89 protein-coding genes, 1 tRNA gene and 2 pseudogenes (2 of these 92 cut by a window edge) are annotated in these 115,343 nt (G+C 71.2%); 42 read left to right on the forward strand and 50 right to left on the reverse strand.

Annotated features, from left to right (window positions below; genetic code table 11):
• Positions 1 to 729, reverse strand: the start of a protein-coding gene (locus D581_RS0119865) for a sensor histidine kinase (protein ID WP_018958959.1). The gene continues 732 nt to the left of window position 1, outside the view; the window shows 729 of its 1,461 coding nt (coding positions 1-729); the start codon lies at positions 727 to 729; its stop codon lies off the left edge, out of view.
• Positions 726 to 1,388: a response regulator transcription factor gene (locus D581_RS0119870; protein ID WP_018958960.1), complete on the reverse strand. Its 663-nt coding sequence runs from the start codon at positions 1,386 to 1,388 to the stop codon at positions 726 to 728. The genes D581_RS0119865 and D581_RS0119870 overlap by 4 nt, the downstream gene beginning before the upstream one ends.
• Before the next feature lie 117 nt (positions 1,389 to 1,505).
• On the opposite strand from D581_RS0119870, the gene D581_RS0119875 reads away from it, so the two are divergent.
• Positions 1,506 to 2,261, forward strand: coding sequence for a PepSY domain-containing protein (locus D581_RS0119875; protein ID WP_018958961.1), 756 nt, complete (start codon positions 1,506 to 1,508; stop codon positions 2,259 to 2,261).
• Positions 2,262 to 2,343: 82 nt separating this feature from the next.
• Here the strand turns inward: D581_RS0119875 and meaB are convergent, their stop codons facing one another.
• The gene (meaB, locus tag D581_RS0119880; RefSeq protein ID WP_199787819.1) at positions 2,344 to 3,312 is read right to left on the reverse strand and encodes a methylmalonyl Co-A mutase-associated GTPase MeaB; all 969 of its coding nucleotides are present in this window, start codon (positions 3,310 to 3,312) and stop codon (positions 2,344 to 2,346) included.
• A 40-nt stretch (positions 3,313 to 3,352) separates the two neighbouring features.
• Complete coding sequence (locus tag D581_RS0119885) at positions 3,353 to 4,528, reverse strand: acetyl-CoA C-acetyltransferase (RefSeq protein WP_018958963.1); 1,176 nt, start codon at positions 4,526 to 4,528, stop codon at positions 3,353 to 3,355.
• A gap of 164 nt (positions 4,529 to 4,692) precedes the next feature.
• Here D581_RS0119885 and mce point away from each other — a divergent pair, with 164 nt between their 5' ends.
• The 7 genes from mce (at position 4,693) to D581_RS0119920 (ending at position 14,327) form a co-directional block, all read left to right on the forward strand.
• Positions 4,693 to 5,121, forward strand: a complete 429-nt coding sequence (gene mce / locus D581_RS0119890; RefSeq protein ID WP_018958964.1) for a methylmalonyl-CoA epimerase — start codon at positions 4,693 to 4,695, stop codon at positions 5,119 to 5,121.
• Positions 5,122 to 5,319: 198 nt separating this feature from the next.
• A complete protein-coding gene (gene scy, locus D581_RS0119895) occupies positions 5,320 to 9,213 on the forward strand; it encodes a polarized growth protein Scy (protein ID WP_018958965.1) in 3,894 nt (1,297 codons plus the stop codon).
• Between the two features lie 186 nt (positions 9,214 to 9,399).
• Positions 9,400 to 10,338 (forward strand): coiled-coil domain-containing protein, encoded by a 939-nt coding sequence (locus D581_RS0119900; protein WP_018958966.1) that lies wholly within the window; start codon positions 9,400 to 9,402, stop codon positions 10,336 to 10,338.
• An 84-nt stretch (positions 10,339 to 10,422) separates the two neighbouring features.
• Entirely contained in the window at positions 10,423 to 11,427 is a 1,005-nt protein-coding gene (locus tag D581_RS0119905) for an ABC transporter ATP-binding protein (protein WP_018958967.1), read from the forward strand.
• A gap of 5 nt (positions 11,428 to 11,432) precedes the next feature.
• Positions 11,433 to 12,212, forward strand: coding sequence for an ABC transporter permease (locus D581_RS0119910; protein ID WP_026290715.1), 780 nt, complete (start codon positions 11,433 to 11,435; stop codon positions 12,210 to 12,212).
• Between the two features lie 130 nt (positions 12,213 to 12,342).
• Positions 12,343 to 13,479, forward strand: coding sequence for an ABC transporter ATP-binding protein (locus D581_RS0119915; protein WP_018958969.1), 1,137 nt, complete (start codon positions 12,343 to 12,345; stop codon positions 13,477 to 13,479).
• Complete coding sequence (locus D581_RS0119920) at positions 13,476 to 14,327, forward strand: ABC transporter permease subunit (protein ID WP_018958970.1); 852 nt, start codon at positions 13,476 to 13,478, stop codon at positions 14,325 to 14,327. The genes D581_RS0119915 and D581_RS0119920 overlap by 4 nt, the downstream gene beginning before the upstream one ends.
• A gap of 121 nt (positions 14,328 to 14,448) precedes the next feature.
• Here the strand turns inward: D581_RS0119920 and D581_RS0119925 are convergent, their stop codons facing one another.
• Positions 14,449 to 14,778, reverse strand: a complete 330-nt coding sequence (locus D581_RS0119925; protein ID WP_026290716.1) for a hypothetical protein — start codon at positions 14,776 to 14,778, stop codon at positions 14,449 to 14,451.
• Positions 14,779 to 14,990: 212 nt separating this feature from the next.
• On the opposite strand from D581_RS0119925, the gene D581_RS0119930 reads away from it, so the two are divergent.
• On the forward strand, positions 14,991 to 16,040 hold the full coding sequence (locus D581_RS0119930) for an LLM class flavin-dependent oxidoreductase (protein WP_018958972.1): 1,050 nt from the start codon (positions 14,991 to 14,993) through the stop codon (positions 16,038 to 16,040).
• Positions 16,041 to 16,171: 131 nt separating this feature from the next.
• Here D581_RS0119930 and D581_RS0119935 read toward each other — a convergent pair whose 3' ends face one another.
• Positions 16,172 to 16,564: an SCO5389 family protein gene (locus D581_RS0119935; RefSeq protein ID WP_018958973.1), complete on the reverse strand. Its 393-nt coding sequence runs from the start codon at positions 16,562 to 16,564 to the stop codon at positions 16,172 to 16,174.
• Between the two features lie 275 nt (positions 16,565 to 16,839).
• Between D581_RS0119935 and nucS the strand changes: the two genes are divergently transcribed.
• Positions 16,840 to 17,511, forward strand: coding sequence for an endonuclease NucS (gene nucS / locus D581_RS0119940; RefSeq protein WP_026290717.1), 672 nt, complete (start codon positions 16,840 to 16,842; stop codon positions 17,509 to 17,511).
• Positions 17,512 to 17,596: 85 nt separating this feature from the next.
• On the opposite strand, the gene D581_RS0119945 is transcribed toward nucS, so the two are convergent.
• From D581_RS0119945 to D581_RS0119955, 3 genes are all read right to left on the reverse strand, one after another.
• Positions 17,597 to 20,092: an ATP-binding protein gene (locus D581_RS0119945; RefSeq protein WP_018958975.1), complete on the reverse strand. Its 2,496-nt coding sequence runs from the start codon at positions 20,090 to 20,092 to the stop codon at positions 17,597 to 17,599.
• Positions 20,093 to 20,382: 290 nt separating this feature from the next.
• A complete protein-coding gene (locus D581_RS0119950) occupies positions 20,383 to 20,706 on the reverse strand; it encodes an STAS domain-containing protein (RefSeq protein WP_003966237.1) in 324 nt (107 codons plus the stop codon).
• 291 nt (positions 20,707 to 20,997) lie between these two features.
• Positions 20,998 to 21,846, reverse strand: coding sequence for a 3-hydroxyacyl-CoA dehydrogenase family protein (locus D581_RS0119955; protein ID WP_018958976.1), 849 nt, complete (start codon positions 21,844 to 21,846; stop codon positions 20,998 to 21,000).
• 182 nt (positions 21,847 to 22,028) lie between these two features.
• Here D581_RS0119955 and D581_RS1000000139865 point away from each other — a divergent pair.
• Positions 22,029 to 22,178 (forward strand): annotated as a pseudogene (locus D581_RS1000000139865) (ABC transporter permease); the annotation flags it as partial.
• A gap of 13 nt (positions 22,179 to 22,191) precedes the next feature.
• Positions 22,192 to 22,764: a cob(I)yrinic acid a,c-diamide adenosyltransferase gene (locus tag D581_RS0119965; RefSeq protein WP_018958978.1), complete on the forward strand. Its 573-nt coding sequence runs from the start codon at positions 22,192 to 22,194 to the stop codon at positions 22,762 to 22,764.
• 2 nt (positions 22,765 to 22,766) lie between these two features.
• On the opposite strand, the gene D581_RS0119970 is transcribed toward D581_RS0119965, so the two are convergent.
• Positions 22,767 to 23,351, reverse strand: a complete 585-nt coding sequence (locus D581_RS0119970) for a hypothetical protein (RefSeq protein WP_018958979.1) — start codon at positions 23,349 to 23,351, stop codon at positions 22,767 to 22,769.
• A 150-nt stretch (positions 23,352 to 23,501) separates the two neighbouring features.
• On the opposite strand from D581_RS0119970, the gene D581_RS0119975 reads away from it, so the two are divergent.
• The 3 genes from D581_RS0119975 (at position 23,502) to D581_RS0119985 (ending at position 27,394) form a co-directional block, all read left to right on the forward strand.
• Positions 23,502 to 24,710: a sensor histidine kinase gene (locus D581_RS0119975; protein WP_018958980.1), complete on the forward strand. Its 1,209-nt coding sequence runs from the start codon at positions 23,502 to 23,504 to the stop codon at positions 24,708 to 24,710.
• A complete protein-coding gene (locus tag D581_RS0119980) occupies positions 24,707 to 25,369 on the forward strand; it encodes a response regulator transcription factor (RefSeq protein WP_018958981.1) in 663 nt (220 codons plus the stop codon). The genes D581_RS0119975 and D581_RS0119980 overlap by 4 nt, the downstream gene beginning before the upstream one ends.
• A gap of 153 nt (positions 25,370 to 25,522) precedes the next feature.
• The gene (locus tag D581_RS0119985; protein ID WP_026290718.1) at positions 25,523 to 27,394 is read left to right on the forward strand and encodes a glycosyl hydrolase family 18 protein; all 1,872 of its coding nucleotides are present in this window, start codon (positions 25,523 to 25,525) and stop codon (positions 27,392 to 27,394) included.
• A 203-nt stretch (positions 27,395 to 27,597) separates the two neighbouring features.
• Here D581_RS0119985 and D581_RS0119990 read toward each other — a convergent pair whose 3' ends face one another.
• From D581_RS0119990 to D581_RS0120115, 26 genes are all read right to left on the reverse strand, one after another.
• Positions 27,598 to 28,044: a DUF2550 domain-containing protein gene (locus D581_RS0119990; protein ID WP_026290719.1), complete on the reverse strand. Its 447-nt coding sequence runs from the start codon at positions 28,042 to 28,044 to the stop codon at positions 27,598 to 27,600.
• Between the two features lie 133 nt (positions 28,045 to 28,177).
• Positions 28,178 to 28,552 (reverse strand): F0F1 ATP synthase subunit epsilon, encoded by a 375-nt coding sequence (locus D581_RS0119995; RefSeq protein WP_003966248.1) that lies wholly within the window; start codon positions 28,550 to 28,552, stop codon positions 28,178 to 28,180.
• Between the two features lie 109 nt (positions 28,553 to 28,661).
• Positions 28,662 to 30,104 (reverse strand): F0F1 ATP synthase subunit beta, encoded by a 1,443-nt coding sequence (gene atpD / locus D581_RS0120000; RefSeq protein ID WP_018958984.1) that lies wholly within the window; start codon positions 30,102 to 30,104, stop codon positions 28,662 to 28,664.
• A complete protein-coding gene (locus D581_RS0120005) occupies positions 30,104 to 31,021 on the reverse strand; it encodes a F0F1 ATP synthase subunit gamma (protein ID WP_018958985.1) in 918 nt (305 codons plus the stop codon). Before D581_RS0120005 ends, atpD begins: the two co-directional genes overlap by 1 nt.
• A gap of 3 nt (positions 31,022 to 31,024) precedes the next feature.
• Positions 31,025 to 32,596, reverse strand: coding sequence for a F0F1 ATP synthase subunit alpha (atpA, locus tag D581_RS0120010; RefSeq protein ID WP_018958986.1), 1,572 nt, complete (start codon positions 32,594 to 32,596; stop codon positions 31,025 to 31,027).
• A gap of 135 nt (positions 32,597 to 32,731) precedes the next feature.
• The gene (locus D581_RS0120015) at positions 32,732 to 33,547 is read right to left on the reverse strand and encodes a F0F1 ATP synthase subunit delta (protein ID WP_018958987.1); all 816 of its coding nucleotides are present in this window, start codon (positions 33,545 to 33,547) and stop codon (positions 32,732 to 32,734) included.
• Positions 33,544 to 34,080: a F0F1 ATP synthase subunit B gene (locus tag D581_RS0120020; RefSeq protein ID WP_018958988.1), complete on the reverse strand. Its 537-nt coding sequence runs from the start codon at positions 34,078 to 34,080 to the stop codon at positions 33,544 to 33,546. Before D581_RS0120020 ends, D581_RS0120015 begins: the two co-directional genes overlap by 4 nt.
• 41 nt (positions 34,081 to 34,121) lie before the next feature.
• On the reverse strand, positions 34,122 to 34,352 hold the full coding sequence (gene atpE / locus D581_RS0120025; protein ID WP_026290720.1) for an ATP synthase F0 subunit C: 231 nt from the start codon (positions 34,350 to 34,352) through the stop codon (positions 34,122 to 34,124).
• A gap of 87 nt (positions 34,353 to 34,439) precedes the next feature.
• The gene (gene atpB / locus D581_RS0120030; protein ID WP_018958990.1) at positions 34,440 to 35,273 is read right to left on the reverse strand and encodes a F0F1 ATP synthase subunit A; all 834 of its coding nucleotides are present in this window, start codon (positions 35,271 to 35,273) and stop codon (positions 34,440 to 34,442) included.
• A 200-nt stretch (positions 35,274 to 35,473) separates the two neighbouring features.
• Positions 35,474 to 35,914 (reverse strand): Cg1360 family ATP-synthase-associated protein, encoded by a 441-nt coding sequence (locus D581_RS0120035; RefSeq protein WP_018958991.1) that lies wholly within the window; start codon positions 35,912 to 35,914, stop codon positions 35,474 to 35,476.
• A gap of 267 nt (positions 35,915 to 36,181) precedes the next feature.
• A complete protein-coding gene (locus D581_RS0120040; protein ID WP_026290721.1) occupies positions 36,182 to 37,570 on the reverse strand; it encodes an MraY family glycosyltransferase in 1,389 nt (462 codons plus the stop codon).
• 131 nt (positions 37,571 to 37,701) lie between these two features.
• The gene (locus D581_RS0120045) at positions 37,702 to 38,982 is read right to left on the reverse strand and encodes a serine hydroxymethyltransferase (protein WP_018958993.1); all 1,281 of its coding nucleotides are present in this window, start codon (positions 38,980 to 38,982) and stop codon (positions 37,702 to 37,704) included.
• A 150-nt stretch (positions 38,983 to 39,132) separates the two neighbouring features.
• Positions 39,133 to 39,774 carry an arsenate reductase/protein-tyrosine-phosphatase family protein gene (locus D581_RS0120050; RefSeq protein WP_018958994.1) on the reverse strand — a complete coding sequence of 214 codons (642 nt, stop codon included), beginning with the start codon at positions 39,772 to 39,774 and terminating at the stop codon, positions 39,133 to 39,135.
• Entirely contained in the window at positions 39,771 to 40,418 is a 648-nt protein-coding gene (locus D581_RS0120055) for an L-threonylcarbamoyladenylate synthase (RefSeq protein ID WP_007447713.1), read from the reverse strand. Before D581_RS0120055 ends, D581_RS0120050 begins: the two co-directional genes overlap by 4 nt.
• Positions 40,419 to 40,470: 52 nt before the next feature.
• Positions 40,471 to 41,316 (reverse strand): peptide chain release factor N(5)-glutamine methyltransferase, encoded by an 846-nt coding sequence (prmC, locus tag D581_RS0120060; protein ID WP_018958995.1) that lies wholly within the window; start codon positions 41,314 to 41,316, stop codon positions 40,471 to 40,473.
• A 46-nt stretch (positions 41,317 to 41,362) separates the two neighbouring features.
• Positions 41,363 to 42,439 (reverse strand): peptide chain release factor 1, encoded by a 1,077-nt coding sequence (gene prfA / locus D581_RS0120065; protein ID WP_018958996.1) that lies wholly within the window; start codon positions 42,437 to 42,439, stop codon positions 41,363 to 41,365.
• A gap of 155 nt (positions 42,440 to 42,594) precedes the next feature.
• Positions 42,595 to 42,819 carry a 50S ribosomal protein L31 gene (gene rpmE, locus D581_RS0120070; RefSeq protein ID WP_018958997.1) on the reverse strand — a complete coding sequence of 75 codons (225 nt, stop codon included), beginning with the start codon at positions 42,817 to 42,819 and terminating at the stop codon, positions 42,595 to 42,597.
• A gap of 165 nt (positions 42,820 to 42,984) precedes the next feature.
• Positions 42,985 to 44,088, reverse strand: coding sequence for an LCP family protein (locus D581_RS0120075; protein ID WP_018958998.1), 1,104 nt, complete (start codon positions 44,086 to 44,088; stop codon positions 42,985 to 42,987).
• A gap of 271 nt (positions 44,089 to 44,359) precedes the next feature.
• Positions 44,360 to 46,090: a trypsin-like serine protease gene (locus tag D581_RS0120080; protein ID WP_018958999.1), complete on the reverse strand. Its 1,731-nt coding sequence runs from the start codon at positions 46,088 to 46,090 to the stop codon at positions 44,360 to 44,362.
• 254 nt (positions 46,091 to 46,344) lie between these two features.
• Entirely contained in the window at positions 46,345 to 48,393 is a 2,049-nt protein-coding gene (gene rho / locus D581_RS0120085) for a transcription termination factor Rho (protein WP_018959000.1), read from the reverse strand.
• A 391-nt stretch (positions 48,394 to 48,784) separates the two neighbouring features.
• On the reverse strand, positions 48,785 to 49,702 hold the full coding sequence (gene thrB / locus D581_RS0120090) for a homoserine kinase (protein WP_018959001.1): 918 nt from the start codon (positions 49,700 to 49,702) through the stop codon (positions 48,785 to 48,787).
• Between the two features lie 422 nt (positions 49,703 to 50,124).
• Positions 50,125 to 51,195: a threonine synthase gene (gene thrC, locus D581_RS0120095; protein WP_018959002.1), complete on the reverse strand. Its 1,071-nt coding sequence runs from the start codon at positions 51,193 to 51,195 to the stop codon at positions 50,125 to 50,127.
• Between the two features lie 7 nt (positions 51,196 to 51,202).
• On the reverse strand, positions 51,203 to 52,501 hold the full coding sequence (locus tag D581_RS0120100) for a homoserine dehydrogenase (RefSeq protein WP_026290723.1): 1,299 nt from the start codon (positions 52,499 to 52,501) through the stop codon (positions 51,203 to 51,205).
• Positions 52,502 to 52,652: 151 nt separating this feature from the next.
• Positions 52,653 to 54,044: a diaminopimelate decarboxylase gene (gene lysA, locus D581_RS0120105; RefSeq protein WP_018959004.1), complete on the reverse strand. Its 1,392-nt coding sequence runs from the start codon at positions 54,042 to 54,044 to the stop codon at positions 52,653 to 52,655.
• 34 nt (positions 54,045 to 54,078) lie between these two features.
• The gene (nrtL, locus tag D581_RS0120110; protein ID WP_018959005.1) at positions 54,079 to 55,413 is read right to left on the reverse strand and encodes an ArgS-related anticodon-binding protein NrtL; all 1,335 of its coding nucleotides are present in this window, start codon (positions 55,411 to 55,413) and stop codon (positions 54,079 to 54,081) included.
• A gap of 137 nt (positions 55,414 to 55,550) precedes the next feature.
• Positions 55,551 to 55,964 carry a response regulator gene (locus tag D581_RS0120115; protein WP_018959006.1) on the reverse strand — a complete coding sequence of 138 codons (414 nt, stop codon included), beginning with the start codon at positions 55,962 to 55,964 and terminating at the stop codon, positions 55,551 to 55,553.
• A gap of 233 nt (positions 55,965 to 56,197) precedes the next feature.
• Between D581_RS0120115 and D581_RS0120120 the strand changes: the two genes are divergently transcribed.
• Both D581_RS0120120 and D581_RS0120125 read left to right on the forward strand, forming a co-directional pair.
• Positions 56,198 to 56,272: transfer RNA gene (locus D581_RS0120120), tRNA-Arg, on the forward strand.
• Between the two features lie 431 nt (positions 56,273 to 56,703).
• Complete coding sequence (locus D581_RS0120125; RefSeq protein ID WP_026290724.1) at positions 56,704 to 58,368, forward strand: ATP-binding SpoIIE family protein phosphatase; 1,665 nt, start codon at positions 56,704 to 56,706, stop codon at positions 58,366 to 58,368.
• Positions 58,369 to 58,433: 65 nt separating this feature from the next.
• On the opposite strand, the gene D581_RS0120130 is transcribed toward D581_RS0120125, so the two are convergent.
• The 5 genes from D581_RS0120130 to D581_RS0120155 form a co-directional block, all read right to left on the reverse strand.
• The gene (locus D581_RS0120130) at positions 58,434 to 59,099 is read right to left on the reverse strand and encodes a hypothetical protein (protein WP_018959008.1); all 666 of its coding nucleotides are present in this window, start codon (positions 59,097 to 59,099) and stop codon (positions 58,434 to 58,436) included.
• Between the two features lie 259 nt (positions 59,100 to 59,358).
• Positions 59,359 to 59,682, reverse strand: coding sequence for a hypothetical protein (locus D581_RS0120135; RefSeq protein WP_018959009.1), 324 nt, complete (start codon positions 59,680 to 59,682; stop codon positions 59,359 to 59,361).
• A 477-nt stretch (positions 59,683 to 60,159) separates the two neighbouring features.
• The gene (locus tag D581_RS0120145; protein ID WP_018959011.1) at positions 60,160 to 61,374 is read right to left on the reverse strand and encodes a hypothetical protein; all 1,215 of its coding nucleotides are present in this window, start codon (positions 61,372 to 61,374) and stop codon (positions 60,160 to 60,162) included.
• Complete coding sequence (locus tag D581_RS0120150; protein ID WP_018959012.1) at positions 61,371 to 62,789, reverse strand: N-6 DNA methylase; 1,419 nt, start codon at positions 62,787 to 62,789, stop codon at positions 61,371 to 61,373. The genes D581_RS0120145 and D581_RS0120150 overlap by 4 nt, the downstream gene beginning before the upstream one ends.
• Before the next feature lie 70 nt (positions 62,790 to 62,859).
• Positions 62,860 to 63,045 carry a hypothetical protein gene (locus D581_RS0120155; RefSeq protein ID WP_018959013.1) on the reverse strand — a complete coding sequence of 62 codons (186 nt, stop codon included), beginning with the start codon at positions 63,043 to 63,045 and terminating at the stop codon, positions 62,860 to 62,862.
• A gap of 373 nt (positions 63,046 to 63,418) precedes the next feature.
• Here D581_RS0120155 and pglW point away from each other — a divergent pair, with 373 nt between their 5' ends.
• Both pglW and pglX read left to right on the forward strand, forming a co-directional pair.
• Complete coding sequence (gene pglW, locus D581_RS0120160; RefSeq protein WP_018959014.1) at positions 63,419 to 68,143, forward strand: BREX system serine/threonine kinase PglW; 4,725 nt, start codon at positions 63,419 to 63,421, stop codon at positions 68,141 to 68,143.
• Positions 68,140 to 71,949 carry a BREX-2 system adenine-specific DNA-methyltransferase PglX gene (gene pglX / locus D581_RS0120165; protein WP_018959015.1) on the forward strand — a complete coding sequence of 1,270 codons (3,810 nt, stop codon included), beginning with the start codon at positions 68,140 to 68,142 and terminating at the stop codon, positions 71,947 to 71,949. Before pglW ends, pglX begins: the two co-directional genes overlap by 4 nt.
• Positions 71,950 to 71,983: 34 nt before the next feature.
• Here the strand turns inward: pglX and D581_RS0120170 are convergent, their stop codons facing one another.
• Complete coding sequence (locus tag D581_RS0120170; RefSeq protein WP_026290725.1) at positions 71,984 to 72,358, reverse strand: type II toxin-antitoxin system VapC family toxin; 375 nt, start codon at positions 72,356 to 72,358, stop codon at positions 71,984 to 71,986.
• Between the two features lie 256 nt (positions 72,359 to 72,614).
• The gene (locus D581_RS1000000139870; protein ID WP_486585860.1) at positions 72,615 to 73,436 is read right to left on the reverse strand and encodes an ATP-binding protein; all 822 of its coding nucleotides are present in this window, start codon (positions 73,434 to 73,436) and stop codon (positions 72,615 to 72,617) included.
• Positions 73,437 to 73,497: 61 nt separating this feature from the next.
• Between D581_RS1000000139870 and D581_RS0120180 the strand changes: the two genes are divergently transcribed.
• The 7 genes from D581_RS0120180 (at position 73,498) to pglZ (ending at position 84,389) form a co-directional block, all read left to right on the forward strand.
• Positions 73,498 to 74,382, forward strand: coding sequence for a Scr1 family TA system antitoxin-like transcriptional regulator (locus D581_RS0120180; protein WP_026290726.1), 885 nt, complete (start codon positions 73,498 to 73,500; stop codon positions 74,380 to 74,382).
• Positions 74,379 to 74,582: a DUF397 domain-containing protein gene (locus D581_RS0120185; RefSeq protein ID WP_018959019.1), complete on the forward strand. Its 204-nt coding sequence runs from the start codon at positions 74,379 to 74,381 to the stop codon at positions 74,580 to 74,582. The genes D581_RS0120180 and D581_RS0120185 overlap by 4 nt, the downstream gene beginning before the upstream one ends.
• A gap of 95 nt (positions 74,583 to 74,677) precedes the next feature.
• Positions 74,678 to 75,163, forward strand: a complete 486-nt coding sequence (locus tag D581_RS0120190; protein ID WP_026290727.1) for a hypothetical protein — start codon at positions 74,678 to 74,680, stop codon at positions 75,161 to 75,163.
• 19 nt (positions 75,164 to 75,182) lie between these two features.
• Complete coding sequence (locus D581_RS0120195) at positions 75,183 to 76,682, forward strand: hypothetical protein (protein WP_018959021.1); 1,500 nt, start codon at positions 75,183 to 75,185, stop codon at positions 76,680 to 76,682.
• A gap of 61 nt (positions 76,683 to 76,743) precedes the next feature.
• On the forward strand, positions 76,744 to 77,319 hold the full coding sequence (locus tag D581_RS0120200; RefSeq protein WP_018959022.1) for a hypothetical protein: 576 nt from the start codon (positions 76,744 to 76,746) through the stop codon (positions 77,317 to 77,319).
• 195 nt (positions 77,320 to 77,514) lie between these two features.
• Entirely contained in the window at positions 77,515 to 81,438 is a 3,924-nt protein-coding gene (pglY, locus tag D581_RS0120205) for a BREX-2 system ATPase PglY (protein WP_018959023.1), read from the forward strand.
• A complete protein-coding gene (gene pglZ / locus D581_RS0120210) occupies positions 81,435 to 84,389 on the forward strand; it encodes a BREX-2 system phosphatase PglZ (protein WP_018959024.1) in 2,955 nt (984 codons plus the stop codon). The genes pglY and pglZ overlap by 4 nt, the downstream gene beginning before the upstream one ends.
• 45 nt (positions 84,390 to 84,434) lie before the next feature.
• On the opposite strand, the gene D581_RS0120215 is transcribed toward pglZ, so the two are convergent.
• Both D581_RS0120215 and D581_RS0120220 read right to left on the reverse strand, forming a co-directional pair.
• On the reverse strand, positions 84,435 to 85,457 hold the full coding sequence (locus tag D581_RS0120215; RefSeq protein ID WP_026290729.1) for a CBS domain-containing protein: 1,023 nt from the start codon (positions 85,455 to 85,457) through the stop codon (positions 84,435 to 84,437).
• Positions 85,458 to 85,465: 8 nt separating this feature from the next.
• A complete protein-coding gene (locus D581_RS0120220) occupies positions 85,466 to 87,274 on the reverse strand; it encodes a DUF262 domain-containing protein (RefSeq protein ID WP_018959026.1) in 1,809 nt (602 codons plus the stop codon).
• A 153-nt stretch (positions 87,275 to 87,427) separates the two neighbouring features.
• On the opposite strand from D581_RS0120220, the gene brxD reads away from it, so the two are divergent.
• The 3 genes from brxD to D581_RS0120235 all read left to right on the forward strand — a co-directional run bounded on the left by brxD (position 87,428) and on the right by D581_RS0120235 (position 92,986).
• The gene (gene brxD / locus D581_RS0120225; protein ID WP_018959027.1) at positions 87,428 to 88,762 is read left to right on the forward strand and encodes a BREX system ATP-binding protein BrxD; all 1,335 of its coding nucleotides are present in this window, start codon (positions 87,428 to 87,430) and stop codon (positions 88,760 to 88,762) included.
• Positions 88,759 to 90,939: a DEAD/DEAH box helicase gene (locus D581_RS0120230; RefSeq protein WP_018959028.1), complete on the forward strand. Its 2,181-nt coding sequence runs from the start codon at positions 88,759 to 88,761 to the stop codon at positions 90,937 to 90,939. The genes brxD and D581_RS0120230 overlap by 4 nt, the downstream gene beginning before the upstream one ends.
• A gap of 361 nt (positions 90,940 to 91,300) precedes the next feature.
• Positions 91,301 to 92,986: a hypothetical protein gene (locus D581_RS0120235; protein ID WP_018959029.1), complete on the forward strand. Its 1,686-nt coding sequence runs from the start codon at positions 91,301 to 91,303 to the stop codon at positions 92,984 to 92,986.
• Here the strand turns inward: D581_RS0120235 and D581_RS0120240 are convergent.
• Positions 92,955 to 94,841 carry a serine/threonine-protein kinase gene (locus D581_RS0120240; RefSeq protein WP_199787822.1) on the reverse strand — a complete coding sequence of 629 codons (1,887 nt, stop codon included), beginning with the start codon at positions 94,839 to 94,841 and terminating at the stop codon, positions 92,955 to 92,957. The two genes, D581_RS0120235 and D581_RS0120240, sit on opposite strands and share 32 nt — an antisense overlap.
• A 164-nt stretch (positions 94,842 to 95,005) precedes the next feature.
• Positions 95,006 to 96,190: a non-homologous end joining protein Ku gene (gene ku / locus D581_RS0120245; RefSeq protein ID WP_018959031.1), complete on the reverse strand. Its 1,185-nt coding sequence runs from the start codon at positions 96,188 to 96,190 to the stop codon at positions 95,006 to 95,008.
• Between the two features lie 78 nt (positions 96,191 to 96,268).
• Here ku and ligD point away from each other — a divergent pair, with 78 nt between their 5' ends.
• The 9 genes from ligD to D581_RS0120290 all read left to right on the forward strand — a co-directional run bounded on the left by ligD (position 96,269) and on the right by D581_RS0120290 (position 107,020).
• On the forward strand, positions 96,269 to 97,159 hold the full coding sequence (gene ligD, locus D581_RS0120250) for a non-homologous end-joining DNA ligase (protein WP_018959032.1): 891 nt from the start codon (positions 96,269 to 96,271) through the stop codon (positions 97,157 to 97,159).
• 243 nt (positions 97,160 to 97,402) lie between these two features.
• Entirely contained in the window at positions 97,403 to 99,595 is a 2,193-nt protein-coding gene (locus D581_RS0120255) for a HEAT repeat domain-containing protein (RefSeq protein WP_018959033.1), read from the forward strand.
• Positions 99,592 to 99,909, forward strand: coding sequence for a zinc ribbon domain-containing protein (locus tag D581_RS0120260; protein ID WP_018959034.1), 318 nt, complete (start codon positions 99,592 to 99,594; stop codon positions 99,907 to 99,909). The genes D581_RS0120255 and D581_RS0120260 overlap by 4 nt, the downstream gene beginning before the upstream one ends.
• Before the next feature lie 272 nt (positions 99,910 to 100,181).
• Positions 100,182 to 100,907: a hypothetical protein gene (locus D581_RS0120265; RefSeq protein WP_018959035.1), complete on the forward strand. Its 726-nt coding sequence runs from the start codon at positions 100,182 to 100,184 to the stop codon at positions 100,905 to 100,907.
• Positions 100,904 to 102,283 (forward strand): sensor histidine kinase, encoded by a 1,380-nt coding sequence (locus tag D581_RS0120270; RefSeq protein WP_018959036.1) that lies wholly within the window; start codon positions 100,904 to 100,906, stop codon positions 102,281 to 102,283. Before D581_RS0120265 ends, D581_RS0120270 begins: the two co-directional genes overlap by 4 nt.
• Before the next feature lie 92 nt (positions 102,284 to 102,375).
• Positions 102,376 to 102,876, forward strand: a complete 501-nt coding sequence (locus D581_RS0120275; RefSeq protein ID WP_018959037.1) for an SH3 domain-containing protein — start codon at positions 102,376 to 102,378, stop codon at positions 102,874 to 102,876.
• A 168-nt stretch (positions 102,877 to 103,044) separates the two neighbouring features.
• Positions 103,045 to 104,424, forward strand: coding sequence for an FtsW/RodA/SpoVE family cell cycle protein (locus tag D581_RS0120280; RefSeq protein WP_018959038.1), 1,380 nt, complete (start codon positions 103,045 to 103,047; stop codon positions 104,422 to 104,424).
• Positions 104,421 to 105,878, forward strand: coding sequence for a penicillin-binding transpeptidase domain-containing protein (locus D581_RS0120285; RefSeq protein ID WP_018959039.1), 1,458 nt, complete (start codon positions 104,421 to 104,423; stop codon positions 105,876 to 105,878). The genes D581_RS0120280 and D581_RS0120285 overlap by 4 nt, the downstream gene beginning before the upstream one ends.
• 38 nt (positions 105,879 to 105,916) lie before the next feature.
• Positions 105,917 to 107,020, forward strand: coding sequence for an amidase (locus tag D581_RS0120290; protein ID WP_026290731.1), 1,104 nt, complete (start codon positions 105,917 to 105,919; stop codon positions 107,018 to 107,020).
• Between the two features lie 67 nt (positions 107,021 to 107,087).
• On the opposite strand, the gene D581_RS0120295 is transcribed toward D581_RS0120290, so the two are convergent.
• The 3 genes and pseudogenes from D581_RS0120295 to D581_RS0120305 all read right to left on the reverse strand — a co-directional run bounded on the left by D581_RS0120295 (position 107,088) and on the right by D581_RS0120305 (position 110,188).
• Positions 107,088 to 107,978, reverse strand: coding sequence for a hypothetical protein (locus D581_RS0120295; RefSeq protein ID WP_018959041.1), 891 nt, complete (start codon positions 107,976 to 107,978; stop codon positions 107,088 to 107,090).
• A gap of 115 nt (positions 107,979 to 108,093) precedes the next feature.
• Positions 108,094 to 108,984 (reverse strand): annotated as a pseudogene (locus D581_RS1000000138660) (ADP-ribosylglycohydrolase family protein).
• Between the two features lie 91 nt (positions 108,985 to 109,075).
• Positions 109,076 to 110,188 carry a ferritin-like domain-containing protein gene (locus D581_RS0120305; RefSeq protein WP_018959043.1) on the reverse strand — a complete coding sequence of 371 codons (1,113 nt, stop codon included), beginning with the start codon at positions 110,186 to 110,188 and terminating at the stop codon, positions 109,076 to 109,078.
• Positions 110,189 to 110,441: 253 nt separating this feature from the next.
• Here D581_RS0120305 and D581_RS0120310 point away from each other — a divergent pair, with 253 nt between their 5' ends.
• The 4 genes from D581_RS0120310 to D581_RS0120325 all read left to right on the forward strand — a co-directional run.
• Positions 110,442 to 111,377: an AurF N-oxygenase family protein gene (locus tag D581_RS0120310; RefSeq protein WP_018959044.1), complete on the forward strand. Its 936-nt coding sequence runs from the start codon at positions 110,442 to 110,444 to the stop codon at positions 111,375 to 111,377.
• Between the two features lie 112 nt (positions 111,378 to 111,489).
• Entirely contained in the window at positions 111,490 to 112,266 is a 777-nt protein-coding gene (locus D581_RS0120315; protein WP_018959045.1) for a TetR/AcrR family transcriptional regulator, read from the forward strand.
• A 4-nt stretch (positions 112,267 to 112,270) separates the two neighbouring features.
• Positions 112,271 to 112,558 (forward strand): hypothetical protein, encoded by a 288-nt coding sequence (locus tag D581_RS0120320; protein WP_018959046.1) that lies wholly within the window; start codon positions 112,271 to 112,273, stop codon positions 112,556 to 112,558.
• Positions 112,559 to 112,661: 103 nt separating this feature from the next.
• Positions 112,662 to 115,343, forward strand: partial view of an outer membrane protein assembly factor BamB family protein gene (locus tag D581_RS0120325; RefSeq protein ID WP_018959047.1) — the 5' portion only. Its footprint extends 102 nt past the window's final position; the window shows 2,682 of its 2,784 coding nt (coding positions 1-2,682); its start codon is at positions 112,662 to 112,664; its stop codon lies beyond the right edge, outside the window.

The following is a 115,343-nucleotide window of genomic DNA, read 5'->3' on the forward strand; positions in this document are numbered from 1 at the left end:
CCGGCGGGCCAGGTCCTCGGAGGCGGTGATCGCCGCCATCTCGCGGCGGATGCCCTCGACCGGCCGCAGGGCCCGGCGGGTCACCAGCCAGGTCACCCCGGCGACGACCACCAGGAGCAGCGGCAGTCCGGTGAGCATCGCCCCGCGCACCGTGTTCACCGCCTCCTGCTCGGCGGCGAGCGGTGCGCCGGCGTGCACGGTCAGGGTGACGCCGCGGGGGGTCGTCGCCTCGACGGCGGCGAAGCGGTAGTCGGCGGTGGTGCGGTCGACGGTGGCGGTGCCGTCGGAGAAGTCCGGGTCGTCGGAGGAGACCTGGCCGCGGCCGGGGCGGCTGCCGTCATCGTCGTCGTCGGCGCTGTCGTCGTCCCCGTCCCCGTCGTCTTCGCCGGGCGACGGGGAGGCCCCCGCCGAGGCCGAGGGCACCGGGGTGACACCGCTCGTGCCGGTGCCGGTGACGGCCCGCAGGTCCTTGGAGACGATGACGACCCGGCCCTCCTCGTCGGTCACCTGGACCGGGTGGTCCTCCTCGTCGTCCAGTTCCAGTTCGGCGTACGGGGTGCCCGTGGCCAGCTGTCCGGCCACCTCGCGGGCCGCCACCTCGGCCTGGAGGTCCGCCTGGTCGATCAGGTTGGCCCGCAGGACCAGGAGCACGGCGAGGCCGGCCGCCACCAGGGCGACGGCGACGACCAGGGTGGCCCCGATGGCGGCCCTGGCCCGTACGGACCTCACTGCGCCTCCAGCCGGTAGCCCGCGCCGCGCACGGTACGGATGGCACGCGCGCCGAGCTTGCGCCGCAGGGTGGAGATGTAGACCTCGACGATGTTCGGGTCGCCGTCGTAGGCGAAGTCCCAGACGTGCTCCAGGATCTCCGCCTTGCTGACGACCTGGCCCGCGCGCAGGGCGAGCTGCTCCAGCACCGCGAACTCCTTGGCGGTGAGCGTGATCTCGTCCTCGCCGCGGATCACCCGGCGGGCGGCGGTCTCGACGCGCAGGGACCCGACGGTCAGGACGGGCGCGGCGGTGCCGCCTCCCCGGCGGCGCAGCAGGGCGCGGACCCGGGCGACGAGGACGACGTAGCTGAAGGGCTTGGTCAGATAGTCGTCGGCGCCGGTGTCCAGGCCCTCGGCCTCGTCGTACTCGCCGTCCTTGGCGGTCAGCATGAGGATCGGCACCTCGTGGCCTGCGGCGCGCAGGTTCGAGCAGACGCGGTAGCCGTTCATGCCGGGCAGCATGATGTCGAGGATCACCAGGTCGTAGGAGCCCTCGCTCGCCCGGTGCAGCCCTTCGAGCCCGTCGTGCACGACATCCACGGCGAAGCCCTCGGCGGTCAGTCCCCTGGCCAGGGACACCGCGAGTCGCTTCTCGTCCTCCACGATCAACAGGCGCATGCGCACAGCCTCGCAAACTCAACCTGAAGGCGCCTTCAGGTGGCTTCAGGTTGCGTTCAGCTACCTCCCGGCAGTGTGGGTCACGTCGAACAGCAGCAGCTCTCGGGAGGAACCCTCATGAAGCGCAACGTCACCATCGCGGCGATCACCGCGGCCGTGCTCATCGGCGGCACCACCGCCGCCACCGTCGCCTTCGCGGACGACGGCGGCCGTACGCCCGCCGGGAGCGTGAGCGCCGTGAGCCTCGCCGACGACTCCGACGACCGCACGGACGACGCTTCCGACGACCGGGCCCCGGCCGCCGCGAAGAGCACCCGGGTCACCCTCGACCAGGCCGTCGCCGCCGCCCTGAAGAGCGTCCCGGGCACGGTCACCGAGGCCGAGCTGGACGATGACGACGACGACAACGACCGCGCGGTCTGGGAGCTGGACGTCCGCGGTTCCGACAAGAAGTGGCACGACGTGACGGTGGACGCCGGCAACGGCAAGGTCCTGAAGACCCGCGACGACGACAACGACGACCGCGACCACCACGCGCCCCGCTCCTCCGCCGTCACCCTGAACGAGGCGGTGGACGCGGCTCTGAAGACCGCGCCGGGCAGCGTCACGTCGATCGACCTGGACGACGATGACGATGACGACGACAACCGGGGCAACGTCCTGCGCTGGGACATCGACATCACGGGCAAGGACGGCAAGCAGCACGAGCTGAGCGTCGACGCGAAGACCGGCAAGGTCACCGTGGACCACGACGACGACGGCGACGACGACGACCGGGACGACCGCGCGGACGACAAGGACGACGACCGCGCGGACGACAAGGACGACGACCGCGGCGACGACCGGGATGACCGGGACGGCGACGACAGCTGACGGGAGCCCGGGCGGGCACACGTAAACCAGAAGGAGGCCCTCGGAGCGGCACACGCCGCTCCGAGGGCCTTCGTCGTGTCGCTCAGGAGCTTCCCGTCAGCCCCGCCACCAGCTCATCGGCCGCCGCGTAGGGGTCCAGGGTCCCCGCCACGATGCGCTCGGCCAGGGCGTGCAGCCGGCGGTCGCCGCGCAGGTCGGCGATCCTCTCGCGGAGCGCGGTGACGGCGATCGTCTCGACCTCGTGCGCGGCACGGGCGGTGCGGCGTTCGGCCAGGACGCCGTGCTCCTCCATCCACGCCCGGTGCTTCTCCAGCGCCTCGACGACCTCGTCCGTGCCCTGGCCCCGGGCGGCGACCGTCTTCACGATCGGGGGGCGCCAGTCGCCGGGGCCCCGGGCCTCCCCCAGGCCCAGCATGTGGTTCAGCTCGCGGGCGGTGGCGTCCGCGCCGTCCCGGTCCGCCTTGTTGACCACGTAGACGTCACCGATCTCCAGGATCCCGGCCTTGGCCGCCTGGATGCCGTCGCCCATGCCCGGGGCGAGCAGCACGACCGAGGTGTCGGCCTGGGAGGCGATCTCCACCTCGGACTGGCCGACGCCGACCGTCTCGACGAGGATCACGTCGCAGCCCGCCGCGTCCAGCACCCGGATGGCCTGCGGCGCGGACCAGGCGAGGCCGCCCAGGTGGCCCCGGGTCGCCATCGAGCGGATGTAGACGCCCGGGTCGGAGACGTGGTCCGCCATCCGGATCCGGTCGCCCAGCAGCGCCCCACCGGAGAACGGCGAGGACGGGTCGACGGCGAGGACGCCGACCCGCTTGCCCGCCCGGCGGTAGGCGGAGACCAGCGCCGAGGTGGAGGTGGACTTGCCGACGCCCGGCGAGCCCGTGAGCCCGACGACGTAGGCGTGGCCCGCCAGCGGCGCCAGCGCGGCCATCACCTCCCGCAGCTGCGGGGACGCCCCCTCCACCAGCGAGATCAGCCGGGCCACCGCACGCGGCCTGCCTGCTCGCGCCTGCTCGACCAGCGTGGGGACATCCACGTCCACGTTCACCGCTCCGTTCGCCTTGCCCTGCCCGGAATCCGTACGGGTACTACTTGCCCGGAACGCGGATGATCAGCGCGTCGCCCTGACCGCCGCCGCCGCACAGCGCGGCCGCGCCGGTGCCGCCGCCGCGCCGCTTCAGCTCCAGGGCCAGGTGCAGGACGATCCGGGCGCCTGACATGCCGATGGGGTGGCCGAGCGCGATGGCGCCGCCGTTGACGTTGACCTTGTCCGAGGTGACGCCCAGGTCCTTCATGGACTGGACGGCGACGGCCGCGAACGCCTCGTTGATCTCGATCAGGTCGAGGTCCTCGACGCCGAGGCCGTCCTTCTTCAGGGCGTGCCGGATGGCGTTCGAGGGCTGCGACTGGAGGGAGTTGTCGGGGCCCGCGACGTTTCCGTGGGCGCCGATCTCGGCGATCCAGTCGAGGCCCAGCTCCTCCGCCTTCGCCTTGCTCATCACGACGACCGCGGCGGCGCCGTCGGAGATCTGCGAGGAGGTGCCGGCGGTGATCGTCCCGTCCTTGGCGAAGGCCGGGCGCAGCTTCCCGAGGGTCTCCGCGGTCGTCTCGGCGCGGATGCCCTCGTCCCTGGCGAAGAGGACCGGGTCGCCCTTGCGCTGCGGGATCTCGACCGGGGTGATCTCCGCCTCGAAGAGGCCGTTCTTCTGGGCGGCGGCGGCCCGCTGGTGGGACTGCGCGCCGATCGCGTCCTGGGCGGCGCGGTCGAGCCCGAGGCGGCCGTTGTGCTTCTCGGTGGACTCTCCCATCGGGATGTTCTCGTACGCGTCGGTGAGCCCGTCGTGCGCCATCGAGTCCAGCATCCCGATCGCGCCGTACTTGTGGCCCTCACGGGACTTGGGGAGCAGGTGCGGGGCGTTGGTCATGGACTCCTGACCGCCCGCGACCACCACGTCGAACTCCCCGGCGCGGATGAGCTGGTCGGCCAGCGCGATGGCGTCGAGCCCGGACAGACACACCTTGTTGACGGTGAGCGCGGGGACGTTCATCGGGATGCCGGCCTTGACCGCGGCCTGCCGGGCGGGCATCTGGCCCGCACCGGCCGTGAGCACCTGACCCATGATCACGTACTGCACCTGGTCACCGCCGATGCCGGCCCGGTCCAGGGCGGCCTTGATGGCGAAGCCGCCGAGGTCGGCGCCGGAGAAGCTCTTGAGGGAGCCGAGGAGGCGGCCCATGGGCGTCCGGGCGCCCGCGACGATCACTGAGGTGGTGGTACCGGTCGTTGCTGGCATGGGCACGGCCCCTTGGGATCGGATGTGAACGAGGGTTTACCTGAATGTACTGAGCGGTGTCGCGCCCGTCATCCGGCAACCGGTGTGACGGCGCGCACGTTGCGTAACCATGGCGGTGGCGCTGCACTGGATCCATGCTGACGCGAATCGACCACATCGGGATCGCCTGTTTCGACCTGGACAGGACGGTCGAGTTCTACCGGGCCACGTACGGCTTCGAGGTGTACCACTCCGAGATCAACGAGGAGCAGGGCGTCCGGGAGGCGATGCTCAGGATCAACGGGACCTCGGACGGCGGGGCCTCCTACCTCCAGCTGCTGGAGCCCACCCGGGAGGACTCGGCCGTCGGCAAGTGGCTGGCGAAGAACGGGGAGGGCGTGCACCACATCGCCTTCGGTACGGAGGATGTGGACGGGGACGCCGCGGACATCCGCGAGAAGGGCGTCCGGGTGCTGTACGACGAGCCCAGGACGGGGTCGATGGGGTCCCGGATCACGTTCCTGCACCCCAAGGACTGCCACGGTGTCCTGACCGAACTGGTCACGAGCCGGGCGGAGCACTGACCACCGCATACCCGGCCCGGTAGAGTGGGCGGTTCCGGGCCGGGGCCGGGTCGGGGCCGTACCGCGTCCTCGTCGTTCGTCTGTCACCATTCCCCGGGGGACTCACGCCGACGAGCAGCTCGTGCGGAGAGTCGCGACCAGGGTAGGGGTCTCCCCCGCTCGAACTAAGTTGAGCTCGGGGAAGGATGGGACCGCGCAGTGCGGGGCTACGAACGCCAGGAGAGCCACCTCGCTGAAGACGACCATCTCTCGCGGTTCGAAGCCGAGATGGACCGGCTGAAGACCGACCGGGAGAAGGCCGTCCAGCACGCCGAGGACCTCGGCTACCAGGTCGAGGTCTTGCGTGCCAAGCTGCACGAGGCCCGGCGCAATCTCGCGACCCGTCCCGCCTACGACAGCGCGGACATCGGCTACCAGACCGAGCAGATGCTGCGGAACGCGCAGGCCCAGGCCGAGCAGATGCGCGGCGACGCCGAGCGCGAGCTGCGCGAGGCCCGGGCCCAGACACAGCGGATCCTCCAGGAGCACGCCGAGCACCAGGCGCGCCTGCAGGCCGAGTTGCACGCCGAGGCCGTCCAGCGCAGGCAGCGGCTCGACCAGGAGCTGGCGGAGCGCCGCCAGACCGTCGAGTCGCACGTCAACGAGAACGTCGCCTGGGCCGAACAGCTGCGCGCCCGCACCGAGTCACAGGCCCGCCGGCTGCTGGAGGAGTCCCGCGCCGAGGCCGAACAGGCGCTGGCCGCCGCCCGCGACGAGGCCGCCCGGCTGGCCGAGGAGACCCGTCGGCGGGCCGGCTCGGAGACCGAGACCGCCAGGGCCGAGGCCGAAGCGATCCTGCTGCGCGCCCGCAAGGACGCCGAGCGGCTCCTCGGGGCCGCCTCCGCCCAAGCGCAGGAGGCCACCAGCCACGCGGAGCAGCTGCGCTCCAGCACCACCGCGGAGACCTCCCAGACCCGCCGGCAGACCGCCGAGCTGAACCGGTCCGCCGAGCAGCGCCTCTCGGAGGCCGAGACCCGGCTGCGCGAGTCCCGTCTGGAGGCGGAGAAGCTCCTCGCCGAGGCGAAGGACGCCGCCGCCAAGCAGTTGGCCGCCGCCGAGTCGCAGAACGAACAGCGCACCCGTACGGCCAGGTCGGAAATCGCCCGGCTGGTCGGCGAGGCCACCAAGAGCACCGAGGCGCTGAAGGAAGAGGCCGAGCAGGCGCTCGTCGACGCCCGCGCCGAAGCGGAGCGGCTGGTCGCCGAGGCGGGCGAGAAGGCCCGTACGGTCGCCGCCGAGGACGCCGCCGCCCAGCTGGCGAAGGCGGCCCGCAGCGCCGAGGAGGTGCTCACCAAGGCCTCCGATGACGCGAAGTCGACGACGAGGGCGGCGAGCGAGGAGGCCGAGCGGATCCGCCGCGAGGCGGAGGCCGAGGCGGACCGACTGCGCGGCGAGGCCGCCGAGCAGGCCGACGAGCTCAAGGGCGCGGCGAAGGACGACACCAAGGAGTACCGGGCCAAGACGGTCGAGCTCCAGGAGGAGGCCCGCCGGCTACGCGGCGAGGCCGAGACGCTGCGCTCCGAGGCGGTCGCCGAGGGCGAGCGGATCCGGGGCGAGGCCCGCCGCGAGGCGGTCCAGCAGCTGGAGGAGGGCGCCCGCACCGCCGAGGAGCTGCTGACCGAGGCACGCTCCGACGCGGACGAGCTGCGCACCAAGGCGAACGGCGAGAGCGAGCGCATCCGCGCCGAGGCCGCCGAGCGGGCCGCGACCCTGCGCAAGCAGGCCGAGGAGACGCTGGAGCGCACCCGGGCCGAGGCCGACCGGCTGCGGGCCGAGGCCGAGGAGCAGGCGGCGGCCGTCACGGAGGAGGCCGAGCGGGCCGCGACCGAGCTGCGCGAGGAGACCGAGCGCGGTGTCGCCGCCCGGCAGGCCGAGGCCGCCGACGAGCTGACCCGGCTGCACACCGAGGCCGATTCCCGGCTCGCCGCGGCCGAGGAGGCGCTCGGCGAGGCCCGGACCCAGGCCGAGCGGATCCGCCGCGAGACGAGCGAGGAGTCCGAGCGGCAGCGCGCGGAGGCCGCCGAGCGGGCACGGGCGCTGACCGAGCAGGCCGGGGCGGAGGCCGAGCGGCTGCGCGACGAGGCGGCGGCCGACGCCGCCAAGGCCCGTGCCGAGGGCGAGAACCTCGCTGTACGGCTGCGCGGTGAGGCCACCGCCGAGGCGGAGCGGCTCAAGTCCGAGGCGCAGGAGAGCGCCGACCGGGTGCGCGCGGAGGCCGCGGCCGCCGCCGAGCGGGTCGCCGCCGAGGCCGCCGAGGCGCTGAACGCCGCCCAGGAGGAGGCCACGCGCCGCCGCCGGGAGGCCGAGGAGATCCTCGGCGCGGCCCGGACCGAGGCGGAGCAGGAGCGCGAGCGGGCCCGCGAGCAGAGCGAGGAGCTGCTCGCCTCCGCCCGCAAGCGGGTCGCGGAGGCCCAGGCCGAGGCGCATCGGCTGGTCGAGGAGGCGGACGCCCGGGCGACCGAGCTGGTCACGGCGGCCGAGCAGACGGCCCAGCAGGTACGGGACTCCGTCGCGGGCCTTCAGGAGCAGGCCGAGGAGGAGATCGCCGGGCTGCGCTCGACGGCGGAGCACGTCGCGGAACGCACCCGGAGCGAGGCGCAGGAGGAGGCGGACCGGGTCCGCTCCGACGCGCACGCGGAGCGGGAGCGGGCCGCCGAGGACGCGGTCCGGCTGCGCCGCGAGGCGAACGAGGAGGCGGCCCGTCTCCGGCGGGAGGCCGAGGAGGAGACCGACGCCGCGAAGGCGCTGGCCGAGCGGACGGTCTCCGACGCGATCGGTGAGTCGGAGCGGCTGCGCGCCGACACCTCCGAGTACAGCCAGCGGATGCGCACCGAGGCGTCCGACGCGCTGGCGTCGGCGGAGCAGGACGCGTCGAAGGCCCGTGCCGAGGCCCGGCAGGACGCCAACCGGATCCGTTCGGAGGCGGCGGCCCAGTCGGACCGGCTGATGGCCGAGGCGTCCAACGAGAGCGAACGCGTCCGCAACGAGGCGGCCCAGGCCTCCGAGCAGCTCGTCGTCGAGGCCACCACGGAGGCCAACCGCCGCCGGGCCGAGTCCACGGAGCAGGCGGACCGGATGCTGGCCGAGGCGACCGGCGAGTCCGAGCGGCTGCGCGCGGAGGCGGCGGAGCGGCTCGGCTCCGCGCAGGAGCACGCGGCCCGCACCCGCGAGGAGGCGGCACGGCTGCACGCGGAGGCGGAGTCGGCGGCCGAGGAGATGCGTTCGGAGGCCCGCCAGGAGGCGGACCGGTTGCTGGACGAGGCCCGCGAGGCGGCGGCCAAGCGCCGGGCGGACGCGGCCGAGCAGGCGGACCAGCTCATCAACAAGGCGCGGGAAGAGGCGCTGCGTACGGCCACCGAGGCCGAGGGGCAGGCCGACACGATGGTCGGCGCGGCCCGCAAGGAGGCCGTACGCATCACCTCGGAGGCGACCGTCGAGGGCAACACCCTGGTCGAGCGCGCCCGTACCGACGCCGACGAACTGCTGGTCGGCGCACGGCGCGACGCGACGGCGATCCGGGAGCGGGCCGAGGAGCTGCGGGCCCGGCTGGAGAGCGAGATCGAGGAGCTGCACGAGCGGGCCCGCCGGGAGACGTCCGAGCAGATGAAGACCGCCGGCGAGCGTGTCGACAACCTGATGAAGGCGGCGACCGAGCAGCGCGACGAGGCCGAGGCGAAGGCCAAGGAGCTGATGGCGCAGGCCAATTCGGAGGCGAGCAAGGTCCGTATCGCCGCGGTGAAACGGGCCGAGTCGCTGCTGAAGGAGGCCGAGACCAAGAAGGCCCTGCTGATCCGCGAGGCGGAGAAGCTGCGCGCCGACGCCGAGGCCGAGGCCAAGCAGACGGTCGACGAGGGCAAGCGCGAGCTGGACGTCCTGGTGCGCAGGCGCGAGGACATCAACGCGGAGATCTCCCGTGTCCAGGACGTGCTGGAGGCGTTGGAGTCTTTCGAGGCTCCGACCGGGGGCGGGAAAGCGGGCGGCGGTTCCGCGGGGGGCGCCAAGGCTCCGGCGGCGGCGGGCACTCGGTCGGGGGGCAAGTCGTCCGAGCGGTAGTCGATCCGCGCTGCGTGCCGTGCTTCGTCATGGACATTCAACCCTCCGAGTGGCAAGCACTCCTGGGGTCAGCCACTCAAAAGGGGTGTCATTCTCCAGATCAAACCGGCATCTTCACGCTGACACGCCGCCATGGCCCCTAGGATTCCCCCTATCACCTCACCGGTCTCATTCGACAGGAACCTCATGAGTGACCCTTCCTCCCCCTTCGGCTTCGAGCTCGTGCGACGAGGCTACGACCGCGGTCAGGTGGACGACCGCATCACCAAGCTCGTCGCCGACCGTGACAGTGCACTGGCCCGAATCACCTCTCTGGAAAAGCGCATCGAGGAGCTGCACCTCGAAACGCAGAACGCCCAGGCCCAGGTAAACGACGCCGAGCCGTCGTACGCCGGTCTCGGCGCCCGTGTCGAGAAGATTCTCCGCCTCGCCGAGGAGGAGGCCAAGGACCTGCGCGAGGAGGCCCGCCGCGCGGCCGAGCAGCACCGGGAGCTCGCCGAGTCGGCGGCCCAGCAGGTGCGCAACGACGCCGAGTCGTTCGCCGCCGAGCGCAAGGCGAAGGCCGAGGACGAGGGCGTCCGCATCGTCGAGAAGGCCCAGGGCGAGGCGAACACGCTCCGCACCGACGCCCAGAAGGACGCCCAGCAGAAGCGCGAGGAGGCCGACGCCCTCTTCGAGGAGACCCGCGCCAAGGCCGCCCAGGCCGCGGCCGACTTCGAGACCAACCTCGCCAAGCGCCGCGAGCAGTCGGAGCGCGACCTCGCGTCCCGCCAGGCCAAGGCCGAGAAGCGTCTCGCCGAGATCGAGCACCGCGCCGAGCAGCTCCGCCTGGAGGCCGAGAAGCTCCGCACGGACGCCGAGCGCCGGGCCCGCCAGACGGTGGAGACCGCCCAGCGCCAGGCCGAGGACATCGTCGCCGACGCCAACGCCAAGGCCGACCGGATCCGCAGCGAGTCGGAGCGCGAGCTGGCGGCGCTCACCAACCGCCGCGACTCGATCAACGCGCAGCTGACCAACGTCCGCGAGATGCTGGCGACGCTGACCGGCGCCGCCGTGGCCGCCGCCGGCTCCCCGGTGGAGGACGAGCCCGCCACCCGCGGTGTCCCGGCCCAGCAGACCCGCTGACCCCCGGCGCGTGTAGTCCCCCCGTGTGCGCCCGGTTCCGCCCTTGTGGTGGCGCCGGGCGCTCGGGCGTTCTAGCGTGAACGCATGATCGAGCTCGAGGGACTCACCAAACGTTTCGGCAGCAAGATCGCCGTCGATCATTTGTCGTGTCAGGTAAGACCGGGCATCGTGACCGGCTTCCTCGGCCCGAACGGGGCGGGCAAGTCCACCACGATGCGGATGATGCTCGATCTCGACAACCCGACCAGCGGTACGGTCCGCATCGACGGCAAGCACTACCGCGAACTCCAGGAGCCACTGAAGTACATCGGGGCGCTCCTCGACGCCAAGGCGATGCACGGCGGCCGCAGCGCGTACAACAACCTGCTGTGCCTGGCGCAGAGCAACCGCATCCCGAGCAGCCGGGTGGACGAGGTGCTCGACATGGTCGGGCTGAGCGCGGTGGCGAAGAAGAAGTCCAAGGGGTTCTCCCTCGGCATGGGCCAGCGGCTCGGCATCGCGTCCGCACTGCTCGGCGACCCCGAGATCCTGATGTTCGACGAGCCGGTCAACGGACTGGACCCCGAGGGCATCCACTGGATCCGCAATCTGATGAAGGCGCTCGCGTCGGAGGGCCGGACGATCTTCGTCTCGTCCCACCTGATGAGCGAAATGGCGCTGACCGCCGACCATTTGATCGTGATCGGCCAGGGCAAGCTGCTCGCCGACACCTCGATGGCGGACTTCATCCACGAGAACTCCCGCAGTTACGCGCGGCTGCGCTCCCCGCAGCAGGAGCGGCTGCGCGACGTGCTGCACCAGGAGGGCTTCACCGCCGTCGAGACGGCGGGCGGCGTCCTGGAGATCGACGGCGCCACCACCGAGGAGCTGGGTGAGCTGGCCGCCCGGCACCAGCTGGTGCTGCACGAGCTGAGTTCCCAGCGGGCCTCCCTGGAGGAGGCGTTCATGCAGATGACCGCCGGTTCGGTGGAGTACCACGCCCATTCGGAACGGGACCCGGCGGTCGAACCACCCGCGGTGGGAGCCGGCTGGGGCGAGAACTGGAACAAGCCCGGGGGCACCGGCGACACCGACGGCAAGGGGGCGTGACGACCATGGCATCGGTACCCGCGGTTCTCACCTCGGAATGGACCAAGATCCGGTCGGTCTCCTCGACGACCTGGACCCTCATCGCCGCGTTCGCCGTCACGGTCGTGATGGGCGCGGCGCTGAGCGCCCTGCTGAACGCTACGTTCGACGACCTCTCGGAGGCTGAGCAGGCCACGTTCGACCCGACCTTCGTCAGCTTCTCCGGGACCGTTCTCGGCCAGCTCGCGATGGTGGTGTTCGGGGTGCTCGTGGTCGGCACCGAGTACAGCTCCGGCATGATCCGCACCTCGCTGGCGGCGGTGCCCCAGCGCGGGACCTTCCTCCTCAGCAAGATCACGGTGGCCGGTGTGCTGGCCCTCGCCGTGGGGCTGCTCACCAGCTTCGTCTCCTTCTTCCTGAGCCAGGCCATGCTCGGCGACCGGGGCACCGACATCGGCGCGGAGAACGTGCTGCGCGCGGTCGTCGGCGGCGGGCTCTACATGGGGCTGATCGCGATCTTCTCCATGGGGGTCGCGGCGATGCTGCGCAGTTCCATGCTGTCGCTCGGCATCCTGATGCCGTTCTTCTTCCTGGTCTCGCAGATCCTCGCGGCGGTGCCGGGCGCCAAGAGCGTCGCCCGGTACTTCCCCGACCAGGCCGGGTCGAAGATCATGCAGGTCGTCCCGGACGCGTTGAACAGCGACCCGGCCCCGTACGGCCCCTGGGCGGGGCTCGGGATCATGGCGCTCTGGGTACTGGCGGCGGTGCTCGGCGGCTTCCTCGTCCTGAAGAAGCGGGACGCGTAACGGCCCGGTAGCACGCTGTGCGCAACTTGGCCGGAACCGTCACCGCCTGGTTATCCTCCTAACTCTTACGGGGGTGCGCGGCCGGGCGGCCCGAGCCCCGAACGACAGAGTGAGTCGATGGGGCTGGAGAATGATCGAGGCAGTCGGCCTGACCAAGCGCTACGGCGCGAAGACGGCCGTGGACGACCTTTCCTTCCAGGTGCGGCCGGGGGCCGTCACCGGGTTCCTCGGTCCGAACGGGTCGGGCAAGTCCACGACCATGCGCATGATCCTCGGCCTGGACCGCCCCACCGCAGGTCACGTCACGATCGGCGGCCACCCCTACCGCGACCTGCCGAACGCCCCGCGCCAGGTGGGCGCCCTGCTGGACGCCAAGGGCGTGCACGGCGGACGCACCGCCCGCAACCACCTGCTGGCCCTGGCCCAGCTGGCCGGCATCCCGGCGGCCCGGGTCGACGAGGTGCTGGGCGTCGTCGGCCTCCAGGACGTCGCCAAGCAGCGTTCCAGGGGCTTCTCGCTCGGGATGGGGCAGCGGCTCGGGATCGCGGCGGCGCTGCTCGGCGATCCGCAGGTGCTGCTGTTCGACGAGCCGGTCAACGGTCTCGACCCGGAGGGCATCCACTGGGTCCGCAACCTGATGAAGGCGCTCGCCGCCGAAGGACGCACGGTCTTCGTCTCGTCCCACCTGATGAGCGAGATGGCCCTCACCGCCGACCACCTGATCGTGATCGGGCGCGGCCGGCTGCTCTCCGACATGAGCGTCACGGACTTCATCTCCGCGAACTCCGCCGACTTCGCCCGGGTCCGGGTGCCGGACGACGGCCCCGAGGAGCGGCAGAAGCTGACGGCCTCGCTCATCGAGGCGGGCGGCCGGGTCATGACGGAGCCGGGCGGCGCGCTGCGGGTCACCGGGCTGCCGCTGCCGCGGATCAGTGACCTGGCCCACGGCTGCGACGTACGGCTCTGGGAGCTGTCGCCGCACCAGGCCTCCCTGGAGGAGGCGTACATGCGCCTCACGCAGGGCCTGGTGGACTACCGCTCGACGGACGACGCCAAGAAGGGGCTCGTGGAGCCGCTCCCCCAGGACGCGTACGGGAGCGCCGACAGCTTCGTGTACCCCGAGCCGGTGGCGGTGCCGCAGGAGGGCTGGTACGCCCCGCCGCCGCCCGTTCCGGGCCGGGGCCCCGCACCCGCGGCGCCCGCCCCCGAAGCCGAGCCCTCTTCCGCCGCCGCGGCCGGAGAGCAGACGAGCGAGGACCTCCGATGACGACGCCGGCCACCCCGCGGGCCCACCAGCAGGCGCCGGACGCCGGCCCGCCGGGCTCCTACGAGTCGCCGATCCCGATCCGGCCCGCCACCCTCGGCGACGCGGTCGCATCGGAGTGGACCAAGATCCGTTCCGTGCGCGCCACGATCTGGACGCTCGGCGTGATGATCACGCTGATGCTGACGATCGGGCCGGGCACCGCGCTGCTGCTGGCAGCGGACAGCGGCGGCGGTATGCCGGACGAGCCGGTCCTGGCCCTCGGCTTCTTCGGGGTGCTGCTGGGCTCGATCTGTGTGATCACGCTCGGTGTGCTGACCATCGGGTCCGAGTACAGCACCGGCATGATCCGTACGACGCTGACAGCCTGCCCGAGCCGGGGCCGGGTGCTCGCGGCGAAGGCGATCGTCTTCGCCACGCTGTCCTTCGCCGTCACGACGGTGACCTCCGCGGTCGTGGCGGCGCTCCAGACCCTGATCCTGGACGGCCCCGCGGCGTCGGGCGGCGACTGGGCGCTCGCCACGGCCGGTGTCGGGCTCTATCTCGCGGCCCTCGGCCTGCTGTCGCTCGGGGTCGGCGCGATCGTGCGGCACTCGGCGGGTGCGATCACCATCATGATCGGCGTGGTGCTGGCGCCCCTGGTCCTCGCGCTGTTCATGTTCGACGACAGCCTGCGGGGCCTTCGGCACTTCCTGATCGACTACTCGATCCCCAACCAGATCGGCGGGATATACGGCACGACGATGACCAGTACCGGTCCGACCGGCTGGGAGCCGCCGCTGCTGATGCTGGGCCTGGCCGCCGCGGTTCTGTGCGGGGCCGTCGCGATACTGAACCGGCGCGACGTCTGAGGGACCGAGCGGGACCCAAGGGGGCCGCGCGAGGCCCAAGGGGATCGCGCCGAGGCCCAAGGGGATCGCGCGAGGCCTGAAGGGGCCGCGCGAGGCCTGAGGTCGACGGGGCCGGTCGCCCTCAATAGCGCGGAGCGTTCCGGGACCGCTGCACCCGGGTGGTGCGGCGGTCCTTCGCGTTCCAGCACGCCTTGTGCCAGTGCCTGCGGTCGTCGATGCCGCCGAACTCGGGCCAGCTCACGAGGTGCGGGACCCCGGAGGGGATCTCCTGGTCGCAGCCGGGGCAGCGGTACCGCTTGCCCTGGGCGCTCGCGCCGCTGACCGGGCGCACCGACCACTCCTCGCCCTGCCAGCTCTCGGTGGCCCCTCCCCCGCCGTACCTGCCGAGCGCCGAGCCGGGGTGTTCGTCGGGAGTCTCGCCACCACGGGGGCGGTTACGGCGCGGGGACACAGGACACCTCACGGGGCGGATCGGACACGGTTCCGCCCAAGCCTAGAGCCTGGCGTCGGGGGCGGCGTTCGGGCTGTCCGGCGGCTCTGTTCGGCAGTGGGATGAGTTAGCGGAAAATCGCAACAACTTCCGCCGGGACCGTGCCTTTGGCACGTGTCAGACGTTGTTGCCGGTGGGGGAGAAACGCGTCGGCCGCAAGGAGGCAATAGGCGATGCGCATCGGAACGTTCGTTCTGGCAGCCCAGTTCCCGGGACAGGGGCCCGGTGAGGCCCTGCACCGGGCCGTCCGGTCCACCGAGGCGGCGGAGGAGAGCGGTCTCGACTCGGTCTGGCTGGCCGAGCACCACTTCGTGCCGTACGGGGTCTGCCCGTCCGCGACCACGCTGGCGGCGCTGCTGCTGGGCCGCACCCGCAGAATCCGGGTCGGCACAGCGGTCAGCGTGCTGCCCAACCACCACCCGGTCGCGCTCGCCGAGCAGGCCGCGCTGCTGCATCTGACCAGCGGCGGGCGCTTCTCGCTCGGGGTGGGGCGGGGTGGTCCATGGGTGGACCTGGAAGTGTTCGGAGGCGGTCTCGACGCGTACGAGAACGGCTTCCCCGAGGCGCTCGACCTGGTGCTCGACTGGCTGCGGGAGCCGCGCGTCGCGGGGCCCGGGCCGCGGTTCGGCTTCCGCGAGGTGGCGGTGGTGCCGCGCGCGGACGAGCTGCTGGAGGGCCCGGCCGACGCGGGGCCGGGTGGAGCGGGGCCCGAGGTCGTCGTGGCGTGCACCTCGCCGAAGAGCGTGCGGCTCGCGGCCCGGCAGGCGCTGCCGATGCTGCTGGGCATGCACTGCGGGGACGAGGAGAAGGCGGAGATGGTCGCCCTGTGGCGTACGGCCGCCCGGGAGGCCGGCCATCCGCCCGAGGTGGTGGAGGGGGCCGCGCATGTGTCCGCCGGGGTGGCCCAGATCGAGGACGGCGCCGGAGAGGCCACGGAGCTGCTGGTGAAGTCGATGCCCGGCTGGCTGCGCCAGGGGCTCGACGCCCATGTCACGGTCGACGGCAGGCACCGCGTGATGCGGGACCCGGTCGCGTACACGGAACTGCTGTGCGGGCTGCACCCGGTGGGCCCGCCGCGGCTGGCGGCCGACCGGCTGACGGCCACCGCCGAGCGGACCGGGATCACGCGCTTCGCCCTCCTGGTGGAGGGATCGGGCGATCTCGCGGCGACCGAGGAGAACGTCCGGCGGCTGGGCGCCGACGTGCTGCCGCTGCTCACCTGACCTGCGCATGCCGGTGTTTCCTCGGAGCCATCCGACAGCCGAGGCCGGTGGGACGAGTAGTGCGGCGGTGCGGGGGCTGCCGCCCCGGGCCCAGTTGCACCTCCCGCGGCCCGGGGCGGCAGCAGAAGCGTTCAGCAGTCCCGAAGTCCGGGCGACTGGTTGAGCAACTGGCCCCTCACCGAAGTGAACTTGGCCAGTCGGTCGTCGACCGAGGCGTCCAGCGGGAACACCGCGACGCGGTGGCAGTTCTGGAATGCGATGCGCACTCCGAAGTGCCGCTGGAGCGCGCCGCGTATCGCATCACTCGCGAGCGCGCGCAGCAGCTGACCACGTGCCTGCTCGTCCGGCGGCGGCGTCTGGTTGTCGGCGAACTGTCCGCCGTCGACCTTCAACTGAGCCACCAGCGAGCTGATCATCTCCCATGCGAAGGGCAGGGAGGTCCGGACGCAGTCGACGAAGTCGGCTTCGTCGACCTCGCCTCGCTCGGCCTGTTCCAACAGCGCCGGTGAGACGTCGAGCGACATGGGTTCTCCTCTCGCGACCCCGGGCGATTGCCGGGGCCTTACGGGCAGGGAAGGGGGGCGGCGACGACGCAGCGTGCACGGACGGCGACCTCCTGCTTCCACGGTAAGCGCGCAGTCGGGGCCGCACCAGGAGATTGGGAACACAACCGGCCAATAACGAAGGGGCGCAAAGAGGGGCAAGCCCGCATCGCCGCGTCGCGGTGTGCACCGAGTGACAGGGGGCGACGGGTGGGGAAATCGCGTCGAGCCCCCGTCGTCGAGTAGCGTTGCCGACCATGCGTCTCGTCATCGCCCGTTGCTCCGTGGACTACGCGGGCCGGCTCACAGCCCACCTGCCCTCCGCCCCCCGACTGATCCTGGTGAAGGCGGACGGAAGCGTCTCCATCCACGCCGACGACCGGGCGTACAAACCGCTCAACTGGATGTCCCCGCCGTGCACCCTGAAGGAGGGCGCCGACGGTGAGGAAGGCGTCTGGACCGTGGTGAACAAGGCGGGCGAAAAACTGATCATCACGATGGAGGAAGTCCTCCACGACTCGTCGTACGAGCTGGGCGTCGACCCGGGGCTCATCAAGGACGGCGTGGAAGCGCACCTCCAGGAGCTGCTCGCGGACCGGATGGAGATCCTCGGCGAGGGGCACACCCTGATCCGCCGCGAATACCCCACCGCCATCGGGCCGGTGGACATCCTCTGCCGGGACGCGAACGGGCAGACGGTGGCCGTGGAGTTGAAGCGGCGGGGCGACATCGACGGCGTGGAGCAGCTGACGCGCTATCTGGAGCTGCTGAACCGCGACCCGCACCTCGCGCCGGTCCGGGGCGTCTTCGCCGCGCAGGAGATCAAGCCGCAGGCCCGGGTGCTGGCGACGGACCGCGGCATCGGCTGCCTCATCCTGGACTACGACGCGATGCGGGGCATCGAGGACGACAAGCTGCGGCTGTTCTGAGCGACGCCGTCAACGGGGGGGCCGGGTGGCTCACGCGGAAGCGTGAGCCACCCGGCCCCCCCGTACGTTCGGCCGTGCGGCGCGCTCAGACCGCCGGATCGGGGGCCGCTTCGGACTCCGGGGCGCTCGCCGACTCGGCGGGGCCGACCGCGGAGGAGGAGCCCTGGGCCGGGGGCGGGTCCGTGTCGTCGGTGGGCGTCGGGGACGGGTCCGGCGACTCGCTCTCCGACTCGGACGGCGTGGGGCTCGGGCTCTCGCTGTCGGTCTCCGTCGGCCGGGGCGAGGTCCTCGTCGGCGTCGGCTCGCTCGGGGAGCTGCTCCCGTCGTCGGTCGGGTCGTCCGTCTCCGGCGGCGTACCGTCCGTCGCGGAGGAGCTCGGGGACGGGGAGCCGGAGGTGCTCGGGCTCGCCGAATCCGAGGCGCTCGGGGTCGCGGACGTCTCGCCGCCGGTGGTCTCCCCGGCCGGGACGGAGCCGTCCTCCGACTCCTTGGGGGGCAGGCCGTCGTCGGTCGGGTCCTCGGTGGCCGTCTGCTCGGTGGTGACGTTGCGGCTGCCCGGCTCGTCGCCGTCGCCCGCGGTGACCCCGAGCGTGACGACGGTGCCGAGCACCGCGATCAGCACGGCGCCCGCGCCCGCGGCGGCCAGGTTGCGCCGGGCGCCGCCCAGGACCGCCCGGCCGGCCCCCTTGCGCGCGGCGGGGCCGGGCTGCGGCGGGAAGACGACGGTGGGCCGCTCCTCGGCCGGCTGCCGCAGGAACACCGGTGCGCCCGGGAACCCGCCGGGCGGTGTCCCCGGACCGTCCTGGCGCACCGTGGGCACCTCGTCGCCCGATGCCGTGCGGCCGAGGGGGGCGAAGTCGCCGGAGCGGTCCGCGACCAGGGCGAGCGCGCGGCGTCCGGCCACGGCCCCGGACCTGTCGGCGAGGGCGCCGCGCATCCCGATCGAGGTCTCCAGCTCGGTCCTGGCCCGGTCCGGATTGCCGGTGCAGAGTGCGAGGACGCCCAACTCGTGGTGGAAGTAGGCCTCCTCGGCGACCTCGCCGGCGATCCTGGCGGCCTCCTGGCCGATCCTGAGGGCCCGCTCCCAGGCTCCCCAGCCCAGGCCCGCCGCGAAGGCCGGGGAGGCGCTGCGGGCCAGCAGGACGGCCGCGCTGGCCGCCCCCGCCTCGTCGCCCGGGACCAGCCGGCCCAGGGAGGCGACGATCGCGTCCGCCTCGGCGACGGCCCGTTCCGGGGTGACCGAGGGGTGCGAGGCCCACCAGGCGTAGTGCTGGGCGGCGGTACGGGCGTGGGCGGCGGCGTCGTCCTCGTAACCGGCCGCCGCGAGCTGGGCGAGGACTCCGGCGGCGAGGCGGTAGCGGGGGCCGGCCGGGGAGAGCAGGCCGCAGCCGGCGAGCTCGCCGAGCGCGGCGTCCGCGTGGGTGTCGCCCACGAGGGCCGGCAGATGGGCCTGGTGGGGCACCTCGCCGCCGAGGGCGACGGCGAAGCGCAGGGTGGCACGGGCCGCCTCGCTGAGCCGGGAGGCGAGCAGCACGGCGGGCGCGGCGCCCTCGCCGAGGCTCGGCAGCGGGACGTCGAGGGCTTCGGCGGCGGGCGCCGCGGGGGCCGGCGGCGCGTCGTCCGCGCGTGGCTCGAAGTAGTCGTACTCGTCGAAGGCTTCGGGGCCCGCGCGCAGCCGGTCGCGCTGCACGAGGAGCGATCCGGCCTGGACGAAGCGGAGCGGCAGGCCCTCGGACTCGAACCAGAGGTCGCCCGCCCAGTTCCGCTCCTCCTCCGTGAGGGGGCGCTCGACGACCTTCTCCAGCAGGGCCAGCGAGGCGCCGCGGCCGAGGCCGGCGAGGAGCACCTCCTCCAGGTGGGCGTCGACGCCGGGGGTGGTGGTCTCGGGGGTGGCGGCGAGCAGGAAGGCGCACTCGGGGGTGGCGGCGAGCAGTTCGTCGAGGGCCGCTCCGCCGATCTCCAGGTCGTCGATGGTGACGACGGCGCCGATGGACCGGACGAGCGCGAGCAGTGCGTCGCGGTCGGGGCGGTGGTTCGGGGCCTTGTGGACGGTGTCGAAGAGGGCGTGCAGCAGATCGGCGCCGGTGCGGCCCCGGCCGTTGAGCCGGACGACCCCGTCGGGGGCCAGGTCCGCGCAGTCGGCGGCGACGGCGTCCAGCAGCGCGGTGCGGCCGGACCCGGCCTGACCGGTGAGGCGGACGCTGCGACCGCGCGCCAGCAGGCGGACCAGGCGTTCGCGCTCCTCTTCGCGTTCCAGGAGCGGCAGCTGCGCGGCGGGCGGTCCCGCGGGCACCGGGGGCGCTCCGGCGCGTTCGTGGTCGGCGCGTTCGGCGGGGGTGCGGCGGAGCGGGGCGTCGGGGCCCGAGCCGGGCGGGCAGGACTCGACCTCGCTGCCGTCGACGGGGTTGACCGTGAGCAGCAGGTCGCCGACGGTCAGCTGGACGACGCGGACCTGTTGCGGTGTCCCCGGGCCGAAGTCGGCGCCGCCTGATTCGCGGGACGGCCGGCGGTGGCCGGGATCGCCGCCGGAGCGGTCGTGGCCCTGCCCGTACTCATCGGGTGCCCGGTGTGTCGGGTCCATCGCAAAGTCCCCCAGACGCGTCGTGCGCGGTCGCCCCGCCCGGCCTCACACGCGCCCCGCTGTCGCTTCCGGTCCGGTGTCCGCCCATGGGTTCGTTGTCATTCGGCGGACGGCCGAACCCTAGACCTTGGCACAGTATTCATGAACCGCCGGGGTACCACGCCGTCCAGGACGTCACGTTCCGGTGAGGATTGCGTGACTTCTTCCCCCGGGTACGTTCCGTCCGGCTCCCCGAGGGCGTGCGCGCGGCCGCTCGCCCCGCCGGGATCCGGACGGACGCGCGCACGCCCTCAGACGCGCGGCAGCGACTCGGCGGCGATGCCGCCCTCGATGGCCAGGATGCGGTGCAGCCGGGTGGCCACCAGGAGGCGCTGCATCTGTGGCGGCACGCCACGCAGCACGAGGCGGCGTCCGGCCCGTCCCGCCCGTCGGTGGGCTCCCATGATGACGCCGAGTCCCGTGGCGTCCCAGGAGTCCAGCTCGGTCAGGTCCAGCACGAGGTCGCCGACTCCGTCGTCCACGGCCGAGTGCAGGACCGTACGGGCGTCCGCCGCGCTTCGGACGTCGAGGCGGCCCCCGACGACCAGCTCGGCGTGGTCGCCCCTGATGTGCATATGTGCTCCCCGGTCATGCTCCGTAGAAGGTCCGTCTGTCTGCTCTGCCGCCGGCCGTCTGTTCCGCCGACGGCTCTGTCGTAGGCCCTGCCTCCGCCACGCGTGGCGCCCAGTCTCTGCCACCACTGACTGTCGCGACGACGGGGAAGTTGCCGTCTGTAAGCGAACTGATATCGAATTCACTCGGTGGAGTGACTCCGGTTTATCGGGGACCGGTCCCCGCCGGGTAGAATCCCCGGCTCCCCCGGCCCGGACGGTGGCGGGCCGGACCGGGCCGGGGAGCGGGTCCGGTCAGTACGTGTAGAAGCCCTGCCCGCTCTTGCGCCCGATGTCACCTGCGTCGACCATCCGGCGCATCAGCTCCGGAGCGGCGAACTTCTCGTCCTGCGACTCGGTGTAGATGTTGCCGGTGGCGTGCAGGAGGATGTCGACGCCGGTCAGGTCCGCGGTGGCGAGCGGGCCCATGGCGTGGCCGAAGCCCAGCTTGCAGGCGATGTCGATGTCCTCGGCCGAGGCGACGCCCGACTCGTACAGCTTGGCGGCCTCGACGACGAGCGCCGAGATCAGCCGGGTGGTGACGAAGCCCGCCACGTCACGGTTGACGACGATGCAGGTCTTGCCGACCGACTCGGCGAACTCCCGGGCGGTGGCGAGGGTTTCGTCGCTGGTCTTGTAGCCGCGCACCAGCTCGCAGAGCTGCATCATCGGGACCGGCGAGAAGAAGTGCACGCCGACGACGCGTTCCGGACGCTCCGTCACGGCCGCGATCTTGGTGATCGGGATGGCGGAGGTGTTGGACGCGAGGACGGTGTGCTCGCCGACGACCTCGTCCAGGGCCCGGAAGATCTCGTGCTTGACTTCCAGCTTCTCGAAGACGGCTTCCACGACGACGTCCGCGTCGGCGACGGCGTCGAGGTCCGTGGTCGTGGTGATGCGGGCGAGCGCGGCCTCGGCGTCGGCCGCGTCCAGCTTGCCCTTGGAGACGAACCTGTCGTACGAGGCCTTGATGCCGTCACGGCCCCGGGTCAGCGCGGCGTCGGTGACGTCCCGCAGCACGACGTCCCAGCCCGCCTGGGCGGAGACCTGCGCGATCCCGGATCCCATGAGTCCGGCCCCGATGACGGCGAGCTTCCTGGCCACGTTCGCACCCCTTGGTCTCTGTTCGCCCGTGCCCGATTGTTCACGGCGGTTCACATGCTCTCCGGCGGAGGTTAGTACCCGTCGGGCGCGCTGGGGCGGTGAAGAGATGCGCGTCACGTCTCAGATGACGGACATCACACCGGGACGCGTCATTCGGCTCCGCGTCGCGCGTAGTTGAGGACCCGTTCCACTGTCCGGTGGAAGCGGTACGGGACGCCTGCACCGGCTCGTACGCCACCGCGCCCATGCTCTACGGGGTCCTCGTCGCCGTGGGCTTCGCCGCCGCGGCCGTGACAGTGGGCACACGGGTCGTCCGGCGGGCCGGAGCGTAACTACGCTGGGCCCATGGTCAATCTGACGCGCATCTACACCCGGACCGGCGACCAGGGCACCACGGCCCTCGGCGACATGAGCCGCACCGCCAAGACCGATCTGCGGATCTCGGCGTACGCGGACGCCAACGAGGCCAACGCGGCCATCGGCGCGGCCATCGCGCTGGGGCAGCTGCCCGAGGAGCTGGTGAAGGTCCTCGTACGCGTCCAGAACGACCTCTTCGACGTGGGCGCGGACCTCTGCACCCCGGTGATCGAGGACCCGAAGCATCCGCCCCTGCGGGTCGAGCAGTCCTACATCGACAAGCTGGAGGCGGACTGCGACACCTTCCTGGAGGAGCTGGAGAAGCTGCGCAGCTTCATCCTCCCCGGCGGTACGCCCGGCGCGGCCCTGCTGCACCAGGCGTGCACCGTGGTCCGGCGCGCCGAGCGGTCCACCTGGGCGGCGCTGGAGGTGCACGGGGAGTCGATGAACACCCTGACCGCCACCTACCTCAACCGCCTCTCCGACCTCCTGTTCATCCTGGCGCGGAGCGCGAACAAGGAGGTCGGGGACGTGCTGTGGGTGCCGGGCGGCGAGCGGTAGGCCTACAGCCCGTCCGCCGGCTCCCGCTCCGTCACCGCGTCCTTCGGGGCCTGCTTCGGGGCTTGCTTCGGGAACAGCGTGTAGCCCCCGGCGATGATCAGGTTGATGCCGATCACCAGGCCCATCTTCTGCTGCCAGCCCCGCAGCGAGCTGATCTCCCCGCCGGAGCCGACGTACCAGACGGCTGCCTGGAGCAGGCCCAGCGCGACCACCGCGGCGAGGATCCAGCGGGCGGCGGCGCGCCACTCGTGGGCGGCGCGCGCCATGCCGTACTTCGGCGGCTTCACCGGCGGCGGGCCGCCGAACCAGCGGTGGGCGACGCGGGCGTCCACCCACTTGATGGTGGAGTGGCCCAGACCCACCGTGAAGCCGATGTAGACGGCGGCCAGCCCGTGCTTCCAGTCGGGCTCGGCCCCGTTCTTCAGGTCGATGGCCGTCACCACCAGCAGCACGACCTCCAGCAGCGGCTCGCACAGCAGCACGGCCGCGCCGAGCTTCGGTTTCCTCGCGACGTACCGCAGGGCGAGCCCGGCGGCCAGCAGAACCCAGAATGCGACCTCGCAGGCCACGATCAGTAGGGCGATCACGACTCTCTCCTCCCGTTCCCTTCCAGCCTCCCGGCCGACGGGCGCGGACACGTCGTCGGCAGTGACGAAACCGGACTGCATCCTTCGATGTAGTAGCGGATCAGCCGATGAAGGGAGGCCCGGGGGCGGCGGTGCGTGTTGGATGGAGAGGTGCTCACCCGGATCCGCCCCGACCGCGACGACGTGACCCTCGGCGTCTCCGGGCTGCTCGGCGGGCTGCTCCTGTGGCTGCTGGGCCTCGACACCCAGGGCGGCCACTCCCCCTTCGCACCCTGGGTCACCCTCGTACCGCTGACCGCCATGGCCGCGGCCGAGCTGCTGCGCCGCACCGCCCCCCGCACGGCGCTGACGATCGGCACGCTCGCGCTGGTGGCGAACCAGTTCACCCCGGGCAACCTCGCCACCGTCCTGATGTTCACGGACGTCATGTACGCGGCCGTGCTGTACGGCACCCCGGCCGCCGCCCGCCGGCTCCCGGTGGCCACGCTCCTGATCACCGTCGCGTCCACGATCGGCTTCCTGGCCTGGTTCCGTAAGCCCGAGGCACTGCTGATCGGCCTGGTCATCGGACTGGTCTCCTTCGTCCCCGCCATCACCGGCGTCAGCGTGCGCACCCACCGCGCCGCCGCCGACGCGGCCCGGCTGGCCGCCGCACAGACCGCGCGGCTGGCCGAGATGGACCGGACGCAGGCGGTGATCGCCGAGCGGGCCCGGATGGCCCGGGAGCTGCACGACATGGTGGCCAACCACCTCTCCGCCGTGGCGATCCACTCCACCGCGGCCCTGTCCATCGACGACCCGGAGACCTCGCGGAGCGCCCTGAAGGTGATCCGCGAGAACAGCGTCGAGGGGCTCGCGGAGATGCGCCGGCTGATCGGGCTGCTGCGGGAGGGCGGCGAGGACGACGCCCCGGCGGCGGCCCCGACGCTCGCCTCCCTGGACGTGCTCGTCGAGCAGACGAACGTCAACGGGGCGTCCGGCGGACTGGTCTGCACCCTGGAGGACACTCGGGAGGCGGCGGCCGGGGCGCTGCCGACGCCGGTCGAGCTGGCCGCGTACAGGATCGTGCAGGAGTCCCTGACCAACGCCCTCAAGCACGCGGCGCCGGGGCCGGTCGTGGTGCGGCTCGCCCACGGCGACGGGGTGCTGACGATCGAGGTGACCAGTGTGTCCGGCAGCCGCCCCGGACCGACGGCGCCCGGTTCGGGGGCGGGCCTGGTGGGCATGCGGGAGCGGGTGACGCTGCTCGGCGGGACGTTCGAGGCCGGGGCCGAGGTGGGCGGCGACAGCGACGACGGAACCAGGATCTGGCGGGTGCGGGCTCAACTGCCCGTGACAGAAGGGGCGATGCGGGAATGACGATCCGGGTACTGGTCGCGGAGGACCAGTCGGCGGTGCGCGCGGGGCTGGTGCTGATCCTCTCCAGCGCGCCGGACATCGAGGTCGTCGGAGAGGCGGGGGACGGCGAGGCAGCGGTGCGCCTGGCGCGTGAACTCCGCCCGGACCTGGTGCTGATGGACGTGCAGATGCCGCGCCTCGACGGCGTGGCGGCGACGCGGCAGGTGGTCGGGGAGGAGCTCGCGGACGTCCTGGTGCTGACCACGTTCGATCTGGACGAGTACGTCTTCGGGGCGCTGCGCGCGGGGGCCTCCGGCTTTCTGCTGAAGAACACCGACGCCCGCGATCTGCTGGAGGCGGTACGGACGGTGGCGCGCGGCGAGGGGCTGATCGCCCCGGCCGTGACCCGGCGGCTGATCGCGGAGTTCGCCGGGGCGTCCCCCGTACGCGGCCGGCAGGCGTCCGATCCGGCGGTGCTGGACACGCTCACCCGGCGCGAGCGCGAGGTGCTGGGGTGCCTGGGCGAGGGCCTGTCGAACGCGGAGATCGCGCTGCGTCTCTCGATGGCCGAGGCCACGGTGAAGACCCACGTCAGCAGGGTGCTGGGCAAACTGGAGCTGCGCAGCCGCGTTCAGGCGGCAGTTCTAGCACAGGAGTTGGGCGTCCGGGCCACTTCCTGATCTTTGGTCCAGACCTCTTGACGATTGGTCCAGACCTTCCTACTGTCACCGTCACACACTGCGGTGAGTACGAGAGCAACCGTACTCAGGGCGGCGCAGGGTTTGCAGTCCACGAATCATCCCCGTTTGTTGGACCTCACCCGAGGAGCTCCGTTGAGCACAGATTCCCCCCAACGCCGATCCAGATTTCGATGGGTCCCGGTCCGCAGCGGCCGGTCCAAGATCATCGCGGGCCTGACCGCGCTGGTCGTGCCGCTGGCCGCGATGGTGGGGCTCGCCGCCCCCGCATCGGCGGCCACGTCGGCCACCGCCACGTACACCAAGAAGTCGGACTGGGGCAGCGGCTTCGAGGGCCAGTGGACGGTGAAGAACACCGGCACCACCGCGCTCTCCTCCTGGACCATCGAGTGGGACTTCCCCTCGGGCACCACGGCGGGCTCCGCCTGGGACGCCAACCTCACCAAGAGCGGTAACCACTACACCGCCAAGAACCTCTCCTGGAACGGGTCCGTGGCGCCCGGCGCCAGCATCAGCTTCGGCTTCAACGGCACCGGCTCCGGCTCCCCCACGGGCTGCAAGCTGAACGGCGCCTCCTGTGACGGCGGCAGCGTCCCCGGCGACAACGCCCCCTCGGCGCCCGGCACCCCGACCACCAGCGACGTCACCGACACCTCGGTCAAGCTCAGCTGGAGCGCGGCGACCGACGACAAGGGCGTCAAGAACTACGACGTGCTGCGCGACGGCGCGAAGGTCGCCACGGTCACCGGTACGACGTACACCAACACCGGCCTGACCGCGGGCACCGACTACTCCTACACCGTGCAGGCCCGGGACACCGCGGACCAGACCGGCCCGGCCTCCGGCGCCGTCTCCGTGCGGACCACCGGCGGCGGTGGCGAGCAGCCCGGCGGCGACAAGATCACCATGGGCTACTTCACCAACTGGGGCGTCTACGGGCGCAACTACCACGTCAAGAACCTGGTGACGTCCGGCACGGCCGCGAAGATCACGCACATCAACTACGCCTTCGGCAACGTGCAGAACGGCAAGTGCACCATCGGTGACGCGTACGCCGACTACGAGAAGGCGTACACCGCCGACCAGTCCGTCGACGGCGTCGCCGACACCTGGGACCAGCCGGTGCGCGGCAACTTCAACCAGCTGCGCAAGCTGAAGGCCAAGTTCCCGCACATCAAGATCCTCTGGTCGTTCGGCGGCTGGACCTGGTCCGGCGGCTTCGGCCAGGCCGTGCAGAACCCCGCCGCCTTCGCCCAGTCCTGCCACGACCTGGTCGAGGACCCCCGCTGGGCCGATGTCTTCGACGGCATCGACCTCGACTGGGAGTACCCCAACGCCTGTGGTCTGACCTGTGACACCAGCGGCCCGGCCTCGATCAAGACCATGGCCGACGCCATGCGGGCGAAGTTCGGCCCGAAGTACCTGGTCACCGCCGCCATCACCGCGGACGGCTCCAACGGCGGCAAGATCGACGCGGCCGACTACGCCGGCGCCTCCCAGTCCTTCGACTGGTACAACGTGATGACGTACGACTTCTTCGGCGCCTGGGCGGCCAAGGGCCCGACGGCCCCGCACTCGCCGCTGACCCCCTACACCGGCATCCCGCAGCAGGGCTTCACCTCCTCCGAGGCCATCGCCAAGCTGAAGGCCAAGGGCGTCCCCGCCAAGAAGCTGCTCCTCGGCATCGGCTTCTACGGCCGCGGCTGGACCGGCGTCACCCAGTCCGCCCCCGGCGGCACGGCGACCGGCGCGGCCCCGGGCACGTACGAGGCGGGCTTCGAGGACTACAAGGTCCTCAAGAACACCTGCCCGTCCACCGGCACCGTCGGCGGCACCGCGTACGCCCACTGCGGCACCAACTGGTGGAGCTACGACACCCCGGCCACCATCGGCTCGAAGATGAACTGGACGAAGAACCAGGGCATGGGCGGAGCGTTCATCTGGGAGCTCTCCGGTGACACCAGCAACGGCGAACTGGTGACCGCGGTCACCAGCGGCCTGAAGTAACGATGACGGTGCTCCCCACGCCGTAACGGCAAGCACCACCCCGGAAAAGCACCGGGGAGACGGGTCCGCCCCCCGTCTCCCCGGTTTTTCGCTGTGTACGCGCGGTTACCCGACGTTCTCGGGCCACATTGCCCTCCCCCAGACTTCGTCCGGGGGATCCCCTTCCTGCGGGGCTGCCTGTCAGGTTCCAGCGGGACCGTCTATCAGGCCACATTCACCCGCTGGCCGGGCGGCGCCGCCTCCAGCCAGGCGAGGAAGCCGGTCAGGGCGTCCTCGCTCATCGCCAGCTCCAGGCGTGTCCCGTGGTGGAGACAGCCGAGCACGACGGAGTCGGACAGGAGCGCGAGCTCCTCCTCGCCCTCCGGAAGCCGGCGGGCGATCACCTCGATCGCAGAACGCTCCAGGCCCCGGCGGGGGCGAGGAGCGTAGGAGAAGACCCGGAACCAGTCGACGCGGTCACCGCTGTAGCGGGCGACCCCGTAGACCCAGCCCTTGCCGAGCGCATCGGGTTCCTCCGACACGTCCCAGCGCAGGCTGCAGTCGAAGGTCCCTCCGGACCGCTGGATCAGCCTCCGGCGCAGGCCGAAGACGAACAGTCCCAACAGAACCGTGACGATGACGGACGCTCCCACCCACAACGCGAGGACCATCTCCACCGACCTCCTCGCATCGTCGAGTAACGAACACCGAAACCGTATTGCACCTGCATCGCCTCAGCCGCGACACGGCTGGATCGCTCCAGCTCGGGCCGCGGCTGAGTAAAGACATCTGTCAGTGGGGGTGCTAGCGCACCGCCACCGCGCGCAGTCGTACGTCGGCGCGCCGCTGGGCAGCGGCGTCCGCGTCCGACTTCGCGAGTTCCAGCGCCCGCTCGGCGCGCTCGACATCGATCTCGTCGGCCAGCTCGGCGATCTCGGCCAGCAGCGACAGCTTGTCGTCCGCGAACGAGATGAATCCACCGTGCACAGCGGCGATGACGGTGCCGCCCTCACTCGTGCGGATCGTCACCGGGCCCGATTCCAGCACACCGAGAAGCGGCTGGTGACCGGGCATGACGCCGATGTCGCCGGACGTGGTGCGCGCGACGACCAGGGTGGCCTCGCCGGACCAGACGCTTCGGTCGGCGGCGACCAGCTCGACATGCAGCTCAGCAGCCAAGGGTGGCTCCTCGGGTCACCACCCGGCCGCCCGGCCGGGTGTCGGTTCAATTCTACGGGGCGTGGTGAGGGGGGCGGGACACACCCACCCCCCTCGGTGAGCCGGAGGCTCAGGAGACGCCGAGCTCCTTGGCCTTGGCCTTGAGGTCGTCCAGGCCACCGCACATGAAGAACGCCTGCTCGGGGAAGTGGTCGTAGTCCCCGTCGCAGATCGCGTTGAACGCGGAGATCGACTCGTCGAGCGGAACGTCCGAACCGTCCAGGCCGGTGAACTGCTTGGCGGCGTGGGTGTTCTGCGACAGGAAGCGCTCGACGCGACGGGCACGGTGGACAACGAGCTTGTCCTCCTCGCCCAGCTCGTCGATACCGAGGATCGCGATGATGTCCTGGAGGTCCTTGTACTTCTGGAGGATCCCCTTGACGCGGCTGGCCGCGGCGTAGTGGTCCTGCGAGATGTAACGCGGGTCCAGGATGCGGGACGTGGAGTCCAGCGGGTCCACGGCCGGGTAGATGCCCTTCTCGGAGATCGGACGGGAGAGAACCGTCGTCGCGTCGAGGTGGGCGAACGTGGTGGCCGGGGCCGGGTCGGTCAGGTCGTCCGCGGGGACGTAGATCGCCTGCATCGAGGTGATCGAGTGACCACGCGTCGAGGTGATGCGCTCCTGGAGCACACCCATCTCGTCGGCCAGGGTCGGCTGGTAACCCACCGCGGACGGCATGCGGCCGAGCAGCGTGGAGACCTCGGAGCCGGCCTGCGTGAAGCGGAAGATGTTGTCGATGAAGAGCAGCACGTCCTGCTTCTGCACATCGCGGAAGTACTCCGCCATGGTCAGAGCGGACAGGGCCACGCGCAGACGCGTCCCCGGCGGCTCGTCCATCTGGCCGAAGACGAGCGCGGTCTTCTCCAGAACGCCCGACTCGGTCATCTCGTCGATGAGGTCGTTGCCCTCACGGGTGCGCTCACCGACACCGGCGAACACCGACACACCGTCGTGCAGCTTCGCCACACGCATGATCATTTCCTGGATGAGGACCGTCTTGCCGACGCCCGCACCACCGAAGAGACCGATCTTGCCGCCCTTGACGTACGGGGTCAGCAGGTCGACGACCTTCAGGCCGGTCTCGAACATCTCGGTCTTCGACTCGAGCTGGTCGAAGGCCGGGGCCTTGCGGTGGATCGGCCAGCGCTCGGTGATCTGCGCCTCGGCCTCCGGCTCGTTCAGGATCTGACCGAGGGTGTTGAACACCTTGCCCTTGGTGATGTCACCGACGGGGACGGTGATGCCCTCGCCCGTGTTGGTCACCGGGGCCTGGCGGACCAGGCCGTCGGTGGGCTGCATCGAGATCGCACGGACCACGCCGTCACCCAGGTGCTGGGCGACTTCCAGGGTCAGCGTCTTGCGGGCGCCGTCCTCGGCCGGGTCCGCGACCTCGACGTGGAGGGCGTTGTAGATCTCCGGCATCGCGTCGACGGGGAACTCCACGTCGACGACCGGGCCGATGACCCGGGCGACGCGGCCCGTGGCAGCGGCCGTCTCAACTGTCGTCGTCATTACTTGTCACTCCCCGCGGTCGCGTCGGCCAGAGCACTGGCACCGCCGACGATCTCGCTGATTTCCTGGGTGATTTCGGCCTGTCGGGCCGCGTTGGCAAGCCGGGACAGGCTCTTGATGAGGTCCCCGGCGTTGTCGGTCGCCGACTTCATCGCGCGGCGGCGGGCAGCGTGCTCGGAAGCGGCTGCCTGCAGCAGTGCGTTGTAGATGCGGCTCTCGACGTAGCGCGGCAGAAGGGCGTCGAGGACGTCCTCGGCCGACGGCTCGAAGTCGAACAGCGGAAGGATCTCCCCCTTGCGGGTGCTCTCCTCCGCCACCTCGTCGAGCGAAAGCGGCAGCATCCGGGCGTCGACCGCGTTCTGCGTCATCATCGACACGAATTCCGTGAAGACGATGTGCAGCTCGTCGACGCCGCCCTCGGCCGTGTCCTTCTGGATGGCCTCGATCAACGGGGCGGCGATGCTCTTGGCATCGGAGTACGCCGGGTTGTCGGTGAAGCCGGTCCAGGATTCCTCGACCTTGCGCTCGCGGAAGCCGTAGTACGCGACACCCTTGCGGCCGACGATGTACGCGTCGACCTCCTTGCCCTCGGAGGCAAGGCGCTCCCGCAGTCGCTCCGCGGCCTTGATGGCGTTGGAGGAGTAGCCGCCGGCCAGACCGCGGTCGCTCGTGACGAGCAGGACCGCGGCCCGGGTCGGGGCTTCGACCTCGGTGGTGAGCGGGTGCTTGGCGTTGGAGCCGGTCGCCACCGCGGTCACCGCACGGGTGAGCTCGGTCGCGTACGGCTGGGACGCCGCCACCTTGCGCTGCGCCTTGACGATGCGCGAGGCGGCGATCATCTCCATCGCCTTGGTGATCTTCTTGGTCGCGGTGACGGCTTGGATGCGGCGCTTGTAAACGCGAAGCTGAGCGCCCATCGATCAGCCCTCGCCCAGGAGCTTGCCGTCCGAGGTCTCGAACTGCTGCTTGAAGGCGGCGATCGCGTCGGCGATCGACTGCAGCGTGTCGTCGGACATCTTGCCGCCCTCGGCGATGCTGGTCAGGAGGTCCTTGCGCTCACGGCGCAGGTACTCCAGCAGCTCGCCCTCGAAGCGACGGATGTCCTCGACCGGGACGTCGTCCATCTTGCCCGTGGTGCCGGCCCAGACCGAGACGACCTGCTCCTCCATCGGGAACGGGGCGTACTGCGGCTGCTTCAGCAGCTCGACCATGCGCTTACCGCGCTCCAGCGAGGCCTTCGAGGCCGCGTCCAGGTCGGAACCGAAGGCGGCGAACGCCTCCAGCTCGCGGTACTGGGCGAGGTCCACGCGGAGCCGGCCGGAGACCTGCTTCATGGCCTTGTGCTGGGCGGAGCCACCGACTCGGGAGACCGAGATACCGACGTTGAGCGCCGGACGCTGACCCGCGTTGAACAGGTCGGACTCCAGGAAGCACTGGCCGTCGGTGATGGAGATGACGTTGGTCGGAATGAACGCCGACACGTCGTTCGCCTTGGTCTCGACGATCGGGAGGCCCGTCATCGAACCGGCGCCCATCGCGTCGGAGAGCTTGGCGCAGCGCTCCAGCAGACGCGAGTGCAGGTAGAAGACGTCACCCGGGTAGGCCTCGCGGCCCGGCGGGCGGCGCAGCAGCAGGGACACGGCGCGGTAGGCGTCGGCCTGCTTCGAGAGGTCGTCGAAGATGATCAGGACGTGCTTGCCGTCGTACATCCAGTGCTGGCCGATGGCCGAACCGGTGTACGGCGCCAGGTACTTGAAGCCGGCCGGGTCGGACGCCGGGGCGGCGACGATGGTCGTGTACTCCAGCGCACCGGCCTCTTCGAGCGCACCACGCACGGAGGCGATGGTGGAACCCTTCTGACCGATGGCGACGTAGATGCAGCGCACCTGCTTGTTCACGTCGCCCGAGCGCCAGTTGTCGCGCTGGTTGATGATCGTGTCGACGGCCAGAGCGGTCTTACCCGTCTGACGGTCGCCGATGATCAGCTGACGCTGGCCGCGGCCGATCGGCACCATGGCGTCGACGGCCTTGTAGCCGGTCTGCATCGGCTCGTGCACCGACTTGCGGACCATGACGCCAGGGGCCTGCAGCTCGAGGGCGCGGCGGCTGTCGGTCTCGATCTCGCCGAGACCGTCGATCGGGTTGCCGAGCGGGTCGACGACGCGGCCGAGGTAGCCCTCGCCGACGCCTACGGAGAGCACCTCACCGGTGCGCTGCACCGGCTGGCCCTCCTCGATGCCGCTGAACTCGCCGAGGACGATCGCACCGATCTCGCGCTCCTCGAGGTTGAGGGCGAGACCGAGGGTGCCGTCCTCGAACTTCAGCAGCTCGTTCGCCATGGCGGAGGGAAGACCCTCCACCTTCGCGATGCCGTCGCCGGCAACGCTGACCGTACCGACCTCCTCGCGCGAGGCCGCGTCCGGCTGGTACGACTGGACAAAGTTATCCAGTGCGTCCCGGATCTCCTCCGGCCGGATCGTGAGCTCCGCCATCTGGGTTCCCTGCTCTCCTTGTTGGGCCCGAAGTTTCTTAAGGGGGTCTGGGGGCCGACCCCCAGGAATCTTCTGCAATTTCTGCACGGCCCAACCGGGCCGCTGGTCTTGCTTGTTCTTCTGCGCTGCGCTGTGTCAGCCGGCCATGCGGCGGGTCGCCTCTTCGAGGCGCTCCGCGACGGTGCCGTTGATGATCTCGTCACCGACGCGCACCGAGATCCCGCCGAGGACCGCGGGGTCCACGTCCAGGTTCAGGTGCATCTGCCGGCCGTAGAGCTTCGCCAGGGCGTCGCCGAGGCGCTGCTTCTGCCGGTCGCTGAGCGGCACCGCCGAGGTGACGACGGCGACCACGCGGTCCCGGCGCTCCGCGGCGAGCCTGGACAGTGAGTCCAGCCCTGCTTCCAGGCTACGTCCACGGGGCTGGGTGACCAGGCGGACGATGATCCGCTCGGTGACCGGCTGCGCCTTGCCGCCGAGCAGGCTGCGCAGCAGCTCGCCCTTGGCGGACGCCGTGGCCGTACGGCTGGTGAGCGCGGAGCGCAGCTCCTTGTCGGAGCCGACGATCCGGCCGAACCGGAACAGCTCGTCCTCGACGTCGTCGAGGCTGCCGCCGCGCTGGGCCGCGGTGAGGTCTGCGGTGTTCGCCAGCTCCTCGACCGAGTCCACCAGGTCACGCGACTGCGACCAGCGGGACCGGACCAGTCCGGAGACCAGGTCGACGGTCTCGCCGCCCACCTGTCCGCCGAGCAGACGCGCGGCCAGCTCGGCCTTGCTCTCGCCGCTCTGGGCCGGGTCGGTGAGGACCCGGCGCAGGGATACTTCGCGGTGGAGGAGCGCGGTGACCGATGCCAGCTCCTCGGCGAGCTTCGCCGCGTCGACCGACGTGTTGTCGGTCAGCGCGTCGAGACGCTCGCGTGCGGAAGCCAGTGCTTCGCGGCTCGCGCTGTTCATCGGGCGGCCTCGGCCTTCGCCTCGAGCTCGTCGAGGAAACGGTCGACGGTGCCGCTCTGCCGGGCGTGGTCCTGGAGGGACTCGCCGACGAGCTTGCCGGCCAGGTCGGTGGCGAGCTTGCCCACGTCCTGACGCAGCGCCGAGGCAGCGGCCTTGCGGTCGGCCTCGATCTGGGTGTGGCCGGCGGCGATGATCTCTTCGCGCTGCCGCTGACCTTCCGCCTTCATCTCCTGGATGATGACGGCACCCTGCTCCTGCGCCTCCTGGCGCAGACGGGCGGCCTCGTGACGGGCTTCGGCGAGCTGAGCCTTGTACTGCTCAAGAACGCTCTGCGCCTCGGTCTGAGCCGCTTCGGCCTTCTCGATGCCACCTTCGATCGCCTCGCGACGCTCGTCCAGGGCCTTGTTGATGGCCGGGAGGAGCTTCTTGTAGAACGCGAAGAAGACAACGCTGAAGCAGATCAGACCGATGACGATCTCGGGCCAGACCGGCAGCAGCGGTGACTGCGGCTCCTCGGCTGCCAGATGCAACATGGTGGACCTTTCGTCGAAAACGTATCGTCAGGTCGCCGGGACTACTTCGGGAAGATGAAGGGCGCGACGAAGCCGATCAGCGCCAGGGCCTCGATGACCGCGAAGCCGAGCAGCATGTTCTGGCGGATGAGGCCGGCCGCCTCGGGCTGGCGGGCGATGGCCTGCACACCGTTACCGAAGATGATGCCGATACCGACGCCGGGGCCGATCGCCGCGAGGCCGTAACCGATGGTTCCGACGTTGCCCACAACGGCTGCGAGAGTCTCAGACATTGATCTGTGATTCCTTCTCTTGAGTGGCCGGTGGAGATTGCATCCACCGGACGTCTAGGGGGTGTCCGGGTGGTGGCCCGGGTGTCCTCAGTGCGCTTCTTCGAGTGCCTGGGACAAGTACGTGGCGGTCAGCACGGTGAAGACGTAGGCCTGGAGCGCCTGGATGAACATCTCGAAGACGGTCAGGGCCAACGTCACGGCGAACGACGCGGTGGCGTACACCGTGCCGAGCACGGTGCCGAGCATGTACCACGTCGCGATCGTGAAGACCAGGATGAGGATGTGACCCGCGAACATGTTCGCGAAGAGTCGGACCGCCAGCGTGAAGGGTCGCACGAAGATGTTCGAGACGAACTCGATCGGCGTCAGGATCACGTAGATCGGCTTGGGCAGGCCGCTCGGGACGCACAGGTTGCGGATACCGCCCACGAAGCCGTTGTTCCGGAACGTCACCGACATGTAGACGACCCAGACCAGCAGCGCCAGTCCGACCGGGTAGGCGATGAGCGAGGTCACCGGGAACTGCGCGAGCGGGATGATCGCCCAGAGGTTCATCACCCAGATGAAGAAGAACAGGGACACCAGCAGCGGGACGAACGGCTCGCCCTTCTTGCCAATGATCTCCTTGGCGATGCCCCGGTGCACGAAGTCGTAAAGAATTTCGGCGACCATCTGCAGCTTGCCCGGAACGACCTTGGGCTTGGAGAAGCCCATCCAGAACAGGGTCAGGATCGCAATCGTTCCGATGATCGCCAGCAGCATCGGCTTGTTGAACTCGACCGGACCGATAGTGAAGATCGGGTCGAAAATGAACGACCACGCGCTCGGGGCTGGGAATCCGCACGAGCCCTGGAACAGGTGGCAGTCAACCTCGAAGGCGAGCGTCTGGGCGTCAGCAGTCACCAGGAGCTCCTTCTGCATGGCGCATGGATACGGCTACCTCGTTGTATCGGAGCGGCTGGCAGCCGCAGGTCGGCACCGGACTGGTTCTTACGGTGGGGAGGCGGCGGCCGGGCCCGAAGCCTCGCGATGTATCAGGCGACAGTCGTTTTGTCCGCGCCCGCAGTACCGCAACCGAGACCGGACGATAGCAGCATGTCGAACAGGGCTTTATCCCGGCCCTACTGGTCATGCTTTCCCTCGGTTCCGCCCGGGGCGTTCCGGCTCTCCGCCTCCGGATCGACGTACAGGATCTTGCTCCTGGAGTGCAGCACGGTCTGCGTGACGATCCATGTGATCACCGAGACGACCAGCGTGAGGGCGAAGGTCTGGAGGTCGAACAGAGTGGTGTTCCGGATGCCCATGATGAGGCCGAGCAGGACCACCAACTGCACCGAGTAGACCAGCAGCCCCATGCCCTGGAAGAGGTGGGGCATGGCCTTGGCGACCCACTGCAGCGTCAGCTGCCCGAGCCCCATGAAGAGGATGACCACCACGCAGCCGACCACGGCGCCGATTGCCCCCTCGCCGCCGACGACGAGCCCGCCGACAAGCGTGGCGATGGCTCCCACCGCGGCGGTGGGGGTGGCGATGCGCAGTAGTTCGCGCATGTCGGACTGCATGGCGGCAGCTCCACTGGTCTGAGGGGAGGAATGGGGCGTCGTCATGGACGAGCGTAGGCCCGGTCCGCGAGGCGGATTTTCGGGCCAAGGGACCGTCCTGCATGGGTCCTTCGGCTCCGTCACCGGGTCTCGTGAACGGTATCACAAACTATTTGAGGAGGTCTTTACCTCAAACGTGTGCCGACTGTCACACATGAGAGTTAATCCGCGCGTGTGCGCACGACAAGACGGCGTAATGTCTGGTAATGCACCGCGGGTTCCGAATCGTCAGCGCGAAGAGTCGATCGAGCGTCGATCCGGGAACCGAGAACGCGGGCCGATCGCGGTAGCGCCGTTGACGCCGGACACTCCGACCGCCACGGGAGCCCGTTCGGCGGCCTCCTCGCCCATCGACGCGTCTGCCGAGCCCTGTTGGGCCCCGGAGGCCACGGGCGCCGGCTTCTCCTCGTACGGGACGGCCGGATCCTCCTCCGCTCCGCGGTGGCGGTAGCGCGGCGGCACGAAGCGGTTGGCCCAGTGCGGGGCGCGCGGGGTGAAGCGCGGCATCAGCAGCAGGACGAGGCCCACCGCGCTCGCCGCGATGATGACGAACACGATCCACGAGGACGCCGAGTGCACCGAGTAGCCGACGGCGCCGAAGGCGATGAGGGCCGACCAGAAGTACATGATCAGCACGGCCCGGCTGTGCGAGTGACCGATCTCCAGCAGCCGGTGGTGCAGATGGCCCCGGTCGGCGGCGAACGGCGACTGGCCGTTCCAGGTGCGGCGGACGATGGCGAGGACCAGGTCGGCGGCCGGGATCGCGATGATCGTCAGCGGCAGCACCAGCGGGATGAAGACCGGGAGCAGGGCGTGGGTGGCCTCGCGCTCGCTGCCCTCGAAGATCTTCATGAGGTCCGGGTCGACCTGGCCGGTGATCGAGATCGCGCCGGCCGCCAGCACCAGCCCGATCAGCATCGAGCCCGAGTCGCCCATGAAGATCCGCGCCGGATGCATGTTGTGCGGCATGAAGCCGAGGCACATCCCCATCAGGATCGCCGCGAACAGGGTCGCGGGGGCCGCCGCCTCGATGCCGTACCCCATCCAGAGGCGGTACGCGTACAGGAAGAACGCCGTCGACGCGATGCACACCATGCCCGCCGCGAGCCCGTCCAGGCCGTCGACGAAGTTGACCGCGTTGATCGTGATGACGACCAGCGCCACCGTGAGCAGCGTGCCCTGCCACTGGGTGAGGGCCACCGTGCCGACGCCGGGGATCGGCAGCCACAGGATCGTGAGCCCCTGGATGACCATGACGGCGGCGGCGATCATCTGGCCGCCGAGCTTGATCAGGGCGTCGATCTCGAACTTGTCGTCGAGGACGCCGATCAGCCAGATCAGGGCGGCTCCGGAGAGCAACGCCCTGGGCTCGTTGGAGAGTTCGAAGACACCCTGCAGATTGAAGAGGTGGTCCGCGACGATCAGGCCCGCGCACAGTCCGCCGAACATGGCGATCCCACCGAGCCGGGGTGTCGGCTCACGGTGGACGTCGCGCGCGCGGATCGCGGGCATCGCCCCGACCGCGATGGCGAACTTACGCACCGGTCCGGTCAGCAGATAGGTCACCGCTGCCGTAACACAGAGCGTCAGCAGGTAATCACGCACGGGCTGCCCCACAGAACTCGCCGGTCATCCAAAAACCACACCCTAGTCTCTGGAACAAGGACTTCAGGCTACGGATGATGGTTGCACAGGCTTCGGGTGCCCCGGATACGGCGGAGTGATCCGCTCCGGTCGCCTCGGACTCCCTACCCCGGATACGGCGGATGGCGCGCGACGAGTTCCCCGACCTCCGCCGCGATCGGGCTCACGTCGCCCGGCTCCCGTACGGCCGCTCCGAACAGGGCCGCGATCCGGGCCATGTCCCCGTCGTCCATCCCCTGGGTGGTGACGGCGGCCGTGCCCAGGCGGATGCCCCGGGCGTCCCCGTACGGCAGTGCGCAGGTGTCCAGGACCACACCGGCCGCCGCCAGCCGCTCCCGGGCTGTGCGGCCGTCGACGCCGAGCGGGGCCGGGTCCGCGACGACGAGGTGGGTGTCCGTGCCGCCCGTGGTGACCTCGAAGCCCTCCGCCTCCAGGCCGGCGGCGAGCACCCGGGCGTGGGCGACGACCTGGTGGGCGTAGCGGGTGTACGCGGGGGTCGCCGCCTCCCCGAACGCGACGGCCTTCGCCGCCACCGTGTGCATCTGCGCGCCACCCTGGGTGAACGGGAACACGGCCCGGTCGATCCGCTCGGCCAGCTCCGCGCCGCACAGGATCATGCCGCCGCGCGGGCCGCGCAGCACCTTGTGCGTGGTGGCGCAGACCACGTCGGCGTACGGGACCGGGCTCGGCGCCGCTCCCCCGGCGATCAGCCCCATCGGGTGGGCGGCGTCCACGATCAGGTACGCGCCCACCTCGTCGGCGATCTCCCGGAACAGCTCGTAGTCGGGGTGGCGGGGATAGGTGGTCGAGCCGCAGACGATCGCCTTGGGGCGGCGGGCGCGGGCCAGGGCGCGGAGCCGGGTGTGGTCGATCAGCCCGGTCTCCGGGTCGACCCCGTAGCCGACGAAGTCGAACCAGCGGCCGGAGAAGTTGCCCGGCGCCCCGTGGGTGAGGTGTCCCCCGTACGGGAGCCCCATCGCGAGCACCGTGTCGCCCGGGCGCAGCAGCGCGGCGTAGGCGGCGAGGACGGCCGAGGAGCCGGAGTGCGGCTGCACGTTGGCGTGTTCGGCGCCGAAGAGGGCGGTGGCCCGGCGGACCGCGACGCGTTCGGCGGCGTCCGCGTGCTCGCAGCCGCCGTGGTGGCGGGCGCCCGGGTACCCCTCGGCGTATTTGTTGGCGAGCGGGGAGCCGAGGGCGGCGAGGACCGCGGGCGAGGCGAAGTTCTCGGCGGCGATCAGCTGGAGGGTGGTGGCCTGCCGGCCGCTCTCGGCGAGCAGGACCCCGGCGAGCTCCGGGTCCTGGCGGAGCAGCGCGCCGAAGTCCTGGGGCAGGGCGTCGGGCGCGGGCGACACGGCTGCGGGTGCGGCGGGAGAGGTGACCGGCATGGGACGGCTCCGGGCCTGGAGGTGGGTGCGCCGGCGAGGGATGCCGGTGTCAGCTCCAATGTAGGCCGGGGCCGGGCGCCGTGCCCGCTGTCGCGGCGTGCCGTACGCCGGTCGGCGCACCCGCCCCGCCGCGGCGCGGGCAGCTCCCGGTCAGTGCGGGGCGGGTACGCCGGTGAGGGCGGTGACGACGGGGTCGAGCGCCTGGTTGATCTCGTCGCCGATGGAGCGGAAGAAGGTGATGGGGGCGCCGTAGGGGTCGTAGACCTCGTCCGCCTCGGCGGTCGGGGCCAGCAGCCAGCCGCGCAGCGCGGCGGCGGCGCGCACCAGGGCGCGGGCGCGCTCGACGACGCCCTCGTCGCGCGGGTCGGGCAGGGTGGCCGGGTCTATGGCCCGCACCAGCCGGGTGAACTCCTTGAGCGTGAAGGTGCGCAGGCCCGCGGAGTGGCCCATCGAGATGACCTGGGCACGGTGGTCGCGGGTGGCGGTGAGGACCAGGTCGGCGCGGATCACGTGCTCGTCGAGCAGTTCGCGGCCGACGAAGCCGGTGGCGTCCGCGCCGAAGTCGGCGAGGACGACCTCGGCGTTGGCCTCCATGGGCGCGCCCTCGTGGCCCCAGGTGCCCGCGCTCTCCACGACGAGGCCGCCGCTGAGCGGGTCGCCGAGCCGGTCCACCAGGGCATGGCGGGTCAGCCGCTCGGTGATCGGTGAGCGGCAGACGTTGCCGGTGCTGACGTGGAGGATGCGGAAGGTGTCGGTCCGCCCCGCTATGCCACGCCCCTCGGGGGCGGTCAATTGGCCACCTCGAGGTCGGGGACCACCTTGCGCAGCTCCTCCGCGGAGAGGGCGCCGGCGCGCAGCAGGACCGGGGTGGCGCCGGTGACGTCGACGATCGAGGACGGCACGATGCCGGGCGTCGGGCCGCCGTCGAGGTAGACGGAGACGGAGTCCCCGAGCATCCCCTGGGCGGCGTCGCAGTCCTCGGGCGAGGGGTGTCCGGTGAGGTTGGCGCTGGAGACTGCCATCGGGCCGACCTCGGTGAGCAGCTCGATGGCGACCGGGTGCAGGGGCATCCGGATGGCGACGGTGCCGCGGGTGTCGCCGAGGTCCCACTGGAGGGAGGGCTGGTGCTTGGCGACGAGGGTGAGGGCGCCGGGCCAGAAGGCGTCGACGAGTTCCCAGGCCTCCTCGGAGAAGTCGGTGACCAGGCCGTGCAGCGTGTTCGGCGAGCCGATGAGGACGGGGGTGGGCATGTTGCGGCCCCGGCCCTTGGCGTCCAGCAGGTCCGCGACGGCCTCCGAGGTGAAGGCGTCCGCACCGATCCCGTACACGGTGTCGGTGGGCAGCACGACCAGTTCGCCCCGGCGGACGGCCGACGCGGCCTCGCGCAGGCCCGTGGTCCGGTCGGTGGCGTCGTTGCAGTCGTATCGCCGAGCCATCAGCCGGCCTCCTGGAGCGGGTACGGGTACGGGTGGTGGTGCCGGGGGCCGGTCACGGCATGGCCTTGCGGGCGGTGGCGAACCGGGGGCGCCTGTTCAGGTCGGGGTGGTCGGCGGCATCCGCCCAGCCCCGCTCCTCGGTGAAGATCCACGGCACCTGGCCGCCCTGCGTGTCGGCGTGCTCGATGACGACGAGGCCGCCGGGGCGCAGCAGACGGTGGGCGGTGCGCTCGATGCCGCGGATGGTGTCGAGGCCGTCCTCGCCCGAGAACAGGGCCATCTCCGGGTCGTGGTCGCGGGCCTCGGGGGCGACGTACTCCCACTCGGTCAGCGGGATGTACGGCGGGTTGGAGATGACCAGGTCGACCTGGCCGTCGAGCTCGGGAAGGGCGCTCAGGGCGTCTCCCTTGTGCACGGTGACCCTGGACCCCTCGGCGTTCTTCCGCGTCCACCTGAGGGCGTCCTCGGAGAGCTCCACGGCGTGCACCTTGGAGCGGGGGACCTCCTGCGCCATGGCGAGCGCGATGGCGCCCGATCCGGTGCAGAGGTCGACGACCACGGGCTCGACGACGTCCATCGCGCGCACCGCATCTATGGCCCAGCCGACGACGGACTCGGTCTCCGGCCGGGGCACGAAGACACCGGGTCCGACCTGGAGCTCCAGATAGCGGAAGAAGGCGCGGCCGGTGATGTGCTGGAGGGGTTCGCGGGCCTCGCGGCGGGCGATCGTCTCCCAGTACCGGGCGTCGAAGTCGGTGTCGGGCACCGTGTGCAGCGCGCCCCGCTTCACCCCGTGGACGAAGGCCGCGAGTTCCTCGGCGTCGAATCGCGGTGAGGGGACACCGGCGTCGGCCAGCCGCTGGGTGGCCTGGGCCACCTCGGCGAGCAGCAGGTTCATCGCGGATCTCCGTACGGGTTACGGGTGTGCGGGGCGGGCGGGACGCTTACGCGTTGGCGAGCTTGGCGGCGGAGTCGGCGTCGACGCATGCCTGGATGACGGCGCCCAGCTCTCCGTCGAGCACCTGGTCCAAGTTGTACGCCTTGAAGCCGACGCGGTGGTCCGAGATGCGGTTTTCCGGGAAGTTGTACGTCCGGATCTTCTCGGAGCGGTCGACGGTGCGGACCTGGCTGCGGCGTACGTCGGAGGCCTCCTGCTCGGCGGCTTCCTGGGCGGCGGCCAGCAGCCGGGAGCGCAGGATGCGCATGGCCTGCTCCTTGTTCTGGAGCTGGCTCTTCTCGTTCTGGCAGGAGGCGACGACGCCGGTGGGCAGGTGCGTGATGCGGACGGCGGAGTCGGTCGTGTTGACGGACTGGCCGCCGGGGCCCGAGGAGCGGTAGACGTCGATGCGCAGGTCGTTGGCGTGGATCTCGACCTCGACCTCCTCGGCCTCGGGGGTGACGAGCACGCCCGCGGCGGAGGTGTGGATGCGTCCCTGGGACTCGGTGGAGGGCACGCGCTGCACGCGGTGCACGCCGCCCTCGTACTTCATCCGGGCCCAGACGCCCTGGCCGGGCTCGGTGGCGCCGTTGCCGCCCTTGGTCTTCACGGCGACCTGGACGTCCTTGTAGCCGCCGAGCTCGGACTCGGTGGAGTCGATGATCTCGGTCTTCCAGCCGACGCGCTCGGCGTAGCGCAGGTACATGCGCAGCAGGTCGCCCGCGAACAGGGCGGACTCGTCGCCGCCGGCGCCCGCCTTGATCTCCAGGAGCACGTCCTTGTCGTCGCTGGGGTCGCGCGGGACGAGGAGGAGGCGGAGCTTCTCGGTGAGCTCTTCGCGCTGCTTCTCCAGGTCCTTGACCTCGGCGGCGAAGTCGGGGTCGTCCGCGGCGTACTCGCGCGCGGTCTCGATGTCCTCACCGGTCTGCTTCCAGGCCCGGTACGTGGAGACGATCGGGGTCAGCTCCGCGTAGCGCTTGTTCAGCTTGCGCGCGTTGGCCTGGTCGGCGTGGACCGACGGGTCGGCGAGCTTCTTCTCAAGACCGGTGTGTTCACCGATCAGTTCCTCGACCGCCTCGAACATTCGGGGGCTCCTGGTTGGTTGTGCGTCTGCGGGCCTGCTGGAGGGCGTACTGCCCGGTGGGGCGTCCGGCGGGGGTTCCCCCGGGCACCCGACCGGAAAAACGCCGGTTCCGACGCCCCCGGGAAGAGGGCGCCGAGAACCGGCGCAGTGGCTCGCTACTTGCTGGCGGAGCCGGCAGCCTTGCCGAAGCGGGCCTCGAAGCGGGCCACGCGGCCGCCGGTGTCGAGGATCTTCTGCTTGCCCGTGTAGAACGGGTGGCACTCGGAGCAGACGTCGGCGCGGATGTTGCCGCTGTCGATGGTGCTCCGGGTGGTGAACGACGCACCGCAGGTGCAGCTGACCTGCGTCTCGACGTACTCGGGGTGGATGTCGCGCTTCAAGGTGTCTCCTAGTTTCGGGAGGGCGCCGGGTCGTCCGCGCGGATTGCGCGGCCGTGAACCGGGGCCGACGTACCAGTCTGCCAGGACCGGCCGTATCTCCCAAAACCGGGGGCGGGGCGCAGGTATTCCCCCGTTGCCCGCGCACGGAGCGTGACGGGTGGGCGGCTACTCGACGACCTCGGCGGCGTCGCCCTTGTCGCCGGCCGACTTCTCGGTGGCGGAGGCGGGGATCGGCCGGTCGTGTGCGAGGGCGGCCCAGACCTGCCGGCCGGCCTTCTCCTGCGGCAGGACCCGGTTCGGGTCGGCCGGGTCGTACTCCACGGGCAGGGTCACCATGTGGACGTTCTCGGCGTTCAGCCCCTTGAGGCCGCCCGCGAAACCGGTGAGCTTCTTGACGGAGCCGAGCCCGGAGTCGGTGGTGACGGCCTTGGTGGCGGCGTCCGCGAGGCCGTAGAGCCTGGTGGGGCTGGTGAACACCCCGACGCTCTTCGCCTGCTCCATGAGCGCCTTGATGAACGCCTGCTGGAGCTGGATGCGTCCGAGGTCGCTGCCGTCGCCGACGCTCTTGCGCGTACGGACGAGGCCGAGGGACTCCTCGCCGTTCAGCGTGTGGGTGCCCGGCTCCAGGTCCAGGTGGCTCTTGGAGTCGTCGATCGCGGTCTTCGTGGTGATCTCCACGCCGCCGAGCTCGTCGATGAGCTCCTTGAAGCCAGTGAAGTCGACTTCCAGGTAGTGGTCCATGCGGATGCCGGACAGCGACTCGACGGTCTTCACCGCGCAGGCGGGGCCGCCGACCTCGTAGGCGGTGTTGAACATCGTCCGGTGCTCGGCGGGGACCTCGTCGCCGGTGGTGTCGCTCTCGCAGGCGGGGCGCTCTATCAGGGTGTCGCGGGGTATCGAGACGACGCTCGCGGACTTGTGGCCCTTGTCGATGTGCATGACCATCGCCGTGTCGGAGCGGGCCGCGCCCTCGTCCTCGCCGTACTCCCCGTTGTCGCCGGAGCGCGAGTCGGAGCCCAGCACCAGGATGTCCTGCGAGCCGTCGTCCACGTCGTCGGGACGGTCGGTGCCGAGCTTGGCGTCGATGTCGATGCTGGAGAGGTTGCCGTCGAGCGCCAGGTAGGCGTATCCGAGCCCGGCCCCGCCGACGACCACCACACCCGCCGCCGTCCAGGCCGCGACGACCTTGGCACGGTGCCGGCGGGACGGCTTCCTCCGTCGGCTGCCGGTGCCGCGTATGCGGCCGGTGCTCCTGCTCTGCTCGCTCACGCGTCTCCTCGTCACTCCCGTTGCCCGTCTGCCCCCTGCCGTGGTGCCCACGCGCGGTCGGCCTCTCCCGGTGGGACGGCCGAAGCAGCAAGAAGGGTTGCATACGCGCCTGTGGCCCCCGCCGGAGGACGGGGGCCACAGGGCGCTCGGGCGAACGGGCCGCGAGGCGGCGTTCACCTGGGGTTTCGTGCTCGGTACAGCGATGTGGCGGACGGTCCGTGGACCGGGGCCGGTGTGGCCAAGGTCTCGGGCCGGCCGGCGTCGGCCGGGATCAGCCGAAGAGGTTGAATCCGTTCCAGCCGGTGCCGGCCTTCAGCTTCGGTCCGAAGGGCTTGGTGGCCGAACCGCTGGTCGGGTAGAACCACATCGCGCCCGTGCTGTCACGGACGGTGAGGTCCGCCTTGCCGTCACCGGTGTTGTCCCCGGTGGCGATGTAGGCCGAGAAGTGCCAGCCGGTGCCGACCAGGACCTTGTTGGCGAACGGCGAGGCGACGTTGTGACGGCCGGCGTAGAGCCACAGCTGGCCCTTCCCGTCACGGGCCAGCAGGTCCGCGATGCCGTCACCGCTGTAGTCGCCCTTGCCGAACAGCTTCAGCGATCCCCATCCGGAGCCCGCCGTGACCTTGGCCGCGAAGGTGCCGTCGCCGCGGCCCGGGTAGGTGACGAGGGTGCCCGTGCTGTCGATGCCGACGAGGTCGGGGTTCCCGTCACCGGTGATGTCGCCGGGGAAGAGGATGTTCTTGAACGAGGACCAGCCCGTGCCGATCTTCTTCTCGGCCCAGTCCGTGCCGTCGAAGTAGAACCAGTACAGGTCGTTGCCGACGCGGTAGACGTAGTCCTGGTAGAAGTCGCGGTCCCAGTCGACCTGACGCACCAGGTTGACCGCGCCCCAGTTGCCGAGGGCCGCCGGCGCGGTGAACGCCTTGCCGTTCGAGTAGTACTCGAACGCCTCGCCCTTCGACTGCCGGGCGAACAGGTCCGCCGTGGTGTCGAAGTTGAGGTTGGCGTCGTCGATCCGGGGGTTGATCTGCCCGAAGAACGAGCTGACCTTGGAGTAGACGCTGTACGCGCCGGTGGCGACGCAGTCCTTGACGCCCCACGAAACGACGCCCGCGATACGGCCGTTGACCACGAGCGGACCACCGGAGTCGCCGTTGCACGGCGATACGGTGCCCTCGTCCTGGCCTGCCGCGGGCACTCCGGCACACGTCATCTTCCCGGCCATGAACTCGGAGCCGTAGAAGGACGCGCAGGTCGAGTCGGCGTTGATCGGCACCGTGGCCTTGCGCAGCGTCGGCGAGATGGCCTCGCTGGTGGAGCTGGTGCGGCCCCAGCCGTAGACGGTGGCACGGGTGCCCTGCCTGTACAGCGCCGTCTCGGCGCCGGAGGCCGGCTGGAGCGTCTTGTACGGGAGGGCCGCGCCCAGCGTCAGCACGGCGACGTCGCTGCTCAACTCGGCGTCGTCGTAAGCGGGGTGGACCCACTGACGCCAGACGCCCACGGCCTGGCCGCCGTTCAGGTCACTGCCGACCGGGAGCTTGGCGGTGCCGCCCACGACGGTACCGTTCTTGTTCCAGTCCAGTCCGTCCACGCAGTGCGCGGCGGTCAGGACCTTGGCGGGCGCGACGAGGGTGCCACCGCAGAAGTAGCTCTCGTCGTCCGCGGTGCCGGAGGTTCCCTTGTCGTCGTAGTAGTGCAGCTGCACCATCCACGGCGCCTCGGAGATCAGGGCGTCGGCCCCCCCGATGATCTTCGGATCGGCGGTGCGCTCCGGCGCCGGTTCCGTGGCTCCGCCGGGCGCGGGCGCACCCGACTCGCCCTCCGCCAGCTCGGCGGCCGATCGCTTGACGATGTCGAGCAGTTCGGTCTGCGGTACGTCGGACCGCTTCTGGGTGTTGTTCTGCTTGCCCGGAAGCGGGACCGTGTCCGCGGCCTGCGCGGGAACGGCGGCGAGTGCCCCCGCTCCCAGAGCGAGCACGGCAGTTGCCACGGGGAGGGTCATGAAACCCCTCCGTCTGCCAGATGTCACAGGTCTCCCCTCGATGAACACGGCGCACCTCGGTGACGGCGCCGTGTACGTGCGTGCGAAGGAGAGAGTTCTCCCCACTGGAGACATCACAGTGGGCGTATAGAAAATACGTTCCCCCCCACCTACTGCCGCTGATCGTATAACGCGAAAACGCCCTCGTCACCGGGGTAACGGGGCGCTTTCGCAGAACAGCGGAACAGCGGAACAGCGGAACAGCGGGGTGAACGTCAGTCGTTGCCGTTTCCGCTGCCCGGCGTCGTCTTCTGGATCTGGAGCAGGAACTCCGCGTTGGACTGGGTCTTCTTCATCCGGTCCAGGAGGAGCTCGATCGCCTGCTGCTGGTCGAGCGCGTGCAGCACCCGGCGCAGCTTCCAGACGACCGCCAGCTCGTCGGTGCCGAGCAGGATCTCTTCCTTACGGGTGGAGGACGCGTCGACGTCCACCGCCGGGAAGATGCGCTTGTCCGAGAGCTTCCGGTCGAGCTTGAGCTCCATGTTGCCGGTGCCCTTGAACTCCTCGAAGATCACCTCGTCCATGCGCGAGCCGGTCTCGACGAGCGCGGTGGCGAGGATGGTCAGCGAGCCGCCGTCCTCGATGTTGCGCGCGGCGCCGAAGAAGCGCTTCGGGGGGTAGAGCGCGGTCGAGTCGACACCACCGGACAGGATGCGGCCGGAGGCCGGCGCCGCGAGGTTGTACGCGCGGCCCAGACGGGTGATCGAGTCGAGCAGGACGACCACGTCGTGACCCAGCTCGACGAGACGCTTGGCGCGCTCGATGGCCAGCTCGGCGACGGTGGTGTGGTCCTCGGCGGGACGGTCGAAGGTCGAGGAGATGACCTCGCCCTTCACCGACCGCTGCATGTCGGTGACCTCTTCCGGACGCTCGTCGACCAGGACGACCATCAGGTGGCACTCGGGGCTGTTGACCGTGATCGCGTTGGCGATGGCCTGAAGGATCATGGTCTTGCCGGTCTTCGGCGGGGCCACGATGAGCCCGCGCTGCCCCTTGCCGATCGGGGCCACCAGGTCGATGATCCGCGTCGTCAGGATGTTGGAGTCGGTCTCCAGACGGAGCCGGTCCTGCGGGTAGAGCGGGGTCAGCTTCTGGAACTCGGGGCGACCGCGGCCCGACTCCGGGGCCATGCCGTTGACCGAGTCGAGGCGGACCAGCGCGTTGAACTTCTCGCGCCGCTCGCCGTCCTTGGGCTGGCGCACCGCGCCGGTGACGTGGTCGCCCTTGCGCAGGCCGTTCTTGCGGACCTGGGCGAGCGAGACGTACACGTCGTTCGGGCCCGGCAGGTAGCCGGAGGTCCGGATGAACGCGTAGTTGTCGAGGATGTCCAGGATGCCCGCGACGGGGATCAGGACGTCGTCGTCGGCCACCTGCACATCGCTGGCGAAGTCGTCGCGCCCGCGACGGCCACGGCGGTCGCGGTAGCGGCCGCGGCGGCCGCGACGGCCGCCCGCCTCGTCGTCGAAGTCGTCCTGCGGCCCGGTGTCACGGTTCTGCTGGCCCTGGCCCTGACCGCCGCCCTGGCCCTGGCCCTGGCGCTGCGGGCGCTGCCCGCCGCCGCCCTGCTGGCCCTGGTCGTCGCCCTTGCCGCGGCGGTCGCGCTGACGCTCACGGCGCTCGCCGCGCTCACCCCGCTCACCGCGGCCCTGACGGTCGCCGCGACGGCCCTCGGCCGTGTCGGCCGCGGCCTCGGCCTTGGCGTCGCCCTTCGGCTCGCCCCGCTCCTCGGTCTTCTGCTCGGCCTGGGGCTCCGCCTTGGCCTTGACCTCGGTCTTCGCCTCGGTCTTGGTGTCGGGGCTGCCCGCCTGCGCGGTCGCACGACGGCGACGACGCTCGCCCGCGGGCTGGTCGTCGCTGGCCGGCTGACCGGGGATGTCGATCTGCTGCTGGGCCGTGTCCTTCTCGGCGGCGGCAGCGGCGGCCTCGTCCCCGGTGCGCGCCTTCGAGGTCGCGCGGCGCTTCGGCTTGCTCTCCGCCTCGGCGGGGGCCTCTGCGGCCTTGGAGGAGGCCTTGGGGGCGGCGGATCCGCCACCCGCCTGCGCCTCCTTGATGACCTCGATCAGCTGGCTCTTGCGCATCCGCGCGGTGCCCCTGATGCCGAGGCCGGACGCGACCTGCTGCAGCTCGGCCAGGACCATGCCCTCGAGGCCGGTGCCGGAGCGGCGGCGCCGTGCGGTGGTGCCAGTGGCAGCACCTTCGGCGGGCGCGGCGCTGTCGACGCTCTTGTCGGCAGTCACGCCCATCAGATCGGTGGTGTCGCTCACGAAGGGTCCTTCCCTGGAGCGGACGTCGGCCTTCTGGCTCGGCGACCGGTTGTGCTGTCCGACAGCGGTCTGTTGATCTTGCTGGATCGCGGACCTTGCCGGGGCGGTGGTCCGCCGGGTGTACGGCGGAGAGATGAACGTGCGGGGTCCGGCGCGAGATCCCCCTGCTCGGCCCACTCCTGGACGAGCGAGGGGTGTCGTGCCGGTTCCGGAGCGTGCTCGAAACTGCTCAGGCAGGCTGCTCAGGCAGTTGGGGAGGCTCCCGGAAGAATGGTGGTCCCGAAGGGGGACACGAAGCAACGCGCCTCAAAGACGTCGGTTGCAGACTTGAGGTTAACACTACCGGCTCCAACAAACATTCCCCCTCTCGCTCACCGGCAATCACATGCGGTTACGCGGCCAGCGGCAGCACACTGGCGCCCGTCGCGTCGAGGGCCAGCCGGTTCGCCGCCCAGCCCTCCCCCGCCAGTCGGGCCACCTTGTCGGCCGAGCCTTCCTCCGTCAGCGCGAGGACCGTGGGTCCCGCGCCGGAGATGACCGCGGGCACGCCGTCGGCGCGCAGGCGGTTGACCAGTTCCACGCTCTCCGGCATGGCGGGGCCCCGGTACTCCTGGTGGATCCGGTCCTCGGTGGCGGCGAGCAGCAGCTCCGGGCGGCGGGTCAGGGCCTCGACGAGCAGGGCCGCCCGGCCGGCGTTGAGGGCCGCGTCGACGTGCGGGACGGTGCGCGGGAGCAGGCCGCGCGCCGTCTCGGTGAGCACCGGGCGCCCGGGTACGAAGACCACCGGGACGACGGATTCGGCGGGGTCCATCCGGATCGCCCGGGCCGCGCCGCCGTCCATCCAGGCGAGGGTGAAGCCGCCGAGCAGACAGGCCGCGACGTTGTCGGGGTGTCCCTCGATCTCGGTCGCCAGCTCCAGCAGGGCCGCGTCGTCGAGGCGGGCGTCGCCGCCCGTCGTCACGGCGCGGGCGGCGACGATTCCGGCGCAGATGGCGGCGGAGGAGGAGCCGAGACCGCGGCCGTGCGGGATGCGGTTGGCACAGACGATCTCCAGCCCGCGGGGCTGGCCGCCGAGCAGGTCGAACGCGGTGCGCAGGGAGCGCACGAGCAGGTGGCTCTCGTCGCGGGGCAGCGTCTCACTGCCCTCACCTGCGATGTCGATGTGCAGCCCGGAGTCGGCGACCCGGACGACGACGTCGTCGTACAGCCCCAGCGAGAGGCCCAGGGCGTCGAAACCCGGGCCCAGGTTGGCGCTGGTTGCGGGGACGCGCACCCTGACGGCGGCGGCTCGGAACGCGGGACCGGCCATCGGTCGGACCACTCCTTGTAAGGCGGCGGGGATGCAGTGCGGGTGGCTCTGCGGCGGCGGGGCGTGAGGGCGGTGGTGAGGGGTGGTGTTCAGGGGTGGTTCAGAGGTGGGGGCGATCGGCGGGGGTCATGGCGGTGGGGGTCGCGGCTGTGCGGAGGGCTCCGAATCGATGCGGGAATCCGGCGACCGGCCCGACGGCCGTGACGGGGACCGCAGGCGTGGCGGTCCGGCGGGCGGATGCCGGGCGGATGGGGTACAGCTTATCGAAGGAAGGTTCTGTGGCGACATAGGGCGCACAGGAGGCGCACGATGCGTGTCGCCCGCCTCCCATGCGCTCTCGCCCCGGAAAGGGGCTGGTTGGGCGGGTTGTCGCGGTTCCCGGACCGGCCGCGGCGCGTGCCGGCGCCCGGCCCGGGACCGGATCAGACGAGGCCGAGCTTCTCGGCGGCGGTGGCCGCGTCGACCGGGACGGTGACCGGCTGCGGTGCGCCCGCGACAGCCCAGTCGGGGTCCTTGAGGCCGTTGCCGGTGACCGTGCAGACGATGCGCTGGCCGGGGTCGACCTTGCCCTCCTCGGCGGCCTTGAGCAGGCCGGCGACGGAGGCGGCCGACGCGGGCTCCACGAAGACGCCCTCCTGGGAGGCCAACAGCCGGTACGCGGACAGGATCTGCCGGTCCGTCACCTCGTCGATGAAGCCGCCCGACTCGTCGCGCGCGGCCAGTGCGTAGTCCCAGGAGGCCGGGTTGCCGATACGGATCGCGGTGGCGATGGTGGAGGGGTCCTTGACGACCTCGCCGCGCACGATGGGCGCGGAGCCGGAGGCCTGGAAGCCCCACATGCGCGGGGAGCGGGTCGAGACGCCGTCACCGGCGTACTCGGTGTATCCCTTCCAGTACGCGGTGATGTTGCCCGCGTTCCCGACCGGCAGGACGTGGATGTCGGGGGCGTCCCCGAGCGCGTCGACGATCTCGAACGCGGCGGTCTTCTGGCCTTCGATACGGACCGGGTTGACCGAATTGACCAGCGCCACCGGGTAGTTGTCCGAGAGCGAGCGGGCCAGGGTCAGGCAGTCGTCGAAGTTGCCGTCGACCTGGAGGATCTTGGCGCCGTGCACGAGCGCCTGGCCCATCTTGCCGAGCGCGATCTTGCCCTGCGGTACGAGGACGGCGCAGACCATCCCCGCGCGCACGGCGTACGCCGCGGCGGAGGCCGAGGTGTTGCCGGTGGAGGCGCAGATGACGGCCTTCGCCCCCTCCTCCTTGGCCCGGGTGATGGCCATGGTCATGCCGCGGTCCTTGAACGAACCGGTGGGGTTGGCGCCCTCGACCTTGAGGTGCACCTCGCAGCCCGTGCGCTCGGAGAGGACCTGTGCCGGAACGAGCGGCGTACCGCCCTCACGAAGCGTGACGACCTGAGTCGTCGCCGTGACCGGAAGCCGGTCCCGGTACTCCTCGATGATGCCGCGCCACTGGTGGGTGCCCTTGCTGGTCATGGGTCCTTTACTCCCCTTCAACACGCATGATGCTGGCGACACCGCGCACGGTGTCGAGCTTGCGCAGCGCTTCGACGGTCCCGGAGAGGGCGGCGTCGGGCGCGCGGTGGGTGACGACGACGAGGGACGCCTCGCCGTCCCCGTCTGGACGTCCTTGCTGGCGTACGGTGTCGATCGACACGCCCTGCTCGGCGAAGACCGTCGCGACCTGGGCGAGGACGCCCGGCTTGTCGGCCACGTCGAGGCTGATGTGGTACCGCGTGACGACCTCGCCCATGGGGCTGACCGGCAGGCGGGTGTAGGCGGACTCACCGGGGCCGGTGGCCTCGCCCAGTTTGTTGCGGCAGACCGCGACGAGGTCGCCGAGGACCGCGGAGGCGGTCGGCGAGCCGCCGGCGCCGGGCCCGTAGAACATGAGCTGCCCGGCCGCGTCGGCCTCGATGAAGACCGCGTTGTACGCCTCGCGGACCGAGGCCAGCGGGTGGCTGAGCGGGATCATCGCGGGGTGGACGCGTGCGGTGACGGAGGCCCCGTCGGCGGCGCGCTCGCAGATGGCCAGCAGTTTGACCGTACAGCCCATCCGGCGGGCCGAGGCGATGTCGGCGGCGGTGACCTCGGTGATGCCCTCGCGGTGCACGTCGCCGATCCTCACGCGGGTGTGGAAGGCGATCCCGGCGAGGATCGCGGCCTTCGCGGCGGCGTCGAAGCCCTCGACGTCGGCGGTCGGGTCGGCCTCGGCGTACCCGAGGGCGGTGGCCTCGTCGAGCGCCTCGGAGTAGCCGGCCCCGCTGGTGTCCATCTTGTCGAGGATGAAGTTGGTCGTGCCGTTCACGATGCCGAGGACCCGGTTGACCTTGTCCCCGGCGAGCGACTCGCGCAGCGGCCGCACCAGCGGGATGGCCCCGGCGACGGCGGCCTCGTAGTACAGGTCGCGGCCGTACTTCTCGGCGGCGGCGTGCAGGGCCGCGCCGTCCTCGGCGAGCAGCGCCTTGTTGGCGGAGACGACGCTCGCGCCGTTCTCGAAGGCGGCGGTGATGAGCGCCCGGGCCGGCTCGATGCCCCCGATGACCTCGATGACGACGTCGATGTCGCCACGCCGCACGAGCGCGGTGGCGTCGGTGGTGATCAGCGCGGGGTCGATGCCCTCACGCACCTTCGAGGGCCGGCGGACGGCCACGCCGGCGAGCTCGACGGGCGCGCCGATGCGCGCCGCGAGGTCGTCGGCGTGCGTCGTCATGATGCGCGCCACCTCTGAGCCGACCACACCACAGCCCAGCAGCGCCACCTTCAGCGGACGCGTACGCATCATCCGACCTCGTTTCTCATACCTGGACCCTCCGGAGACGGGGGGCGGCGTCGCACCCCCGACCGCCGGAGGGCCATGCTCATTGGGGACCAGTCTCACTCACCGGACGGGAGTTTCTGACCGTCGTCCGGATCCTGAGATGACTATTTCATCAGCCGACATCGAGGCGCAGGAGATCTTCCTCCGTCTCGCGCCGGACGATGACGCGTGCCTCTCCGTCGCGGACCGCGACGACCGGCGGGCGCAGCGCGTGGTTGTAGTTGCTCGCCATGGAACGGCAGTACGCGCCGGTGGCGGGGACGGCGATCAGGTCGCCGGGGGCCAGGTCGGCGGGGAGGAACGCGTCCTTGACCACGATGTCGCCGCTCTCGCAGTGCTTGCCGACGACCCTGACCAGCATCGGTTCGGCGTCCGAGGTGCGGGAGACGAGCGCGACGCTGTACTCGGCGTCGTACAGCGCGGTGCGGATGTTGTCCGACATGCCGCCGTCGACGCTGACGTACGTCCGCAGCCCCTCCAGGGGCTTGATCGTGCCGACCTCGTACAGCGTGAACGCGGTGGGGCCGACGATGGCGCGCCCCGGCTCGACGGAGATCCGGGGGGTGCGCAGCTTCGCGGCCTCGCACTCGCGGGTGACGATGTCGCTGAGCGCCTTGGCGATCTCGTGCGGCTCGCGGGGGTCGTCCTCGGAGGTGTACGCGATGCCGAGGCCGCCGCCGAGGTCGATCTCGGGCAGTTCGACGCCGTGCTCGTCGCGGATCTCGGCGAGCAGCTGCACCACGCGGCGGGCGGAGACCTCGAAGCCGGCCATGTCGAAGATCTGCGAGCCGATGTGCGAGTGGACGCCGATGAGTTCGAGGCCGTCGAGGGCGAGGGCGCGGCGCACGGCCTCGGCGGCCTGCCCGTCGGCGAGCGCGATGCCGAACTTCTGGTCCTCGTGCGCGGTGGCGATGAACTCGTGGGTGTGGGCCTCGACGCCGACGGTGACGCGGATCTGCACCCGCTGGCGGACGCCGTGGCGCCGGGCGATGTGGGCGACGCGGACGATCTCCTGGAAGGAGTCGAGCACGATCCGCCCGACGCCCGCCTCGACGGCCCGCTCGATCTCGGCGACGGTCTTGTTGTTGCCGTGGAAGGCGATGCGCTCGGCGGGCATACCGGCGTCGAGCGCGGTGGTCAGCTCCCCGCCGGAGCACACGTCGAGGTTCAGCCCCTCTTCCTTCAGCCAGCGCACGACGGCGCGGGAGAGGAAGGCCTTCCCGGCGTAGAAGACGTCGGCGTCCGGCCCGAAGGCGTCGGACCAGGCGCGGCAGCGGGCCCGGAAGTCGCTCTCGTCGAGGAAATAGGCGGGGGTGCCGAACTCCTCCGCGAGCCGGGCGACGGTCATCCCGCCGACGGTGAGGGCGCCGTCCGCGTCACGGGTGACGGTGCGCGACCAGACCTTCTCGTCGAGGACGTTGAGGTCGGCGGCGGGCGCGGAGTAGTGCCCCTCGGTGAGGACGTCGGCGTGACGGGGTCCTGCGGGGTGTGCGGAGCGGCTCATCGTGATGGTTCTTTCGGGTCTCTGTCTGATCGCGTCAGAGGTGTTCGGGCGCGCGGATGCCGAGCAGGGACAGGCCGCCTGCCAGCACCGTCCCGGCGGCTTCGGCGAGAGCCAGCCGGGCGCGGTGGGCGGCCGAGGGTTTCTCGTCACCGGCGGGCAGGGACGGGCAGGAGTCGTGGAAGTCGAAGAACGCGTGGGCGACGGCTTCCAGCTGCCGGGCGACCCGGTCGGGCGCGCGGTGACGGGCTGCTGCGAGCAGGACGCCAGGGTGGTCGGCGATGAGGTCGAGGAGGGGGCGGGCGGCACTGTCGTACGGGGCGGGGCCTTCGGCGCCCGGGGCGGGCTCGGGATGGCTTCCGCGGTGCGCGGCGGGCCCGGCGGGCTGGGCGGGCTCGGCATGCCGGCCGTACGCGGCTGGCCCGGCGTACGCGGCTGGCCCGGCGTACGCGGCTGGCCCGGCGTACGCGGCTGGCCCGGCGTACGGGGCGGGCCCGGGGCGGCTTCCGCTGTGCGCGGCGGGCCCGGCGGGCTGGGCGTACGGGGCGGGCTCGGCGTGGCTTCCGCTGTGCGCGGCATGCCCGGCGCCCGGGGCGGGCTCGGCGGTGAAGCCGAGGAGGGCGGCCCCACGGGTGAGGGCGCGGGCCCTGGCGTGGGCGTGACGGACCCGGAAGAGCGGGTTCGCCTCGCCCTGGACGAGCAGTCCGGGGCCGAGGGCGGCTCGGTCGTGCCCGGCGGGCCGCAGGAGTCCCCAGCGGGCGGCGTCGGACCCGAGCCGCTCCAGCAGCTCCCCCGCGGTGGCCCCGGCGGGGACGGGCCGGATCCCGGTGAGCGGCACGGGGGGCGTCCCGTGCGCGTCCACGGTGACGCCGAGGCGGGCCCAGTCCGGGTCGGGCGTCTCCTCGCAGCTGACCCGGACCCGGGCGCCCTGGGCGATGACGAGCCGGCGGACGGCGTGGGCGGTGACGGCGGCGCGGACCTCCCGGGCGTGGTGGAACTGGAGGGTCTCGTCCCGGAGCGCGTCCCCGTGTCCGTACGCGAGGCCCTGTTCCCGTACGGCGTCGAGCACGGCACGGTCGCCCGCGGCCGGTGCGTCGAGGGTGAAGCTCAGGAACCCCGGTCCGGTGATCTCGACCCGTCCGACGCCGGGTTCGGCGACGACGCGTTCCCGCAGGATGCGGGCGACTTCCAGGGGGGGCAACGCGGCGGGCCCGGCGAGCTGGAGCGCGACGGCGCAGGCGTAGTCCCCGCTGCCGCCGGGCCGGGTCCTCTCCACCCGCACGCGCGCGGGCACGGGTGCGCGCAAGGCATCCTCGTCGACCGCGCGGCGCACGGCGCGCAGCACGGTCCGGGAGAGGTCGGCGGGGGTCACGGGTCAAGCGTAGGTGAGAGAGGGGGGCACTCCGCGACCCGGTTTCGCCATCCGGTCGGCCGGACCCGGCCCGGCGCCCGGGTCGGCCGGACCGGCGGCACCGCCCCGGTGGGCCCGGGACCGGTTCGCCGCCCCGGTCAGCCGGTGGCGCTCCCCGCCCGCCCGGCACCGCGCCGGCCGTCCTCCGAGGGCTGTTCCTCCCCCGTCACCAGCCGGCGCATGATCCGCACCAGCTCGCTGGGCTCGAAGGGCTTCGCCAGGAACGCGTCGACCCCGGCCGCCACACCCGCGTCGACCTCGTAGGGCGTACAGGCGCTGATGACGGCGATGGGAAGGCTACGGGTCCGGGGGTCGGAGCGCAGGCGGGTGGCGGTCTCCAGACCGTCCAGCCGGGGCATCACGACATCGAGGGTGATCGCGTCGGGGCGGACCCGCTCGACCAGGTCCAGGCACTCGACACCATCGGCCGCGGTCACGACCTCGAAGCCCTCCAGCTCGAGATTGACCCTGATCAGCTGCCGGATGACCTTGTTGTCGTCGACAACAAGCACGCGGCCGTAAGCCCCTGGCACCCTTCGAGAGTAGGTCGGCCGGAGGTGCGGCGTCCGGGTTTTGTCCACTTCGGCCCCCGTGGGGCGGCCACGGCTCCCACGGACCGCCCGACCGGGAGGAAGAGGCGCGGCGACCGGGAGGAAGAGGCGCGGAGGCACGGCGGAATACCTGTTCACGGGCACCCCGCGGGAGCTGGTAGTGTTTCACCCGTCGCAGAGCAGCACCGCGATACGCCCCCGTAGCTCAGGGGATAGAGCATCGGCCTCCGGAGCCGGGTGCGCAGGTTCGAATCCTGCCGGGGGCACCATAGTTCAGGTGCCATACAGGCCCTCTGATCAGGCATTCAGCCAGATCGGGGGGTCTGTTTCCATGAGTGGGCAGTTGGCAGATGCCAGGGGCGCGGCCCCGGGACGGCCCGCTGTGCGGCACCGAGCATCCGCGCGGAGGTAACCGAGCCGGGTACGGCCGACGCCGACGGCGGCCGGGCGCCGTCCGCCCCGTCCCTCTTCGAGCGGCGCCGGTCGGCCGCCGAGGGGGATTCCTCCGATCCGCCTGCGCTCCGACCGGTCCGCCTCGCGTATGCGCGGGAGTATGGTTCAATCCGGCCAGGCAGGCGCCAGACGGGAGGCTCGGTTCGTGCGAGAAGGCGACCGCAGGAGGGGCCCGCTGCGCACACGGAGCGGGGCCGCCACAGCGATCTCCCGGCACCGTCGCAGCGCGGCATCGGCCGGCCGTTCCGTGATCCGCGACCACTTGGAGTGGCTCAACGAGGCGAGTACGAGCATCGGGACCACGCTCGATCTGGAGCGCACGGCGCAGGAGTTGGTCGAGTTCGTCGTGCCCCGGCTGGCGGACGGCGGGGCCGTCGATCTCCTCGAGTCGGTGCTTCGTGGCGAGGAGGGTGTGCGGGCCGACGCACAGCCGACCGGCACCCGAGCCATCGCCGTGGCCGTCATCGACGCGCTGGCGCACCTGGAGCCGGACCCGGTCGGGGAGATCTCCGTCTATCAGGAGAGAGCGGTGGACCGCTGCCTGACCGAGCGGAAGCCTGTGCTGCTGGCCCGGTTGAGCGCCGACGACTACGGGTGGGTGGCTCCTACACCCGAAGCGGCGGCGTTGTTGCGCGCCGGGGGGGTGCACAGCTACATGGCTGTGCCGCTGATCTCTCGGGGCGTACTGCTGGGCGTGGCCGATTTCATTCGCGCGGGCAACAGGCCTCCTTTCACCGACACCGATCTCGCGCTCGCGATGCAACTCGCCTCGCGGGCCGCTGTCTTCCTGGACAACGCGCGTCTGTACGGCCAGGAGCGGGAGCGCCTGGTCGCCCTCCAGCGCAGCCTGCTCCCTCGTGCCATGCCGAGCACACCAGGCCTGGGCGTCGACGCCTTCTACGCCCCGCCGACGGACATGAGCGGCGTCGGCGGGGACTGGTACGACGTGGTGGCCCTGCCGGGCGGCCGGAGCGCCCTGATCGTCGGCGACGTCATGAACCATGGCCTGTCGGCCGCGGCGACCATGGGGCGGCTGCGTACGGTGGCGCGCACGCTCATGGCCCTGGACATCGCCCCCGAACACACCCTCGCCCGCATGGACCTGGCCGCCCGCGACCTGGACGACGACCAGGTCGCCACCTGCCTGTGCGCGGTGTACGACCCCGCGACCGGGGACTACACCCTGGCGAGTGCGGGACATCCGCCACCGCTGCTGGTCGACGGCACGGGGTACGCCACGCACGTCGACGTGCCGCTGGGCGCACCGCTCGGCGCCGGCGTCATCCCGTATACCTCTGTCCGTCTGCCGGCGCCCGCGGGAAGCCGGCTTGTGCTCTACACCGACGGGTTGTTCAAGACCCGCACGGATGATCTGGACACCCAGTTGGAGAGGCTGCGCGACACCGTGTCGCGGATGGATCCCGCTCTCCTGGGCACTCTGGTGACGTCCGGGGTGGGACCCGGCACCCGCTTCGACGAGGCCGTCCTGCTGATGTCCACCAGCCACCCCGTCTCCGGCGAGGGCGACGTCGTCGTCTGGGAGCTGCCGTCCGACGCCACCGCCGCTTCCGCCGCCCGCCGGCTGGTGCGGGAGCAGCTCGGCCGGTGGAACCTGGCCGGGCTGGTCGACACCACCGAGCTCGTCGTCAGCGAGCTGGTCGGCAACGCCCTGCGCTACGGAGGCGGCCCCGGTCAGCTGCGGCTGCTGCGTCACGACCGGGTGACGGTCGAGGTCACCGACACGGGAGCGGATCTCCCGCACATTCAGCCGCCGACTCTCAGCGATGAAGGCGGCCGGGGCCTCCAGCTCATCAACATGCTGTGCCGACGCTGGGGATCCTGCCGGACGCCCACCGGCAAACTGGTCTGGGCCGAACAGGACGTCACCGCCTCCGCCTTCGACCCCGACTGACGGATGTCGACGGTCGGGCCGCCCTGGCGGAGCGCGGTCCGGCTCACCCCCCGCGAGGTGGGCCGTCAGAACTTCCCGTTGACCGGGATCCAGCCGGACCAGGTCTCGGGCTGGTAGAACTTGCCCGTGTCGCCGTCGTAGCGCAGGACCCGGAGACGTACGTTGCCGTCCTCGCGGTAGTCCTTGTTGCAGGTCGCCCAGGTGTCCACGCCCAGCTTGTTGACGCAGACCTCCTCGGCGCGCCCGTAGTCGGTGTAGACACCGACCGCCGCGGACATACCGTCCTTCTTCGTGTCGCCCGCCCAGACGATGTCGCCGTTGTGCTGGAAGCACCCACTGGCGCCGTAGGCGGCGGTCGATCCCAGGCACGCGCTCGACGACGGAGCGGCCGCGGCCACGGCTTCCGCCTGTCCGCCCGGTGCCGCGCCTTCCACCGGTCCTGCCGGTTCCGCCGGTCCTGCCGGGTCCGCCGGTTCCGCCGGTTCCGCCGGTTCCGCCGGTTCCGCCGGTTCCGCCGGTTCCGCCGGTTCCGCCGGTTCCGCCGGGGAGGGAACATCCTCCCCGGGCGCCGTGGCCCCGCCTTCGACGATCCGCACGTCCGCCGGCAACCGCACTTCCTGGGGGCCCGCCGTGACGCCGTCGGCCAGCGCCGGCGTCACGGTGACCGCCGAGACCGCGAGTGCTGACGCGCCGGCGAGAACGCTCACCTTCGAGCGCCACTTTTCACGCATGCTTCACTACCCCCGTGCCTGACCTCTGTTGCGAGGTCATCAAATACCAATATGTGAACAGAGTGTGAGACTAAGAGATCGTCGTGACGGATGGAAGGGGCTTCCGTGACGCGGGGGCCCGGTGATGCCCCTGCGTCACGTGCGCCGTACCTGCCCGAAAGCGGTCCAAGACGCGGAACAGGAGGGCGGGCACACGTCTGTGTGCCCGCCCTCCTGTTCCGGCTGTTCCGGCACTCTCACCCGTTCGTGAGCGGAGTGCTCACGGCAGAGCGGGCGGCTCGAGGGCCCTCTCCCCCTCGGCCAGGTCGGCGAACGACAGGTCGAGGGCGCACTCCGGCGGGGTGTCGGCGGTGGCCTTCGCGCACTTCTCCGGACCCGCCATGCTCTGCTCGTTCAGGGCGGGCGGGCCCGCCTGGCGCTTGCCCGTCTCGATGTTCTCCGCCAGACCTTCCACCGAAGCCGGCCCGGAGCGGGTGGCGGGCCGCTCGGCCTCCGTGGCGTCCGGCGAGGACGAACAGGCCGTCGCGCCGGTCGTGGCGCACAGGACGAACACGACCGAGGCCGCAGCGGTACGAAAGCGCATGATGTCCCCCTCTGCGGACGCTCGGACATCCGAGTCGTCAGTCGATCCACGGTGCCACAGCGTGCGGTACGGAGGACCGAGAACGTGTGAAGAAGGCGCGCCTCCGTCCGGAGGCTGGGCACCGTGGGACCGGGCCTCAAGCGCCTGTGCGGTAAGGAGGTCTGCGCATCCATGTGCCCGGGGCCGGGGCGCGGGGGAATGCGCCGCTGCCTTGGCGGTTACCGCCTTCGGTCCGGATCGGCGACCGCTCGGACGAGCTCCGCGCCCTGAAGGCGCACCGGGCCGGATGGAAGGTGATCCCACGCTGACCATGGTGAGCGGGCTGGGCGGTGGGGAAGACCGGGGTCACGCCGGCCCGGCTGCACACTCTGCGCCCGCACTTCCTCGACAGCCAACGGGGCGCCGACCCGGCGCTCAGGCGCCGGACGGTCGCGGCGTGAGCCATGGGATGTGACGCGGGCGCTCCTCCCGCCCTCGTCAAACGGCCGCCCCGTCGAGGAGGTTGTCCAAGAGGACGTTCGGCAACCTACTGAGAACCGCGTTCTCCGTCTGCGTGTCTCTCGCGCGCGCGTGAAGCCTGCCGACAACCTCTGCGAACCGCTCACGCAGGGAAGACGTGGGCCAATGGAGCACAGAAGAAGCCAACGCGTTGCGGCTCAGCTCGCGCCCCCCCGGCCCTTGGGCCGCTGCGGTGAGTTCCCTGCTTCGGGATCGGACTTCGTGCAGGAGCCAGTACGTGTCGGCCAACGTCTCGGCACGCAGGGCCAGCACGCCTCGCCCCGGCACTACCGGCACCTCGTTCAGGACGGCGTGCACGCCGTCCTCCCTGGTCGCCAGGAGGAGTGACTGGGGAGCGCACACGGAGTCCCTGCCAGGGGGTACCAGTCGGGTCTCGGTCCGCGAGACGTACGGAAGGCCCTTGCGCAGTACGTCCGCGGGCGCGAGGAAAGGCACACTGCCTTCCAGAAGCAGCTCTGTCGGGCCAGAGACATCTTCCCGGGGGCGCGCCGCCTGCCCCATGCGCAAGTGCGTCACCGCGCCGAAGGAGCGTTCGGGCCAGGCTTCCCTGTCACGTACCTCGACAGCGAACAACGCGTCGCTCAGCGACATGGCGCATTCCGCGATGCGCCTGTTCACCGACATCTTTCCCTCTGCGGCCCTCACCGTGCGGAGAAGTGCCGTCCCGGCTCCTGCGGGCGGCAGCGGCACGGGGAGCCCGCGTAGCTCTTTCAGATTGAGAGTGCGTTGCAGCGTGGAGCCTCTGACGTGCCTGTCGCACCAGTCCCGTACATATGACGACCCCAGCCACAGTCTGAGCCAGGCTGCCTGGTCCGGTCCCGTCGTGCGCACCAGCGCGACCGTGCGGGCCACGTTCCATCCTTCGTGCGCCTTGGTGACCAGAGCTGCCTCACCGACTCTCCCCACGAGCACGACGAGTACATCCCCGACCCTCACCTCGCTGCGGGCGTTCGCCTGGTGGATGAGGGCATGGACCTTCCTCGGATCCTCGCTGTGGAGGCGGCCCTCCTGGATGTCGGAGGCTCGGACCATCCCCACGCCGTCGTCCTCGTGGGCGCCGGGCCGTGTGATGCCGTAGCGGATGTCCAGAACCCATGGCAGCCGCTCCAGGGGGGCTGCTCGCCAGCCTCGGGGCAGTCGGCTCAGCCGCTCCTCCAGGGGGTCCGGGTTCACCACTGCTCCAGAAGACCACTCAGCTCGGCCTCCAGCCGGTGGGACCTGTCGAAGAGGCCGTACAGCTCCTGGGTCAAGTCGCGCACCCTCTCCCGGTCATCGCCGTGTCCGGATTCCGCTACGGGAGCGCCGACACGACGGGAAGGCAGTACGTCGTATTCCTGAGCTGCGATCTCCTCGATCGCCAGCGATCTGCACCAGCTGGGCACGTCCTCGTAGGGTTCCTGGTCCTGCGCACCGCGCCAGGACGCGAAGGTGGCCGTGATGCGGTTTCTGGCGTCGTCCGGCAGAACCCGGCGTCCGCGCGCGACCTTGACCGCGGTACCGCTGGCGTCGATCAGCAGGGTGTGCCCGGACCGGTCACTCGCCCCCCAGGAGTTGCGGCCCTTCTTGCTGCTGTTGAAGAGCCACAAAGTCACCGGGTTGCGTACATGCGGGAGCAGACCAGCAGGAAGCTCGATCACGCAGCTGAGGGCATCGTCCTCGACGAGACCCGCACGGATCTGGAGTTCCGCGGACCTTGTGGTGGAAGCAGCGCCGGTGGGCAGAAGCAGTGCTCCGCGGCCGGGCCCCTTGGGCGACATCCTGCCCACCACGTGCTGCGCCCAGGCGAAGTTCGCGTTTCCTGCCGGCGGGAACCCATAACGCCAGTCGGGGTGGATTCCCCGGGCCTGCTGAGACCACGCGGTCTGGTTGAAGGGCGGGTTGGCGACGACCACGTCGAAGGTCAGGCCCTGGAACCCACCGTCGGTCAAGCTGGACGCCGGCCCGTGCAGAAAGCCCGGAACGTCGTGAACCGCCAGGTTGATCGCAGCCGTTTCGAGCGCGGCCCGGTTGGAGTCCTGTCCGTACAGAGCCGGATCGCCGGCCTGCCCGTCCCGCGCACGAGCGTACTCATCAGCCTTGAGCAGGAAGCCGCCGGAGCCGCATGCCGGGTCGTAGACACTCTCACCCGGACGAGGTTCCATCAGGCCGGCCACGAGTCCGGTCAGGTCCGTAGGGGTGTAGTAGTCGCCCCCCTTGGCCGACCTCTGGACCTGTTCCAGGCAGTCCTCGAACAACGCCGCAAGGTCCGGAGCCGTGGACACGCAGCGGACGAGCGGCTCCAGGTCGGCCCCTCGAACGTCCGTGAGGTCAGGCGGCAGATCCCGCAGTTCAACGTGGCGCGCCTGCCACTCCCACAGGCCGCGCACGACCTCCGTCACGACATCGCGGCCGTCCCGCGTCCACAGGCCCCGGCCCAGAACTCCGCTCCAGGCGTGCTCCGCCTGCGACCTCTGCATCAAGTCGTCGCGCTCCGCCTCGTGGCGCAGGAGGGCCAGGAGCATGACGAAGTGAACGGCGTCCGGTTGGGTCAGCGCGCCGCGCACAGCCTCCAGCGCACGTGACAGCGACACATTCGACGCTTTCTCCACCTTCGGCTCCTGCCTTTCTCGTGCCATCCACGTACGTGTGCCGGGTTCGCCCCATCATGCCTGTCGGTGCTCAGTCGGACCCCACGTAGGTCAGGACGATGAAGGCCAGGCTGACCACGGCGAGGAACACCATCCCACCGGCCTCCAGCCCCTGGTCCACGCTGCCGGTACGGGCCAACTGCCAGAACGCAGCCGCAAGCGCACAGATCATCCCCAGCGCCACGGCGGACTTCGCCCGGGCCTTCCGCTCTTCCATCTGCCCTCCCGTTGATCCAGACATCACTGAATGACCACAAAGCAGACGTGAAGGCGTATCCCTCAGCCAGCTACCTCGCTACCGTACCGCATACAGCAGTCCGTTTGGGATACGTGCAGCAGTCCGTTGGGAGTGGCTTCGGACGTCATGATTCTGCCTCAGGCCCTTCGATCGGCAGGAATCATCGCCGACGGTGCCCGACTCGATGGGACGACGGCGCCCGGCGAAGCGCCGCCTACCGGATTCCGAAGCTCCCGCGACAGGCACAGGCGATCGCGGCCAGCCGATACGATCGGTCGGGGGATTTCTCCGCGGCTGGAGCGAACGGAAGCCGCGGATCCCGGACATCACGGAAGCGGAGCGGGGACGGCGTATGCGGGAAGGCCGCTGGGAAACGGTCACGGAATCCGAGTTCCCGCACGAGCGGCGGGGCCTGGAGGCCATCCGCGCCGAGTTGCCGGACAACGATCCCTGGCGGGCCTGGTCGAACTTCACCTTCACCGCCAACACCGGGCACGTCCGCGAGGTGGATCTCCTGGTCATCGCTCCGGGTGGTGTGCACCTCATCGAGCTGAAGGACTGGCACGGCTCGGTCGAGTCCCGCAACGGCTCCTGGTTGCAGACCCGGCCCGGTGGCCGGGCGGTCTCGCACGGCAACCCCCTGCACCTGGCGAACCGGAAGGCCAAGGAGCTGGCGGGTCTGCTGGAGAGCCAGGGCGTAAGGGTCTGGGTCTCGGAGGCGGTGTGCTTCACCGACTCCACGCTGAGGAACCGTCTCCCGGCCCACGACCGGCACGGCGTCCACACCGTCCCGCAGCTCGTCGCGATGCTGAAGGAGCCTCCGGCCTACGACCAGCGCCGGATCGACGCGGTGCGTTCGCGTGCCGTGGCCGCGGCGCTGAAGAAGATCGGCATCGCCCCCAGCGACGCCGAGTACAAGGTCGGCCCCTACCTCCTGAACCGCAAGTCCTTCGATTCGGGCCCCACCTGGGCCGACTACCTGGCCAAGCACACTGATCTGCCCGAGGCCGCACGGGTCCGGGTGTATCTGCGCGAACGCGGCTCGGACGCCGGCCTGCGGGCCTCGGTGGAGCACGCGGCACGGCGGGAGGCCGCGGTGCTGCGGCGTTTCCGGCACCCGGGAGTCGTACAGCTGAAGCAGTACGACCCGTCCGGGCACTCCGCGGGCCCCGCGCTGATCTTCGACTACGACCCTCGGACTCTGCGGCTGGACGAGTATCTGCTCCAGCACGGAGCCAAGCTGGACATCCTGAGCCGCATGGCACTGGTACGCCAGCTCGCCGAGACGGTGCGTTCGGCGCACGGCCGACGGATCTACCACCGTAGTCTCGCGGCGCGTGCGATCCATCTGATGCCGCGCCCCCGGGATGCGAACGGCTCGGACGGCGAGGACGCGGGGTGGCTCAGTCCGTTCCTGCAGATCTCCGACTGGCAGATCGCCGTCCAGCGCGGCTCCGAGCAGGGTGGTCCCGGCGGCGGTGACCGTCTCGCGCCCACGACGCTCTCCCGCGCGGGCGCGCACCTCGCCGAGGGCGCGGACCCCTATCTGGCGCCTGAGCTGACCGCGCTGAAGCCCGATCCGGTCGGCCTGGACGTGTACGGGCTCGGGGTGCTGACCTACCTGCTGGCCACGCTCAGGGCCCCGGCCGCCAGCCAGGCCGAGCTGCTGGCCCGGTTCGAGGCGGGCGAGGGGCTGCGTCCCAGCGCGGTCGTGGACGGCCTGTCGGGGTACATCGACGAGCTGGTGCAGGCTGCCACCGCGTACGAGGTGGACGCCCGGCTCTCGTCGGTGGACGAGTTCCTGGAGATGCTGGAGGTCGTCGAGGAGGACCTCACCGAGCCCGTTTCCGCCGATCCGGTCGCTCCGCCCCCCCCGGCCGCCGCCCCGCAGGCCCCCGTACCGGAGAAGGATCCGCTGGACGCGGTGGCGGGCGACGTGCTGGCGGGGCGCTGGGAGGTCCGGCGCCGGCTGGGTACAGGGTCGACGAGCCGCGCCTTCCTGGTGCGGGACCTGCTCGCCGGGCCGGAGGTGCGGTTCTCCAAGTCGCTGGCAGTCCTGAAGGTGGCGCTGTCCGACAGCCGCGCCGAGGTGCTGGTGCGCGAGGCCGAGGTCATGGGGAGGCTGCGCGCCGACTCCCGGATCATCCGTCTCGTCGAGCCGGAGCCTCAGCGCATCGCCCACCGCACGGTGCTGGTCATGGAGTACGTGGGCGACGAGCGCGCCGCCGACCCGGACACCGCCGCCGCGCCGGGCTCGACCCGGGCCAGGCGCCGCGAGGAGACCGTGGCCCGTCAGCTGCGCGACTCCGGCCGTCTGTCGGTGGACCAGCTGGAGGCGTACGGGGACTATCTCTTCGGGGCGGTGGACTTCCTGGAGGGCGAGGGGGTCTGGCACCGGGACATCAAGCCGGACAACATCGCGATCCGGATCCGCCCGAACCGTACCCGCGAGCTGGTGCTGATCGACTTCTCGCTCGCCGGCTTTCCGGTGCACGAGACCGGTGCGGGTACGGACGGCTATCTCGACCCGTTCATCGGTACGCTCACCGACCGCTCGGTGTACGACGCGCACGCCGAGCGGTACGCCCTGGCGGTGACGCTCCACGAGATGGCATCGCGCGAGCTGCCGCTGTGGGGCGACGGCAAGGTGTCCGCCCGGCAGACCGACCCGAAGCGGGAGCCGTACCCGACCATCGCGGGGGACGCGTTCGACCCGGCGGTCAAGGACGGACTGGTCGCCTTCTTCCGTACGGCACTCCACCGCGACGCCTCGCAGCGCTTCCGAGATCTCAAGCCGATGCGGGACGCCTGGAAGAAGATCTTCCTGGCCATGGACGAGGCCAAGCCCTCCACCCGCCGCTCCCGGCCGACCCCGGAGGCCGATGAACAGACATCGGCCCGTCCGCGTACACCCGAGGCGGGGATCGCGGACGCCGAGGAGGACAGCGCGGAGCGGCTGCGTGACCGGCAGGCCGCGCAGGCGGACCGCACGACGGCCGTCTCGGCGTCGGGCCTCGGCCCGGCGGCGGTGTCCTTCGTGTACGGACTGAAGGTGAACACGGTCGGTGAGCTGCTGGACTACAGCCAGCGGCAGTTGGTGAACGCACCGGGGCTCGGCGCCAAGACCCGCCGGGAGGTGCTGGGCCGGATCAAGGAGTGGCGTCGGCGTCTCGCCGAACTGCCGGCCGCCCCGCTCACCCCGCAGGGCCGCAAGGAGGCGAGGGCCGAGCTTTCGGCGGCCGAGGAGGCGGTGGCGGGCGAGCTGGCCAACGCCGGGGTGACGGACCCGGATTCGCTGCCGCAGCGCGCGCTGCGCGGAGTCAGCCTGGACGCCCTGGCCACGATCTTCGTACCGGAGCTGAAAAAGGACGGCTCGAACCGCAACGAGTGCGAGATGGTCCGGCTGCTGCTGCGGCTGCCGAACGAGCGTGGCGAGCTGCCGTCCGAGGTCGGCGTCTGGCCGAAGCAGAAGGACGTCGCGGAGGCGCTGGGCCTGTCGGCGGGCCGTATCCCACAGATGCTGAAAACGCAGCGCACCCGGTGGAAGAGGCATCCCACGGTACGGGCGCTGCGCGCGGAGATCCTTGAGCTGCTGCACACCTCGGGCCGGCTGGCATCGGCGGCGGAGGTCGCGGACGCCCTGGCGGTCCGCCGGGGCACCACACTCCTGGAACGCGAGCAGCGCCGCGCGCTGGCCCTGGCGGCGGTCCGCGCCGTGGTGGAGACCGAGCAACTCCTGCCGCAGGAGAGCGAGTTCCGGCACGCCCCGAACCGGGACGCGGCGGACGAGGCGATGGGCGCGGGCCTGCTGGCCCTGGAGGTCGGCGAGAACGACGCGCCCCGGACACCGTCCGCACCCGGACTCCTCTACTACGCGCAGCAGCTGGGGCGGGTCGCGGACCGGCTGGCGAAGCTGGACACCCTGCCGACCGCGACGACCGTCCTCACGGAGCTGACGGCGGTCACCCCGCCGAGCGAGACGGTTGAGTGGGACGAACGCCGACTCGTCGTCGTCGCGGCGGCCGCGTCCCGGAACGCGGGCGCGACGCCCCGGCTGGAGGTCTACCCGCGCGATCTGCCCCTGGTGCGGGCGCTGCGTCTGACCCAGGCGGGTCTGGTCCGCTGGATTCCGGGGGTGCCGGACGCCGACCAGCCGGGTCTGCCTCCCTCCGAGGTCCAGGAGCGGGTCCGGGCTCGGTTCCCGGAGCTGCTCAACGAGCGGGGCGAACGCACGCTGCTGAGTGGCGGTCGGCTGACCAAGGCGCTGCGCGACGCCGGGTTCGACCTGGTGCTGTCCACCCGCCAGAGCACCGGCACCCTGCGCTACCTGCCTCGTCGGTCCGATATCGCCTCCAGCTTCCTCTCCTCGGAGGGGCGCCGCCAGGCGACCGCCACCATCTCCGCGCGGCGCTACTCCGACGACGCGGAGAACGCCGGCGCCTGGGCGGCCGAGGAACGTCTGCTGGCATCGGCGAGGCGGGACGGCTTCCGCGTGTTGACCGTGCGTACGGCACTCACACGGGATGCCGTACGGGAGTTGACGAGCGACCGCTTCGGTGCCCGGCCCGTATCAGTGACCGAACTGTTCCTGGAGGCCCTGCACGACCTGGTCGACGCCCGCCCCAAGCCGACCTGGGAGACGATCCTGCGGGCGGATGTGGCTCCGCCGGGGTCGAAGGGCGCGATGAAGTTCGCGGAGTATGCGCGCACCGCGTGGGCGGCGGTCGAGCCGCGCGTGGGCGAGCTGCTGTCCGTGGCGGGTTCCCTGTCCCCTGTCCTCCTCACGGATGCCGGGGTCCTCGCGCGCTACGACGCGATGGGTGTGCTGGACCGGCTGGCGGAGCAGGCGCGGGACGGCCGGGCCGGGCTGTGGCTGCTCTGCCCGCAGAGCGATCCGGCGCGGCCACCGCGGCTGGGACGGACGGCGGTCCCGCACCAGGCGGGGCTGGGCGAGTGGATCCCGCTGCCGGACGGCTGGGCGCTGAACGTCCACCGCGGCGACGAACAAGAGGGCGGCGGCGTACGGAGTACGTCGGCAGTGAACGCGAACGCGACAACGGGAGACGTGCAGAAGTGATCGACCGCGAGGGCAAGGCACTGCTGACCGACCTGATCAAGCAGGTGAAGGCGGTCGAGAACGATCTCGACCAGCAGGTGGCGGAGAGCGACAAGGTCCTCAAGCCGCTGCGTACGGAGCACGGGAAGGCGTGCGCGACCTTCGCCGTTCCCTCCCAGGCCCCGAGGTGGGGCACCTGGCTGGAGGAGCGCGTCGCGGAGCTGCCCCCCGAGCGCGCGGAGACCGTACGGAACGCGGAGGCGGTCGCGGGCCGGCTGCTGGCGGAGTACGAGGAGGCACGGAAGCTGGGACGCACGGCGGCGACCTGGGGGGCGTGGATGAAAGAGCGAGTCACGCAGGTGGCGGTGGCGTGGGTGCTGGGCACGGTGTTCGTCCGGTTCTGCGAGGACAACCGGCTCGTCCCGGAGCCCTACATCACGGGTCCGGACGCGGAGCGTCGCGACCTGGCGGAGGCCCGGTTCGCCCAGTACGTGGAGGACGAGGCGATCGAGAACCCCACGTACCGGGGTTGGCTGGAGAGGGCGTTCGCGGAACTGGGCGAGGGCCAGGCCGGGAGGCTCCTGTTCGACCGGGAGCGCAACCCGCTCTACCAGATCCCGATCTCGCACGACGGGGCCCGCGCGCTGGTGGAGTTCTGGCGGGAGCGTGCGGCCGGTGACGCGGGGGCGGCCGGCGCGGCAGATCCCACCGGCGTGGAGGGCGCCCTTCCGCCGCTGGTCCACGACTTCACGGACCCGCTGAACGAGGACGGCACGGAGGGCTGGGACACCCGCTTCCTGGGCGACCTGTACCAGGACCTGTCGGAGGCGGCGCGGAAGACGTACGCACTGCTCCAGACGCCGGAGTTCGTGGAGGAGTTCATCCTCGACCGGACGATGAGCCCGGTGGTACGGGAGATGGGCGGCCGGTTCGGCGAGCTGAAGATGATCGACCCGACCTGCGGGTCGGGGCACTTCGTGCTGGGCGCGTTCCGGCGGATGGTGAAGCTGTGGGCGGAACGGCAGCCGGGCCGGGATGTGCACGAGCGGGTGCGGGACGCGCTGAACTCCGTGCACGGGGTGGACATCAACCCGTTCGCGGTGGCCATCGCCCGGTTCCGGCTGCTGCTGGCGGCGATGGCGGCGGCGAATGTACGGACGCTGGCGGAGGCGGGGCGGTACGACTGGCCGGTGCACTTGGCGGTGGGCGACTCGTTGATCGAGGACCGACAGCAGGAGATCGATCTCTTTAATCCGGATACCGGTAAGCGGCTGGTGGACTTCTCCTATGCGACGGAGGACCTGGATGACTATCCGGGGATTCTGGAGCGGGGGAGGTATGACGTGGTGGTGGGCAATCCGCCCTACATCACCGTTAAAGATAAAAAGCTGAACACCCTATACCGAAAACTGTACCAGTCTTGCGCCGGGTCGTACGCATTGTCCGTTCCATTCGCCGAACGATTCTTTCAATTGGCTCGCACCGGCAACCCCGACGGTCGAAATTATGGAATGGTGGGGCAAATCACAGCAAACTCTTTCATGAAAAGAGAATTTGGAACTAAGCTTATCGAAGAATATTTCGCCCACAAAGTGGAACTATCCGAGGTAATTGACACTTCTGGAGCTTACATTCCAGGGCATGGGACGCCAACCGTTATCCTGGTAGGCCGCCGACGCTCAGGCTCCGCGCGCGATCCCAACGTTCGCACAATTCGTAGTGTCCGAGGGGAGCCATCCGCTCCAGCCGAGGCAGCCAGCGGGCTAGTTTGGACCTCCATCACAAAGAATATCGATAATCCAGGGTCGATCAACCAGTGGGTATCAGTGGATGACCTGGATCGTCACCGAATCTTTGGCAAGCAGCCATGGATTCTCGCTAGCGGCGGCCTCGAGATGGTCGAAAAACTGGCAAGCACACAGAAAGAGCCGCTATCCGCCGTCGTGTCGGAAATTGGCGCCGGCGCTGTGACCAGAGAAGATGACGCTTACATGGTCGGCCCTGGAGCTCTCCAACGACACGGCGTCCCTTCGGAGCAGTGGCGCCAATTGGTTGAAGGAACTGAGGTACGAGACTTCCAAATCCAAAACCCCATTCAATCAATTTGGCCCTATTCAACCGAAAATCTTGGCGCTGAGGCCTCTGTAGCAACGCAACGCTTCCTGTGGCCTTACAAGAGCCAACTTCGCGGAAGAATCGCCTTTGGCAAGACGCAAATTGAGCGCGGACTCACATGGTTCGAGTATTCAATGTTCTTTAGAGATCGATATAAAGGCCCGCTATCGATCTCCTTTCCATTCGTAAGCACTCACAATCATTTCACCTTGAACCGAAAAGAAAGAGTTTTTATTCGTACCGCCCCAGTTGTCAAACTCAAAGAAGAGGCGAGCGAAGAGGAGTACTTGCAACTACTGGGATTGTTGAGCAGTTCCACAAGCTGCTTCTGGCTCAAAATGGTGAGCCACGACAAGGGGAGCCAGGGCGTTAACGAAGGATTCAAATCGCAAGACTGGGAACGTTTCTTCGAATTCACTGGGACAAAACTTCGCCAGTTCCCTCTTCCTTCGGCGCAACCCATCGAACTGGGTTCGCGTCTAGATACATACGCCCAGCTTCTGGATTCCGTAAGCCCATCCTCTATTATGGCAGAGGTCGCGCCAACAGCAGGTTCCCTTCGCGCGGCTAGTGCTGATTGGCAAAGCAACCGCGCCCAGATGATCGCCCTGCAAGAGGAACTCGACTGGCAGGTCTATTCTCTCTACAAGCTCCACTCCGAAGACCTCCGCGCCCCCGAATCCGAGGTTCCCGAACTTGCCCTCGGTGAGCGCGCCTTCGAGATCGTCCTCGCGCGGCGGGTCGCAAAGGGCGAGGCGTCCGGCGAGTGGTTCAAGCGGCATAATTCCATCCCCATCACCGAGATGCCCGACCACTGGTCCGACGCCTACAAGGCCGTCGTCCAGAAGCGCATCGACGTCATCGAGACCTCACGGGCCATCGGCATGATCGAGCGCCCCGAGTACAAACGTCGCTGGGCCACCGAAGGGTGGGACGTTCTCCAGGAGCGGGCCCTCAAGTCCTGGTTGCTCGACCGGATCGAGAACCGTGACCTGTGGTTCCAGGACGGTCAGCCGACCGTCCTCACCCGCACCCAGCTCACCTCCGCGCTCTCCCTCGACGAGGACTTCGTGTCCGTAGCCGAGTTGTACGCCCCCCGCAAGGAACTGGCGACCGTCGTTGCCGACCTCCTCTCCGAGGAGCACGTGCCCTTCCTCGCCGCCCTGCGCTACAAGCCCTCCGGCCTGAAGAAGCGCGCCGAGTGGGAGCACGTGTGGGATCTCCAGCGGCTGGAGGACGCCGCCCCGGACGAGCCGGCCAAGCGGAAGATCCGGGACTCTATCCCCGTACCGTCCAAATACACTTCGGCCGACTTCCTCAAGCCGTCCTACTGGCGGGCGCGCGGCAAGCTGGACGTGCCGAAGGAGCGGTTCATCTCGTACGCCACCGGCCCGATCTCCGGCACCCCAGAACTGTTCGGCTGGATGGGCTGGGACCACCGCGAGCAGGCCCAGGCGCTGACGACGTACTTCACCAACGAGCGCGACCTTTCCACGGAAGAGATGACGCCTCTCCTCGCGGGTGTGCTGGAACTCCAGCCCTGGCTCGACCAGTGGCACAACGAGTTCGACCCGCTGTACGGCAGCAGCCCTGCCGCCTTCTTCGCCGGTTACCGTGCCACCCAACAAGGCGACCGCGGCCTGACCGACGAGGATCTGCGCACCTGGCGCCCCGCCCCGGCCACGCGCGGGAGGCGTGCGGCCGGCCGCTGACGTAGCCGATTCCCGAGGTGCGACGTACAGGTGGTCAGGCCTGCACGGTCTGTACGTCGTACTGCGGGATATAGATGTTTCGGGTGACCACGGCCAGCCCCTCGGCCTGCGCCTGTGCGACCAGTATCCGGTCGAAAGGGTCGGTGTGCAGTATCGGCAGCCGACCCGCCCGTACTCCGTGGGCAGCGGTGACGGGGATGCTCGGGAAACGTAGGTCCCGAACCTGTTCGGCCAGGTCGCCCGGCCCTTCGACCTCACCGAGGAACTGCTTGACGGTGACCTCCCAGGGCGACACCGCGCTGACATGAACTGCCGGTTCGGTGTCGATCAGGTCCTTGATGCGCGCAGGCAGGTGCGGGGCGTCCGCCATCCACCACAACACGACACGGGTATCGAGCAAAAGCCTCATCAACGCACCCCGAATGCTTCGGCGATGCTGACACGAGGGTCGTCGAAGGTTGCCGAGATGCGGACACGTCCCCGCAGCGAACCTCGCCCGTCCCGGACCAGCAGGAACCGTGCCGGTGGCGACGTTGGCACGCGTTGACCCGCCCCACCAACCACGACGGCGCGGCCTCCGATCACCTGCACCAGCGTGCCGGTGAACCGGGGTCCAGCAGTCTCCACGGAACGCCGACGCTGTCCGAACCGCTCCCACAGCCACCTCACGGCACATTCACCGGGCCCGCCGTAAGCCGGGGTCGGGCCTCGGCGGTTCGGAGATCGTCCCCTCCATGCGCTCCGGCCGCCCGCACGGTCACCGCGTCTCCGGCTTGCAGCCGCAGGGCCGGACCGTCTTCCAGGCCAACGACGACGAACAGGCCACCGGACGCGTACCGCTCGCTCCGTACGCTGCGGACCCTTCGCCAGACTTCTCCGTCTCGTACGCTCTGGCCCACTCGTACGGTCACCGCCGCGACCTCCTCCTCACCTCTCACGGGAACGATGCCCGGGGCCAGAAGCTCAGCCCACACCGTCTTCCCGATGCCGGCCTGCCGCTCGCACACGCCCCAGCGATGAGCCAGTGCCTCCACGATCAGAAGCCCACGCCCGGCCGTGTCCAGGCCCTTGGGCTGCCGTACCACCGGCCGCCCTTCCCCCGCGTCGCTCACCTCCAGCCGCAGCAGCCCGCCGCGCTCCCGGCACTCGATGCGTACGCCGATCATCCGGTCTCCGGGCACCTCGACCCTCAACGCGTTGGTCACCAGCTCGGACAGAACCAACTCGGCATCTGCGGTAACCGTTTGATCTGCACGCCACTCGCCGAGCTTGGCGCGTAAGGCTGCCCGCGCCCTCGAAACGCTGCTGCGGCTGCACGCCAGCCTGAACTTCACTTCACACGCTTCACCCACGGCCACTCCCAGAGGTTCGTACCGGTCGGAGCCCCATGCGAACGTCCACCATCCGCCCCAGGGGTCGTTGCCAACACAGGCAGAATGGGTGCGCATCACGCGAAACTGCAACGTTGCCGATAGATGTAGCGTCATTTTTCACCCATTCGAGTAACAGGGGCCCACCCCGGGTGTCCGCTGCGGTAGAGGTAGCTTCATGCACCCGAAGAGCACCACAACAAGCCCCTCGACCGTTCTCGGACGCCAACTCGGGGATGAGCTGCGCCGGTTGCGGGAGGCCTCAGCACTCACAACCGCCCAGGCGGCCGACGCCCTCGACTGCACCAAGGGGAAGATCAGCCGCATCGAAAACGGACGCGTCGCCGTCCGTCTCCCTGACCTGACCGCGATGCTCCTCGCCTACGAGGTGTCGGACGACGAGGTGCGCGAGCGCCTCACCTCACTGGCTCGCAAGGCCAACCGCAGACGCCGGGAGGGCTGGTGGAACCAGTACGGCGATGTACTTGCTGACACCTATCGCGACTACATCGCGTTGGAGGCTATGGCCGAATCGATCCGAACATTCCAAGCCCAACTGGTGCCCGGGCTGCTCCAGACTCCGGAGTACATCCGTGCCGTCACCGTGGCCTCGCGGCAGTGGCAGTCGGCGGACGAGATCGAGAAGTTCGTCCAGGTGCGCCTCGCTCGGCAGGAACGCCTCCTCTCCGACGACCCATTGCAGCTGTGGGCCGTGGTCTCGGAGGCCGTACTACTTCAGCAGGTGGGTGGCCCGAACGTCATGAATGCGCAGCTGACGCACCTGCTGGCCAGTTCTGAGCTTCCCAACGTGACCATCCAGGTGCTGCCGTTCTCTCGTGGGGCCCATGCGAGTATGTTCGGCCCGTACGTAGTGTTGGGCTTTCCCGAAGATGGGGCGCTCGATGTGGTGTTGGTGGACAACCCGTCCGGCTCCATGTGGATGGAGAGGGAGGCGGATGTGTCCCGGTACCAAGACCTGTTCATTGCGGCACGCACAGCTGCGCTGTCGCCGACAGAGTCCCACGCTGCAATCCATCGACGGGCCAAGGAGCATCGAACATGAACAGCGCACACCCCGGAACGCCGGACCTGATAGGCGCGAGGTGGCGCACCAGCACGTACAGCGGTGGCAACAACGAGTGCGTCGAGGTAGCCCCCAACCTCCCCCACCTAGTCCCCGTCCGGGACAGCAAGCGCCCCACCGGCCCCGTCCTCGCCTTCGGCCACGCCGCATGGCGCACGTTCGTCAGTGAACTTCTCTGACCTCAGGCCACCCCGCGAGGGAGGAAAGCCCACGATCGAACGACAACCCCGTTGCTAGAGTGAACCGTTGACTTCGATCAGGGGCGGGGGAACCCATGACGTTCGACGACGAGTGGGCAGCACTAAAATCCGACGCGCGAGACAGGCAGTCGGCGCAGATGAGCCTCAACACGGCTGGCGCCCAGCCCAATGTTCCGGCGTCCGGTGCCGATCGCGACCTCGTGGTGCACCGGGACGAGTTGGGCGCGGTCGGCAACGAGGCCTTCCGGGTCCACGGCGAGCTGCGGAAGCGTGCCGACGTGGCGGGTGCCGGTGCCGACAAGGCCGGCGCGGGGACCACCGCCCGGGCCGCGGCGGAGTTGCAGGGCCGGAACTTCAGTGCGGGTGGCGAGTTGTACACCACGCTCGAAGTCTGGACTTCGCAGGTGAAGACGGTCCTGCAGATGTTCGCGCACATCTCCAACCACCTGGACTACTCGAAGAAGTCGCACGCCAACGACGAGGTGGAGATCGCCGCCACGCTCAGGGGGCGGGACGGCTCCGCCGTTCCGGTGTCGGAACTGCAGAAGTACGTGAAGTGATCAGGGGGAGCGGGACAGCATGGGGGCGTTCTCGTACACGGATCTCGTCGAAGTCGACCTGGGCAAGCTGAGTTCGGCGGCCGATGACTGGGCCTCGACGGCGGTCGGCCTGAAGAAGCTGCGGACCGAGGTCTACAGCGGTCTCCTCCAGTTGTCCGACGGGGCCGACTGGGCAGGGCTGAACGCCTCCGTGACCAAGGAGTTCGTCCGCAAGGCGACCAAGGAGGTCGCTGATCTCCAGCTGGAGGCCCAGAGCATCGCGGCAGTCCTCCGCGACGGTCACGCCGAGCTGACGCGGGTGCAGAAGCAGGCCAGGGAACTCTCCGCCGAAGCCCGCAAGGGCAACGCCACCCGGCGAGGGGGCGCCGACCCCGGGCTTCTCGTGACGGACGGTCCCAACGGCACCGTGAAGGTCATGGAGGTCTTCTGCGGCGTGGAGGGCACGTCCCAGCGGACTAGGGACCTGATGCAGTGGTACGCCGACACCCTCACGGGTCTGGTGGCACACGCGGCGGAGATCGACGCTGCCGTGACCCGGGCCCTCAAGCGGAGCCACGGCGGCGACCCGCACAACGCGGGGCACGCGACGTACACCTCGCTCGACGAGGACCAACTACCCCGCGCCACCAAGCTCGCCTCGCTCGGGAGCGACGCGAGCACAGCGCAGCGGGCCGAGCTGCGGCGGCTGTGGACGTCACTGAGCCCCCAGGCTCGTGCGGAGTTGTGGACCGGGCACAAGGACGACCTGCTCGCGGCGGGACTGCTCGCTCCGACCGTCAAGAAGGCGGCCCCCGACCGGGGCTCCGGGCCCCACGGCGCCGAAGAGCCAGACGCCGAGGATCGCAGGGTCCGGGAGAAGATGAACCTGGTCGCCGAGGCCGCCGACTGGAAGGGCGACAACGACGCCTCACGCCACATGGCGCACTACCTGGGGAACAGCGGGACGGACATGGAGCTGCCGGTCGACAAGATGATGTCGGACGTATCCGACTTCCGCTCACATATCGAGGGCCGCATCACGGCGCACCAGGACGCATGGCGTGAACAGGCCCTCGCTGAGTTCCGACGTAACGGCGGACAGCCCGTCGCGATCCCGGTGGAGACCAGCAACCGCGACTTCAGTTTCGCCAAAGGCACCAACGAGAACTGGTTCTTCGCGGTCGGATCCACCAGGTCCAATGTGACCGGAGTGGTCACCGTGGTTCCCGATGCGAGTGGCGACCCCAGGGTCGGCCTCGACTATCAGGCCAATGCGTGGGACCGCTACAACTGGGACGAGAGCAAGGCAGTGACCATCGATCTTCCTGGAGGCGGAGACATCGGTATTCCCGATGGCCGGATGGCCCGCCTCCACACCACCGGCATCGCCCAGGAGTTCGACATGGCGGGCAGCAGCTCCGTCAAACACTACGATCTGGGCGGATCGGCCCCGAGCCATGGCCCGCTGCCCGCGCCGGATGAGCCAGGGCGCGAGGGTGACCGCACTGACCCGGGCCGTGAACAGCAGGAAGCACGGTGAATGACCGATGAGCAGCTCCAGTAGGGCCACTGTCGGCGAGCGGTCGGTGACTCGCCGTCGTATGCCGGTAGCAGTCGTCGTCGTCCTGGTGCTCCTCGCCTGCGTCGCCGCCACGATCGGGGTGGTCTCCTGCGTCGCCGACGACGTGTCGTCGGACCTGACGGACCAGGAGATGACCTGCTGCTGGGAGGACGGGGCCACACCCACCTGGATGAGCGGCGAGCTCGGCATCCGCATTCCGGAGAGTGCTTCGGACAGGCGCGCGAGCTACAAGGTCGGGCAGCGATACGACACCGGTCTGCTGTCCTTCGTCCTTCCGAGCGAGGAAGCGGTGACGTACACGGGCCGGCTCATCGAGAAGGGCACCGTGATGATCGCGAACTCCCACCCCAAGGGAAAGGGCTACCGCCCGGCAGCCGCCTTCGGTCACCTCGGACTGCCCGAACCGGAGACGTTCGTCCAAGGGATGCGGATGACCAGCCTGTGCCCGGACGACCTCGCGTCCCCGGAGGGCAAGTACCTCCAACGCTGCGTCGACCTCTTCGCCCACGAGTTCACACCCGGCACCACGCGGATCTACGTCCGGTCGACCATCGAACCGTCCATCACGCCTCCGCCCGCGAGCAAGGCTCCGTAGCCCGCTGCGCGGGCATGGCGGAAAGGACGGCGGAATGCCATGGGGCCCGGTCTCCTCAGCCCTCCCTCCCACCCCGCCGCACGGCCCTCCCAGCCGGATACGATCGGGGCCGGGCCCGCAGGCGTGCGCGCAGCCGCCCGCGGCGGGACGCCCGATCGCCGCACACGCAGGAAATCCAGGAGAAGCGAGACAGAGATGGCCCCGACAGCCGCCACGGCCCCCCTCCTCCGGGATGTCTTCCACATCAAGACATCCATCTCGACCTCCGACTACGTGCTCAAGCTCGCCGAGGCGGTCACCCAGGACGGTGCGGCGGACGCGCTGCGGAACTACGTCGTCACCGAACGGCTGCTGGAGAACTTCGACGAGGCCCTCGGGCTGATCAAGGCCGCGCTGGACGGGCACACCTCGAAGGCCGCGTATCTGCACGGCTCGTTCGGTTCCGGTAAGTCACACTTCATGGCCGTTCTGCACGCGCTCCTGCGCGGGGACGAGGCCGCACGGGCGCGGAGGGACTTCGACCCGGTCCTGGGCAAGCACGAGTGGCTGGGCGGCGACCGCAAGAAGTTCCTGCTCGTGCCATACCACATGCTCGGGGCGAAGTCCCTGGAGCAGCGGGTGCTCGGCGGATACGTCAGCCATGTCAAGGCGCTCCACCCGCAGGCGCCGACCCCGCAGGTGTACCGGACCGACTCCCTCTTCCAGGACATCCACTCCCACCGGGAGCGGATGGGCGACTCTGCCTTCATCCAGGGTCTCGCCGGGGCGGACTCGGGTGCCGGGCGCGAGGGCTCCGACGGGGACGGGGACGACTGGGGCGACGAGTTCGCGTGGACTCCCGAGCTGCTGTCCACCGCGCTCGCGGCCGCGGAACTGGGCGAGGACGAGGTCGCTCCCGACCTGGTCAACCCGAGCACCCCCGCCGAGCTGCGGGCCAAACTCGTGCACGACGCGTGCGCCACGTGGTTCCCCGGCTTCACCCGGAACGCCGCCGAGGACGAGCACGGCTTCATCTCGCTGGACGCCGGCCTCGCGGTGATCGCCGAGCACGCCAAATCCCTCGGCTACCACGGGCTGATCCTCTTCATGGACGAGCTGATCCTCTGGCTCGCCAACCGTGTGCACGACCAGAAGTTCGTCTCCCGCGAGGCGGACAAGATCACGAACTTCGTGGAGGGCGCGGACTCCCGGCGCGCGGTACCGATCGTGTCGTTCATCGCCCGCCAGCGTGACCTGCGGGAACTGGTCGGCGAGGAGATCTCCGGGGCTGCCGAGGCCGCGATCCAGGACAGTCTGCGACTCGCCTCGGGGCGCTTCGACACGATCACGTTGGAGGACCGCAACCTGCCCCAGGTCGCCCACGCCCGGCTGCTGTCGCCGAAGAACCCGGAGGCCGCCGCGAAGCTGGACGTGGCGTTCGCCAAGATCAAGCGGGTCGGGCCCCAGGTGTGGGACGTCCTGCTGGGGTCGGACGAGGGGACGACGGGCGCGGACGAGGAGTCGTTCCGGCTGACCTACCCCTTCACGCCCGCGTTCATGGACACGCTGGTGCACATCTCCTCGGCTCTTCAGCGGTCCCGTACCGGTCTGAAGCTGATGGGGCAGCTCCTGGCCGCGCACCGCGACTCCGCGACGCTGGACAACCTGATCCCGCTCGGCGATCTGTATCCCGTGATCGCGGACGGCGGGGACAAGCCGTTCGTGGACAGTCTGAAGGTGGAGTTCCAGGCGGCCGACAAGCTGTACCGCGCCAAGCTCCGCCCGCACCTGCTGGCCACGTACGAGATCACCGAGGAGGACATCGAGCGCTACCGGCACCGTCGTGACACCGTCACCGATCCGCAGCTGGCCAACCGGTGCCGGGGTTTCATCGGCGACGACCGGCTGATGTGCACGCTGCTGCTGTCCGCGCTGGCGCCCAGCGTGCCCGCCCTGCGGGACCTGACCATCCGGCGGCTCGGAGCCCTGAACCACGGCTCGGTCCTCTCCCCCATCCCCGGTGCCGAGGTCGGGGTGATCAGGACGAAGGTCGACGAGTGGGCCTCGCGGTTCGCCGAGATCAAGGCGACCGGCACGGACGCCAATCCCGGTGTGCGGCTCGAGCTGGCCGGGGTGGACGTCGACTCCGTCATCGCCAACGCCGACGTGAACAACAGCTCGTCCAACCGGCGGGCCCTCGCCAAGCGGCTGCTCGCCGAGGAGCTGGGGCTGTCGCTCCAGGAACGTCTGGTCGCGGACGAGTTGCAGCTCGTCTGGCGAGGATCGGAGCGCACGGCGGAGGTGGTCTTCGGCAACATCGCGGACGCCGACGACTTCCCCGACCACGATTTCTCGCCCGGCCAGGACGGGCTGTGGCGGATCGTCCTGGACCTGCCCTACCACGAGGGCGAGTCGGGGCCCGTCGAGGACGCCAACCGGATGGGCACCCTGCGCACCCTTCCCGGGGCCCGGCCCCGTACCGTCGCCTGGATTCCGACCCACCTGTCCGCCGCCCGGTTCAAGGACTTCCAGCGGCTGGTCGTGATCGACTACGCGCTGGCGGACCAGCGGCGCTTCGACACCGTGTACGCGCGGCACCTCAACGCCGACAACCGGGCCCGTGCCAAGGGCCTGCTCGAAGGACAGCGGGACTCACTCACCAAGGCGGTGAAGGCCGCGTTCAAACAGGCCTACGGATGTGCGGACAAGAAGCCGAGCGACGTCGACGTGTCGTTCAACGAGCACTTCGAGCCGCTGCCGGACGTCTCCGGGCTGCGGGTGTCCATCGGGATGTCGCTGCACGCCGGGATCCGCCATGTCGTGGACAAGCTGCTGGCCCACCAGTTCCCCGCCCACCCCGACCTGGACCCGGAGAACACCGGTACGGCGGTGCGGTCCTCCGACGTCCGCACGGTCTTCGGGCACATCCGGGCGGCGACGGAGGCCGGCGACCGGCAGGCGGAGATCCCGGCCAAGGACCGGTCCGCGATGCGGAGGATCGGCACGCCGCTCGGCCTCGGACAGCAGAAGGAGGCGTACTTCCGGCTCTCCAACCGGTGGGTGGACCACTTCGGCCTCCAGGCCCGTACCGAGGGCGGCCCGGGTGACCTGAGCGTCGTCCAGCTCAGCGAGTGGATCGACCGGCCGGCGCCCATGGGGCTCGATCCGCTGCTGGCGCACCTGGTCATCGCCGCCTACGCGGAGATGGACGACCGGGTGTGGGTGCAGAGCGGTTCTCTGCTCGACCCGGCGCCCGAGCCGTCCGCCGTCAAGCCGGTCTACGCACTTCGCTCCCAGCCGCTCCCGGAGGAAGCGGTCTGGGAAGAGGCCGGACAACGGTTCTGGGAGATCTTCGGCGAGCAGCCCCCGAAGCTGCGGCGCGGCCGGATGGTCGGCCTGTTCGCCCGGCGGATCGGCCACCAGGCCAGGACCTACCAGCCGCACGCGGCCGACCTCGTACGGGAGCTCGAGAAGCGCTCCGCGCTGCTCGGCCTGGACGAGGCGGACGAAGGCGGCCGGCTCGCGCTGGCCCGCCGTTCGCGGGACCTGCTCGACTCGCTGGTGGCGCTGGAGCGGGAGTCTGCCGGCGGCTCGGCGGGGGCCAAGCAGATCATCACCGGCTTCGCCGGCTTCGACCTCGGTGAGGTGTCGGCAGGACGGTACGGGGCGTCGGTCAAGCAGGCCGAGGCGGTGGCCTCGGCTCTGGCCGGAGCTGCCTGGGACATGCTGAGGCTCGCCCCGAACTACGGTGCGGCGGGCGAGGCGGTCCTGGAGTCGCTGCGCGGAGCAGCCCGTGCCGACCAGCGCACCACGGATCTGAAGGGTGCGCTCGGCGAGGCCCGGAGCGCACTCGTGGCGGTGATCGACCGGAGCCAGCCGGCCACACCGGTGGCTCCCCCTCCGGCCACCGCCCCCGCGGTCGACCGGCCCGCCACACCGAACGACATCGACCTGAACACCGGGACGAACCGGCCTCCGGTCCCGACGACCCACCCGCTGCCGGGGCGTGCTCCGCGTCGGTCGGGAGGAGGACGGACCACGGCGGCCCGTGCCATCGCCGAACTGCAGGCCGAACTCGCGGGGCTGACCGCGGCGGAGCCCGACGCGACGGTCGAGATCACCTGGCGGGTAGTGGAATGACCCGGCCGACGACCGGCACGGCCGGTGCGACGAACACCGCGGCCGGCGCGGTGCGGCTCAACACGGCTACCGTGACCCAGTACCTGGCCTCGCAGTCCGGGGGCCTGGCCCAGGGCAAGCGGCGGGCGGTGCTGCTGCGGGCGGAGCCCGTGTGGGACGGTCCGTCCCCGCTGACCTGGGGCGAGCAACGCCGGGCCGTGGTGGTGGGCGCCCCCTCGCCGCTGGCCGCGTACGAACTGGTCCTCGCCCACCAGCGCCCGGCGGCCGCCGGGCCCGACGTCCTGGTGGTCCTGACCGACCGGGAGGAGGCGGAGCTCGGTCCCGACCTGCTGGCGAAGGTGCACAAGCAGCGGGTGAACGCGGTCGACACCTGGGACGTCGTGCGGGAGGCGTTCGCTGCCAGGGGGAGGGACCCGCGTCTCGAACAGGACAACTGGGCGGCCGAAGCGCTGCTGGATGCCAGCCCGCCGGGGGGCTGGCCGCAGCTCGGGGGCGGCATACTCACCCGTTCCACCGCCCTGACCTCGCTCGCTCTGCGCAGGCTGGGCATCGGCCGGTACGACCCCGACCGCGACCCGGGCGACGGTGACGCCGGTGCGTCGGCCGAGCCTGAATTCAGCGGCGATCCGGCCGCGGAGGGTCCGCCGGAAACCCTCGCGGGTGGCGACACCCTTGATGTGCACACCTTGCTCCGTTGGTCGCTGACTCCCGGCGGCCCCGAACGGCTGCTGGCCCTGCGCAGGCCGGAGCGGGACGGACTGGCGGACTTCCTGGGCAAGGATGACCGGACCGGGCCGGCCGGGCGGGCCCTGATCACCCTGGTCGACGCCGGACACGGGCCGGACGCCGTGGCGTTCGGGCTGGTCTGCGCCGCGCTGTGGGCGAGCCCCGGGGCCGAGGCCGAGGACTACCGGGCCCGTGGGCGGGCCGAACGCTGGTTCGGCGAGGAGCCGCCCGTACGGGGCGAGGCTCTGGACTCGATGGCGGCGGCATTCGGACGGTGTTGCGAGGAATTCGTCTCGGGGCTCCTGCTGACCGGGCGCACCGGTGCCCCGGACCCGGCGGCAGGGGCACGCCGCCTGGCCGGTTCCACGCTCGACCGGGCCTCCTCGCTGGTTCGCCAGTTCGGTGCGGAACGGGCCGCCCGCACGAGTCCCGTACTCGCAGAGGGACTGGAGGCCCTGTTCGACGCGGCGGGGCGGGCGTTGTCCGGCGGCGGTCCGGAGGACGTCAGCGGTGCCGTGGCCTCGCTGGAGGAGCACCGGCAGGCAGCCGATCCCGACGCCCGGACCCGTATCCAGCGAGTCGTGATGGCCCAGCGGCTGACCCGTTGGCTGGCCACCGGGCCGGAACCGGAGAGTCCGCACGTCGAAGCCGGGATCGGCCGGCACATGGCGGAGACCGGCTGGGTCGACCTCGCCCTGGACCACATCGAGGCCGGAGGTGACCCCGCGGCCTCGCTCACCTCCGCCTACAACACCCTCTGTGGCGCGGTACGCGAACAGCGGCGCGAGATCGACCGTCGCTTCGCCGACCTCCTCGCCACCTGGACGGCCAACGGCACCGACCCCGGCACGATGCTGACCGTGGAGACGTTCCTGCCGACGGTGGTCGCACCAGTGGTGAAGGCCGAAGAGCGCCGTGTCCTGCTGCTCGTCCTGGACGGTATGAGCGCGGCGATCGCCTCCGAGCTGGGCGAGGAACTGCGCGAACACTGGGTCGAGTACGACCCGCTGCCCAGGGCGAAGGGCACACCCCGGCGCCGGGGCATGGCCGCAGCGCTTCCGACCGTCACGTCGGTTTCCCGGACCTCCCTGTTCGCCGCGCGGCTGATGTCGGGCACCCAGGCGGACGAGAAGCGGCTGTTCCCCGGCCACCGTTTCTGGGGCGGCGCGGACGTCGCGGTGTTCCACAAGGACGATCTGCGGAGCGAGAGCAGCGGAAGCACCCTCGGGGCGGGGCTGCGTGATGCTTTGGACGGTGACCGTACCCATGTCGCGGTGGTGCTGAACACCGTGGACGACAGGCTGGCCGGTGACCAGAAGCTGGGGGACGGCAGCTGGCGGCTGAACGACATAGGGCAGTTGCGGCAGTTGCTGCGGCTGGCCGCCGAGCAGGGTCGCGCGGTGATCCTCACCAGTGATCACGGTCACGTCGTGGACCGGCACGGAGTGCGGACCGAAGCGGACGCTCCGCTCTCGGCCCGGCACCGAGTGGCCGGGGGGCCGGTGGGCGACGCGGAGATCCGGCTGGCCGGACCACGGGTCCTCGCACCGGAACCGGGGGGTGCGATCGTGGCGTTGTGGGACGCGGACTCCCGCTACACCGACCGGCGGGCGGGCTACCACGGCGGGGCGTCCCTGGCCGAGGTCACCATTCCCGTGCTGGCGTTCCTGCCGTTCGGCGCCCAGCCGCCCGGCGGCTGGCGAGAGCTGGGCAGCCAGCAGCCGTCGTGGTGGTCGCTCGACCCGCGACCGGCCACGAGCACATCAGCGGCGACTCTGCCTCCGCCCAAACCGGTCCAGCGCAGGAAGGCGCAGCCGCAGGCCGACAAGGGCCCCGACGCGCTGTTCGACGTAACACTCACCCCGAGCACTCCCGCGGAAGGGGGCACGCTGCTCTCGGTCGGACTGGTGCTGCCGAAGGACGCGCTCGTCGACGACCTGCTCGCGTCCGAACTCTTCGCTACGCAGGTCACCGTGCTGGCCCGCAAGCCCAACCTGCTGCAGGTGGAGAAGGCTATACGGGCCCTGCTGGACGCCGGAGGCACGTTGCCGGTGACAGCGCTGGCGCAGCGAGCGGGTGTGCGCGCCAGCGGGGCGGACGGTTTCGGAGCCGTGCTGCGGCAGTTGCTGAACTTCGACGGCGCGCAGGTGCTGGAGGCGCTGCCGGACGGACGGACGCTACGGCTGGACGAGGCGCTTCTGCGGGAGCAGTTCGAGCTGCGGTAGCCCGGCGCGGGTGCCGGGCCCTGGCGGCCCGACACCCGCTGTCCCTCAGGTGAGTTCGCGCAGGATACGGAGAAATCCGCGCAGTTCGTCACTCAGCCGCGATGTGAGGGGCTCGGCGTCGAAGTGCGCGATGCTGTTGCGGATGACCCGGACGCGGTCGAGCTGGCGCACGAACTGGATGCGGTTCATGCGCCAGTCGAGCGCCTTCCAGTTCTCGTCGGCCTTCGCGCGCAGCGCCGGATTCTGCTGCTCGCCGTCCAGCAGCTTCACGTAACCGTTGAACATCAGGTCGGTGATCAGGCCCGTCTGCATCCGCGCCTGGTTGGGCTGGACGGCACGGATCGCGTCCGGGCCGATCTTCGCGCCGAGACACTTGCGCAGCCTGAACTCGATCTCCCCGATGACGAAGAACGGCCAGGCGGTCGCACCGAACCTCTCGGTGATGTCCGCCGCGGTCACGATGCCGCTGAACGATCCGTTGTTGGCACGGACCAGGAGATATCCCTCCTCGCTCACCCGTGGGAGCAATGAGAAGAAGTCGTGGTGCGCCTCGACGACGGGAGGGTCGATGAGCGCTTCCGGCAGGCCGGGGTGGTTCACCTTCTCGTAGGCCTTGACCACCGATCGCCAGGTGACGACGCCGTGCAGGATCGAGCCGGCCTCGATGACGGGGATCTGCGAGTAGTTCCTGCTCCGCATGAGATACGTGACCTCGGAGAGCTTCTTGTCCGGCGTCACCGAGCACAGACCGCTCACGGCGGCCGGGATGTCGCCGATCCTGATGGGGTTCTGCGGCAGCCCGCCGCCGGGCAGTTCCTCCGGCTCCTCCTCGGACGGCTCGGGGGGATCCGGAACCGCCGCGCGGGCCACGATCTGGATGTCGGCGCCGCTGCCGCAGGTGGCGAAGTCCGGGAGGGTGGACAGACCGGCGTCCTTGAGTGCCTGTTCGATGAGCGGGACCGTGAGCTCGTTCCGCAGGCGGGCGCCGAAGAGCGCCAGGAGGCGCAGCACAGGGATCTGCTTGCCCTTGAGAGCGCGGAGCTCAGCCTCGGTGGGGTGCTGGGGCATGGCGGCGCTCACCGGTCCTGTGCGTCACGGAAGACGGTCCGCTTGCCCATGGCCGAGTCCACCAGGGCGAGCAACCGCTTGGCACGGTGCTCGTAGAACGTCTCGAAGTCGTCGGTCTCCAGCGCGGTCAGATCGACGAGATGCGTGACCAGGACGTCGCCGAACCACTCCGGCCGCACTCCCGACTCCAGCGTGAGCGTCTTGAGGTAGGCGTGCGGGGGGCCCGTCATGCTCTTGCTGGCACGCAGGGAGAGGGGGGTCTTATTGACGATCGAGTTGGCCTGAGCGGCGCGGCCCCGGTGGTTCTTCGTGATCCACTCCTTGGGGAAGATCGGCCGGACGTCCACCGCGTGCTCCACCAGCCGGTCGGGGACCAGCGGCCCGTCGGTGAAGTACCAGTCCACCGCGCCCTGCTTGATGAGAAGGGCGTAGATGCCCTTGTACGCGGCGCTGTTGCGGGTGGTCAGCGTGTCCAGCCGGTCGGAGAGGAAGGCGGCCTCGGCGACGGTGTCGGGCACCAGGACGCTGCCGTCCTCGCGGATACAGCTGACCAGCTGCTCGACGTCACGGGTGAAGCGGCTCTCGGTCGACCCGCCGTACATCTCCCCCATCACGCCGCACCAGTACCACTGGGTGATCCGGTCGTCCGCTCCCGGGCTGTCCGTCTCGTCGCCGATGAGGGCCCGGACGGCCGCGAGGGGCACCAGCTGTGTGCGGTAGGGGAGGTCGGCTGTGCGGACGATGCACTGGCGCCGCAGGAAACCCCCCACCCAGGCGAATGCCTCCGCCACCCTCGGTGCGAGCCGGCGGAAGTCCTCCAGCGGCAGTTCGAGCAGGTCCCGGCGCTTGCAGGACACCGAGATGCTGCGGCCCGACCGCTTGGCCTCCCAGGTCCGGACCAGGGCGACGGCCTGGAGGAAGTCGCTGCTGCTCAGGCCGTCGTCGGGCCCCGCCTCGGGTCGGCCGAAGACCGGATAGGCGGAGGTGAGCTTCTTCTTGATCCCGTGCCACTCGTCCGGGAGACGGTAGTAGTCGCCGTGCTCCTCGGCATGTGCCTGATTGCCCGCGTAGGTGGCGGTCAGCAGTTCGAAGACGTTGAGCGGCACGCCGCCCGTGTTGACGCGCTCGAAGACCGCGCACACGGCGTCCATCGTGGTGGTGGCGGACAATTTGATCATCGGTACGTCGAACGACAGCATGTTGTGCAGTACCTGCTCCTGGAACTTCATCCAGACGGGCCAGTTGGCCGGATTCTTGACGAACTCCTGCTGCCAGGCGCCTACCCGCTGCGTGTCGAAGACGTAGTGGAGGGGAAAGAAGCCGGCCGCGCACTCCAGCTCGACGGAGCTGAGATCCCGTCCCGGCCGGCGGGCGAAGTCCCTTTTGAGAATGCGGTCCTCGGGCACCGAGACGATCGCGTCGTCCCGGTCCGCCGCGGGCCCTACCGCCTTCTCGATGTCGACGTAATACCACCGCTTGAGGTTCTTGCCGCGAGCGTCGACGGTTTCCACCGGCTTGTCCTGGTGCAGCGCCTGGAAAAGTGAGGTGAGCCGCTGTTGCCCGTCCAGCAGCAGCAGGTCCGGCACCTGTGTCTCACCGTCCTCCGCACCCTTGAGTGCTCGCGCCTTGAACTGGGGCGCGCCTCCGGTGTGCAGTGCCATCACCACACCGAGCGGGTACTTCAGGGTCACCGTCGCGATGAGCGCCCTGATCCGCTCGTCGTCCCACTTCCACTCCCGCTGGAAGTCCGGCAACTGAAGTGCGCCGGATGTGACGTCCTTGAGTACGTCCTTGAGGTCCGGATTGTCGAGCGCCACGCTGCCTATTCCCCACCTTCGACCGAAACTATGCAACTGATAATAGGAGCAAGGAAATAGCGACGGTGTCAATCATTCGGCCCTCACAATGATCTGCTGAGGCGATTTTCAGCCGCATCTTCGCCGAGGTCGGTCGGATGCGAGACTGGCGGGGTGAGTAACGACCGCCTCGAACGCACCGGTTCCGTCAGTGCCGCCCGCCGCCGCGAGGTGATCGACGCCCTCCGCCGGGGCGCCGTCCCTGAAAGCGGGCTCGACCTGCTCGCCACCGGCCTCGGCAGGTTCGAGGAGGCAGTCGACGCCGAACTGGACACAGCGGCCTCGGGTGGTTCGGTCTTCAAGGCGGTGCGGGGTGAATACGGGTCCGGCAAGACCTTCTTCACCCGGTGGCTCGGCGAGCGGGCCAAGCGCCGCAACTTCGCCGTGGCCGAGATCCAGGTTTCGGAGACCGAAACGCCCCTGCACAAACTGGAGACCGTCTACCGCCGTCTCACCGAGCGCCTGACGACCTCCGGCTTTCCCCCGAGCGCGCTGCGCCCCGTCGTGGACGCCTGGTTCTACGCGCTGGAAGAGGACGCGCTGTCCGCGGGCGCCGCCGAGGAGGATCTCGCGGAGGAGGTGGAACGGCTGCTGGCGGCCCGGCTCAGCGAGGTGTCCCGGCACGCCCCCTCCTTCGCCACCGCGCTCCGCGGCTACCGCACCGCACTGACCTCCGGCGACGAAGGAACCGCGGCCGCCGTGCTGGCCTGGCTGGGAGGCCAGCCGCATGTGGCCGCCTCGGCCCGCAGGGCCGTCGGAGTCCGCGGCGACCTCGACCACTTCGGGGCCTTCGGCTTCCTCCAGGGCCTGCTCACCGTGTTGCGCGACTCCGGGCACAAGGGCCTCTTCGTCGTGCTGGACGAGGTGGAGACACTCCAGCGGGTCCGCTCGGACGCACGGGACAAGGCGCTCAACGCTCTGCGCCAGCTCATCGACGAGGTGCACTCAGGGCGCTTTCCCGGCCTGTATCTGCTGATCACGGGGACCCCCGCGTTCTTCGAAGGCCAGCAGGGTGTGCAGCGTCTGGCACCGCTGGCGCAACGGCTCGCCACCGATTTCACCACCGACCCCCGCTTCGACAACCCGCGTGCCGTACAGGTGCGGCTTCCCGGCTTCACCCACGCGTCCCTGGTGGGCCTCGGCACCACGATCCGCGACCTGTACGCGGACGGCGCCGGCGATTCCGGACGGGTCAGAGCCGTCGTGGACGACGCGTACATCTCGGAGCTGGCCGCCGCGGTGGGCGGGGCTCTCGGAGGCCGGGTCGGCGTCGCGCCCCGGCTGTTCCTCAAGAAGCTCGTCGGTGACGTCCTGGACCGGGTCGACCAGTTCGACGACTTCGATCCGCGTCAGCACTACGCGCTGACCATGAGTTCCAACGAGATGAGCGACATCGAGCGCAACGCGGCGGCCGCCGACGCCGACGAAATCGAGCTGGACCTTCCGTGAGCGAGCCGTCCGTACCTGCCGAGTCCACCGATCCGCTCGATCTGCTTCACCCCGGGCTCGTCCATCACATCGTGAACACCCTTGGCTGGGCCGGGCTGCGGCCCCTCCAGGAGGAGGCCATCGGGCCGCTGACCGGCGGCGCGGACGCCCTGCTGCTCGCACCCACCGCCGGAGGCAAGACCGAAGCGGCGTGCTTTCCCCTGCTGTCCCGTATGGAACGGGAGAGGTGGACCGGCACGTCCCTTCTCTACGTCTGTCCGCTCAAAGCCCTCTTGAACAACCTGCTGCCCCGGCTGGAGACCTACACTTCTTGGCTGGGACGCACCGCGGCCCTCTGGCACGGGGACGTGGCCCAGACCCGCAGGAAGCGCATCCTTCGCGAACGCCCTGACGTGCTGCTGACCACCCCGGAGTCACTTGAGGCGATGCTGGTCAGTGTCAACGTCGACCACACGGCGTTCTTCTCCGGTCTGCGCGGCATCGTGGTGGACGAGGTGCACGCCTTCGCCGGCGACGACAGGGGCTGGCACCTGCTCGCCGTGCTAGAACGGCTGGAACGCGTGGCGGGCCGTCCTGTCCAGCGCGTGGGGCTTTCGGCGACGGTGGGAAACCCGGAGCAGTTGCTGACGTGGCTGCGAGGAGCACGCGGCCGTGACGAGCCGGACGATCATGGCGCACGGGTGATCGCTCCCCGGGCGCCCTCCGCGGTTACACCCTCCTCGGCTCCCTCGGAGACGGCCCCCGCCGGCGATGTCCAACTGGACTACGTGGGTTCCCTGGCCAACGCGGCCACGGTGATCGCCGCGTTGCACCGGGGCGAGAAGCGTCTGGTGTTCTGCGAGTCGCGCAAACAGGTCGAAGAGCTCGGGCAGAGTCTGCGCGCCAAGGGTGTCACCACCTTCCTGTCGCACGCCTCGCTCTCCGCGGACGAGCGCAGACGCGCGGAGGAGGCCTTCAGTGACGCCCGCGACTGCGTGATCGTCTCCACGAGCACACTCGAACTCGGGATCGACGTCGGAGACCTCGACCGCGTCGTCCAGATCGACTCACCGAGCACGGTGGCGTCCTTCCTGCAACGCCTCGGCCGTACCGGTCGCAGGCCCGGATCCCAGCGCAACTGCCTCTTCCTGACCCTCGACGAGGCGGCCCTGCTGTCTGCGGCCGCCCTTCTGCTGCTGTGGACACGCGGCTGGGTCGAGCCCATTGTCGCTCCGCCGGAACCCCGGCACATCGTCGCTCAGCAGATCCTCGCGCTCTGTCTCCAGGAACAGCGGGTGGGAGACCGCCTGTGGCAGGAGTGGTGGGGCGGGCTGGGCCCGTTCGGTCCCGCGTCCGAGCCCCTCGTACGGCATCTGGTGGAAGCCGGGTTCCTGAACCGTGACACCGGTCTGATGTTCATCGGACCTGAAGCGGAAAAGCGCTTCGGGTACCGGCACTTCATGGACCTGACCGCTGTCTTCACCGCCGCCCCGGAGTTCACCGTCCTGACCGGACGCACGGAGATCGGTACGACGGACCCCGTGCTGCTGACGGAGCGGGTCGCGGGCCCACGTCGTCTCCTGCTCGCTGGGCGCAGTTGGCAGGTGACCTACATCGACTGGTCGCGCCGACGCTGCTTCGTCGAACCGGTCGACGGCGGTGGAAAGGCGCGCTGGGGCGGCGTGGGCCTGTCCCGCACGTCGTCCTACGCGCTGACCCGAGCGGCACGAGAGGTCATGCTCGGCGCGACACCACGGGTGGCGTTCACCCGGCGCGCGGACGGCGCTCTCGATCAGCTGCGCGCCACGGGGGAGGAACTGGTGGACCCTGCCGGCACGGTGCTGCTGCGTGGTGGGCGCGACACCAATGTTCGCTGGTGGACCTGGGCCGGATACAAGGCCAACGCGACGCTGGCAGCCACGCTGGCATCCGTATCCGACCCTCTTCAGCGGCCCACCGACATGTACGTACGGCTCCGCGAAGACCTCACGCAGCGGGAATGGCATCGGGCGAAGTCCGACGCCGGGGAGCGCCTGTGCCTCCCGGTGGTGGACCCCCGGGCCCTCCAGGGGCTGAAGTTCAACGCGGCTCTCCCTCCTCGGCTGGCCGAGGCCACGCTCTCGGCCCGGATGGCGGATCTGGACGGTGCCGCCTCGGCTCTCGGCGAACCCGTGAGGTTCACACACCGGGTCATCTGAACCTGCGGGTGCGGGAAGACGTGAGGAAGGGCCGGGCCGACTGGAAGGGCGACAACGACGCCGCGCGGCACATGGCGCACTACCTCGGGCACAGCGGGACGGACATGGACCTGTCCGTCGACAAGATGACGTCGGACGTGCCCGGCTTCAACGCGCACGTCGAGGACGGTCTGAAGAATCTTCTCCATACGCGGCAGCCCGTTCGCGTGCGTTCTCTGTGGCCTCGTCCAGCAACTCCCGCCCCTGCATCACGTCGTTCAGCGGCCTATGTGGCGAGATAGCAAGCCGGATCGCGCGTGAGGCGGCACGGCCCCGGGCAGAGTCGGAGTGACTTTTTCGGCTCGACGGTGGGGGGACCGTTATGAAGTCCGACGATGGGTACGGGGCCGCGCGGCAGGAGCACGGGCAGGGGCAGGGGCAGGGGCAGGGAGTCGGCGGGTCCGGGTTCGGCGGGCCTGTGCCACCTCCGCCGCCCTCCCACGCGCCGGCCGTCGGGCCGCCGCCGCCCGGTGCGCCCCTGCGTGCGACCGGTGGCGCGCTGCTCAATCTGACCGGACTCGGGCTGGGTTACGCCCTGTTGGGGCGCTGGGTGCGGGCCGCGGTGTGCTGGGCGGCCACGGCGGTGCTGCTGTGGGCGGCGTTGCCGGCCGATCCGGACGGGGTGCCCGGGGGCGTTCTCGTCGGGTATCTGCTCGTGCTGGTGCTCGCCGCCGCCGACGGGGCGCGGATCGCCCGGCGTTCGGCGCTGGGCGGGGCGTGGCGGCCCGTTCTGGCGGTCGGGCTCGGCGTGGTGCTGCTCGCCGTGCCGACGGGCGGAGCCGTGGTGTACGGCTCCGCGCGGGACGAGGCGCGGGAGCAGATGCTGCTGGACCGGCTGGCGGCCGGGGACGAGCGGGTCGCGGCGGCTTCGGGGCAGCCGTTCGGCTCGGCGAAGGGCGAGTACGAGCGGGCGCTCGACGCCTATCGCGCGCTCGGCGAGGACCATCCGGGCTCCCGGGCCGCGAAGCTCGTCCCGGACCGCCTGAAGACGTACTACGACGCCGTCTCCGCCCCGTACGCGGAGAAGCGGCTCTGTGAGGCCGTCGCACCGTTGACCTATCTGCGGACGCTGCCGGACTCGGTGGACGAGAAGCTGCTGGGCGCGCTCGCCGCGTGGCCCGACGAACCGCTCGCCGTTTCGTTGTACGGGTGCGGTGTGTCGCGTCTGGGCGGGCCGGGCGGCGGCGGCACGGAGCTGGGAGAGCTGTTGCGCACGTTCCCCGATTCCGCCTCCGCGCGACAGGTGGGGCCGGCGATCGGGAAGCGGATCAAGGAGCAGGTCGCGGCGTTGAAGGGGGCCGAGCCGTGTGCGGCCACCGAGGTGCTGCGGGGCCTCGGCGCCACCGCGTCCGGCCTCCCGGCCGAGGAGGTGAAGGCGATGCGCGGCGATGCCGACAAGGGCGTCGTGGACGGGGTGTACGCCTGTGGGGTCGACCAGTTCAAGGACGAGAAGTTCGACGACGCGCGCACGACGCTGACCGATTTCGCGCGGACGTACAAGAGCGACGGGCGGGTACGGCAGGCGCGGGACATCGCCATAGCCGCGGAGATCGCCGACGACCGGCCGGCGGCGGGCAAGCGGCTGCCGCCGTCGAAGCGGCCCGGCGGCTCACGCATGGAGCTGGTCATCAGCAACGACGCGCCGAACGCGGTCGAGGTGCTCTACACCGGTCCGGTCACCGGCACCGCCACGCTGAAGGCCTGCGCCGGCTGTGAGCGGTACAGCGCCTCCGAAGGCTCGCGGCGGGCTTGCGGGGCGAGCGGCAGGAACTACCCCAAGGCCCGGCTCCGGCTTCCCGCCGGGGAGTACCACTTCCTCTACAAGCACGGCACGGGCGCGACCGCGCGGGTGGACAGCTACTCCTCCGGGACGAAGGTCCAGCCGGGCTACTCCTACACCAGCTGCACGTACGTCATCGAGCGGAGCCCGTTCGACCTGGACCTGCCGCAGCTTCCGGATCCGGTCCAGCCGGTGCTCAGCCCTTGGGGCGCGGGCTCTTCTCGATGACCCGGCCGTCCAGCTCGGCGGTGAGATAGGCGCCGCCGTGCGAGTCGGAGACGTAGACGCGCAGCACCGGGCGGTCTCCGTGGAAGGGCGAGGAGGGGTCCACGATCACGTAACGGCTCTCCGGTTCGTCGACGTTGAGCGTCTTCTCCGCCGTCTTCAGCAGGGCGGGGAGCGCGTCCCAGTCGACGGAGTCCAGGTCGATCGTCGTGGACCCGGACGGCAGGGTACCGCCCATGTCGTTGTTCTTCGCCCGGCCGTCGCGGTAGCTGAAGCGGTCGTACAGCGCGGCGTTGGACTTCAGCGGCGCGTCGGCGGAGGCGTGCTCGCCGTAGAGGGTGAAGTCGGTGACCTTCGTCCCGCCCATGAGGGGCTTCATCGCCTCGATCGCCGCCCGTGCGCCGTCCGGGGTCAGCAGGTCCACGGTCTCCGGTGCCTCCTCCCCGGTGTCGCCGGTGCCACCGGACCCGCCGGTGTCGCCGGCCACCGGGTCCGGCGCCGGAGCGGAGACCTGAGGGGCGCTCGCCCGGTCGCGCGGGCGGTCGTCGTTGTCGGAGCCCCGGGACGAGAACGGGTCGGCCGTCCAGAGGATGGCGCCCGCGATCACCACGGCCGAGACGACGGACGACGCGGCGCTGATCCGCCAGACCCGGCGCTCGACGCGGCGGCCGCGCTCGTCCGGGGCGTCGTAGGGATCGGTGGCGGGCCGCTGGTACGGATCGCCGCCGGGTGCGGGCGCGGGCGTGGCGGCGGGGGGCGGGAAGCCGTAGCCCGTCGGGACGCGGTCCTCCGGGCCCTCGGGCGAGGAGGGCGGGGCGAGGGGCCCGCCGGGCCGTGCGGACGCCGGAGGCTTCCGGTCGGACACGGGTGACGGGGGCGGCACGGACACGGGCGCGGGTCGCGGCCGGGGCGGCGGCGTGGCGGCCGTCTGCGTGGGCGTGCTGTGCACGGACCCGGGCCGCGCGGACGGGGGCCGGTCCCGTACGGGCTCCGTGGGCGTCGGGGCGGGACCCCCGCCCGTGCGCACGGCCTCGGCCAGCAGACGGTCGAGGGCCTCGGCGTCCGGGCGGGCCGGGATGTCCCTGGTGAGAAGTGCGTCGAGCACCGGGGTGAGGGATCCGGCCCGTACCGGCGGCGGGATCTCCTCGTCGAGAACGGCGGCCAGGGTGGCCAGGGTGGTGGCCCGGCGCAGCGGGTGGTGGCCCTCGACGGCGACGTACAGCATCATGCCGAGGGACCAGAGGTCGGAGGACGGGTCGCCCTCGGTGCCCCGGATCCGCTCGGGGGCTATGTAGTCGGGCGAGCCGATGAGGGCGCCCGTCATGGTGAGGCTGGTCGACTCGCGGATGGCGGCGATGCCGAAGTCCGTGAGGACCGGGCGGCCGTCGGGGCGCAGCAGCACGTTGGCGGGCTTGACGTCGCGGTGCTGGATGCCGGCGGCGTGGGCGGCGCGGAGGGCGGAGAGGATGCCGCGTCCCAGCTCGGCGGCGTCGGCGGGTTCCATGGGCCCGTGGGCGAGCCGGTCGTGCAGGGAGGAGCCGGCCACCAGCTCCATCACGATCCACGGGTAGCCGTCCTCGCCGGGGTCGACGATGTGGTGGACGGTGACCACGTTCGGATGGTCGACCCGGGCCAGGGCACGGGCCTCGCGCAGCACCCGGGCGCGCAGGGTGCGGGCGCCCTCGGGGTCGTACTCCGCGAGCGCCGGGTCCGGGGGCCGTACCTCCTTGAGGGCGACATCGCGGTGGAGCGCCTCGTCGCGGGCCCGCCAGACCATGCCCATGCCACCGCTGCCGAGCCGCTCCACCAGCGTGAAGCGGCCGTCGATCACCCGTCCCGAGGGGGCCTCTGCGCTCATGGCCGTAGCGTACGGGGGGCGTACGACAGCGGGGCGGCGGGGCGGTACGGCCTGCCGGGCGGCAAGAGGCCGCCGGCCGTGATCCGTTCGCGGGGCGACGTCGGGCCGCGTCGTCTTCGCGCCGCGTCGTCCTCGGGCCGCGTCGTCCTCGGGCCGCGTCCCCGTCAGGCCGAGGTGCGTCTGCGGGAGGACGCGGTCTTCTTCGCCGACGTGCCGCCGCTCGACGACGTCCGCTTCTTCGCCGTGGACTTCTTCGGCGTGGTCTTCTTCGCAGTGGACTTCCTCGGCGTGGACTCCTTCGCCGCGGTCTTCCTCGCCGCGGTCTTCCTCGCCGCGGTCTTCTTCGCCGTGCTCTTCTTCGCGCCGGTGGACTTGGGGGCGGACTTCTCCGTCGTGGAGCTTCCGGAGCGGGTGACCGTCTTGCCGGCCGGGGTGCGGTGGGTGGTCTTCTGCGCGGCTTTGCTGGTCTGCGCGGCTCCGGTGGTCCGCGCGGTCTTCCCGGACGCCTTCGACGACGTCTTCTTGATGGGGTGGACGTCGGCCATGTCGCCGCCGCCATCGCCCTCGCCGTCCTGCGATCTCCTGGCCGCCCGCACACTGTTCTCCAGGGCCGCGATCAGGTCGATGACCTTGCCGCCGCCGGTGTCCTCGGGTTCGGCCGGGAGCACGCTCTCACCGGAGGCCTTCGCGGCGACGAGCTCCTCCACCGCCTCCCGGTAGTCGTCGTGGAGGCTGTCCATGTCGACCTCGCCGAGGGTGTCCATCAGGGCGTCGGCCAGGTCGAGTTCGGCGTCGCGGACCGTGACGTCGCCGTCCGGGGCCGCGTCCTGCGGGGGCCGGATCTCGTCGGGCCAGAGGAGGCCGTGCATGGCGATCACGTCGTCCACGACGCGGAGCATGCCGAGCCGTTCGCGGCCGCGCAGGGCGTACTTGGCGACGGCGACCCTGTTGCTGTGCTTGAGGGCCTCGCGGAGCAGGGTGTACGGCTTGGCGGCCGGGACTCCGTTGGCGGAGAGGTAGTACGCCGTGTCCATCTGGAGGGGGTCGATCCGGTCGGCGGGCACGAAGGCGACGATCTCGATCGTCTTCGCCGTCGGCAGCGGGAGCTGGGCGAGATCCTCGTCGGTGATCGGGATCATCGTGCCGTCGGCGTCCTCGTACGCCTTGCCTATCTCGCTGCCGGAGACCTCCTCCTCATCCAGTTCACAGACCTTGCGGTACCGGATCCGGCCACCGTCGGCGAGGTGGATCTGCCGGAAGCTGATCGAGTGGTTCTCGGTGGCGTTGATCAGTTTGACCGGGATGCTGACCAGCCCGAAGGCGATCGCGCCGTTCCATATGGACCTCACCGTTCACCCCTTGCCGACCGTTGAGCACCCTGGAGGCGTCAGAGACGCTTTGGCATGGTTTCGTGTGATTCTTATCGTATGACGCCGATCACCGAGGTGGAGGGGCGACGAGTCTCGCTCAGCAATCTCGACAAGGTCCTGTATCCGGCCACCGGAACGACCAAGGGCGAGGTGCTGCACTACTACGCGGCCACCGCGGGCGGCGTGATCCTGCCCCATCTGCGCGATCGCCCCGTGTCCTTCCTGCGCTACCCGGACGGGCCGGACGGCCAGGTCTTCTTCACCAAGAATCCGCCGCCCGGTACGCCCGCCTGGGTGGGGACCACCGCCGTTCCGCGGAGCGAGGACCCGGGCGCCCGGCAGGTGGTCGTGCGGGATCTGGCCTCCCTGATGTGGGCGGCCAACCTGGTGGTGGAGTTCCACACCCCGCAGTGGCGCGAGGACGCGCCGGAGATCGCCGACCGGATGGTCTTCGACCTGGACCCCGGCTCCCCCGCGACCGTCGTGGAGTGCTGCACGGTGGCGCTCTGGCTGCGGGAGCGCCTCGCGGCCGACGGGCTGACCGCGTACGGGAAGACGTCCGGGTCCAAGGGGATGCATCTGCTGGTACCACTGGAGCCGACCCCGTCCGGCGAGGTGTCCGCGTACGCGAAGCGGCTCGCCGTGGAGGCGGAGGCGGCCCTGCCGGGGCTGGCCCTGCACCGGATGAAGCGCGCCCTGCGGCCGGGCAAGGTATTCGTCGACTTCAGCCAGAACGCGGCGGCCAAGACGACGGCCACGCCCTACACCCTGCGCGCCCGCCCCGAACCCACCGTGTCGGCACCGGTGACCTGGGACGAGATCGCGGAGTGCCGGGAGGCGGGCGCCCTGGTGTTCCGGGCCGGGGACATGGCCGCCCGGCTGGACCGGCACGGCGATCTGATCGCGCCCTTGAACGACCCGGAACAAGCGCGTCCCCTGCCCGCGTGACACGCCCCGGTTCACAGGAATCCACAGCCGAGTCACAGGAATCCGCGGCCGAATCGTCTTGACCGGGTCATGACCTGGTTACGGCGCGAGGAAAGGCCACAAGTGGCGGGTGGATTGTCGGACCCGTGGTGCACACTCTGCGCAGGCGCTTTCTCCAGAGCGCGCCGGGAGGGGTGCGGCGGACGGGGCGCGCCACGGGGCGCGCCGGTCCGGGCGCTGTCGTGATCGTGGGGAGGGGATGGCGTGTTCTCGGGGATCGACGAGGTCGACTGGGCCTCGATGGAGCATGCCTACGGGCCTGCCGACGATGTGCCGGAGCTCCTGCGGGGGCTCGCGTCCGAGGATCCGGCGGAGCGCGAGGCCGCGCTCGACGGTATGTACGGAGCGGTGCACCACCAGGGCGATGTGTACGCGTGCACGCTCGCCTGCATCCCGTTCCTGTTCGAGCTGGCCGTGGACCCGGAGGTGCAGGACCGCGGCAGCGTGGTCGAACTGCTCACCAGCATCGGCGGCTTCGACCTCGACGAGGACGACGAGGCGGAGATCGACGAGGACGAGATCGAGGGCGCCGCGAACTACGCGATGGCGGCGGCGGCGGTCACCGCGGGCGCCGGGGTGTTCTTCGAGCTGATCGCCGACGAGGACCCCGGGGTGCGGCTCGCGGCCCCGCTGGCGCTCGCCACGCTGCACCGGCACCCCGTGCGGGTGCTCGCGCTGCTGCGGGAGCGGCTGCCGGTGGAGCCCGACGAGGAGGTGCGGCTCGCCCTCGTGGAGGCGGCCGGGCGGGTCGCGCTGCGGCACCGGCCGCTGGCGGGGCGGGTCGCCCAGTGGCTGGGCCGGCTGGCGTCGCGGGCGCACTCCCCGGGGCTGCGGCTCGCGGCCCTGGCCCAGTTGGCGCGCTGTTCGCCGGACGGGCTGCCCGGCGATGTGGTGCCGGTGGTCTCGGGGCTGCTGCGCGAGATGCGTTCCCCGCCGGAGGGGGACGGGGCGGAGAGGGGCGGGACGGATCCCGACCGGGACCCGGACCCGGACGCGGAGCCGGTGGACCCGGACGCCGAGCCGGTGGACGCGGAACCGGTGGCCGCCGCGGAGGCCTCTCGGGGCGAGCAGGTCGCGACGCCGACGCTCGTGGGGCAGTTGCGGTCGCTGTCCGCGCAGGAGAGCGCCGGGCGCGGCGCCCCCTGGGCCGCGGATCTGCTGCGCACCCTGCACGTCGGCCTCGACGACCGGGTGGGCGACCGCACGGCTCTGCTCGCCGACCAGTTGCGCAGCCCCGACCGCCGGCAGCGCATCGACGCCGTGCGGATGAGCGGCGGGCTGATACGGGCCTGGCGCGGCCCCTACGAGGAGCTGGTGGCGCTCGTCGGCGATCAGCTGTCCGCCCCCGAGCCGCGGCTGGCGGAGGCAGCTTCCCATGTGCTGGAGGAGTTGTTCGGCCTCGCCGCGCCCGCCGCGGACGCCCTGGCCGCCCGGCTGGCCGCCCGCCCCGGGGACTGGGTGAAGTCCTGGGCCAGCGGTCCGCCCGGCCTCGGCTCCACCGTGAAGGCCCTGGCACGCCTCGGTGACGCCCGGGCGGTGCCCGCGCTCGCGGCGGCGCTGGAGCTGCCGCAGGTGGCGCACGACGTGGGGTTCGCGGTGGGCCATCTGGGGGCGGCGGCCCAGCCGCTCGCCGGGGCGCTGCGGAGCAGGCTCGCGGAGGTGGAGCTGGACGAGGGGGCCTACGACCGGGCGAGCCCGCTGCTGGCCGGGCTGACCGGGCTGCGGGCGGGCGAGGCGACGCCCGAGGTGCTGCGGGTGCTGCGCGGGGCGCCGCAGTACCGGGGCGAATGGCTGCGTACGGCGGCGCTGCGGGCGCTGGGTTCGTTCGGGCCGGCGGCGCGGGAGGCCGTCCCCGAGCTGCGGGCGCTGATCAGCCGACCGGGGACGGCCTCCGCGACGGAGGCGGCCGAGGCGTTGTGGGCGATCTCCGGCGACGCCGAGGCGGTGCTGCCGGCGCTGATCGAGGGCCTCCAGTCCCCCCAGGTCCACGAGCGGCGGGCGGCGGCGGTGGCGCTGGGGTCCCTCGGGCCGCGCGCCGAGATGGTCGCGCCCCGGCTGCGCGGGCTGCTCGCGCACGAGGAGCTGTGGCTGCGGGTCGACGCGGCGATCGCCCTGTGGGAGGTGTCGGGCCGGTCGCAGGAGACCGTCGAGGCACTGCTCGCCGGCTGGGAGCGGAGCCGCCATGTGCGGGTCCGGGTGGCAGAATGCGTGGCACGGATGGGGCCGGTCCCTGAGGGATCGGCCGCAGCACACGTCCTGCGGAGCGAACTCGCCTCCGTACGCCGTCACAACGCGATGGACGGCGGGTACGGCAGTCATGACATCCACGAGGACGAGAAGCTCCTGGCGCTGTGCCGACAGGCACTCCGGGGGACGGGGAAAGGAACCACGGCATGATCATTTTTGGCACCAAGGGCTACCTCCACCAGCTGGCCATCCTGACGATGGTGTGCGGCTGGTGCGGCAATCCGGCGGCACACACGCTGCGCAAGCGGGTCACGAAGTTCACGCTGTTCTTCGTGCCGCTGTTCCCGTTCTCGACGAAGTACGCCACGCAGTGCACGTTCTGCGGCGGGGAGCGGCAGATACCCAAGGAGGAGGCGGACCAGCTGCTCGCCCAGGCCGCGGCCGGGCAGGACGGCAACGCCCACGGCCAGGCCCCGCAGCAGCCCGGTTTCACGCCTCCCGGGCAGAACCCGTACCAGCGCTGAAGCCGTACCGGCGCCGAACCCGTACCGGCGCTGAGCCGCACCGGAGAACCGGAAACGGTACGGGCGCTGAACCCGTACCGGCGCTGAACCCGCGGCCCTCCTGACCGCACCGGCCCCGCGGCCCCATGACCGCGGGGCCGCGTACGTTGCCCCGTGGCCCCATGGCCGCGGGGGCCGTACGTTGCACAGGGGTACGAAGTCGACATTGCGCACGGTCGTCCGATTAGGGTGTGAGACCGCTGTGCCGTCCGTCGTCGTAGAGGAGGCGAGCCTTGCGCCCGCACCGCGTCCCGGCGGCGACCCGTACCGCCGTGTCCGTCCTCGCCGCGCTCACCCTGCTGTCCGGCTGTGGCGCGGCCGGCGGGCTGAAGAGCGCGGGGGACGCGCCGTCGGCCGTGGAGCCCCGGAGCCTCTGGCCGGACCTGCCGCCCGCCTCCGCCGCCCCGTACGACTACGGCGAGGGCGAGACCGCGCGCATCCCGGGGATCCGGGTGACCGGCGGCGATGTGCGGCGGCTGGACCCGGTGGCCGTGGCACAGGCCGGGCTGAAGGCGAAGACGGACCGGGGCAGCGGTCTGGACGAGCTGCCGGACGGGACGGTCCGGCATATCGAAGCGTGCCGGACGGCCCCGGACGACTGCCCGGTCCTCCCGCCGTACTACCGCGACCTGACCGGTGACGGCAGGGACGAGCTGGTGCTCGGCATCCGGATGCCCGACCGGCAGCTCGCCGTGCGCGTCTACATGCCGGACGAGGGGCGGCTGACCCGGATCATGTCCGCCTACGACGCCGTCATCAGCGTGGAGCTGGCGGGCCGGGACCTGATCATGCGGGCCCCCTCGGTGATCCCGGGGTACGAATACCGCACCGCGTGGTCCTGGGACGACCGGCAGCGCGCGATGCTGCCCACCCGGGACGAGATCCTGCGGACGCCCGAGCACCGGAAGGCCCCGAAACCCACCCCGGAATCCTCCGCGCCCTCCACGGGGACGCGATGAGGCGGCGCGGGTTCCGCTCGCCCTCCTGGACCGCGAGCCTCACCTGGAAGTCCGCGGTCTTCCTGACCGTCATGTGCTGCACCCTGGCGGCGCTCCTCGGCTTCCTGGTGCACACGGCGGTCACCCGGCAGACGGTCGAACAGGCCCGGGAGAAGACGCTGAGCCGGCTGGAGGTGGTCACCGACGCGTACGAGGCCGGGGAGCCGCTGCCCCCGAGGTCCGGCATCGACCCGCCGGGCCTGCCCGCCTCGCTGCGCGCCCTGGCCGCGGACGGCGAGCGGGGCACCGTCGTCGCGGACGGACCGCACCGGCCGGGCGACCCGGACGGGCGGAGCCGCCCCGCCATGTGGGCGGCGGGTCCGGCGGACGGGCGGGCGCTCGCCACCTGGACGGACTACAGCCACAGCGCCCGCTCCATCGGGGGCCTCGACCGGGCGATCATCGGCTCCTCGCTGCTGGCCATCGCCGCGACCCTGCTCGTCGGCCTGTTCGCCGTCGGCCGGGTGACCCGCAGACTCCACCAGAGCGCCCGGGTGGCCCGCCGGATCAGCGCCGGCGATCTCGACGCCCGGGTGCGCGACCCGCGGACCGCGCGCCCGGTCCGCGCCCAGGACGAGGTGGCGATCGTGGCGGGCGCGCTCGACACCATGGCCTCGACCCTCCAGCGCAAGCTCCAGACCGAGCAGCGGTTCACCGCCGACGTGGCGCACGAGCTGCGCACCCCCCTGACCGGTCTGTCGGCCGCCGCCGAACTGCTGCCGCCGGGCCGCCCGGCGGAGCTGGTGCGCGACCGGGTGCGGGCGATGCGGGCGCTGACGGAGGACCTGTTGGAGATCTCCCGCCTCGACGCCCGTACCGAGGAGGTCGATCTCGCCGTGCACGAACTCGCGCCCGTGGTGGAGCGGGTGGTCCGGGCGTCGGGCACCGACACGGAGGTGCGGGTGACGGGCGCGGCCCGGGTGGAGACGGACCGGCGGCGCCTGGAGCGGGTGATCGGCAATCTGGTGGCCAACGCCCATCGGCACGGGCGGCCTCCGGTGGTGGTGAGCGTGGACGGCGCGGTGGTCTCCGTGACCGACCACGGGCCGGGGTTCCCGGCGTATCTGCTGGACGGCGGGCCGCAGCGGTTCCGCACGGACGGCGCGGGCAAGGGGCACGGTCTCGGGCTGACCATCGCCCTCGGCCAGGCCGAGGTCATCGGCGCCCGGCTGGACTTCGGCAATCCGCCGGACGGCGGGGCGCTCGTCCGGATGACCCTGCCGGAGTACGTGCGCCTCGGCGACGGTGATGCCGACGGGAATCCCGGTGATGGCGGGGGCCGGGGCACCAGGGACGACCCGGACGGCTCAACGCGCAGGGGCCCTCACGCAACGTGACGCGTTGCGGGCCGTGTGTGGCGAACCTAGCGTGACGAGCACGAGCCCAGCTCGTGTCCCCCACGGCCCCTTCCTCATCGCATGGAGGCAGCATGTCCCCCCTGTCCCGCCCCTCGCGGCTCCGCCGGCTCGGCCTCTGCGTCGCCACCGGCACGCTCGCGGCGCTCACCGCCGCCGCTCCCGCCGCACTGGCGGCCGACCCCCAGCCCGTCGGACAGCGCGCGGAGGCCGCCGCTCCGGACCCGACGTCCGACGAGCTCTCCGCCTCGGCGCTGCAGCGCGAGCACGAGGCGCAGCAGAAGCAGGCCCGCGAGGAGGCGCAGAAGGAGGGGCAGGCGAAGCCCCAGGCGCCGAAGCGGACCTACAAGGGACGCGTCATCGCCAAGCCGTACCTGCTGCTCCGCGACAAGCCGACCCGCAGCAGCCGTGTCGTCGGCTCGGTCGAGTACGGCAAGATCGTCAACATCTTCTGCAAGACCGAGGGTGACAACGTCGACAACAACAACCGCTGGTACCTGCTGACCGACGGCACCTGGGCCTGGGGTTCGGCCCGCTACATCGAGAACATCGGCGCCGCGCCGAAGTGGTGCTGACCTCGCGTCACCCGCACATCCGCCCGCCCGTGGAGCCCGGCCGTGTCGCCGTCGGCCCCCCGGGCGGGCGCATGTCCGGTGGGCGCCGACCGCATGCCCGCTGGGCGCTGACTTAGCCAAAGGTGTGACATAAGGGGAATATCGCGCACCTCTTGCTACGTTGCGGGCATGACCGCAACGACGGCGGACGCTCCCCCGCCCGAGCTCCGCCTGCCCAAGCGGCGCGGGGTGGAGCTCACCCTCCTCGTCGGGGGTGTCCTGATCTCCGTCCTCGGCTATGCGGCGGTCGGCCTCGCCCACGACGGCACCGTGCCTCCCGACGTCGCCGGGTACGGCGCCGGGCTCGGCACGCTCGCGCTGCTCGCCCATGTCGCGGTCCGTTTCCGGGCCCCGTACGCCGATCCGCTGCTGCTGCCGATCGCCGTCCTGCTCAACGGGCTCGGCCTGGTGCTGATCTACCGGCTCGACCTGGAGACCCCGAGGGACCAGGCCGCGCCCACCCAGCTCGTCTGGTCCACGCTCGGCGTCGCGCTGTTCGCGGCCGTGGTGGTGCTGCTGCGCGACCACCGCGTGCTCCAGAGGTACGCGTATCTCTCGGTGGCCTCGGCGCTCGTCCTCCTGATCGTGCCGATCTTCTTCCCGGCGGTGAACGGAGCGAAGATCTGGATCCGGATCGGCGGACTTTCCTTCCAGCCCGGCGAGTTCGCCAAGATCCTGCTCGCGGTGTTCTTCGCCGCCTATCTGGCCGCCAACCGCAACGCACTCGCGTACACCGGCCGCACCTTCTGGAAGCTGCAACTGCCCTCCGGCCGGGTGCTCGGGCCGATCGTGGCGATCTGGCTGCTGAGCGTCGGGGTGCTGGTGCTGGAGCGCGATCTGGGCACCTCGCTGCTGTTCTTCGGGCTCTTCGTCATCATGCTGTACGTGGCGACCGGCCGGACCGGCTGGATCGCGGTCGGTCTGCTCCTGGCCGGCGTCGGCGCCTTCGTCGTCGGCTCCTTCGAACCGCACGTCCACAGCCGGGTGCAGGACTGGCTGGACCCGTTCGCCTCGATCGACGCGGGGCAGGGACCGGGCCAGCTCGCCCAGTCGCTGTTCGCCTTCGCCGCGGGCGGGATGCTCGGGACGGGGCTCGGCGCGGGCCACTCCATCCTGATCGGCTTCGCCGCCAAGTCCGACTTCATCCTGGCGACCGCGGGCGAGGAGCTGGGCCTGAGCGGGCTGACCGCGGTCTTCCTGCTCTACGCGCTGCTCGTGGCGCGCGGTTACCGGGCCGGGCTCGCCCTGCGCGACCCCTTCGGGCGGCTGCTCGCCATCGGCCTGGCGTCGATCCTGGCGCTCCAGGTGTTCGTGATCGCGGGCGGGGTGACGGGGCTGATCCCGCTCACCGGGATGGCGATGCCGTTCCTCGCGCAGGGCGGCTCGTCGGTCGTCACCAACTGGATCATCGTGGCGCTGCTGATCCGGGTCAGCGACGTCTCGCGCAGACCTCACCCCGGACAGGCCGAGACCGGGGTCATCGCCGCGACCGTGGAGGAGGACCGGTGATCCGCTACATCCGGCGGGCCGCCGCCTTCTGTCTGCTGCTGCTGGTGGCGCTGCTCGTCAACGCGGCCCGGATCCAGGTCTTCGAGGCCGACGAGCTGGACGCCAACCCGGCCAACCGCCGTAACACCATCGCCCGTTACGACCAGCCGCGCGGCAACATCCTGGTCGGCGACCGGCCCGTGACCGGCAGCAAGGAGACGGGTGAGCAGCTCAGCTTCGAGCGCACCTATCTGCACGGCCCGCTGTACGCCCCGGTGACCGGATACGCCTCGCAGACGTACGGCACGACGCTCATCGAGAACGCCGAGGACTCCGTCCTGTCCGGTACGGACTCCCTGCTGGCGCCGCTGCCCTTCTGGAACGAGTTCACGCGGGGCCGGCAGCCGGGCGGCGATGTCGTCACCACGATCAGGGCGTCGATGCAGCAGGCCGCGTACGACGGGCTGGGCGGGCGGCGGGGGGCGGTCGCGGCGCTGGATCCGTCGACGGGCGCGATCCTGGCGCTGGTCTCGACCCCGTCGTACGACCCCGAGCGGCTGTCGGGGACCGGTTCCGCGGTGACCGACGCGTGGGCCCGGCTGAACGCGGCCGAGAGTCTGCCGATGCTCAACCGGGCCATCCGGCAGACCTATCCGCCGGGCTCCACCTTCAAGATCGTGACGGCGGCGGCGGCCCTGGACGCCCGGGCGGTGACGGACGCCGACGCGCCCACGGACACCCCGTCGCCGTACGTCCTGCCCGGTACGAGCACGACCCTGCCGAACGAGGCGAGGGGCTGCGACCAGGCGTCCCTGGCGGACGCGATCCGAGTCTCCTGCAACACGGTGATGGCCCATCTCGGGGTGGAGGTCGGGCTGGAGGGGATGGTGGAGGCGGCGGAGAGGTTCGGCTTCAACGACACCGGGCTGCGGATCCCGTCCGGGGTGGCGAGGAGCAACTTCGACACGGACATGAGCGACGACCAGCTCGCGCTCTCCTCGATCGGGCAGTTCAACACGACGGCGACCCCGCTCCAGATGGCGATGGTCGCGTCGGCGGTGGCCAACGGCGGGGATCTGCGCCGCCCCCGTCTGGTGGACCGGGTGACCACGAACGACGGGGACACGGTCCGGCAGGAGGGGCCCGACCCGTATGAGCGGCCGATGAGCCCGTCGACGGCCGTGCAGCTCCAGCGGATGATGGTCGACGTGGTGGAGAACGGCACCGGGGCGAACGCGGCGATCGACGGGGTGCGGGTCGGCGGCAAGACCGGTACCGCCCAGCACGGCGTCGACAACTCCGGGCTGCCGTACGCCTGGTTCATCTCCTGGGCCCAGGCCCCCGGATCCGGCCGCCCCGCCGTCGCGGTGGCGGTGGTCGTGGAGGACGCCGCCGCCGACCGGGACGACATCAGCGGCGGCGGCAGCGCGGCCCCGATCGCCCGGGCCGTGATGGAGGCGGCGTTGGAGGAGTAGCCGGGGCGCGGGCAGCGGCGCACCGGCAGACTGGGCCCATGACACGGACGACCTCCGCGGTGGCGCGGGCCCTGGAGCGGATCGGCCGGCTGGACCCGGCGCTGCACGCGTTCATCGAGGTCTGGCCGGACGGGGCGCTCACCCGGGAACGGGAGGCCGTGGCGCACCGACTGCCTCTGGGCGGGCTGCCGTTCGCGGTGAAGGGCCCCTCCGGAATCCGGTCCTTCGCGGCCCGACGGCTGATCGCGGCGGGCGGCGCCCCCGTCGGTGCGACCTCGGTGCCCGGGCACGGCACCCACTGGCAGACCTGGGGCCTGGGCGCGCACGGCCGCACGGTCAACCCGTGGCGGGCGGACCGTACTCCGGGCGGCTCCTCGGCCGGGTCGGCGGTCGCGGTGGCGACGGGGATGGCGGAGCTGGCGACGGGCAGCGACGGGGCCGGGTCGGTCCGCATTCCGGCCGCCTGGTGCGGGGTGTTCGGGCTGAAGACGACGAACGGGCTGCTCCCCTCCCCCGACCGGTCGGGGCTGGCCTCGGCCGGGGTGCTGGCCCGGTCGGCGGCCGCGGCGGAGCCGTATCTGCGCCAGGTGCTGGACGGGTACGAACCGGTCGCCGCCCCCGCCCTGCCGCTGCCCGCCGTGTACAGCGAGGACCTCGGATACGCGGAGGTGGACCCGGAGGTGGCGGCCGTCGTCCGGGCGGCGGTGGACCGGCTCGTCGCGGCGGGGACCGTACGCCTGCTGGGGCGCGAGGCCGCGCTGCTCGACCCGGTGGGGGCCTGGACGGCGATACGGGGCGGCTCGCCCGACGCCCCGGACGCGGTGCGGGTGCGGCGGACGAACGACGAGCGGCTGGCGGGGCTTCTCGCCGACGGGGCCCTGCTGCTGACCCCGGCCACCCCGAACCGGCCGCACGGCCACGAGGGCCCGGGGAACCTCTACTCCACGGCGCTGACCTGGGCGTTCAACCTGAGCGGGCATCCGGCGGCGAGTCTGCCCGCCGGGTTCACCGGGGACGGCTGCCCGGTGGGGCTCCAACTGGCGGCGGCGCGGGGCGCGGACGTCCGCCTGCTCGCCGCGGCCCGCGCGGTGGAGGACGCCCTGCCCGCCGCACCGATGCCGCCCACCGCCGGGGGGCGCTGACGGGGCTGACAAGGAGGGGCGGCAGGGCGGGCAGGGAAGCCGCGGCCCACACCCGGACCGCGACGGGTCAGCCGATCGGCCGGCGGATCTCCTCGCGAATCTCGGCGGTCTCGGCCGCCGCCGCCTCCAGGTCGATCGCCTCGGGGTCCTTGAGGGCCGTCTCGGGACGGATGATCCCCACGGACGCCCCGGTGTTGTCGTCGCCCCAGGCGCACATCGGGATGTTCGCCCTGACGCCGTTCTGGTTCGACTGGAGCACCTGGCACTTCAGCGTGATGTCGTGACCGGCGGGGGTGAACTCCTTCGGGGGGACGGCGACGGTCGCGCCCTTGCCTTCGGCCCCGCCCTTCATCATCTTGCCTGGCATGGCCTCCGGCTCCGTGAACCGCCCGTACATCCCGGAGATCACCAGGACTCCGCCCTTGGCGGAGTTGTACTGGCCGACAACGGCCTTCGCGTCCCGGACGGCGGGGTCGTACATGTCCTCGATCTTCTTGCCCTCGCTCGACGACAGGTCCTGGGCCAGGGTGAACTCCCCATCCATCAACTCCTGCCGCAGAACGAGCTGGTACTCCGCCTCCGGGAACGCCGCGTCGGTGGCCTTCCCGAACAGCTGGGAGACACCGTAGGTGATTCCGCCCGCCGCCAGGACCGCGCCGGCCACGATCCCGACGATCAGTACGGCCCGCTTCTTCCGCGGCGGCTGCGGCCCGTGGGGCGGCCACCCGGCAGCGGCGGGGCCGCCCCCGCCGGGTATGCCGGGCTGCTGCCCCCAGCCGGGCTGCCCCCAGCCGGGCTGCTGGGGCGGCGCCGGGGGCTGCTGCGGGTAGCCGTAGGGCGGTTGCTGCGGCACGGACCCGGGCGCGGCCGGCGGCGCGCCGTAGGGGTTCTGGCCGTAGGGGTTCTGCGGGGGCGGCGGCCCGTACGGGCCCTGCGGCGGGTGCGGCGGGGTGGTCATGCGCTCACCGTACGACACGTTTGCGAACGGAATTTCGATGCGTCCGGTATCGGTATCAGGTCGAGAGCGTCGGCCCTGAGCAGCCGGCCCCCTCCCGCCGCTCCGGGCCGCCGCCTCAGCCCAACGGCTCGCGCCTGCGCAGCCAGTCCTCCGGCGCCCCGGCCGTCCCCGTCGCCGCCCCGACCACGCCCCCGGTGATCGCGCACGTGGTGTCGACGTCGCCGAGGCCCTCCGCGGTCGCCCAGAGCGCCGCCTCCAGGTCGTCCCCGTGGCGGGTGGCGGTCCACAGCGCGAAGGGCACGGTGTCGTCGGCCCGGATGCGCTGTCCGTTGCCGAGGAGGTCCGCGGCCCTCCACGGTTCCGTGGTGAGGGGCGTCCGCGCGGCTCGCCGCACTCCGTCGCGTACCGGCCCTTCGGGCGTCCGCGCGGCTCGCCGCGTCCAGCGTCAGTTCGCCACGCGCCGAGAGCGCCGCAGCCACCGCGACGGCCACCGCGCCCGCGATGCCGTCCGGGTGGGCGTGGGCGACCTCCGCCGACAGCGCGGCCTGGGCCCGCGACATGGTCCAGGTCCTCGTGGAACCGGGCCCCGAGCGGCGCGACCCGCATGGCCGCGCCGTTGCCGAGGCTGCCGCCGTCGAAGAGTTCGGGGGCCAGCGTGCGCCAGTCGGCCGGGGCCTGAAGCAGCCGGGGCAGCAGGAGGTGCATGCCGTGGCCGTAGCCGCGGGCCTGGTCGGCGTCGAAGGCCAGGGCGTAGCAGAGGGCCAGGTGGTCCTGGTCGACGTGGCCGTGCTCGTCGAGGGAGCGGCCCTGGGGCCGTGTCGTCGGTCCAGTGCCAGCGGGGCTCCGGCGGGGTGCGGCGGGCCCGGATCTCGTTCGCGGCCTGCCGGGGCTCGCGGAAGAGCGGGAACCAGCGCTCTCCGAACGCGTCGCCGAGCGCGAGGGATTCGAGGCTGCGGCGGGCGGCGGCGCGACCGGCGGCGGTGGCTGCGGGCGGGTTCGTCGTCATGCCCGCATAGTGACGGCCGGGGCCCGGTGGCGTACATCCCTTATCGGCCTCCCAGCCCCCGGGGTGCCGTACCGCACCGTCCCGCGACCCCTCAGGCGGCGTCGGCCGCGCCCTCCTCGATCGCCTCCGCTACCTCCGCCACCCGGGCCCCCTCCTCGGCGGCGAAGCGTTCGCGGTCCAGTTCCTCGGCTATCTCCTCGTCCCTCGACATCAGCAGGTCGAGGTCGGAGTCGCCGAGTTCGAGGACGCCCATGTCGACGTACGCCTTCTGGAGCCGCGGGCCCCACAGGCCGATGTCCTTGACGCACGGGACGATCCGGCTGAACAGGAGCTTGCGGAAGAGCTGGAGGAACTCGGAGTGCTCCGAGAGGTCCGTCGCCTCCTGCTTGCCGATGCCGAAGTTCTCCAGGACCTCGACGCCGCTGAGCCGGTCGCGCATCAGGTAGCAGCCCTCGATGACGAACTCCTCGCGCTCGCGGAGTTCGGCATCGCTCAGCTGCTTGTAGTAGTCGCGCAGCGCCATCCGCCCGAAGGCGACGTGCCGGGCCTCGTCCTGCATCACGTACGCCAGGATCTGCTTGGGCAGCGGCTTGGTCGTGGTGTCGCGGATCATCCCGAAGGCGGCCAGCGCCAGGCCTTCTATCAGGACCTGCATCCCGAGGTAGGGCATGTCCCAGCGGGAGTCGCGCAGGGTGTCGCCCAGCAGCCCCTGGAGGTTGTCGTTGACCGGGTAGAGCATGCCGATCTTCTCGTGCAGGAAGCGGCCGTATATCTCGGCGTGCCGGGCCTCGTCCATGGTCTGCGTGGCGGAGTAGAACTTGGCGTCCAGGTCGGGGACGGACTCCACGATGCGCGCCGCGCACACCATCGCGCCCTGCTCGCCGTGCAGGAACTGGCTGAACTGCCAGGAGGTGTAGTGCTTGCGCAGCTCGCCCCGGTCCTTCTCCGTCATCTTCGCCCAGTGCGGGGTGCCGTACAGGGTGAGCGCCTCGTCGGGGGTGCCGAGCGGGTCGGCGGGGTCGACCTCCAGCGACCAGTCGATGCGCTTGTCGCCGTCCCACTGCTTGTCCTTGCCCTTCTGGTAGAGGGCGAGGAGGCGTTCGCGGCCGTCGTCGTAGTCCCAGCTGAACCGGGCGGCTCCGGTGGCCGGGACCTGCCAGACCGGCTCGGTGGGCGGAGTGGTGTAGAGGTCATGGGTGGACACGGACGGCTCCTTCGCCTCGACTGGCTCGACCTGATGGGGATGGGCAAGTTCCGTGACGCCGAAGGCGGTTGAGTGCGCGCGAGCAGATGCGCCGGCCGCCTCCCCGGCAGGTTCACACGTTGGTAGACAGTCGGTCAACAAGTCGTACCGAGTCGCGTCCAAGGGATTGACGGCCTTGCTGACAGACAGTCTCATAAGAGGTGACCGCCGGTAACATCCGTTCCCGGCAACCCTCGTGTGAGGTGCTCCCGCCATGACACCCGTCACCGCTCGCGATGCCACCGTGCTCCGCGACGCACTAGGCCCGCTCCGCGACCGCGAGCAGGTCGCCCTGCGGCTGCTCGAATCCTCGGCCAAGCACTCCTTCGACCCCGACACCGAACTCGACTGGGACGCGGCCGTCGAGCAGGGCAAGTGGTTCTGGCCGCCGGAACTGCTGTCGCTGTACGGGACCCCGCTGTGGGACCGCATGTCCGAGGAGCAGCGCCTGGACCTCTCCCGGCACGAGGGCGCCGCGCTCGCCTCGCTCGGCATCTGGTTCGAGATCATCCTGATGCAGCTGCTGGTCCGGCACGTCTACGACAAGCCGGTGACCAGCAACCACGTCCGCTACGCGCTCACGGAGATAGCCGACGAGTGCCGGCACTCGATGATGTTCGGCCGCATGATCGACTGGGGCGGCGCCCCGACGTATGCGGTGCCGCGCGTCTACCACAACCTCGCGCGGGTCCTGAAGACCGTCTCCACCACCCCCGGTTCGTTCGCCGCGACCCTGCTCGGTGAGGAGATCCTCGACTGGATGCAGCGCCTGACCTTCCCGGACGACCGTGTGCAGACCCTGGTGCGCGGTGTGACCCGGATCCATGTGATCGAGGAGGCCCGGCACGTCCGGTACGCCCGCGAGGAGCTGCGCCGCCAGATGGTGACCGCCCCGCGCTGGGAGCGGGAACTCACCAAGGTCAGCTGCGGCGAGGCGGCCCGGGTCTTCTCCATCTGCTTCGTGAACCCGCAGGTGTACGAGAACGTCGGCCTGGACCGCCGTGAGGCCGTCGCCCAGGTGCGGGCCAGCGGCCACCGCGCGGAGGTGATGCAGTCCGGCGCGAAGCGGCTCACCGACTTCTTCGACGACATCGGGCTGTTGAACGGCGTCGGCCGCCGGCTGTGGCGCGGCTCCGGGCTGCTGGCCTGACAGCCGTGCGGACGGAGACGAAAGCCGTGCGCACCGGGAGCGCCGGGCCCGCGGGCCCGGCACCCTCCGAACGACCGCCACCATCCGAACGAGAGGCCTTAGGGTCGGTGGCATGACCTCCACCGCCGCAGTCCCGCCGCCCCGGGCGACGTACCGCAGGCTCAGCGTCGAGGAGCGCCGCGCCCAGCTGCTGCTCGCCGCGCTCGGCCTCTTCGCCCACCGGGCGCCCGACGAGGTCTCGCTCGACGAGGTGGCGGTGGCGGCCGGGGTCTCCCGGCCGCTCGTCTACCGCTACTTCCCGGGCGGGCGGCAGCAGTTGTACGAGGCCGCGCTCGGCTCGGCGGCCGACGAGCTGACGCTGTGCTTCACCGAACCGCCGGTGGGCCCGCCCACCGAGCGGGTCGCCCGGGTGCTCGACCGCTACCTGCGCTTCGTCGACGAGCACGACACCGGGTTCAGCGCCCTGCTGCGCGGCGGCAGCGTCGTGGAGACCTCCCGCACCACGACGATCGTGGACGGGGTACGGCGGGCGGCGGCCGACGAGATTCTGCGCCACCTGGGGCGGATGGGCGGGGCCGGGGAGCAGCCCGCCGGGCCGCGGCTGCGGATGATGGTGCGCAGCTGGATCGCCGCCGTCGAGGCGGCCTCGCTGATCTGGCTGGACGACGGGAAGCGGCCGGCCGCGGCCGAGCTGCGCGGCTGGCTGGTCGACCATCTGATCGCCCTGCTCGCCGCGACCGCCGCCACCGACCCGGAGACCGCGGCGGTGGTGAACGAGCTGCTGGCCCTGGAGACCTCGGACGGACCGGCCGGACAGCTGGCGGAACGGGTGATTCCGGTCGTCGCAAAGGCGGCGCACCTGCTGCCCGCCGCCGCTGCGTCAGACTGACCGGGTGAAGAGCGAGAACACCCCTTTCCGAGGCGGCCCCCTGGACGGCCGGGTCCTGCCGGTCCTGCTCGGCCCGACCGGCCATCCGCCGAAGTGGTACGAGGTCCCGGTGCCCTCGCCCGACGGCGGCCCCGCCACCGTGTACGCCTACCAACGGGTCCCGGCCGGCTACACCAAGCGGCTCGGGATCCAGCGCGGCTGGGTGTACGAGTACGCCCCCGGGGGCCGCGAACACCGCACCCTCAAGTGGCCCTGGTCGAAGACTCCCCCGCGCACCCCGGACCGCGACTGAGCGGCGGGCGACCGCCCGTGGGGCCCAGGCCCTAAGATCGACGGTCAGGCGCCGGAGGACGGGTCACCCGGCCGCCGTAGGACGGTCACTAGGGGGGTGCGCCATGGAGGCGCTGCGTCAGGACGATCCACGCCGCTTCGGCCGTTTCACCGCGCTGGCCCGCTTCCACGAAGGCGCGAGCGCCGTGCGGTACGTGGCGCGGGACACCGCCACCGGCGAGGTGGCCCTCATCACCGCCGCGCGCCCGGAGCTGGCCGGCGTACCGGCGTACCGCCGCCGCTTCCAGGCCGAGGCGCGCACCGCCGAACGCCTCGCGGGCGGCTGGGTGGCCGCGCCCCTGGACACCGGCGAGGAGCCGGAGGCCCAGGCGGAGGGGCCGGAACCCCTGTGGACGGCGGCGGGTTACGTCCCCGCGCTGCCGCTGGCGGAGGCGATCGGGATCGCCGGTCCGCTGGACGAGCGGGCCCTGCGGATACTGGGCGCGGGCATCGCCGAGATCCTCTCCCGGGTGCATGCCGCCGGGGCCGTGCTCCAGGGGCTGGCCCCCGGCACGGTGCTGCTGGCCGCCGACGGACCCCGCCTCACCGCCTTCGGCCCGCTGGGCGCGGCGGCCTCGGCCCAGGCCGGGCCGGGCGGCCAGCTCTCGGTGCGGCTGGGCTATCTGACGCCCGAGCAGATCGAGGGCGAGGAGGTCTCCGCCGCCTCCGACCTGTTCGTGCTGGGGCTGCTGCTGGCGTACGCGGCGACCGGGACGACCCCGTTCACCGAGGGCCCGGCCGAGGAGGCCGCCCGCCGGATCGCCGGGGACGAGCCCGAACTCGACGCCGTACCGAAGGCGTTGCGGGAGCTGATCACCAACTGCCTGGCGAAGGACCCGGCCGAGCGGCCCACGGCCGGCACGGTCGCCGCCGAACTGGCCCTGGAGGGCGCGGCGGGCCTCGCCCGGGGCGGCTGGCTCCCCGAAGGGCTCGCGGCGGCGGTCGCGGACCAGGAGGCGCGGGTCCTGGCCCTGGAGGTGCCGGAGGAGGGCCCGGAGCACGGGCCGGAGGGGACTGCCGGGGCCCCCGGGCCCAAGAAGGGCGCCCAGCCGGAGAAGGCCGCGGAGGCGAAGCGGGCCCGGGAACCCAAGGACTCCCCTACCGCCCCTGAACCGCAGGACGCCCCGCCGCTGCCCGCACCGACGGTGGACGCGCCCGCGTCGCAGGAACCCGCCGCGCCGGTCTCCGCGGGCGGCGGGGACATCGGGGAGGACCGGGGTACCACCCGCTTCCTCAACACCGGGCCGCGGCCGCCGCGGAACGACCGCCCGACGACCCAGCTCGCACTGCCCCACGAGCTCACCGCGCCCCCGGCAGCCGCCCCCGTCCCGGCGCCCCACTCGCTGCCGCCCGCCCTCCCCGCCGGATCCGCCCTGCCCGCCGCCCCGCAGCAGCCGGGCCACCCGCACGGCGGACCCGCCCCGTATCCCGCGGCGGCGCTCCCGGCCGGGCCCGCCGGTCCCGGTGGCGCGGGCGGGGGCCCGATGGTGTCGTTGCCGCTGCCTCCCGCGCCGGCCCCGGCGCCCGACCCCGCCGCGAGCCGCCGGACCCTGCTGACCATCGCGGCGGCGGCCGTCGGCGGGCTGATCGTGGGCGGCGGTTCGGTCGCCGCTCTCGGGTCCGGGGACACCGCGGTGGCGACGGACGACAAGCCCGCCCCGAAGCCCCGCCGCACGCTCCCCGGGCAGCCCCCCGAGCCGCGCTGGATCTACGCGCACCCGGCCTCCGAGGCGCCCCCGCTCACCACCGCCGTATGGCGGGACAAGCTCCTCGTGATGACCAGCGAGAGCCAGGCGAGCGCCGTGGACCTGCGCACCGGCAAGCGGCTGTGGCAGCGCGCGGACGCGGCGAAGGGGCAGGCCGCGCTGGCGGCGGGCGCCGATCTGGTCTTCGTGGCGAGCCCGACGGAGTTCCTGTGGCTGTCCCCGGAGAACGGCGAGGTCGCGCACCGTGAGCGCTACACGGACGCCTTCGGCGACCTGCCGGGCCTCGCCGTCGGGCGGCTGGCCGGGAGCTCCGGGCCGGTCATCTGGTTCACCGGTTCGCACACGGTCACCGTGAAGGCGCCGAAGCCGAAGAAGGGCAAGAAGAAGGGCAAGGACAAGGAGGTCGTCCGGGCCTACTTCTTCGCGTACGACATCGTGCGGCGCAAGGAGCTGTGGCGGACTCCCGTGCCCGCGGGCCGCGCGCCGGGCACCCCCGCCTACCGGGTGATCGTGGAACGCTCCGCCGACGTCCTCGTACGGCAGGACGCGGTCAGCCTGACAGCGGCCGAGGTCAGGGCGGCCAAAAGGAAGGGCTCCGTCCGCTCGTTCGACCAGAAGACCGGCAAGCTGCTGTGGACCAAGCAGTACGGCGCGGCCTCGCCCGAGGCCGCCACGGCGGGCGACGAGGACGGGTCGCTGTACACGGCGGTCGGCAGGGATCTCCAAGCCTTCGAGACGGACACGACGAAGCCGCTGTGGCGCGTCGAGGGCAGCGACGGCTCGGTGTTCGGCACCCCGCTGGTCGCCGGGTCCCTGATCCACACCACCGAGCGCAGCCGGCTGGTCGGCGCGGTGGAACGGGGGAGCGGCCGGCTCGTGTGGCGGCGCTCCACGGAGGTGCCGGGCATCGGGAACGCCCCGTCGCTCACGCTCAGCGGCAGCGAGAAGACCCTGATCGCCGCCGACGCCGTCCAGGTCACGGCGTTCTCGGCGGCCGACGGCGAGCGGCTGTGGAAGTTCCAGGACATCGGGTCGGCCGAT

The organism is Streptomyces sp. CNB091, assembly GCF_000377965.1.

What these genes read in the sequence shown, in the direction of transcription:
- D581_RS0120315 (WP_018959045.1), top strand. Translation starts at nt 111,490, where the DNA reads ATGACCTCCACCGCCGCAGTCCCGCCGCCCCGGGCGACGTACCGCAGG.
- mce (WP_018958964.1), top strand. Translation starts at nt 4,693, where the DNA reads ATGCTGACGCGAATCGACCACATCGGGATCGCCTGTTTCGACCTGGAC.
- D581_RS0120015 (WP_018958987.1), bottom strand. Translation starts at nt 33,547, where the DNA reads ATGAACAGCGCGAGCCGCGAAGCACTGGCTTCCGCACGCGAGCGTCTC.
- D581_RS0120195 (WP_018959021.1), top strand. Translation starts at nt 75,183, where the DNA reads ATGGGGGCGTTCTCGTACACGGATCTCGTCGAAGTCGACCTGGGCAAG.
- D581_RS0119920 (WP_018958970.1), top strand. Translation starts at nt 13,476, where the DNA reads ATGACGACGCCGGCCACCCCGCGGGCCCACCAGCAGGCGCCGGACGCC.
- D581_RS0119945 (WP_018958975.1), bottom strand. Translation starts at nt 20,092, where the DNA reads ATGGACCCGACACACCGGGCACCCGATGAGTACGGGCAGGGCCACGAC.
- D581_RS0120005 (WP_018958985.1), bottom strand. Translation starts at nt 31,021, where the DNA reads ATGGGCGCTCAGCTTCGCGTTTACAAGCGCCGCATCCAAGCCGTCACC.
- D581_RS0119870 (WP_018958960.1), bottom strand. Translation starts at nt 1,388, where the DNA reads ATGCGCCTGTTGATCGTGGAGGACGAGAAGCGACTCGCGGTGTCCCTG.
- ligD (WP_018959032.1), top strand. Translation starts at nt 96,269, where the DNA reads ATGACGCCGATCACCGAGGTGGAGGGGCGACGAGTCTCGCTCAGCAAT.
- D581_RS0120100 (WP_026290723.1), bottom strand. Translation starts at nt 52,501, where the DNA reads ATGCGTACGCGTCCGCTGAAGGTGGCGCTGCTGGGCTGTGGTGTGGTC.
- lysA (WP_018959004.1), bottom strand. Translation starts at nt 54,044, where the DNA reads ATGAGCCGCTCCGCACACCCCGCAGGACCCCGTCACGCCGACGTCCTC.
- D581_RS0120080 (WP_018958999.1), bottom strand. Translation starts at nt 46,090, where the DNA reads ATGACCCTCCCCGTGGCAACTGCCGTGCTCGCTCTGGGAGCGGGGGCA.
- D581_RS0119900 (WP_018958966.1), top strand. Translation starts at nt 9,400, where the DNA reads ATGAGTGACCCTTCCTCCCCCTTCGGCTTCGAGCTCGTGCGACGAGGC.
- D581_RS0120215 (WP_026290729.1), bottom strand. Translation starts at nt 85,457, where the DNA reads ATGCCCCAGCACCCCACCGAGGCTGAGCTCCGCGCTCTCAAGGGCAAG.
- D581_RS0119935 (WP_018958973.1), bottom strand. Translation starts at nt 16,564, where the DNA reads ATGTCGCTCGACGTCTCACCGGCGCTGTTGGAACAGGCCGAGCGAGGC.
- D581_RS0119910 (WP_026290715.1), top strand. Translation starts at nt 11,433, where the DNA reads ATGGCATCGGTACCCGCGGTTCTCACCTCGGAATGGACCAAGATCCGG.
- pglZ (WP_018959024.1), top strand. Translation starts at nt 81,435, where the DNA reads ATGACCCGGCCGACGACCGGCACGGCCGGTGCGACGAACACCGCGGCC.
- pglY (WP_018959023.1), top strand. Translation starts at nt 77,515, where the DNA reads ATGGCCCCGACAGCCGCCACGGCCCCCCTCCTCCGGGATGTCTTCCAC.
- D581_RS0120135 (WP_018959009.1), bottom strand. Translation starts at nt 59,682, where the DNA reads ATGCGCTTTCGTACCGCTGCGGCCTCGGTCGTGTTCGTCCTGTGCGCC.
- D581_RS0120235 (WP_018959029.1), top strand. Translation starts at nt 91,301, where the DNA reads ATGAAGTCCGACGATGGGTACGGGGCCGCGCGGCAGGAGCACGGGCAG.
- prmC (WP_018958995.1), bottom strand. Translation starts at nt 41,316, where the DNA reads ATGAACCTGCTGCTCGCCGAGGTGGCCCAGGCCACCCAGCGGCTGGCC.
- D581_RS0120275 (WP_018959037.1), top strand. Translation starts at nt 102,376, where the DNA reads ATGTCCCCCCTGTCCCGCCCCTCGCGGCTCCGCCGGCTCGGCCTCTGC.
- D581_RS0119980 (WP_018958981.1), top strand. Translation starts at nt 24,707, where the DNA reads ATGACGATCCGGGTACTGGTCGCGGAGGACCAGTCGGCGGTGCGCGCG.
- thrB (WP_018959001.1), bottom strand. Translation starts at nt 49,702, where the DNA reads ATGGCCGGTCCCGCGTTCCGAGCCGCCGCCGTCAGGGTGCGCGTCCCC.
- D581_RS0120130 (WP_018959008.1), bottom strand. Translation starts at nt 59,099, where the DNA reads ATGCGTGAAAAGTGGCGCTCGAAGGTGAGCGTTCTCGCCGGCGCGTCA.
- D581_RS0120270 (WP_018959036.1), top strand. Translation starts at nt 100,904, where the DNA reads ATGAGGCGGCGCGGGTTCCGCTCGCCCTCCTGGACCGCGAGCCTCACC.
- D581_RS0120260 (WP_018959034.1), top strand. Translation starts at nt 99,592, where the DNA reads ATGATCATTTTTGGCACCAAGGGCTACCTCCACCAGCTGGCCATCCTG.
- D581_RS1000000139870 (WP_486585860.1), bottom strand. Translation starts at nt 73,436, where the DNA reads ATGACGCTACATCTATCGGCAACGTTGCAGTTTCGCGTGATGCGCACC.
- D581_RS0119875 (WP_018958961.1), top strand. Translation starts at nt 1,506, where the DNA reads ATGAAGCGCAACGTCACCATCGCGGCGATCACCGCGGCCGTGCTCATC.
- D581_RS0120185 (WP_018959019.1), top strand. Translation starts at nt 74,379, where the DNA reads ATGAACAGCGCACACCCCGGAACGCCGGACCTGATAGGCGCGAGGTGG.
- atpB (WP_018958990.1), bottom strand. Translation starts at nt 35,273, where the DNA reads ATGCAGAAGGAGCTCCTGGTGACTGCTGACGCCCAGACGCTCGCCTTC.
- atpE (WP_026290720.1), bottom strand. Translation starts at nt 34,352, where the DNA reads ATGTCTGAGACTCTCGCAGCCGTTGTGGGCAACGTCGGAACCATCGGT.
- D581_RS0120280 (WP_018959038.1), top strand. Translation starts at nt 103,045, where the DNA reads ATGACCGCAACGACGGCGGACGCTCCCCCGCCCGAGCTCCGCCTGCCC.
- thrC (WP_018959002.1), bottom strand. Translation starts at nt 51,195, where the DNA reads ATGACCAGCAAGGGCACCCACCAGTGGCGCGGCATCATCGAGGAGTAC.
- D581_RS0120045 (WP_018958993.1), bottom strand. Translation starts at nt 38,982, where the DNA reads ATGCCGGTCACCTCTCCCGCCGCACCCGCAGCCGTGTCGCCCGCGCCC.
- D581_RS0120290 (WP_026290731.1), top strand. Translation starts at nt 105,917, where the DNA reads ATGACACGGACGACCTCCGCGGTGGCGCGGGCCCTGGAGCGGATCGGC.
- D581_RS0119915 (WP_018958969.1), top strand. Translation starts at nt 12,343, where the DNA reads ATGATCGAGGCAGTCGGCCTGACCAAGCGCTACGGCGCGAAGACGGCC.
- D581_RS0119950 (WP_003966237.1), bottom strand. Translation starts at nt 20,706, where the DNA reads ATGCACATCAGGGGCGACCACGCCGAGCTGGTCGTCGGGGGCCGCCTC.
- D581_RS0120190 (WP_026290727.1), top strand. Translation starts at nt 74,678, where the DNA reads ATGACGTTCGACGACGAGTGGGCAGCACTAAAATCCGACGCGCGAGAC.
- D581_RS0120155 (WP_018959013.1), bottom strand. Translation starts at nt 63,045, where the DNA reads ATGGAAGAGCGGAAGGCCCGGGCGAAGTCCGCCGTGGCGCTGGGGATG.
- D581_RS0119965 (WP_018958978.1), top strand. Translation starts at nt 22,192, where the DNA reads ATGGTCAATCTGACGCGCATCTACACCCGGACCGGCGACCAGGGCACC.
- D581_RS0120295 (WP_018959041.1), bottom strand. Translation starts at nt 107,978, where the DNA reads ATGACCACCCCGCCGCACCCGCCGCAGGGCCCGTACGGGCCGCCGCCC.
- D581_RS0120035 (WP_018958991.1), bottom strand. Translation starts at nt 35,914, where the DNA reads ATGCAGTCCGACATGCGCGAACTACTGCGCATCGCCACCCCCACCGCC.
- D581_RS0120055 (WP_007447713.1), bottom strand. Translation starts at nt 40,418, where the DNA reads ATGGCTCGGCGATACGACTGCAACGACGCCACCGACCGGACCACGGGC.
- D581_RS0119990 (WP_026290719.1), bottom strand. Translation starts at nt 28,044, where the DNA reads ATGGTCCTCGCGTTGTGGGTGGGAGCGTCCGTCATCGTCACGGTTCTG.
- nucS (WP_026290717.1), top strand. Translation starts at nt 16,840, where the DNA reads ATGCGTCTCGTCATCGCCCGTTGCTCCGTGGACTACGCGGGCCGGCTC.
- D581_RS0120200 (WP_018959022.1), top strand. Translation starts at nt 76,744, where the DNA reads ATGCCGGTAGCAGTCGTCGTCGTCCTGGTGCTCCTCGCCTGCGTCGCC.
- D581_RS0120180 (WP_026290726.1), top strand. Translation starts at nt 73,498, where the DNA reads ATGCACCCGAAGAGCACCACAACAAGCCCCTCGACCGTTCTCGGACGC.
- prfA (WP_018958996.1), bottom strand. Translation starts at nt 42,439, where the DNA reads ATGTTCGAGGCGGTCGAGGAACTGATCGGTGAACACACCGGTCTTGAG.
- D581_RS0120170 (WP_026290725.1), bottom strand. Translation starts at nt 72,358, where the DNA reads ATGAGGCTTTTGCTCGATACCCGTGTCGTGTTGTGGTGGATGGCGGAC.
- D581_RS0120020 (WP_018958988.1), bottom strand. Translation starts at nt 34,080, where the DNA reads ATGTTGCATCTGGCAGCCGAGGAGCCGCAGTCACCGCTGCTGCCGGTC.
- D581_RS0119905 (WP_018958967.1), top strand. Translation starts at nt 10,423, where the DNA reads ATGATCGAGCTCGAGGGACTCACCAAACGTTTCGGCAGCAAGATCGCC.
- atpD (WP_018958984.1), bottom strand. Translation starts at nt 30,104, where the DNA reads ATGACGACGACAGTTGAGACGGCCGCTGCCACGGGCCGCGTCGCCCGG.
- D581_RS0120240 (WP_199787822.1), bottom strand. Translation starts at nt 94,841, where the DNA reads ATGAGCGCAGAGGCCCCCTCGGGACGGGTGATCGACGGCCGCTTCACG.
- D581_RS0120310 (WP_018959044.1), top strand. Translation starts at nt 110,442, where the DNA reads ATGACACCCGTCACCGCTCGCGATGCCACCGTGCTCCGCGACGCACTA.
- pglW (WP_018959014.1), top strand. Translation starts at nt 63,419, where the DNA reads ATGCGGGAAGGCCGCTGGGAAACGGTCACGGAATCCGAGTTCCCGCAC.
- D581_RS0119930 (WP_018958972.1), top strand. Translation starts at nt 14,991, where the DNA reads ATGCGCATCGGAACGTTCGTTCTGGCAGCCCAGTTCCCGGGACAGGGG.
- atpA (WP_018958986.1), bottom strand. Translation starts at nt 32,596, where the DNA reads ATGGCGGAGCTCACGATCCGGCCGGAGGAGATCCGGGACGCACTGGAT.